At 73.1% G+C, this 111,425-nt stretch carries 111 protein-coding genes, 6 tRNA genes and 2 pseudogenes (2 of these 119 cut by a window edge); 39 read left to right on the top strand and 80 right to left on the bottom strand.

Annotated features, from left to right (window positions below):
* The 7 genes from KLI87_RS37175 to KLI87_RS37145 all read left to right on the top strand — a co-directional run.
* Window positions 1-390 carry the end of a tetratricopeptide repeat protein gene (locus KLI87_RS37175; protein WP_374225499.1) on the top strand. It extends 1,758 nt beyond the left edge of the window, so 390 of the gene's 2,148 nt are visible here — the last part of the coding sequence; the start codon falls outside the window, past its left edge; it ends in the stop codon at window positions 388-390.
* Window positions 387-1,790, top strand: coding sequence for a protein phosphatase 2C domain-containing protein (locus KLI87_RS37170; protein WP_214620753.1), 1,404 nt, complete (start codon window positions 387-389; stop codon window positions 1,788-1,790). The genes KLI87_RS37175 and KLI87_RS37170 overlap by 4 nt, the downstream gene beginning before the upstream one ends.
* Window positions 1,787-3,148 carry a VWA domain-containing protein gene (locus KLI87_RS37165; RefSeq protein WP_156221179.1) on the top strand — a complete coding sequence of 454 codons (1,362 nt, stop codon included), beginning with the start codon at window positions 1,787-1,789 and terminating at the stop codon, window positions 3,146-3,148. The genes KLI87_RS37170 and KLI87_RS37165 overlap by 4 nt, the downstream gene beginning before the upstream one ends.
* 2 nt (window positions 3,149-3,150) lie before the next feature.
* Window positions 3,151-3,957 carry an FHA domain-containing protein gene (locus KLI87_RS37160; RefSeq protein ID WP_214620752.1) on the top strand — a complete coding sequence of 269 codons (807 nt, stop codon included), beginning with the start codon at window positions 3,151-3,153 and terminating at the stop codon, window positions 3,955-3,957.
* Window positions 3,954-5,453, top strand: coding sequence for a hypothetical protein (locus tag KLI87_RS37155; protein ID WP_246251112.1), 1,500 nt, complete (start codon window positions 3,954-3,956; stop codon window positions 5,451-5,453). The genes KLI87_RS37160 and KLI87_RS37155 overlap by 4 nt, the downstream gene beginning before the upstream one ends.
* Before the next feature lie 123 nt (window positions 5,454-5,576).
* Window positions 5,577-6,392: a glutamate ABC transporter substrate-binding protein gene (locus KLI87_RS37150; RefSeq protein WP_308166496.1), complete on the top strand. Its 816-nt coding sequence runs from the start codon at window positions 5,577-5,579 to the stop codon at window positions 6,390-6,392.
* Window positions 6,393-6,572: 180 nt separating this feature from the next.
* Complete coding sequence (locus tag KLI87_RS37145; RefSeq protein WP_156221184.1) at window positions 6,573-7,799, top strand: hypothetical protein; 1,227 nt, start codon at window positions 6,573-6,575, stop codon at window positions 7,797-7,799.
* Here KLI87_RS37145 and KLI87_RS37140 read toward each other — a convergent pair.
* The gene (locus KLI87_RS37140) at window positions 7,796-8,470 is read right to left on the bottom strand and encodes a hypothetical protein (RefSeq protein WP_246251114.1); all 675 of its coding nucleotides are present in this window, start codon (window positions 8,468-8,470) and stop codon (window positions 7,796-7,798) included. The genes KLI87_RS37145 and KLI87_RS37140 overlap by 4 nt on opposite strands.
* Before the next feature lie 160 nt (window positions 8,471-8,630).
* Between KLI87_RS37140 and KLI87_RS37135 the strand changes: the two genes are divergently transcribed.
* Window positions 8,631-9,149 (top strand): PH domain-containing protein, encoded by a 519-nt coding sequence (locus KLI87_RS37135; protein ID WP_372492362.1) that lies wholly within the window; start codon window positions 8,631-8,633, stop codon window positions 9,147-9,149.
* A gap of 56 nt (window positions 9,150-9,205) precedes the next feature.
* Complete coding sequence (locus KLI87_RS37130; protein WP_250904625.1) at window positions 9,206-10,423, top strand: serine hydrolase; 1,218 nt, start codon at window positions 9,206-9,208, stop codon at window positions 10,421-10,423.
* Here KLI87_RS37130 and KLI87_RS37125 read toward each other — a convergent pair.
* From KLI87_RS37125 to KLI87_RS37105, 5 genes are read right to left on the bottom strand one after another with little or no spacing between them, the layout of a single operon-like run.
* On the bottom strand, window positions 10,405-11,214 hold the full coding sequence (locus tag KLI87_RS37125) for an ABC transporter permease (protein ID WP_214620749.1): 810 nt from the start codon (window positions 11,212-11,214) through the stop codon (window positions 10,405-10,407). The genes KLI87_RS37130 and KLI87_RS37125 overlap by 19 nt on opposite strands.
* The gene (locus KLI87_RS37120; protein WP_214620810.1) at window positions 11,211-12,050 is read right to left on the bottom strand and encodes an ABC transporter permease; all 840 of its coding nucleotides are present in this window, start codon (window positions 12,048-12,050) and stop codon (window positions 11,211-11,213) included. Before KLI87_RS37120 ends, KLI87_RS37125 begins: the two co-directional genes overlap by 4 nt.
* A gap of 32 nt (window positions 12,051-12,082) precedes the next feature.
* Window positions 12,083-13,330 carry a spermidine/putrescine ABC transporter substrate-binding protein gene (locus tag KLI87_RS37115; RefSeq protein ID WP_308166494.1) on the bottom strand — a complete coding sequence of 416 codons (1,248 nt, stop codon included), beginning with the start codon at window positions 13,328-13,330 and terminating at the stop codon, window positions 12,083-12,085.
* Complete coding sequence (locus KLI87_RS37110; protein WP_214620748.1) at window positions 13,327-14,460, bottom strand: ABC transporter ATP-binding protein; 1,134 nt, start codon at window positions 14,458-14,460, stop codon at window positions 13,327-13,329. Before KLI87_RS37110 ends, KLI87_RS37115 begins: the two co-directional genes overlap by 4 nt.
* Before the next feature lie 31 nt (window positions 14,461-14,491).
* Window positions 14,492-15,925: a gamma-aminobutyraldehyde dehydrogenase gene (locus KLI87_RS37105; RefSeq protein ID WP_156221192.1), complete on the bottom strand. Its 1,434-nt coding sequence runs from the start codon at window positions 15,923-15,925 to the stop codon at window positions 14,492-14,494.
* Window positions 15,926-16,087: 162 nt separating this feature from the next.
* On the opposite strand from KLI87_RS37105, the gene KLI87_RS37100 reads away from it, so the two are divergent.
* A complete protein-coding gene (locus tag KLI87_RS37100) occupies window positions 16,088-16,570 on the top strand; it encodes an Lrp/AsnC family transcriptional regulator (RefSeq protein WP_156221194.1) in 483 nt (160 codons plus the stop codon).
* A gap of 93 nt (window positions 16,571-16,663) precedes the next feature.
* Window positions 16,664-16,921: a DUF1778 domain-containing protein gene (locus KLI87_RS37095; protein ID WP_156221197.1), complete on the top strand. Its 258-nt coding sequence runs from the start codon at window positions 16,664-16,666 to the stop codon at window positions 16,919-16,921.
* Between the two features lie 447 nt (window positions 16,922-17,368).
* On the opposite strand, the gene KLI87_RS37090 is transcribed toward KLI87_RS37095, so the two are convergent.
* The gene (locus tag KLI87_RS37090) at window positions 17,369-17,785 is read right to left on the bottom strand and encodes an HIT domain-containing protein (RefSeq protein ID WP_308166493.1); all 417 of its coding nucleotides are present in this window, start codon (window positions 17,783-17,785) and stop codon (window positions 17,369-17,371) included.
* Here KLI87_RS37090 and KLI87_RS37085 point away from each other — a divergent pair.
* Window positions 17,729-19,396, top strand: coding sequence for an ATP-binding cassette domain-containing protein (locus KLI87_RS37085; protein WP_308166492.1), 1,668 nt, complete (start codon window positions 17,729-17,731; stop codon window positions 19,394-19,396). The genes KLI87_RS37090 and KLI87_RS37085 overlap by 57 nt on opposite strands.
* Window positions 19,393-20,082 (top strand): hypothetical protein, encoded by a 690-nt coding sequence (locus tag KLI87_RS37080; protein ID WP_156221199.1) that lies wholly within the window; start codon window positions 19,393-19,395, stop codon window positions 20,080-20,082. The genes KLI87_RS37085 and KLI87_RS37080 overlap by 4 nt, the downstream gene beginning before the upstream one ends.
* A 287-nt stretch (window positions 20,083-20,369) precedes the next feature.
* On the opposite strand, the gene KLI87_RS37075 is transcribed toward KLI87_RS37080, so the two are convergent.
* The 3 genes from KLI87_RS37075 to rlmN are packed head-to-tail and all read right to left on the bottom strand — an operon-like array spanning window position 20,370 to window position 22,947.
* On the bottom strand, window positions 20,370-21,197 hold the full coding sequence (locus KLI87_RS37075; protein ID WP_214620745.1) for a DUF1963 domain-containing protein: 828 nt from the start codon (window positions 21,195-21,197) through the stop codon (window positions 20,370-20,372).
* 60 nt (window positions 21,198-21,257) lie between these two features.
* Window positions 21,258-21,770 (bottom strand): DivIVA domain-containing protein, encoded by a 513-nt coding sequence (locus KLI87_RS37070; RefSeq protein WP_156221203.1) that lies wholly within the window; start codon window positions 21,768-21,770, stop codon window positions 21,258-21,260.
* 49 nt (window positions 21,771-21,819) lie between these two features.
* Complete coding sequence (rlmN, locus tag KLI87_RS37065) at window positions 21,820-22,947, bottom strand: 23S rRNA (adenine(2503)-C(2))-methyltransferase RlmN (protein ID WP_156221205.1); 1,128 nt, start codon at window positions 22,945-22,947, stop codon at window positions 21,820-21,822.
* 128 nt (window positions 22,948-23,075) lie between these two features.
* Here rlmN and KLI87_RS37060 point away from each other — a divergent pair, with 128 nt between their 5' ends.
* Window positions 23,076-24,221: a suppressor of fused domain protein gene (locus tag KLI87_RS37060; protein ID WP_214620744.1), complete on the top strand. Its 1,146-nt coding sequence runs from the start codon at window positions 23,076-23,078 to the stop codon at window positions 24,219-24,221.
* Between the two features lie 18 nt (window positions 24,222-24,239).
* Here the strand turns inward: KLI87_RS37060 and KLI87_RS37055 are convergent, their stop codons facing one another.
* The 5 genes from KLI87_RS37055 to rpsB form a co-directional block, all read right to left on the bottom strand.
* Entirely contained in the window at window positions 24,240-25,274 is a 1,035-nt protein-coding gene (locus KLI87_RS37055; RefSeq protein WP_214620743.1) for a phosphatidate cytidylyltransferase, read from the bottom strand.
* A complete protein-coding gene (gene frr / locus KLI87_RS37050; RefSeq protein ID WP_214620742.1) occupies window positions 25,274-25,831 on the bottom strand; it encodes a ribosome recycling factor in 558 nt (185 codons plus the stop codon). The genes KLI87_RS37055 and frr overlap by 1 nt, the downstream gene beginning before the upstream one ends.
* A 66-nt stretch (window positions 25,832-25,897) precedes the next feature.
* Window positions 25,898-26,686, bottom strand: coding sequence for a UMP kinase (gene pyrH / locus KLI87_RS37045; protein WP_214620741.1), 789 nt, complete (start codon window positions 26,684-26,686; stop codon window positions 25,898-25,900).
* 56 nt (window positions 26,687-26,742) lie between these two features.
* Entirely contained in the window at window positions 26,743-27,579 is an 837-nt protein-coding gene (gene tsf / locus KLI87_RS37040) for a translation elongation factor Ts (protein ID WP_214620740.1), read from the bottom strand.
* An 84-nt stretch (window positions 27,580-27,663) separates the two neighbouring features.
* Window positions 27,664-28,659, bottom strand: a complete 996-nt coding sequence (gene rpsB / locus KLI87_RS37035) for a 30S ribosomal protein S2 (protein WP_214620739.1) — start codon at window positions 28,657-28,659, stop codon at window positions 27,664-27,666.
* Between the two features lie 747 nt (window positions 28,660-29,406).
* Between rpsB and KLI87_RS37030 the strand changes: the two genes are divergently transcribed.
* Window positions 29,407-29,967, top strand: a complete 561-nt coding sequence (locus KLI87_RS37030; RefSeq protein ID WP_214620738.1) for a M23 family metallopeptidase — start codon at window positions 29,407-29,409, stop codon at window positions 29,965-29,967.
* A 226-nt stretch (window positions 29,968-30,193) separates the two neighbouring features.
* Here KLI87_RS37030 and KLI87_RS37025 read toward each other — a convergent pair whose 3' ends face one another.
* Window positions 30,194-31,105: a tyrosine recombinase XerC gene (locus tag KLI87_RS37025; protein WP_308166491.1), complete on the bottom strand. Its 912-nt coding sequence runs from the start codon at window positions 31,103-31,105 to the stop codon at window positions 30,194-30,196.
* A 155-nt stretch (window positions 31,106-31,260) separates the two neighbouring features.
* On the opposite strand from KLI87_RS37025, the gene KLI87_RS37020 reads away from it, so the two are divergent.
* Genes KLI87_RS37020 through dprA form a run of 3 tightly spaced genes read left to right on the top strand, consistent with a single transcriptional unit; the run spans window position 31,261 to window position 34,298 of the window.
* Complete coding sequence (locus KLI87_RS37020) at window positions 31,261-31,614, top strand: YraN family protein (protein ID WP_156221219.1); 354 nt, start codon at window positions 31,261-31,263, stop codon at window positions 31,612-31,614.
* Window positions 31,615-33,162 carry a YifB family Mg chelatase-like AAA ATPase gene (locus KLI87_RS37015; RefSeq protein WP_214620736.1) on the top strand — a complete coding sequence of 516 codons (1,548 nt, stop codon included), beginning with the start codon at window positions 31,615-31,617 and terminating at the stop codon, window positions 33,160-33,162.
* The gene (dprA, locus tag KLI87_RS37010) at window positions 33,159-34,298 is read left to right on the top strand and encodes a DNA-processing protein DprA (RefSeq protein ID WP_214620735.1); all 1,140 of its coding nucleotides are present in this window, start codon (window positions 33,159-33,161) and stop codon (window positions 34,296-34,298) included. The genes KLI87_RS37015 and dprA overlap by 4 nt, the downstream gene beginning before the upstream one ends.
* 636 nt (window positions 34,299-34,934) lie before the next feature.
* On the opposite strand, the gene KLI87_RS37005 is transcribed toward dprA, so the two are convergent.
* The 16 genes from KLI87_RS37005 to KLI87_RS36930 all read right to left on the bottom strand — a co-directional run bounded on the left by KLI87_RS37005 (window position 34,935) and on the right by KLI87_RS36930 (window position 50,886).
* Window positions 34,935-35,249: a DUF2469 domain-containing protein gene (locus tag KLI87_RS37005; RefSeq protein WP_214620734.1), complete on the bottom strand. Its 315-nt coding sequence runs from the start codon at window positions 35,247-35,249 to the stop codon at window positions 34,935-34,937.
* Entirely contained in the window at window positions 35,246-36,040 is a 795-nt protein-coding gene (locus tag KLI87_RS37000; RefSeq protein WP_308166490.1) for a ribonuclease HII, read from the bottom strand. Before KLI87_RS37000 ends, KLI87_RS37005 begins: the two co-directional genes overlap by 4 nt.
* A gap of 498 nt (window positions 36,041-36,538) precedes the next feature.
* On the bottom strand, window positions 36,539-37,429 hold the full coding sequence (gene lepB / locus KLI87_RS36995) for a signal peptidase I (RefSeq protein ID WP_308166489.1): 891 nt from the start codon (window positions 37,427-37,429) through the stop codon (window positions 36,539-36,541).
* A gap of 168 nt (window positions 37,430-37,597) precedes the next feature.
* Window positions 37,598-37,948 carry a 50S ribosomal protein L19 gene (gene rplS / locus KLI87_RS36990; protein WP_067461562.1) on the bottom strand — a complete coding sequence of 117 codons (351 nt, stop codon included), beginning with the start codon at window positions 37,946-37,948 and terminating at the stop codon, window positions 37,598-37,600.
* A gap of 120 nt (window positions 37,949-38,068) precedes the next feature.
* Entirely contained in the window at window positions 38,069-38,851 is a 783-nt protein-coding gene (trmD, locus tag KLI87_RS36985; RefSeq protein WP_214620733.1) for a tRNA (guanosine(37)-N1)-methyltransferase TrmD, read from the bottom strand.
* Window positions 38,848-39,360 carry a ribosome maturation factor RimM gene (gene rimM, locus KLI87_RS36980; RefSeq protein WP_156221230.1) on the bottom strand — a complete coding sequence of 171 codons (513 nt, stop codon included), beginning with the start codon at window positions 39,358-39,360 and terminating at the stop codon, window positions 38,848-38,850. Before rimM ends, trmD begins: the two co-directional genes overlap by 4 nt.
* A gap of 1,133 nt (window positions 39,361-40,493) precedes the next feature.
* A complete protein-coding gene (locus tag KLI87_RS36975; RefSeq protein WP_021598307.1) occupies window positions 40,494-40,736 on the bottom strand; it encodes an RNA-binding protein in 243 nt (80 codons plus the stop codon).
* 1 nt (window position 40,737) lies between these two features.
* The gene (rpsP, locus tag KLI87_RS36970) at window positions 40,738-41,187 is read right to left on the bottom strand and encodes a 30S ribosomal protein S16 (protein ID WP_214620732.1); all 450 of its coding nucleotides are present in this window, start codon (window positions 41,185-41,187) and stop codon (window positions 40,738-40,740) included.
* A gap of 227 nt (window positions 41,188-41,414) precedes the next feature.
* On the bottom strand, window positions 41,415-42,986 hold the full coding sequence (ffh, locus tag KLI87_RS36965; protein WP_214620731.1) for a signal recognition particle protein: 1,572 nt from the start codon (window positions 42,984-42,986) through the stop codon (window positions 41,415-41,417).
* Between the two features lie 101 nt (window positions 42,987-43,087).
* A complete protein-coding gene (locus tag KLI87_RS36960; protein WP_214620730.1) occupies window positions 43,088-45,334 on the bottom strand; it encodes a [protein-PII] uridylyltransferase in 2,247 nt (748 codons plus the stop codon).
* Window positions 45,334-45,672 (bottom strand): P-II family nitrogen regulator, encoded by a 339-nt coding sequence (locus tag KLI87_RS36955; RefSeq protein ID WP_214620729.1) that lies wholly within the window; start codon window positions 45,670-45,672, stop codon window positions 45,334-45,336. Before KLI87_RS36955 ends, KLI87_RS36960 begins: the two co-directional genes overlap by 1 nt.
* Complete coding sequence (locus KLI87_RS36950) at window positions 45,669-47,048, bottom strand: ammonium transporter (RefSeq protein ID WP_214620728.1); 1,380 nt, start codon at window positions 47,046-47,048, stop codon at window positions 45,669-45,671. The genes KLI87_RS36955 and KLI87_RS36950 overlap by 4 nt, the downstream gene beginning before the upstream one ends.
* A 220-nt stretch (window positions 47,049-47,268) precedes the next feature.
* The gene (gene ftsY / locus KLI87_RS36945; protein WP_214620727.1) at window positions 47,269-48,417 is read right to left on the bottom strand and encodes a signal recognition particle-docking protein FtsY; all 1,149 of its coding nucleotides are present in this window, start codon (window positions 48,415-48,417) and stop codon (window positions 47,269-47,271) included.
* Window positions 48,418-48,604: 187 nt separating this feature from the next.
* Window positions 48,605-49,315: a DivIVA domain-containing protein gene (locus tag KLI87_RS36940; RefSeq protein WP_156221240.1), complete on the bottom strand. Its 711-nt coding sequence runs from the start codon at window positions 49,313-49,315 to the stop codon at window positions 48,605-48,607.
* 5 nt (window positions 49,316-49,320) lie between these two features.
* The gene (locus tag KLI87_RS36935; RefSeq protein WP_214620726.1) at window positions 49,321-50,472 is read right to left on the bottom strand and encodes a globin domain-containing protein; all 1,152 of its coding nucleotides are present in this window, start codon (window positions 50,470-50,472) and stop codon (window positions 49,321-49,323) included.
* A 6-nt stretch (window positions 50,473-50,478) separates the two neighbouring features.
* Window positions 50,479-50,886 (bottom strand): globin domain-containing protein, encoded by a 408-nt coding sequence (locus KLI87_RS36930; RefSeq protein WP_156221242.1) that lies wholly within the window; start codon window positions 50,884-50,886, stop codon window positions 50,479-50,481.
* Window positions 50,887-51,790: 904 nt separating this feature from the next.
* Here KLI87_RS36930 and KLI87_RS36925 point away from each other — a divergent pair.
* Window positions 51,791-52,297 (top strand): hypothetical protein, encoded by a 507-nt coding sequence (locus tag KLI87_RS36925; RefSeq protein ID WP_214620725.1) that lies wholly within the window; start codon window positions 51,791-51,793, stop codon window positions 52,295-52,297.
* Between the two features lie 105 nt (window positions 52,298-52,402).
* Here the strand turns inward: KLI87_RS36925 and KLI87_RS36920 are convergent, their stop codons facing one another.
* The 3 genes from KLI87_RS36920 to KLI87_RS36910 all read right to left on the bottom strand — a co-directional run bounded on the left by KLI87_RS36920 (window position 52,403) and on the right by KLI87_RS36910 (window position 55,441).
* Window positions 52,403-53,314, bottom strand: coding sequence for a glycoside hydrolase family 16 protein (locus KLI87_RS36920; RefSeq protein WP_214620724.1), 912 nt, complete (start codon window positions 53,312-53,314; stop codon window positions 52,403-52,405).
* 160 nt (window positions 53,315-53,474) lie between these two features.
* Window positions 53,475-54,149 carry a response regulator transcription factor gene (locus KLI87_RS36915; RefSeq protein ID WP_214620723.1) on the bottom strand — a complete coding sequence of 225 codons (675 nt, stop codon included), beginning with the start codon at window positions 54,147-54,149 and terminating at the stop codon, window positions 53,475-53,477.
* On the bottom strand, window positions 54,149-55,441 hold the full coding sequence (locus KLI87_RS36910) for a sensor histidine kinase (RefSeq protein WP_214620722.1): 1,293 nt from the start codon (window positions 55,439-55,441) through the stop codon (window positions 54,149-54,151). Before KLI87_RS36910 ends, KLI87_RS36915 begins: the two co-directional genes overlap by 1 nt.
* A gap of 166 nt (window positions 55,442-55,607) precedes the next feature.
* On the opposite strand from KLI87_RS36910, the gene KLI87_RS36905 reads away from it, so the two are divergent.
* Window positions 55,608-56,807, top strand: a complete 1,200-nt coding sequence (locus KLI87_RS36905) for a hypothetical protein (protein WP_214620721.1) — start codon at window positions 55,608-55,610, stop codon at window positions 56,805-56,807.
* 27 nt (window positions 56,808-56,834) lie between these two features.
* On the opposite strand, the gene smc is transcribed toward KLI87_RS36905, so the two are convergent.
* The 10 genes from smc to rsmD all read right to left on the bottom strand — a co-directional run bounded on the left by smc (window position 56,835) and on the right by rsmD (window position 67,399).
* Window positions 56,835-60,503 (bottom strand): chromosome segregation protein SMC, encoded by a 3,669-nt coding sequence (gene smc, locus KLI87_RS36900; RefSeq protein WP_214620720.1) that lies wholly within the window; start codon window positions 60,501-60,503, stop codon window positions 56,835-56,837.
* Between the two features lie 409 nt (window positions 60,504-60,912).
* Entirely contained in the window at window positions 60,913-61,110 is a 198-nt protein-coding gene (locus KLI87_RS36895) for a hypothetical protein (RefSeq protein WP_021598747.1), read from the bottom strand.
* Window positions 61,111-61,288: 178 nt separating this feature from the next.
* Window positions 61,289-61,663, bottom strand: coding sequence for an acylphosphatase (locus KLI87_RS36890; RefSeq protein ID WP_214620719.1), 375 nt, complete (start codon window positions 61,661-61,663; stop codon window positions 61,289-61,291).
* Between the two features lie 39 nt (window positions 61,664-61,702).
* A complete protein-coding gene (gene mutM / locus KLI87_RS36885) occupies window positions 61,703-62,614 on the bottom strand; it encodes a bifunctional DNA-formamidopyrimidine glycosylase/DNA-(apurinic or apyrimidinic site) lyase (RefSeq protein ID WP_214620718.1) in 912 nt (303 codons plus the stop codon).
* Complete coding sequence (gene rnc, locus KLI87_RS36880; protein WP_250904635.1) at window positions 62,607-63,440, bottom strand: ribonuclease III; 834 nt, start codon at window positions 63,438-63,440, stop codon at window positions 62,607-62,609. Before rnc ends, mutM begins: the two co-directional genes overlap by 8 nt.
* A gap of 400 nt (window positions 63,441-63,840) precedes the next feature.
* Window positions 63,841-64,020, bottom strand: a complete 180-nt coding sequence (rpmF, locus tag KLI87_RS36875) for a 50S ribosomal protein L32 (protein WP_214620717.1) — start codon at window positions 64,018-64,020, stop codon at window positions 63,841-63,843.
* Between the two features lies 1 nt (window position 64,021).
* Window positions 64,022-64,615, bottom strand: a complete 594-nt coding sequence (locus tag KLI87_RS36870) for a DUF177 domain-containing protein (protein WP_214620716.1) — start codon at window positions 64,613-64,615, stop codon at window positions 64,022-64,024.
* A 159-nt stretch (window positions 64,616-64,774) separates the two neighbouring features.
* A complete protein-coding gene (coaD, locus tag KLI87_RS36865; RefSeq protein WP_214620715.1) occupies window positions 64,775-65,257 on the bottom strand; it encodes a pantetheine-phosphate adenylyltransferase in 483 nt (160 codons plus the stop codon).
* Between the two features lie 93 nt (window positions 65,258-65,350).
* Entirely contained in the window at window positions 65,351-66,808 is a 1,458-nt protein-coding gene (locus KLI87_RS36860; RefSeq protein WP_214620714.1) for a penicillin-binding transpeptidase domain-containing protein, read from the bottom strand.
* A gap of 9 nt (window positions 66,809-66,817) precedes the next feature.
* The gene (gene rsmD / locus KLI87_RS36855) at window positions 66,818-67,399 is read right to left on the bottom strand and encodes a 16S rRNA (guanine(966)-N(2))-methyltransferase RsmD (protein WP_214620713.1); all 582 of its coding nucleotides are present in this window, start codon (window positions 67,397-67,399) and stop codon (window positions 66,818-66,820) included.
* Window positions 67,400-67,632: 233 nt separating this feature from the next.
* On the opposite strand from rsmD, the gene KLI87_RS36850 reads away from it, so the two are divergent.
* Window positions 67,633-68,550, top strand: a complete 918-nt coding sequence (locus KLI87_RS36850; RefSeq protein WP_214620712.1) for a hypothetical protein — start codon at window positions 67,633-67,635, stop codon at window positions 68,548-68,550.
* A 60-nt stretch (window positions 68,551-68,610) separates the two neighbouring features.
* On the opposite strand, the gene KLI87_RS36845 is transcribed toward KLI87_RS36850, so the two are convergent.
* From KLI87_RS36845 to KLI87_RS40720, 5 genes and pseudogenes are all read right to left on the bottom strand, one after another.
* A complete protein-coding gene (locus KLI87_RS36845) occupies window positions 68,611-70,401 on the bottom strand; it encodes a serine/threonine-protein kinase (protein ID WP_214620711.1) in 1,791 nt (596 codons plus the stop codon).
* A 302-nt stretch (window positions 70,402-70,703) separates the two neighbouring features.
* Window positions 70,704-71,618 (bottom strand): HEAT repeat domain-containing protein, encoded by a 915-nt coding sequence (locus KLI87_RS36840; protein ID WP_156221266.1) that lies wholly within the window; start codon window positions 71,616-71,618, stop codon window positions 70,704-70,706.
* Between the two features lie 44 nt (window positions 71,619-71,662).
* Entirely contained in the window at window positions 71,663-71,743 is an 81-nt protein-coding gene (locus KLI87_RS41985) for a putative leader peptide (RefSeq protein ID WP_374225500.1), read from the bottom strand.
* A gap of 91 nt (window positions 71,744-71,834) precedes the next feature.
* A pseudogene (locus KLI87_RS40725) lies at window positions 71,835-73,109 on the bottom strand (ATP-dependent DNA helicase RecG); the annotation flags it as partial.
* A gap of 1,137 nt (window positions 73,110-74,246) precedes the next feature.
* Window positions 74,247-74,753 (bottom strand): annotated as a pseudogene (locus KLI87_RS40720) (OB-fold nucleic acid binding domain-containing protein); the annotation flags it as partial.
* A 212-nt stretch (window positions 74,754-74,965) separates the two neighbouring features.
* Between KLI87_RS40720 and rpmB the strand changes: the two are divergent.
* Window positions 74,966-75,160, top strand: coding sequence for a 50S ribosomal protein L28 (gene rpmB / locus KLI87_RS36830; protein ID WP_067632165.1), 195 nt, complete (start codon window positions 74,966-74,968; stop codon window positions 75,158-75,160).
* A gap of 80 nt (window positions 75,161-75,240) precedes the next feature.
* Here the strand turns inward: rpmB and thiD are convergent, their stop codons facing one another.
* The 3 genes from thiD to KLI87_RS36815 all read right to left on the bottom strand — a co-directional run bounded on the left by thiD (window position 75,241) and on the right by KLI87_RS36815 (window position 77,851).
* Window positions 75,241-76,056, bottom strand: coding sequence for a bifunctional hydroxymethylpyrimidine kinase/phosphomethylpyrimidine kinase (gene thiD / locus KLI87_RS36825; protein ID WP_214620709.1), 816 nt, complete (start codon window positions 76,054-76,056; stop codon window positions 75,241-75,243).
* Between the two features lie 26 nt (window positions 76,057-76,082).
* Window positions 76,083-76,829, bottom strand: a complete 747-nt coding sequence (locus KLI87_RS36820; protein WP_246251116.1) for a cellulose binding domain-containing protein — start codon at window positions 76,827-76,829, stop codon at window positions 76,083-76,085.
* A 101-nt stretch (window positions 76,830-76,930) separates the two neighbouring features.
* Window positions 76,931-77,851, bottom strand: coding sequence for a thiamine-phosphate kinase (locus KLI87_RS36815; RefSeq protein ID WP_214620708.1), 921 nt, complete (start codon window positions 77,849-77,851; stop codon window positions 76,931-76,933).
* A gap of 174 nt (window positions 77,852-78,025) precedes the next feature.
* On the opposite strand from KLI87_RS36815, the gene KLI87_RS36810 reads away from it, so the two are divergent.
* Both KLI87_RS36810 and KLI87_RS36805 read left to right on the top strand, forming a co-directional pair.
* Entirely contained in the window at window positions 78,026-78,259 is a 234-nt protein-coding gene (locus KLI87_RS36810; RefSeq protein WP_156221276.1) for an Lrp/AsnC family transcriptional regulator, read from the top strand.
* Complete coding sequence (locus tag KLI87_RS36805; RefSeq protein ID WP_156221278.1) at window positions 78,168-78,713, top strand: DUF3515 domain-containing protein; 546 nt, start codon at window positions 78,168-78,170, stop codon at window positions 78,711-78,713. Before KLI87_RS36810 ends, KLI87_RS36805 begins: the two co-directional genes overlap by 92 nt.
* A 19-nt stretch (window positions 78,714-78,732) precedes the next feature.
* On the opposite strand, the gene KLI87_RS36800 is transcribed toward KLI87_RS36805, so the two are convergent.
* From KLI87_RS36800 to KLI87_RS36775, 6 genes are all read right to left on the bottom strand, one after another.
* Window positions 78,733-79,626, bottom strand: a complete 894-nt coding sequence (locus KLI87_RS36800) for a hypothetical protein (RefSeq protein WP_156221280.1) — start codon at window positions 79,624-79,626, stop codon at window positions 78,733-78,735.
* Window positions 79,627-79,629: 3 nt separating this feature from the next.
* On the bottom strand, window positions 79,630-80,277 hold the full coding sequence (locus KLI87_RS36795; protein ID WP_214620707.1) for a hypothetical protein: 648 nt from the start codon (window positions 80,275-80,277) through the stop codon (window positions 79,630-79,632).
* A gap of 87 nt (window positions 80,278-80,364) precedes the next feature.
* Window positions 80,365-80,449: transfer RNA gene (locus KLI87_RS36790), tRNA-Tyr, on the bottom strand.
* A gap of 29 nt (window positions 80,450-80,478) precedes the next feature.
* Window positions 80,479-80,551, bottom strand: a tRNA-Leu gene (locus tag KLI87_RS36785).
* Window positions 80,552-80,556: 5 nt separating this feature from the next.
* Window positions 80,557-80,630: transfer RNA gene (locus KLI87_RS36780), tRNA-Leu, on the bottom strand.
* 230 nt (window positions 80,631-80,860) lie between these two features.
* A complete protein-coding gene (locus KLI87_RS36775; protein WP_173390995.1) occupies window positions 80,861-82,300 on the bottom strand; it encodes a protein kinase in 1,440 nt (479 codons plus the stop codon).
* A 149-nt stretch (window positions 82,301-82,449) separates the two neighbouring features.
* Between KLI87_RS36775 and KLI87_RS36770 the strand changes: the two genes are divergently transcribed.
* Window positions 82,450-84,411, top strand: coding sequence for a beta-propeller domain-containing protein (locus tag KLI87_RS36770; RefSeq protein WP_214620706.1), 1,962 nt, complete (start codon window positions 82,450-82,452; stop codon window positions 84,409-84,411).
* Window positions 84,412-84,435: 24 nt separating this feature from the next.
* Here the strand turns inward: KLI87_RS36770 and KLI87_RS36765 are convergent, their stop codons facing one another.
* The 3 genes from KLI87_RS36765 to KLI87_RS36755 all read right to left on the bottom strand — a co-directional run bounded on the left by KLI87_RS36765 (window position 84,436) and on the right by KLI87_RS36755 (window position 87,523).
* Entirely contained in the window at window positions 84,436-85,560 is a 1,125-nt protein-coding gene (locus KLI87_RS36765) for a D-alanine--D-alanine ligase family protein (RefSeq protein WP_156221288.1), read from the bottom strand.
* An 80-nt stretch (window positions 85,561-85,640) separates the two neighbouring features.
* Entirely contained in the window at window positions 85,641-86,630 is a 990-nt protein-coding gene (locus KLI87_RS36760) for an NAD(P)H-dependent glycerol-3-phosphate dehydrogenase (RefSeq protein ID WP_156221369.1), read from the bottom strand.
* 17 nt (window positions 86,631-86,647) lie between these two features.
* Window positions 86,648-87,523 carry a 1-acyl-sn-glycerol-3-phosphate acyltransferase gene (locus KLI87_RS36755; protein WP_214620705.1) on the bottom strand — a complete coding sequence of 292 codons (876 nt, stop codon included), beginning with the start codon at window positions 87,521-87,523 and terminating at the stop codon, window positions 86,648-86,650.
* 85 nt (window positions 87,524-87,608) lie between these two features.
* Between KLI87_RS36755 and cofC the strand changes: the two genes are divergently transcribed.
* Window positions 87,609-88,277, top strand: a complete 669-nt coding sequence (gene cofC, locus KLI87_RS36750; RefSeq protein WP_156221293.1) for a 2-phospho-L-lactate guanylyltransferase — start codon at window positions 87,609-87,611, stop codon at window positions 88,275-88,277.
* A gap of 46 nt (window positions 88,278-88,323) precedes the next feature.
* Window positions 88,324-88,533 (top strand): hypothetical protein, encoded by a 210-nt coding sequence (locus KLI87_RS36745; RefSeq protein ID WP_156221295.1) that lies wholly within the window; start codon window positions 88,324-88,326, stop codon window positions 88,531-88,533.
* A gap of 121 nt (window positions 88,534-88,654) precedes the next feature.
* On the opposite strand, the gene KLI87_RS36740 is transcribed toward KLI87_RS36745, so the two are convergent.
* The 4 genes from KLI87_RS36740 to leuC form a co-directional block, all read right to left on the bottom strand.
* A complete protein-coding gene (locus tag KLI87_RS36740) occupies window positions 88,655-88,933 on the bottom strand; it encodes an HU family DNA-binding protein (RefSeq protein ID WP_156221298.1) in 279 nt (92 codons plus the stop codon).
* Window positions 88,934-89,090: 157 nt separating this feature from the next.
* Window positions 89,091-89,324, bottom strand: coding sequence for a hypothetical protein (locus KLI87_RS36735; RefSeq protein ID WP_156221299.1), 234 nt, complete (start codon window positions 89,322-89,324; stop codon window positions 89,091-89,093).
* A 160-nt stretch (window positions 89,325-89,484) separates the two neighbouring features.
* Window positions 89,485-90,072 (bottom strand): 3-isopropylmalate dehydratase small subunit, encoded by a 588-nt coding sequence (leuD, locus tag KLI87_RS36730; RefSeq protein ID WP_214620704.1) that lies wholly within the window; start codon window positions 90,070-90,072, stop codon window positions 89,485-89,487.
* 9 nt (window positions 90,073-90,081) lie between these two features.
* On the bottom strand, window positions 90,082-91,479 hold the full coding sequence (gene leuC / locus KLI87_RS36725; protein WP_156221304.1) for a 3-isopropylmalate dehydratase large subunit: 1,398 nt from the start codon (window positions 91,477-91,479) through the stop codon (window positions 90,082-90,084).
* A 102-nt stretch (window positions 91,480-91,581) separates the two neighbouring features.
* Here leuC and KLI87_RS36720 point away from each other — a divergent pair, with 102 nt between their 5' ends.
* The 5 genes from KLI87_RS36720 (at window position 91,582) to KLI87_RS36700 (ending at window position 94,389) form a co-directional block, all read left to right on the top strand.
* Window positions 91,582-92,301: an IclR family transcriptional regulator gene (locus KLI87_RS36720; protein WP_156221306.1), complete on the top strand. Its 720-nt coding sequence runs from the start codon at window positions 91,582-91,584 to the stop codon at window positions 92,299-92,301.
* A 123-nt stretch (window positions 92,302-92,424) separates the two neighbouring features.
* Window positions 92,425-93,054, top strand: a complete 630-nt coding sequence (locus KLI87_RS36715; RefSeq protein ID WP_214620703.1) for a MerR family transcriptional regulator — start codon at window positions 92,425-92,427, stop codon at window positions 93,052-93,054.
* Window positions 93,055-93,225: 171 nt separating this feature from the next.
* A complete protein-coding gene (locus tag KLI87_RS36710; RefSeq protein ID WP_156221307.1) occupies window positions 93,226-93,609 on the top strand; it encodes a YidH family protein in 384 nt (127 codons plus the stop codon).
* Window positions 93,606-93,917 (top strand): DUF202 domain-containing protein, encoded by a 312-nt coding sequence (locus tag KLI87_RS36705; RefSeq protein ID WP_156221309.1) that lies wholly within the window; start codon window positions 93,606-93,608, stop codon window positions 93,915-93,917. Before KLI87_RS36710 ends, KLI87_RS36705 begins: the two co-directional genes overlap by 4 nt.
* Before the next feature lie 76 nt (window positions 93,918-93,993).
* Complete coding sequence (locus KLI87_RS36700) at window positions 93,994-94,389, top strand: RidA family protein (RefSeq protein ID WP_156221311.1); 396 nt, start codon at window positions 93,994-93,996, stop codon at window positions 94,387-94,389.
* Here KLI87_RS36700 and KLI87_RS36695 read toward each other — a convergent pair whose 3' ends face one another.
* Window positions 94,390-95,301 (bottom strand): LysR family transcriptional regulator, encoded by a 912-nt coding sequence (locus KLI87_RS36695; RefSeq protein WP_214620701.1) that lies wholly within the window; start codon window positions 95,299-95,301, stop codon window positions 94,390-94,392. It lies immediately after the preceding gene.
* 72 nt (window positions 95,302-95,373) lie between these two features.
* Here KLI87_RS36695 and KLI87_RS36690 point away from each other — a divergent pair, with 72 nt between their 5' ends.
* From KLI87_RS36690 to KLI87_RS36680, 3 genes are all read left to right on the top strand, one after another.
* Window positions 95,374-96,192, top strand: coding sequence for an S-adenosyl-l-methionine hydroxide adenosyltransferase family protein (locus tag KLI87_RS36690; protein WP_214620700.1), 819 nt, complete (start codon window positions 95,374-95,376; stop codon window positions 96,190-96,192).
* Window positions 96,193-96,197: 5 nt separating this feature from the next.
* The gene (locus KLI87_RS36685; RefSeq protein WP_156221315.1) at window positions 96,198-96,593 is read left to right on the top strand and encodes an NUDIX domain-containing protein; all 396 of its coding nucleotides are present in this window, start codon (window positions 96,198-96,200) and stop codon (window positions 96,591-96,593) included.
* A gap of 143 nt (window positions 96,594-96,736) precedes the next feature.
* Window positions 96,737-97,855: a hypothetical protein gene (locus tag KLI87_RS36680; RefSeq protein ID WP_214620699.1), complete on the top strand. Its 1,119-nt coding sequence runs from the start codon at window positions 96,737-96,739 to the stop codon at window positions 97,853-97,855.
* 383 nt (window positions 97,856-98,238) lie between these two features.
* On the opposite strand, the gene KLI87_RS36675 is transcribed toward KLI87_RS36680, so the two are convergent.
* Window positions 98,239-98,685: an XRE family transcriptional regulator gene (locus KLI87_RS36675; RefSeq protein ID WP_156222710.1), complete on the bottom strand. Its 447-nt coding sequence runs from the start codon at window positions 98,683-98,685 to the stop codon at window positions 98,239-98,241.
* A 205-nt stretch (window positions 98,686-98,890) separates the two neighbouring features.
* Between KLI87_RS36675 and KLI87_RS36670 the strand changes: the two genes are divergently transcribed.
* The 4 genes from KLI87_RS36670 (at window position 98,891) to KLI87_RS36655 (ending at window position 102,867) form a co-directional block, all read left to right on the top strand.
* Window positions 98,891-99,529 (top strand): helix-turn-helix domain-containing protein, encoded by a 639-nt coding sequence (locus KLI87_RS36670; RefSeq protein ID WP_214620698.1) that lies wholly within the window; start codon window positions 98,891-98,893, stop codon window positions 99,527-99,529.
* Between the two features lie 120 nt (window positions 99,530-99,649).
* A complete protein-coding gene (locus KLI87_RS36665; protein WP_214620697.1) occupies window positions 99,650-101,710 on the top strand; it encodes an MMPL family transporter in 2,061 nt (686 codons plus the stop codon).
* Window positions 101,711-101,863: 153 nt separating this feature from the next.
* A complete protein-coding gene (locus KLI87_RS36660) occupies window positions 101,864-102,676 on the top strand; it encodes a helix-turn-helix transcriptional regulator (RefSeq protein WP_156222716.1) in 813 nt (270 codons plus the stop codon).
* Window positions 102,667-102,867: a DUF397 domain-containing protein gene (locus KLI87_RS36655; RefSeq protein ID WP_156222718.1), complete on the top strand. Its 201-nt coding sequence runs from the start codon at window positions 102,667-102,669 to the stop codon at window positions 102,865-102,867. The genes KLI87_RS36660 and KLI87_RS36655 overlap by 10 nt, the downstream gene beginning before the upstream one ends.
* Here the strand turns inward: KLI87_RS36655 and KLI87_RS36650 are convergent.
* The 12 genes from KLI87_RS36650 to KLI87_RS36595 form a co-directional block, all read right to left on the bottom strand.
* On the bottom strand, window positions 102,840-103,745 hold the full coding sequence (locus KLI87_RS36650) for a tellurite resistance/C4-dicarboxylate transporter family protein (protein WP_308166476.1): 906 nt from the start codon (window positions 103,743-103,745) through the stop codon (window positions 102,840-102,842). The two genes, KLI87_RS36655 and KLI87_RS36650, sit on opposite strands and share 28 nt — an antisense overlap.
* A gap of 139 nt (window positions 103,746-103,884) precedes the next feature.
* Window positions 103,885-103,957, bottom strand: a tRNA-Glu gene (locus KLI87_RS36645).
* Between the two features lie 263 nt (window positions 103,958-104,220).
* A tRNA-Glu gene (locus KLI87_RS36640) sits at window positions 104,221-104,293 on the bottom strand.
* Between the two features lie 22 nt (window positions 104,294-104,315).
* Window positions 104,316-104,387, bottom strand: a tRNA-Gln gene (locus tag KLI87_RS36635).
* A 120-nt stretch (window positions 104,388-104,507) separates the two neighbouring features.
* Window positions 104,508-105,140, bottom strand: a complete 633-nt coding sequence (locus KLI87_RS36630; RefSeq protein WP_156222720.1) for a DUF2461 domain-containing protein — start codon at window positions 105,138-105,140, stop codon at window positions 104,508-104,510.
* Between the two features lie 6 nt (window positions 105,141-105,146).
* Window positions 105,147-105,911 (bottom strand): fumarylacetoacetate hydrolase family protein, encoded by a 765-nt coding sequence (locus KLI87_RS36625; RefSeq protein WP_214620696.1) that lies wholly within the window; start codon window positions 105,909-105,911, stop codon window positions 105,147-105,149.
* Window positions 105,912-106,164: 253 nt separating this feature from the next.
* Window positions 106,165-107,307: a cellulose binding domain-containing protein gene (locus KLI87_RS36620; RefSeq protein WP_214620695.1), complete on the bottom strand. Its 1,143-nt coding sequence runs from the start codon at window positions 107,305-107,307 to the stop codon at window positions 106,165-106,167.
* A 65-nt stretch (window positions 107,308-107,372) separates the two neighbouring features.
* A complete protein-coding gene (locus KLI87_RS36615) occupies window positions 107,373-107,762 on the bottom strand; it encodes a tol-pal system YbgF family protein (RefSeq protein WP_156222726.1) in 390 nt (129 codons plus the stop codon).
* A gap of 159 nt (window positions 107,763-107,921) precedes the next feature.
* Window positions 107,922-108,203, bottom strand: a complete 282-nt coding sequence (locus KLI87_RS36610) for a GNAT family N-acetyltransferase (RefSeq protein WP_214620694.1) — start codon at window positions 108,201-108,203, stop codon at window positions 107,922-107,924.
* 68 nt (window positions 108,204-108,271) lie between these two features.
* Window positions 108,272-109,849, bottom strand: coding sequence for a citramalate synthase (gene cimA, locus KLI87_RS36605; RefSeq protein WP_156222731.1), 1,578 nt, complete (start codon window positions 109,847-109,849; stop codon window positions 108,272-108,274).
* Window positions 109,850-110,059: 210 nt separating this feature from the next.
* A complete protein-coding gene (locus KLI87_RS36600; protein ID WP_156222733.1) occupies window positions 110,060-111,163 on the bottom strand; it encodes a branched-chain amino acid aminotransferase in 1,104 nt (367 codons plus the stop codon).
* Window positions 111,164-111,332: 169 nt separating this feature from the next.
* Window positions 111,333-111,425 carry the final stretch of a 3-isopropylmalate dehydrogenase gene (locus tag KLI87_RS36595; RefSeq protein ID WP_214620693.1) on the bottom strand. Its footprint extends 963 nt past the window's final position, so 93 of the gene's 1,056 nt are visible here — the last part of the coding sequence; its start codon lies beyond the right edge, outside the window; it ends in the stop codon at window positions 111,333-111,335.

The raw sequence follows: 111,425 nt of genomic DNA, 5'->3' as shown, positions 1-111,425 counted from the left end.
GACTCCGTCCCGAAGATCTCCATCCGGTACGTGCCGGCGCAGGTCGCGGCCGTCGCGACCGCCGTGCGCGGCCGGCACGCGGACGAGCTGACGGCGGCGGAGCTGGTCGAGGCGGGCGAGCGGCTCGGCCGGCTCGGCCTGGACGGGGAGCACGGCGACCGGCTCGCCGCCGAGGTGCTGGAGGCCGCGCTCGACTGGCTGGTCGTCGGGCCGGGCCCCGGCGCCGGGGCGCGGGGCGGGGCGCTGCTCGGCGAGCAGCTCGCCGAGGCGCCGCTGCGGTCGCTGCTGGAGAGGACCTACCGGGGGCTGGCACGGCTGACCCGCGACCGCGAGGAGAGCCGCTTGCTGATCGACGCCGCCAACACCGTACGCCCGAGGACGCTGCTGTGACCGATGACCAGGCGAGCACCAAGTCGGCCGAGCTCGCGTGCCCGAGCTGCGGCGAGATCGTGTACGCCGGGGAGAAGTTCTGCGAGGAGTGCGGGCACCGGCTGGACGGCGCCGAGCCGGGCGGTGCTCCCGAACCCCGCCCGGACGGGCTGAGCCCCGCCGCCCGCGCGGGCGCCACGATCAAGCAGAGCTCGGCGTCGCCGCGCGCCCGCCGCGCGCCGGCCGCGGTGCCGTGCGCGCAGTGCGGTGGGACGGCGATCGACGAGGACGGCTACTGCGAGCGGTGCGGGCTCCGCCAGCCCGTCGACCGCGACCATGTCGAGATCGAGATCCCCGCCCGGGACGCGGCGCCGCCCGCGAACGGAACCGCGAACGGGGCCGCGGGCAACGGCGTCGCCGAGGTCCGGCGGCTCGTCGCGGCGGGCGCGAGCGACCGCGGCCTGCGCTACCCCCGCAACGAGGACGCCATCGCCCTGATCGCCCACTCCGCCGGGATCGCGGCCGTGGTGTCGGACGGCGTCGGCTCCTCCCAGCGCCCCGAGGACGCCTCCCGCGCGGCGGCCGACACCGGCGCCGCCGAGTTGGCCGCGCGCCTGGACTCGGGCGAGGACCCCGCCGAGGCCACCCGCGCCGCGGCGCTGAAGGCGGCCGAGGCCGTCGCGGCGTTGGCCGAGTCCCCGTCCGAGGCGCCGTCGTGCACCTACGTGTCGGCGGTGACGCGGGACGGGGCGCTCACGGTCGGCTGGGTCGGCGACAGCCGCGCCTACTGGCTGGCCGCGCAGGAGCCCCCGCCGCCCGGGGGCGACGGCGACGACGGGCCCGACACCGCCGAGTTCGCCCTGGCCGACCTCGACACCGGCGACACCCAGCCCGACGGGGGCGACGCGGTCGAGGTCGTGGACCTCGACGGGTCCCGGCAGCTCACCGACGACGACTCGTGGGCCGCGATCATGGTCGCGCAGGGCGCGCTGACCGAGGCCGAGGCGGAGGCGCACCCGAACGCGCACGTCATCACCGCCTGGCTCGGCGCGGACGCCGAGGAGGTCAGGCCGCACGTGCGGACGTTCCGCCCGTCCGGGCCGGGCACGCTGCTGGTGTGCAGCGACGGCCTGTGGAACTACTTCCCGCAGGCGGCGGACCTCGCGGGGCTGCTGTCGAACACCGGCGAACCCGCCTCCGGCGGCGCCGCCCCCGGTGCCGCCCCCGGTGCCGTCGCCGGCGCCGACCCCGCGCCCTCCGCCGCCGGCGGCCCGGCCGCCGACCCCACCGCCGATCCGCTGCGCGCGGCCCGGACGCTGGTGCGCCGCGCCCTCGACGCGGGGGGCCGCGACAACATCACGGTCGCCGTGATCCCCGTCCTGCCCGCCTTTCCGACACAGAGCACGGAGCAGCGCCGATGAGCCAGCACCCCCAGTTCAGCATCAGGATCGACCAGAACAAGTTCCTGCCCGAGGGCGGCCGCGAGGTGCACGCGATCGTGTCGGTGGAGGCGACCGCCGCCGACGGGGCGGCCGCCGCCGCGCCCACCGCCACCGACGCGTCCGAGGTCATCATCATCGACACCTCGGGGTCGATGTCCTACCCCGACACCAAGCTGCGCGCGGCGATCGCCGCCGCGCAGACCGCGATCGACACGCTGCGCGACGGCGTCCGGTTCGCGGTCGTGTCCGGGTCGAACTCGGCGGCGATGGTGTACCCCCAGCAGCCGGGACTGGTCCCGGCGAGCGAGGAGAGCAGGCGCCTCGCCAAGCACGCGCTGAGCAGGCTGAAGGCGTCGGGCGGTACCGCGATCGGGTCGTGGCTGCGGCTGGCCGACCAGCTGTTCGACGACCGGCAGGGCGCCATCCGGCACGCGATCCTGCTGACCGACGGCAAGAACCAGCACGAGACGGCGGAGGAGCTGGACTCGGTCCTGTTCCGCTGCGCCGGGCGGTTCGTGTGCGACTGCCGCGGCGTCGGCACCGACTGGGAGGTCGCCGAGCTGCGCAAGATCTCCTCGGCGCTGCTGGGCAGCGTGGACATCGTCGCCGACCCCGCCGGGCTGGTCGCCGACTTCGAGGCGATGACGCGGGCGGCGATGGGCAAGTCGGTCGCCGACGTCGTGCTGCGGGTGCAGACCCCGCAGACCGCCAAGCTGCGGTTCGTCAAGCAGGTCATGCCGTCGGTGGAGGACCTGACGGGCCGCCGCGTCGACAACGGCCCGCAGGCGGGCGACTACCCCCTCGGCGCGTGGGGCGCGGAGAGCCGCGACTACCACCTGTGCGTGGAGGTCCCGCCCGGCGACATCGGGCGCGAGCTGCGGGCCGCGTGGGTGAAGCTGGTCGTGCCGGACGCCTCCGGCGGCGAGTCGGCGCCGCTGGCGACCGGCAACGTGCTGGCGCAGTGGACCGACGACGAGGCGCAGTCCACCCGGATCAACGCGCGGGTCGCGCACTACACCGGCCAGGCGGAGCTGGCCGCCGTCATCCAGGAGGGGCTGCAGGCCCGCAAGGACGGCGACCTCGACACCGCCACCGCGCGCCTGGGCCGCGCGGTGGTGCTGGCCGACGAGGCGGGCAACGACGCGATCACCTCGATGCTCCGCAAGGTCGTGGACGTCGTCGACCCCGCCACCGGGACCGTCCGGCTCAAGCGCGACATCGACAAGGCCGACGAGATGGAGCTCGACACCCGCTCGTCCAAGACCGTGCGGACGCGCCACAACGAGGTCCACACGCGGCGGGACGAGACCGTGCACACCCGGCGGGGCGAGGGCTGAGCATGCCGACCTGCCCCAACGGCCACTCCTCGCAGTCGGACGACTACTGCGACCTGTGCGGCGAGCGCATCGGCGCGGCGTCCGGCGCGTCCGCCCCGTCGGTCCCCTCGGGCGGCGGCGGAGGGGTGGGCGTCCCGACGCAGGCGATGCCCACGCCCGGCGGCACCCGGTGCCCCGACTGCGGGACGCCCGCGAGCGACCGGTTCTGCGAGGCGTGCGGCTACGACTTCGCCACGGGCGGCGGCAGGCCGACCCCTCCGCAGCCGGCCCCGGCCCCGGCCCCGAGCTCGTCCCTCTCGCCGCCGCCCGCCCCGGCTCCGGCGCCGGTCCCGGCTCCGGCGCCGGTCCCAAATCCGGCGCCGCCCCCGGCTCCGTCCCCCGCCCCGAACGGCGCGGGGGCGTGGACGGCCGTGGTGATCGCCGACCGCGACTACTACAACGCGGTCATCGCCGAGGAGGGCCCGGACTCGGCGTCCCTCTCCTTCCCGCCCTACGCCCCGGAACGGCGCATCCCGCTCGTCAAGCGGGAGGTCCGCATCGGGCGGCGCAGCTCGTCCCGGCCCGAGCCGCCCGAGATCGACCTGCGCGAGCCCCCGGAGGACCCCGGCGTCTCGCACACCCACGCGGTCCTGCTCGCCAAGCCGGACGGCACCTGGACGCTGGTGGACCCCGGCTCCACCAACCGGACCTGCCTCAACGGGTCCACCACCCCGATCCCGTTCAACGTCGAGGTACCGCTCTCCGAGGGCGACCGCATCCACATCGGCGCCTGGACCACCATCACGCTCACACGAGGCGAGGCGACATGACCGCCGTTCAGCAGACGCCCGCGACGGGGACGGCCGCCACCGCGTCCGGCGCGCCGCCCGCCCGGCGCGGCCCGTCCTCGATCCGGCCGAGGCGCACCCCGCCGCCGGCGCGGAAGGGCCTCGCGCGGACGCTGCCGCGCACGGTCGCGGGACGCGTCAGGACGCTGACGGCGCTCGCCCTCGCGCTGCTGCTCGGGCTGCTCGGCGCGGCGTGGTGGGCGGTCGCGAGCGCCCGCGAGGGCGTCCAGGTGATCGGGTACGACGCGGGCCCGCAGGTCGTCGCGACCGGCGACCTGTACTTCCAGCTCACCGAGATGGACGCGCAGCTCGCCGACGCGCTGCTCATCGGCGGCGCCCCCGGCGGCGGCCGTGACCGGGCCCTCGCCGCCTACGACCGGAGCCGCGCGAAGGCCGGCGAGGCGCTGCTCCAGGCCGCCAAGCTCGCCGACGAGTACACCGAGGACACCACCGCCCGCGAGCTGGTGTTCGCGCTCGGCCGGTACGAGCGGCTCGCCACCCAGGCCCTCGACCTCGACCGGCGGGCCGGGCACACCTCCGGGGCGCCGCCGCAGAACGTCGTGCTGCAGTACCGCGCCGCGACCGACCTGATGAAGCTGGACCTGCTGCCCAAGGCCTACAACCTGACGCTCGACAACGGCACCCTCGTCCGGCACACCTACGAGGACCGGCGGTCCGACGTGCTGGACGGGCGCACGCTGATCCTCGTCACGGGCGTGGCGCTCCTGGTCGTGCTGGTCGGTCTCCAGGTGTACATGGCGGCCCGGTTCCGGCGGACGCTGAACCCGGCGCTGGCCCTCGCCACGCTCCTCACGCTCGTCCTGACCGGGGTGAGCGCGGTGATGCTGTCCGGGCAGGCGAACCATCTGCGCGACGCCAAGGACGACGGTTTCGACTCGATCCTGGCGCTGTCGCGCGCCCGCGCCATCAGCAACAGCGCGAACGCCGACGAGACGCGGTACCTCATCGACCCCGGCCGGGCGGACTCCTACGAGCAGGTGTTCCTGAGCAAGTCCCAGACCGTCCTGTACCTGAAGGCCGGGAACCTGAACGAGTACAACCAGGCGGTACAGAAGGGGCTGGACTTCGAGCGGGGGCGGGTGCCGTTCCTCGGGTTCTTCGGCACCGAGGCGTCGCGCTCGACCGACGGCAGGCAGCGCGGCGCGCTCGTCAAGGTGCTGGAGGAGTACCGGCGGTTCCAGGCGAACGACCGCCGGATGCGGGACCTCGTGAACGGCGGGCAGCGCGCCCAGGCGGTCGCGGCGCACGACGCCGCCGCGGGCGACTACGTCCGCTACGACAAGTCCCTCCAGTCGCTGATCGAGGCGCACCAGGCCGCGTTCCGCGCCGCGGTCGCGGACGGCGAGGGAGGCACGGAGGGCTGGTACGGCGTCCTGCCGGTGGCCGGCGTGATCATCATCGCGCTCACGCTGATCGGTGTGCGCCCCCGGCTGGCGGAGTACCGATGGTCTAGGTGAGGGGGCGTCATGGGCGCAGCACGGTCGGCACGGTCGAGGGCGGCACGGTCGGGATCGGCACGGTCGGGATCGGCACGGTCGGTACGGCGGCGGGGCGCGCCGCCGCGCGCCGGCGCGGGGGCGGTGCTCGCGGCCGGGGCGCTCCTCGCGGCCGGCGCCTGCGGGGTCGCCGACGCGGGCGAGAGCTCCGTCGCGAGGAAGGACAGCCTCGTCGTCGGGGTCAACTCCGACCAGCCCGGCGTCGGCCAGCGCGTCGGAGACGGCCACCAGGGCTTCGACATCGACGTCGCGAAGGAGGTCGCCCGCCGCCTCGGTGTGCCCCCGGAGAACCTCACCTTCAAGCAGGTCGGCTACGCGACCCGCGACTCGATGCTGCGGTCGGGCAAGGTCGACCTCGTCGTGGCGAGCTACTCCATCACGCCCGAGCGCAAGACACGGGTGACGTTCGCGGGCCCGTACTACGTCGCGCACCAGGACATCCTCGTCCCCGCGTCGGACACCTCCGTCAAGGACGTGCACGACCTCAAGGGCAAGCGCCTGTGCAAGGTCCCGGGGTCGGTCTCGTTCCCGCGCGTGCACGACGAGAAGGGCGTCGCCGCGCTGCCGGTCGAGGCCGGCGGCTACGCGGCCTGCGTGGCCGAGATGTCGGCCGGACGGATGGACGCGGTGTCCACCGACGACCTGATCCTCGCGGGCCTCGCGGCGCAGGCGGCGAAGGACGGGCGGGGCCGCCCGCCGCGGTTCGTGAACGCACCGTTCTCGGACGAGCCGTACGGCATCGGCATCCGCAAGGGCGACCTCGACGGCTGCGAGGCCGTCAACAAGGCGATCACCGAGATGTACCAGGGCCCCACGATGCGCGACCTGCTGGCGAAGTGGTTCGGCGACACCAGCCTCAAGGTGACCACGACCGTCCCGCAGTTCGAGGGCTGTGACTGACCGCGACCGCGCAGGACGGGGGCGTGACGTCGGGGCCGTCCACGGGGGCTCGGGGCGCGGTTGAGACCGGATGGCCACTGAGATCAGTCGGTTACGTAAGTTCCGGTCGTCGCACGTGATCGTAAGTTATGGTCGCGAACAAAACCCGAACCGGTGGAATACGGCCGCCTGAGGAGTGCCATGACGACGGTCATCCTGGTGGTGATGTGCGTCGTGGTGGGGGCGCTGGAGCTCTACGCCGGAAAGCAGAGCAAGGACCAGGCGAACGCGTTCACGCGCCGGATCGAGGAGCTGAACCAGCAGGTCACCAAGCAGAACAACGTGCTGGTGACGGTCGGCGAGCAGCTCACGGCCGAGCTGGCGCGGGTGAAGCAGGACGTGCTGCCCGCGCTCGACGACCGGCTCCGGCACAGCAGCGGGCAGGTCGACGAGCTGGCCGCGCGCGTCCACGAGGCCGACGACCACCTGCGCACGCAGGGCGCGCGGCTCCAGGAGCTCGAACAGCAGCGGGTCACGCTCGCCGCGCTGCGCCGGAAGCTGACCGAGGTCGAGGCGACGGTGCGGGCGGTGACCGGCGCGGGCGCCGCCGCCGTCGAGGGCAGGGTCGACGCCGCGCTGGACCGGCTGGCCGAGCTGGAGCGCGGCGGCGCGGAGATCCTGGTGCTCCAGCGCACGCTCACACGGACGCTGGAGACCGTCGAGGACGTCGTCGCCGAGCTGCTCCGCTTCACCGAGGGCAGGCTGGACGACACCGTCGCCGCCGCGCTGACCGGCCGCCCCCAGCCGCCCGCGGGGGCGCTCAGCGGCTCCCCCGCCGCCGACGCCGGCGTCACCGCCACAGGACGGCTGTGGACGCGCGACGAGCAGCTCCAGGACATCCTCACCGACCTGTACGAGCGGTGCGTCCACGCGAACCGGCTCGACGTCCGGTTCCGCACGGCCGAGGGCGGCGAGGGGCCCGCGACGGGGTCCTCCGCGCGGCACCGCTACTTCCTCGGCGGGCAGGATGCCGAGGACCTCGCCGGGGCGTTCAGCGCCCTGCTCATCTCGACCGGCGCCGACCTGCCCCGCAACGGCCCGGCGTCCGGTGACGGGCGGCGCGGCCTCGCCCGCGTCGAGCCCGGCCTGCCCTCCGGTGTCGCGCCGAGCCGCCCGCCCGAGGACGAGGCGGCGCTCAAGGCGCTGCTGCGCGCGCTGTTCGAGAGCGCCGGGGCGGTGGCGCAGATCGGCCCGCTGATGGCCGTCCGGACCCGGGACGAGCTGCTGTGCGCGGTGCTGACCGCGCCGCAGTCGCTGGAGCTGGAGAGCGACGAGGTCTTCTGGGACCCGGCCGCCGCGACCGTCCGGCTGCGGCGCCTGCCGTCCCACCAGCTCTGGGACCTCACCGCATGGGCCGCGACGTCCTAGGGGGCCGCGAGGACGGTCCCGTAGGCGCGGACGGTGCGCTCCGCCGGATCCCCCAGGCGCACGTACACCGGGCACCGGGCGGCGCGCGTCGTCGGTTCCACCTCGGCGCACAGCCCGACACCGGCCGCGCGGTCGAGGAAGACGACGTTCTCCACCGCGCGGGCGCCGCGCACCGCATACGGCACCGAGTCGGCGTCGCCGGCGTCGAGGAGCTCCTCGAAGGTCAGCCTGCGCGCGAACCGCACCAGCGCCGCCGCGTCCACGACCCGGGTGCCGATCGCCGCGCTCGGACCGGCGACGACCAGTCCGAAGCTCGGGCTCTCGCGGCCGCGCACGTAGATCTCGCGGTCGGGCTCCAGGCCCCGCCGCCGCTCGGGCAGGTGCAGGCCGAACCCGGCCTCGCCGTCCAGGAAAGCGGGAGGCCCGACCCACACGGGAGCGGCCCGCCGCCCGCCGGGCGCCGCCTGCCGCACCACCTGGTGGGCGCCCGCCGGCGCCTCCCAGCCCGGCAGGTACACGCCGAGCCCGCGCAGCAGCAGCCGCCAGATCGGCCGTCCGGTCACGCCGGGCGCGAACGCGCCCCGCGCACCTCCGGCGTCCCGCGCCGACTCACCCGGCCCGTCCATCGGCCGGTCGCCCGGCCCGCCCACCGGCTCCCGCACCCCGTCCATGCCCATCATCATCAGCCGACGATCCGGCGCGCACAAGGCCGGACCGCCGGGCCTCCTCGCCGGGCCCGCGGGCGCCCCGCGGCCTTACCGCGCGGCCTCTGCACCGGCGCCGCCCGTTCGGCTACGGTTGGACCCACCAGACCATGACGAGGACGCCACCGTGAATCTGCAGGACATGATGGTGCGCCGCGACAACTCCTCGCGGACGGTCGACAAGTATCTGATGGCCTACGAGGGCCGTGTCATCGCCGTGCGGCGCCACCCCGCCGTGCTGCTGTTCCCCGTGGCGCTGGTGGTCGGCGGGCTCATCGCGTGCGGCGCCGCCTACGCGGTCTCGGGCGTCCTGTGGCTCTGGTTCCTGTGGCTGATCGCGATCGGCTACCTGGTCTGGAAGCTCATCGCCTGGTCGGTGGAGTTCTTCCTGGTCACCGAGCACCGCGTGATGCTGGTCAGCGGCATCCTCAACCGCAACGTCGCGATGATGCCGCTGGCGAAGGTCACCGACATCGCGCTGGAGCGCTCCGTCGCCGGGCGGATGCTCGGGTACGGCGAGTTCGTGATGGAGTCGGCGGGCCAGAAGCAGGCGCTGCGCAACGTGGGTTTCATGCCGTATCCGGAGCAGCTCTACCTGGAGGTGTCGTCGGTCATCTTCGGCACGATCGACGAGTCCCCCGACTGACGCGCCGCCCGGCTGACACGCGGCACGGCCCCGACCCACGGATGGAGCGCGAGACCATGGCCTTCTCCCCCGCGCCGCTCGACGCGATGCGCGACGCCATGGCCGGGCACATCGAGCGGGGCGCGCTGCCGGGTCTGGTCACGGTCGTGTCCCGGCGCGGCGAGACCCGTGTCGAGGCGCTCGGGGCCGCGTCGGTCGGCGGCCCCCCGATGAGCCGCGGCACCCTCTTCCGGATCACCTCGATGACCAAGCCGATCGCTGCGGCGGCGGCGCTGACGCTCGTCGAGGAGGGCGTGCTGCGCCTGGACGACCCGGTGGACGCCCTCCTGCCCGAGCTCGCGGGACGCCGCGTCCTGCGCGCCCCGGAGGGGCCGCTGGAGGACACCGTGCCCGCCGCCCGTCCCATCACCCTGCGGGACCTGCTCACCTTCCGCTGCGGCCTCGGCATCGCGCTGGACGGCTCCCTCTTCGGGACGCCGTTCGACGACGCCGTCCGCGAGCTGGGCCTCATGGGGTTCGGCCCGCCGCGTCCGGACGCGCCCCACACCGCCGACGAGTGGCTCGGGCTCGTCGGGACGCTGCCGCTCCAGTGCCAGCCCGGTGAGCGGTGGCTCTACAACACCGGGTACGTCATCCTCGGCATCCTCATCGAGCGCGCCTCGGGGCGTCCGCTGGAGGCGTTCCTGCGCGAGCGCCTGTTCGAGCCGCTCGGCATGCGCGACACCGGGTTCCACGTCCCCGCCGCCGACCGGGGGCGCCTCGCCGACTCCTACTCGCCGGACGACGCCGACGGCCGGCTCACCGTGTACGACGGCGCCGACGGCCGCTGGAGCCGTCCGCCCGCGTTCCCCGACGCCGGGGCCGGGCTGGTGTCGAGCGCGGACGACTACCTCGCGTTCGCCCGGATGCTGGCCGACGGCGGCGCGCACGGCGGCGCGCACGGGGGCGCGCACGGGGGCGCGCACGGCGGGGAGCGGCTGCTGTCGCGGCGGACGGTCGAGCTGATGACCACCGACCAGCTCGCCCCCGGGCAGCACGCGGACGCGCTCGGCGAGGCGCGCGGCTGGGGGTTCGGCGTGTCGGTCGTGCTGCGCCGCGACGAGCCGTACGCGACGCCCGGACGGTACGGCTGGAACGGCGGGTTCGGGACGTCCTGGGCGAACGACCCCGCCGAGGACCTGACCGCGATCCTGCTGACGCAGCGTCCGATGCCGCCGGGCGCCTCTCCCGTCCGCGACGACTTCTGGACGTCGGTCTACCGGTCCCTCGCCTGAGGCCCCGCCGCGGCGGCGGTCCGCCGCGCCACGACCGCGGCGATCAGCGCGCCGGACGCGAAGATGAGCGTGCCCATCACGTTGACCTGCGGCGGCGTCCCGGTCCGCGTCGAGCCGTAGATCCACAGCGGGAACGTGACCGTGGCCCCGCCGGTGAAGCCGGTGATCACGAAGTCGTCGACCGACAGCGTGAACGCCAGCAGCGCGCCCGCGACCACCCCCGGCCTGATCATCGGGAGCGTGACGAGCCGGAACCGCGTCCACGGCCCGGCGCCCAGGTCCCGCGCGGCCTCCTCGACCGCCGGGTCGAGGCGCGCGACGCGGGCGCGGACGGTCACCGCCACGAACGCGATCGAGAACATCACGTGCGCGGCGAGCACCGTCGGGTAGCCGCGCGGCACGCCGAACGTGACGAACATGGACAGCAGCGACGCGCCCATCACGATCTCCGGGCACGAGATCGCCATCAGCAGCACCAGGTTCGCCGCGCCGCCGCCGCGGAACCGGTGGCGGCCGAGCGCGATGCCCGCGAGCGTCCCGATGACCGTGCTGACCAGCGTGCTGAGCAGCGCGATCGTCAGCGAGTTCAGCACGGCCGTGGTGAGGTCGCCCTTGTCGAGCAGGTGCGCGTACCACCTGAGCGTGAAGCCCTCCCAGCGGAAGTTCTGCTTGCCGTGGGCGTCGTTGAACCCGAACGCGACCATGACCGCGACGGGCAGGAGCAGCCAGGCGATCAGCAGCAGCGTGTAGACGCGCAGGCCGGAGACGGCCTCGCGGGGGCGGGGCGTCATCGTCCGGCCGCCACGTCCAGCACGCTCCGGGCCCCCCGGGCGCCGAGGGCGCGGGCGTAGGCGAAGACGCCGAGCAGCAGCACCGCCATCAGCGCGAACGACAGCGCGGACGCGACCGGGTAGGCGCCGTTGTCGAAGTACTCCGCCTGGATCACATTGCCGACCATGGTGTCGCGGGGACCGCCGAGCACCTCGGCGTTGACGTAGTCCGCCGACGCGGGCGCGAACGTCATGATCACCCCGGCGAGGACGCCCGGGAGCGACAGCGGCAGGACCACTCGCGCGAACGCCTGCGCCCGGCTCGCGTACAGGTCGTGGGCGGCCTCCACGAGGCGGGGGTCGATCCGCTCCAGGGCGACGTAGATGGGCAGCACCATGAACGGGAGGAAGTTGTAGGTCAGCCCCGACACGACGGCGAAGCCTGTATCCAGAACGTGGAAATCCTGCGGGAGGATGCCGTGGTCGCGCAGGGGCCCGAGCAGCGGGCCGTTGTCGGTGAGGACGAGCTTCCACGAGACCGTCCGGAGCACATACGAGACGAAGTACGGCAGCAGAAGGAGGAACAGGTACGTCGACTTGTGGCGACCGGCGCGGAACGCGATCCAGTAGGCGGCCGGATAGGACAGCGCCGCGCACGCCGCCGTCGCCAGCAGGCCGTACCAGAGCGACCGCAGGAAGGCGTCCCTGTAGGTGTCCAGCGCGTAGGTGTAGTTCTGCCAGTGGAACGTCTGCCGGAACCCGTCCACGAGGTTGCCGGTCTGCAACGACAGCGACACCATCAGCGCCATCGGGACGACGAAGAACGCCGCCAGCCACAGGCCGCCCGGCAGGATCATCAGGTAGGGCGTGAACCGCCCACGCGCACGCCTCACGAGCCCTTGGCGATGGGCTCGAAGATCCGCTGGTACCGCGTCTCCTCCGCCTGCGTGAGCCGCCGGTAGCGCCGCAACCGCGCGAGGTCGGCCTGGGACGGGAACACCAGCGGGCTCGTGCTCAGCCTGGTCAGCTCCCTCCTCTCGGCGCCGGTCGCCTTCGCCGCGTCCGCCGCGACGATCTCCCGCACCGCCGGGACGGGCGTGATGTAGTTGACGAACTCGGTCAGCGGCGCGTTGTTCGCCGGGACGTACAGCCAGTCGATGAGCGTGAGCGCGTCGACCGGGTTCTCGGCGGTCCTCGGGATGCACAGGTTGTCGGTCCAGAGGGTGCCGCCCTCCTCCGGCACGACGAATTTCACGTCGGGGCTGGTGAGGCTGTACACGTCCCCGGACCACGCCATCGTCAGCCACACGTCGCCCTTGCTGACCGCGTCGACGTAGTCCTGCGTGTAGTACTTGCGGACGATCCCCCTGTCCCGCTGCTCGCGCAGCCTCGCGGCGGCGCGCTCCCAGTCGGCGGGGGTCGAGCGCTCCGGATCGACGCCGAGCAGGAACATCCCGAAACTGCCGAGTTCCTGCGAGTCGCCCAGCATGCCGACCCTGCCCTTGTACTTCGGGTCGAAGAGCTGGGCGATGCTGGTGATCTCGTCCTTGACGTACCGGGTGTTGTAGGCGATGCCGGTGATGCCCGACTGGTAGGGCACCGTGAACGCGTTGCCCGGATCGTAGGACGGGTTCCGGTAGGTCGGCCCCGCGTTCGCCGCGAAGTTCCGCAGGCGGGACCGATCCAACGGCGCCAGATAGCCGAGCTGGCGGCACTTCTCCAGCTGGATCCCGTTCGTCATGACCATCAGGTCGAACCCGATCGACTGCCCGGCGGCCAGCGGCGCCTGGATCTTGCCGAACCACGGGCCGGTCTCCTGGATGACCTCCCGGTAGGTCACGCCGATCCCGGTGGCCTTCTCGAACGCCTTGATCGTCTCGTGGTCGTCCTGCATGTAGCCCGGCCAGTTCGCCCAGCGCAGCCTGCCGTTGCCGGACCTGCCCGACCAGTACTCCTGGACGTCGCTCCGCCCGACCGCCGCCTTGCCGCCCTGCCCGTCCACGCCGCAGCCCGCCAGGACGAGCCCGGTCCCCATCAGCTGGAGCGCCCGGCGCCGCGAGACCCCCACGCGCGCCGGCGGGGCCGCCGCGCGCGGACGCGTGAGCCCGCGGACGAGCTCGGGACGGATGTCGCTCACCGGGGTTCTCCTAGGGCGTACGAGTGGCGGGGGTCCCACGACAGCCAGACGACGTCCCCGCGGGCGGCGACGTCCTCCCCGGACGTGACGTTCTGCGAGAACACGACGACGTCCTCCCCGGCGGCCGTGGCGACGGTGTAGTTGGTGGAGGTCCCGAGATAGACGACCTCGGTCACGGTGCCGCGGATCCGGCACAGGCCGTCCGCCGGCCGGTCCCGTCCGATGCCGATCTTCTCCGGCCTGACGGTCAGCTCCAGCTTCCCGCCCTCGGCCGCGCCCCCGACCGGCACCTCGATCCGGCCGTCCGGCCCGTAGGAGATCACCGCCGCCCCGGGCCCCGCCTCGGCGATCTCGCCGCCCAGCAGGTTGGAGGTCCCGATGAACCCCGCGACGAACCGGGTCGCCGGACGCTCGTAGACCTCCCTCGGCGTCCCGAGCTGCTCGACGCGCCCCTCGTCCATGACGGCGACGCGGTCCGACATGGAGAGGGCCTCGCCCTGGTCGTGCGTCACGTAGACGAACGTGATGCCGACCTCCCGCTGGATGCGCTTCAGCTCCACCTGCATGGCCTGGCGCAGCTTCAGGTCGAGAGCGGCCAGCGGCTCGTCCAGCAGCAGGGCGCGCGGGCGGTTGACCAGCGCCCGCGCCAGCGCGACCCGCTGCTGCTGCCCGCCGGACAGCTCCGCCGGGCGGCGGCGCTCCCGTCCGGCGAGATCGACGAGATCCAACATCCCGCCCACCCGCGCCTTGACCTCCCCCTTGGGGACGCCACGGCGCCGCAGGCCGAACGCCACGTTGTCGAAGACGTTCATATGCGGGAACAGCGCATACGACTGGAACACCGTGTTGACGTCGCGTCTGCTGGCCGGGACCCCGGTGACGCTGGCTCCGTCCAGATAGACCTCGCCCGCGGTGGGCTCCTCGAACCCCCCGGCCAACCGCAACGTCGTGGTCTTGCCGCAACCGGAAGGGCCCAGCAGCGAGAAGAACTCCCCGCGCGCTATCTCCAGATCGAGACCACGAACCGCGGCGACCGTCTCGCCGCGGGCGTGGTAGGTCTTCTCGACCCCGGCGAACTCGATGGCGGGACCCGCGCCGTCCGCCGGGGCGCCGGGAGGGGTCGAGGTCATGGGGCGTTCCTTCGCGCGGACGGGCGGACGGTCAGCCGCCGATGTAGTGCATGACGTGCTTGACGCGCGTGTAGTCCTCGATCCCGTACATCGACAGGTCCTTGCCGTAACCGGAGTGCTTGAAGCCGCCGTGCGGCATCTCCGACACGAGCGGGATATGGGTGTTGACCCACACCGCGCCGAAGTCGAGCGCCCTGGTCATGCGCATGGCCCGCCCGTGGTCACGCGTCCACACGCTGGCGGCCAGACCGTACCGCACGCCGTTCGCCCACTCGACGGCCTGCCCCTCGTCAGCGAACCGCTGGACGGTGATGACGGGGCCGAACACCTCCTCCTGCACCAGCTCGTCGTCCTGCCGGAGCCCGCCGACCACGGTCGGCGCGAAGAAGTACCCGCGGTCCCCGATCCGCTCGCCCCCCGTCAGGACCTCCGCGTGACCGGGCGCCCGGTCCAGGAACCCCTGGACGCGCTCCAACTGCCCCGCGCTGTTCACGGGGCCGTAGTAGGCGCCGGTGTCGCTCGGCGGCCCCACCGCCGTCCCCTTGGCGGCCTCGGTGAGCGCCTCGGCGAAGGCGTCGTGGACCCCGTCCGCGACGAGCACGCGCGTGGCCGCCGTGCAGTCCTGCCCCGCGTTGAAGTACCCGGCCTCGGCGATGCCCGCCGCCGCGGCCTCCACGTCCGCGTCGTCGAAGACCACGACCGGCGCCTTGCCGCCGAGCTCCAGGTGCACCCGCTTGAGGTCCTTCGCCGCCGCCGCCGCGACCTCCATCCCCGCGCGCACGCTGCCGGTGATCGACACCATCTGCGGCGTCGGGTGGTCGACGAGCGCGCGCCCGGTGTCCCGGTCGCCGCACAGCACGTTGAACACCCCTGGCGGCAGGAACTCCGCCGCGATCTCGGCCAGCAGCAGCGTGCTGACCGGCGTGGTCTCCGACGGCTTCAGCACGACCGTGTTCCCCGACGCCAGCGCCGGGCCGATCTTCCAGGCGGCCATCATCATGGGGTAGTTCCAGGGCGTCACCTGCGCGCACACCCCGATCGGCTCCCGCCTGATCGTGGAGGTGTGGTCGGCCATGTACTCGGCGCTCGCCCGCCCCTCCAGCACGCGGGACGCGCCCGCGAAGAACCGGAGGTTGTCCACCATCGGCGGCACCTCCTCGTCCCTGGTCAGCTGCAAGGGCTTGCCGGTGTCACGGCTCTCCGCCCTGACGAGGTCCTCGGCCCGCGCCTCGACCGCGTCCGCGAACCGCAGCATCGCGAGGCTCCGCTCCCCCGGCGTCGCGTCCCGCCACGCGGGGAACGCCCCCTCGGCGGCCCGGAACGCGGCGTCGACGTCCGCGGCGCCCGACAGCGGCGCCCGCGCGTACGGCTCGCCCGTGCTCGGATCGACGACCTCCAGGGTCCGCCCGTCCTTCGCGTCCACGTACTCGCCGCCGATAAAGTTGCGCAGCCGGTCGCCGCTCATCCAATCCCTCCCGGGGACCCTCGTCTGATGCGTTCTTGTCGGCCCGACCCTTACAGAGGATCCCGCCCAATTCAAGTGATCCGCTCGTCACGATCCAATTCGGCGACTGATTCCCTTGAAACAAATACCGCGCAGCCCCGACTCCGCAAATAGGAGATCACGATGACGGCCCAGCCGCCCGCCCGCCAAGGCACCCCCGCCGTCGCGCTCGACGCCACCGCCAAGCACATCATCGAGCAGCTCCAGCAGGACGGGCGGCGCTCCTACGCGGCCATCGGCAAGGCGGTCGGGCTCTCCGAGGCGGCCGTCCGCCAGCGCGTCCAGAAGCTCCTGGACGCGGGCGTCATGCAGATCGTCGGCGTCACCGACCCCCTCATGCTCGGCTTCTCCCGCCGCCTCATGGTCGGCGTCCGCTGCGAGGGCGACCTGGAGTGGATCGCCGACGAGCTCGCCTCCGCCGAGGAGATCGACCACGTCGTCATCACCGCCGGGTCCCTCGACATCCTCGTCGAACTCGTCTGCGAGGACGACGACCGCGTCCTGGAGCTCCTCGGCCGCATCCGCGCCGTCCCCGGCGTCGTGTCGACCGAGAGTTTCGTCTATCTCCGACTCCGCAAACAGTCCTACTCCTGGGGGACCCGCTGAGCCCCGGCTTCGCCCCGATAATCGTCCTTACAGAGGATGTCGCGGCCGCTCCTCCCGGCGTACTTTGAGATGCCGCACGGAAGGAGACCGGCCATGTCTGAGTCGGTTCGCCAGGACCTTCCCGCCATCGATCACATCGGTTTCCAGACGTCCGCGGAACAGACTCTCGTCATCCGCAAGGCGGCCGAACTGATCGGCTGGACGGTCCCCGAGTACGTGTTGTCCGCGGCACTGGACCGCGCGGAACGCGACCTCTACGAACACGCAGCAGCCCTAGCGGGCACCACACCACCCCCACCCGATCCCGGAACAGCAGAACCCTACGTGGCCGTCGTCGTGGCCCTGGGCTGACCCCACCGGCAAGGCCCGCCCCCAACCGGGCCTTGCCACCCACCCCCACACTCACACGAGCACGCCCTCCATAGCCCACCGATTCAAGGGGCTCCCCCCAAAGCCCCGCCATTCCCCACCGGCCACCAAGCCCTGCCGCGCCCACCAAACCCCGCCACCACCCTCATTCAGCCTCCCTCCACAAACCGCACCCCAACTCCGCCCGTACCTCAACGACGCCGCCATCCACCAAAGCCACACGGCGGCGCCAAAAAGTAACCGCACCCACACCCCCTCGCGCCGCAGCAGCCACCAACCCACACCACACCCGGGGCCCACGCACAGAGCCGGCACAGGGCCACATCCACCCACGCCAGAAATGTCACCTCTCAAGGGCGTGCAGGCCACTCGCCACCCGGCTGGCCCGCTCGCTCTCACAGGCGCCCTCTCCCCGGGCATGACCGCGGCTCAAAGACTCGCTGCGAGGCGGGCCGCGTAGTCGGCGGCTTCGGCGTCCGACTCGTACTTCTGGCGCGGCCAGAAGAATCCGCGCAAGCCGTCCTTCTTGTTCCGTGGGACCACGTGGACGTGCAGGTGAGGGACGCTCTGGCTGATGCGGTTGTTCATGGCCACGAACGAACCCGCCGCGTCGAGCACCGACTCCATCGCCCCCGCCAGCCGCTGCGCGTGCCCGAAGAACTCCCCGAGGAACTCGGGCGGCAGGTCCCCCAAGGTCTCGTAATGCGTCCGTGGGACCAGCAGCGTGTGCCCCTTGAACAACGGCCGCGTATCGAGGAACGCCATCGCATCCGGGACGTCCAGCACGACATGCGCCGGCCGCTCCCCCTTCACGATCTCGCAGAAGAGGCACCCCTCACTCGCCACCGGCACGACCTCCGATCACCACAGCCCCTCAACCAGCGACCCAAGAAAATCACATCCCGACAGGGTCCACACACCGCCTCAACCGCAGCGTCCGCAGACAGAACTCCGCCCGCGCAGGGCCGCGCCGCCGCCGGTCCGGGGCTAACGCCGCGCTTACGGGCGGGTCACTACGGTCCGTGGACTATGCGGCTAGAGAGCGTCGCCTTTCGCTACCACCGTAGGGGCCCTTGGGTACTCAAGGACGTCACCCTCACGCTCCCCGCGGGCACTGTCACCGAGGTGACCGGACGCAACGGAGCGGGAAAGTCCACGCTGCTCCGACTGATCGCCGGGCTGCGCCGCCCCCACAAGGGGGCCGTTCACGATCGGCCGACCCGTGTGGGTTACGCACCAGAACGCTTCCCGGTGGACCAACCGTTCGAGGTTCGCTCCTACCTGAATCACATGTCAGCCCTGCGTGGAGTTCCTCCCTCCTCCGTGAGCGCGTGGACGGAACGGCTCGGCTTGGAACACCTGCTCAACGTGCGCCTGCCGGAGCTGTCCAAGGGCAGCGCACAGAAGGTCGGCCTGGTCCAGGCGCTCATGGACGATCCCGGTCTCCTGATCCTGGACGAGCCCTTCGCCGGCCTCGACGCCGCCACCCGCGACTCACTCCCGTCCCTGATCGCCGAACTGGCCGCCGGAGGCACCACCGTGGTGGTCAGCGATCACCAGCGGACCATCGAGAAGCTCCCCGAGCTAGGCCGCATACGCGTGGCCAACGCCGAGGTGGTTCACCGCCCTTCGGCTCCCCCAACGTCCACCCCACCCCTCCTGACCCACAACTCGACCGCCAAAGAGAAACTCCCCTCCCCCGCCACAACCACGACCGCCGCCACATCCACACAAGGCACCGCCCCCACACAAGGCACCGCGCCCACGCAAAGCACCGCCCCCACGCAAAGCACCGCCACCACGCAAAGCACCGCGCCCACGCAAAGCACCCCATCCACACAAGGCACCGCGCCCGCGCAAAGCACCGCGCCCACGCAAAGCACCCCATCCACACAAGGCACCGCGCCCGCGCAAAGCACCGCCTCCGCGCAAAGCACCGCGCCCACGCAAGGCACCGCCATAGCGAGCCCCACCGGCCCCGATAAGGCCACACCCACCCCAGACTCAGAACCCAGCCACGCCACCAACCCCCTCAGGTCCACCGAGCCCCTCCCCAACTCCGCCGAACCCGCCAGCGCGGCTAACCCCGCCGACGCCGCCGAACCCGTCAGCGCGGCTGAGCCCGTATTTCAGGCCAGCGCCATGCCGCGCTCGCCAGAGCCCACCCCCGCGGTCGGACCCCCGCACCAAGCCGAACCCACGACGGCGACGAAAGCCTCCGAGCACCCCGAGCATTCCGGGCGCACAGCGCCGGCAGAGGGCACCGAACTCCAGGAGCACATACGGGCCGCTGAGGGCGCGCGGGCGTTAGACGATGGGGGCAGCGGCGGTCCGCACGGGCGTGAGGGTGCGGCTGCGTGGACGGTTCTGACGGTCATCGTCAGGGAGGACGAAGCCGACGCCGTGGAGAACAGGCTGCGCGCTGAAGGCCACGACGTGCGGAGGGCGGAGAAGTGATCGCACTCGCCCGGTTCCAGGTCGAGGGTTATGTGCGCTCCCTGCGCGTGCTGCACCCCCTGATCGTGATCGCGTTGATCGTCTGCCTGGTCCTCCTCAACGGCCCGAGCGGACCGGACGCCCGCGAGCTCGGCGTCGCGAGCTTCGGGGACGTGGCGGCCTTCATGTTCCCGATCTGGGCGTGGGCGGCCCGCGCCCTGCTCGACACCCAGCCGGATGAGCAACGGTCGCTGTCGACGACCGCCGTCGGACGCACGTCCACCACCCTGTGGGCCGGGATACTCGCCGCGTACGGGGTGAACCTCTGCCTGGGTCTCGTCGCACTACTGGTTCCTCTCTTCCAAGCGATCACGGTGGGCTCGCCCGCACAGGCGGTGCTGACGGGGCTCGCGCTGTCCCCGCTGGTGGCCGCAGCCGGCACCCTCCTGGGAGCGTGGACGAGCCGGGCGGTCATACCTGCTCCGGGTGCCGCCCTTCTGGCAATGCTCGGCGGTGCGGCGGGCCTCGTCCTGATCGGACTGGGCCGCCTCTCGTGGCTCTCGATTCCCATGATCGAATGGCTCCGCGTCGCCCACGACGGCCCGGATGAGCTGGTCTCCGGCTTCCCGGCGATCGCCTTGCACCTCGCCATCTGGACGGCCGTGGTCGGCGCCGCCTACATGGCCACCCCCCGCTTCCGCCGTTGACCCCACACCGCTGAGACCGTTGCCTGAGGCGCACACGGCGGCTCCCAGGCAACAGCACCGTGCTGGACGGCACCCGCCCGAGCCCCCCACGACGAAGCCGCCGCGACCCAACCGGCGTGACCGGACTGGCGAGACATGTGGAGCGACGGCCTATGCAGGGCCGCAGGCGGCGCACCGGAGGGTGTGGGCTGGGGTTGTGGGCTGGAGGGTGTGGGCTGGAGGGGTGTGAGCTGGGTTGTGGGGCTGGGGTTGTGGATGCGGCGGGGGGGCGTCGTGGCTTGTGGGGGTCAGGTGGCCTGGACGGTTAGCCATGTTCGTTCCAAAGGCTCGTTCTGGCGGCCGCAGAAGTACACGCGGCCTGGGTCGCCCCAGAACCACCCGAGGCGGTGGTCGGAGTCGAGTTGCAGCAGCAGGCGCCACTCGGCTGCGGCGGACTCCTCTTCCGGGGAGAGTGCGACGGCCTTGAAGGAGTCCAGGTCGCGGCCGGACGAGGCGTACATGCAGTCGGGGCCGACCGGGCGCTGGACGAGGGCGGGCCAGCCGCCCAGTTGGTGGGCGGGTCTCTCGTCCGGCCAGGAATGTTGTGACCAGGCGGCATAGAGCTGCTCGTAGACCGCCACGACGCCGCTGTAGATCCGCTCCAGTCTCCGGACGACGGGCTCCTGCGGAGAGGGGAGAGAGATGTACGGGGCGGCGCCCAGACGGCACCGGGGGTATGTGGAGGCTCCCGACGGGGCGGCCGTCTCCCGCAGGTGTCCCGTGAAGATCCTCCAGCCGTCGCGCTGGCCTGCGGAGTCACCCCACGGACGCGGCGCCTCGCTCGCGTAGTAGAAGGCGGCCGTGCCCGTGGCCGGCAGCCCGGGGATCTCGCCGAGCACGGCTAACCCGGCGAAGTCGATCGCGCCGAGGAAGTCGAGGGGGCGGCCCTCCCATTCGGGCCAGCGTTCACCGGCCGGGAGCAGCGGGGCGCCGCCGAGCCGGACGCCGACCGCGCTCTCGGCGCCCAGCCGCAGCGCGGGACGGGTCAGGGGCAGCAGCGCGGCGACGACCTCCGGCTCGAAGAAGAGGCCGAACAGGGCGCGCAACCGTTGTAGTTGCGCTTCGAGTTGATCCATGTACGAAGCGTCGCGCGACCCGGTGCGTACGCGCCAGCCCCTCGTACAACTGTGGATAACTCAGCGGCGTTCGAGGGCCCCCGCGAGCTGGACGAGGAACCGGTCGACCTCCTGCTCGTCGTAACCCGATCCGAACCGGACGACGCGGAACGCACTTTCCCGCACGTCGCGGGCCGTCACCGGCGGGGCGGTCCCGCGCAGGCCCGCGATGACACGGTCCAAGAACGCGTCGACGTCGCGGACGTCGTAGCCCGTGCGCAGCCCGGCGCCCGCGAAGCGCGCGTTCTGGATCCAGTTGATCAGCCAGCCGGGGTGCACGCGGGGGCGCCCGGCCCGCTCGTCGTAGGGCGCGGTGCTCTGGAGCTCCCTGATGCACTCGCGGACCAGCTCGTCCACCGCGCGTTGCTCGTAGCCGCGCAGGACGACGTCGAACCGGATCGCGCGCACCTCGTCCACCGACACCGGCGGGCCGCCGTTCAGCGCCCGTGAGATCCGGCCCAGCAGGCCGTCCACCTGCCCCCGGTCATAGCCCCGCAGCGCCACCGGCAGCCGCGTACCCGCCCTCACCGCCACCCGTGCTCCCCCCGCGCGCGCGGAGCGCGACGAGCACGCCCGCGGCGCGCTAGTCCCTGGTCGCCGCGGCCAGCTGTCCGCAGGCCCCGTCGATCTCCCTGCCCCGAGTGTCGCGCACCGTGACCGGAACCCCGTGGGCCTCCAGCCGCCGGACGAACTCGCGCTCGTCCTCGGGCCGGGAGGCGGTCCACTTGGAACCCGGCGTCGGGTTCAACGGGATCAGATTGACGTGTACGAGGTGCCCGCGCAAGAGCCTGCCGAGAAGATCGGCCCGCCACGCCTGGTCGTTGACGTCCTTGATGAGGGCGTATTCGATCGAGACGCGGCGCCCGCTCCGGTCCGCGTAGGCCCAGGCGGCGTCCAGCACCTCGGCGACCTTCCACCGGTTGTTGACCGGCACGAGTTCGTCGCGGAGCTCGTCGTCGGGCGCGTGCAGGGAGAGGGCCAGGCGTACGGACATGTCCTCGGCGGCGAGCTTCTCGATCGCCGGAACCAGCCCCACCGTGGAGACCGTCACCGAGCGTTGGGAGATCCCCAGCCCGGCGGGCGCCGGATCGGTGATGCGGCGCACGGCGCCGATGACGGCCTTGTAGTTGGCCAGGGGCTCGCCCATGCCCATGAACACGATGTTGGAGACGCGTCCAGGTCCGCCCGGGATGCGTCCGCGCGCCATCGCCCGCGCGCCCGCCGCGACCTGCTCGACGATCTCGGCCGTGGAGAGGTTGCGGGTGAGGCCCGCCTGTCCCGTCGCGCAGAAGGGGCAGTTCATACCGCATCCCGCCTGGGACGAGACGCACATCGTGGCCCGGTCCGGGTAGCGCATCAGCACCGACTCGAACAGCACGCCGTCGAACGCCTTCCAGACGGTCTTCAGCGTCCTGCCGCCGTCGCAGTCCAGCTCGCGGACGGGGCTGAGGAGGTCGGGCAGCAGCTCCGCCACCAGGCGCTCGCGGACCGCGGCGGGCAGGTCGGTCATCTCAGCCGGATCGTCGATCAACCGGGTGAAATAGTGCCGCGACAGCTGATCGGCGCGGAACGGCTTCTCCCCGAGCGCGACCACCGCCTCGCGCCGTTCGGCGGAGGTGAGGTCGGCGAGGTGCCGTGGCGGCTTGCCCCGGCGCGGCGCGGCGAAGACGAGCTTCGCCGGGGTCTTCGTGGCATCAGGGGTGGCAGACATGGTGCTACCAGTGTCGCAAACCCCGGCCGATGCCTCGTCCGCCCGACGCGGGCCCGGTTTCCCGCCCGGGACACAAGCGAGACGCGACTTCCCTGCACATGACCTTGTTCGCGACTAAGGTGCCGATCATGTCGGTATTGCGCAGGGGCACCGTGTCCCCCGGAAGCCCTGCCTCCACGGTGGTCCACGCGGAGGCCAGCCCCTACGGCAGCCGTCGGCTCATCATCGAGACCGACGGGGACGTCACCGCCGCCTACCTGAAGGACGCGAGGGACTCGGTCGTCGGCGCGGTCTGGGTGGCCAACCACGGTCAGGCCCCGGAGGAGCTCGACCGGTCCCGGCTGAACTCGGGCAGCGCGCCCCTCCTGCCGCGGTCCCACGTGGGCCACCCGCAGGGGCGCGAGGCGCTGGACGCCGACTCCCTGGAGGTCGTGTGGTTCGAGGAGGGCGACGGGGTCGCCGTCCTGGAGGCGGGCGACCCCCTGTTCGTCATTCCGGGATGGTCCGACATGGGACGCGGCATCCCCGGCTACGGCAGGGACGCCACGGCGCAGAGCCCGTTCGTCTTCCCGCTGGCGGAGGAGATCGACGACTTCGCGCCGAGGATCGACCGCGCACGCGAGCACTGGAAGACCTGCCGGGCGGACGGCTCCTGGGCGGAGTTCCAGCAGTCCGTGCTCGGCCACCTGCTGCAACGGCTCGGGCCGGGCGGCCACTACTGGCACGACGTGGGACGGCAACTGGCGGGCGGACGGCCGAGCGTGGCCCCGACCGTGGGCGTGTCGGAGCGCCCCCCAAGAGGCGGACGTGAGTTCACGGTGCTGAGCACCGTGGGGATGAGCCGCCAGCGCATGCCCACCGTCGAACTGTACGAGGACGACGTCGCGCCGTACGCCAGGATCGAACTCGCCGTGGCGAGCACCCTGCCCAGCCAGCGCGCGGGCAGCATCTTCCCCTGGCTCGCGCAGTATCCATGGCGGTCGGTGACCTGGTTCGCCCCCGGGGACGTCGTGAAGTGGTACCACGAGGCGCGCACGTTCCCCCTCGGCAACGGTGAGAGCGCCTGGGAGGGCGTCCTGCTGCTGGAGGATCCGACACGACTCGCGGGGCCGTCCGCCCCCGCCCTGACCGGGTTGACGGTGCAGGGCGATCCGGTGCGGTGGCTGTGGCTCGTCCCCATCACCGGGGAGGAGCACCGCTTCGCCAAGAGCGACGGCTCGGACGCCCTGGTACGCCGCCTGGCGCAGCAGGGCCGCTCCTGGGTGGTCTCCTAGCCCGCGCACCCGCGCCGGTCAGGTCGGGTGGAACAGCTCCAGGAGCAGCCAGACGACCGGGGCCGTCGCGACCAGCGAGTCGAGGCGGTCCATGACGCCGCCGTGGCCGGGCAGCAGCGTCCCCATGTCCTTGATGCCGAGATCCCGCTTCATCATCGACTCGATGAGGTCGCCGACGGTCGCGGTGACGACGGCGGCGAGGCCGATCAGGACGCCCTGCCAGACGCGACCGTCCTCCAGCAGCCACCACACCAGCCAGCCGCCGACGAGCATGCAGGTCAGGGCCGACCCGGTGAAGCCCTCCCAGGTCTTCTTCGGGCTGATCGTCGGCGCCATCCTGTGCTTCCCGAGGAACGACCCGGCGAAGTAGCCGCCGATGTCGCTGGCCACGGTGGTCGCGATGAAGATGACGATGCGGTGGTCGCCGTCGTCCGGGCGCATGGTGAGCGCGACGAGGCCGCCGACCAGCACCAGGTAGCCCGCGACGAACAGGCCCGCGGTGACGTCCCGCACGTACCCGTCGGCGCCCTCGGTCATCCGGGTCATCAGGACGGCGAGGACGGTCAGCGACACCGACGCGATGACGGCCGTCGAACCCCACACATACGCCACCACGGGCGTGGCGACCATGCCGGTGGCGAGCGGGATGAACGGCACCTGGATGTCGCGGCTCCTGAACGCCTCGGTCAGCTCGCGCATGCCGAGGAACAGGAAGACGACCATCACGCCAAGGAAGATCTCCTTGACCGTGTAGAGCGACAGCAGGACCAGCGCACCCAGGGCGCTGCCCACGCCGATGGCGAGCGGGAGGTTCCGGCCGGTCTTTCCATGGCGCTTTGCTTCCGCGCGTCCCGGGCCGGACGACTCGCCCGCAAGCGACGCCCCGCCGGGGTCAGTGCCCGGCGTCCCGTCCAGCGAACCTGTCACCTCGGAGGTGCCGTCGAGGGCCTCGTCCAGGGACGAGACGTGCGTCCGCCCGGACGGTGAGCCGGACGGGCCGGCCACCGGCTCGTCCGGGGAGCCCGCAGGCTCCCCGGCGTCGTCGAGTCTCATCAAACCTCAAGCAGTTCGGCCTTCTTGTGCTCAAGCAGCTCGTCGATCTGCGCCACGTACCGGTGCGTGGTGTCGTCGAGCTCCTTCTCGGCACGGCGGACCTCGTCCTCGCCTGCCTCGCCGTCCTTGACGAGCTTGTCGAGGGTGTCCTTGGCGCGCCTGCGGATGTTGCGGATGGAGATCTTGCTGTCCTCGGCCTTGCCGCCGGCGACCTTGATGAACTCCCTGCGGCGCTCCTCCGACAGCTCGGGGAAGACCACCCGGATGACGTTGCCGTCGTTGGTGGGGTTCACGCCGAGGTCGCTGTCGCGGATCGCCTTCTCGACCGCCTGCGCGGACGACTTGTCGAAGACCTGGACGATGACCATCCGCGGTTCCGGCAGCGTGAACGAGGCGAGCTGGTTGATCGGCGTCGGCGTGCCGTAGTACTCCGCCGTGATCTTGTTGAACATGGCGGGGGTGACCCGGCCGGTGCGGATGGCCTGGAAGTCCTCCTTGGCGACCGCGACCGCCTTCTCCATCTTCTCCTCGGCTTCGAGGAGGGTCTCGTCGATCACTGTGACTCCCGTGTCATCTGGTCGGCCCTGGTCGGTGCGGTTCCGCACCGGATGTCCGGGCTGCGGTCAGCCCTGCGCCGGGCTGACCAGCGTGCCGATCTTCTCACCCCGGACGGCCCGGACGATGTTGCCCTGCCCCATGAGGTCGAAGACCACGATGGGAAGCACGTTGTCCATGCAGAGGCTGATGGCCGTGGCGTCCATGACCTTCAGTCCCCGCTGTAGGACTTCACCGTAATCCAAACGGTCGAACTTGACCGCGTCTGGATTCTTTCGGGGATCGGCGTCGTAGACCCCGTCCACCTGAGTGGCCTTCAGGACGGCCTCCGCGCCGATCTCCAGCGCGCGCTGCGCGGCGGTGGTGTCGGTGGAGAAGAACGGCTGGCCGAGGCCCGCGCCGAAGATGACCACACGGCCCTTCTCCAGGTGCCGGATGGCGCGCCGGGGGATGTAGGGTTCGGCCACCTGGCTCATCGTGATGGCCGTCTGGACACGGGTGTCCATGCCGAGCTTCTCCAGGAAGTCCTGGAGGGCGAGGCAGTTGATGACGGTCCCGATCATCCCCATGTAGTCGCCGCGGCCCCGGTCCATGCCGCGGGCGGCGAGTTGGGCGCCGCGGAACATGTTCCCCCCGCCGCACACCACCGCCACCTGCACGCCGTCCCGGACGGCCTCGGAGATGGCCTCGGCCACGTGCTGCACGACCTCGGGGTCGATACCGAGGGGCTCGCGCCCGGCGAACGCCTCGCCCGACAGCTTCAGCAGGACGCGCTTCCAGCCCTCGCGCGGCGCGTGCTGGTCGTTCGGGTCCGACGACGAGGCCGCCGTCGCGCTAGTGGTCGTCTTCTCCGGCACGTCGGCGGCCTCCTCGTTGCGTCGCGAAATCTCGGGTCCCTGCCTCCAGGGTGCCCCTACGCCTGCCCGACCTTGAAGCGGGCGAAGCGGACGACCTTCACCCCGGCCTCGTCCAGGACCTTGGCGATCGTCTTCTTGTTGTCCTTGACGAACGCCTGCTCCACCAGCACGAAGTCGCGGAAGTAGGCGTTCACGCGGCCCTCGACGATCTTGGGGATGGCCTGCTCGGGCTTGCCCTCGTCACGGGTGAGCTGCTCGGCGAGCGCCCGCTCCTTCTCGACCGCCTCGGCGGGGATCTCCTCGCGGGTGAGGTACTTGGGGGCCATCGCCGCGATCTGCTGGGCGACGTCCCTGGCGACCGCGGGGTTCTCCGCGTCCAGCTCGACCAGCACGCCGGTGGTCGGCGGCAGGGACGGGTCGGACTTGTGCAGGTAGCTGGCCACGTAGGCGCCCTGGAAGTGGGCGAAGCGGCGCAGCTCCAGCTTCTCGCCGATCTTGGCGCTGTTCTCCTCGATCAGGGCCTGGACGGTCTTGCCCGGCTCGATCTCGGCGGCCAGCAGCGCGGCGGCGTCGGTGACACCGCTGCCCGCGGCGAACGTGACGACCCGCTGGGCCAGCTCGATGAACTGCGCGTTCTTGGCGACGAAGTCGGTCTCGCAGTTGAGCTCCAGCAGCGCGCCGTCGCCGGTGCCGTCGAAGTGCTCGGCGACCAGGCCGTTCGCGGTGGTGCGCTCGGCGCGCTTGCCCACGTCCTTGGCGCCCTTGAGGCGCAGCAGCTCGGTGGCCTTCTCGAAGTCGCCGTCCGCCTCCGTCAGGGCGTTCTTGACGGCCATCATGCCGGAGCCGGTCAGCTCGCGAAGCCGCTTGACGTCAGCGGCGGTGAAGTTAGCCATCGCTCTCTTCGCTTCTCTCGTCGTTGGTCGTAGGACCCGCGACGTTCCCGGCGGCCCCCTCGGGAGGCCGCCGGGACCGCGGGATCAAGCCTGCTCGGACTCGGCCTTCGCCTCGGCGGGGGCGTCGGCGCCTTCCGGCGCGTCGGCGGCCTGCTCGGGCTGGTCGCCGGCCGGCTCGGCCTCGGCCTTGTCGCTCTCGGGGGCGGCGGCCTCCGCGCCGGAGGCGTCCGGCGCGTCGGCGGCGGGGGCCTCGGCGGGGGCGTCGGCAGGAGCGGCGGCGCCGTCCTGCTTGCCCTCCAGCAGGTCGCGCTCCCACTCGGCCAGCGGCTCGGCGGCACCGGAGGCGGCGCCCTCGGCGGGCTTCTCGTCCCCGCCCGAGGCGGCGCCGGCGCGGGCGATCAGCCCGTCGGCGACGGAGTCGGCGACCACGCGCGTGAGCAGGCTGACGCTGCGGATGGCGTCGTCGTTGCCGGGGACGGGGTAGTCGACCTCGTCGGGGTCGCAGTTGGTGTCCAGGATCGCGACGACCGGGATGCCGAGCTTCTTGGCCTCGTTGACCGCGATGTGCTCCTTCTTGGTGTCCACGATCCAGATGGCGCTCGGAACCTTCGCCATGTCGCGGATACCGCCGAGGGTGCGCTCCAGCTTGTCCTTCTCACGGCGCAGGCCGAGCAGCTCCTTCTTCGTCATGCCGGAGCCGGCCACGTCGTCGTAGTTGATCTCCTCCAGCTCCTTGAGCCGGGTGAGCCGCTTGTGGACGGTGGAGAAGTTGGTGAGCATGCCGCCCAGCCAGCGCTGGTTCACGTAGGGCATGCCGACCCGGGTCGCCTGCTCGGCGATGGACTCCTGGGCCTGCTTCTTGGTGCCGACGAACAGGATCGTGCCGCCGTGCGCGACCGTGGCCTTCACGAACTCGAAGGCGCGGTCGATGTAGGACAGCGACTGCTGCAGGTCGATGATGTAGATGCCGTTGCGCTCGGTGAGGATGAAGCGCTTCATCTTCGGGTTCCACCGGCGGGTCTGGTGACCGAAGTGGACGCCGCTCTCAAGGAGCTGCCGCATGGTGACGACGGGTGCCATTGCCCGTGTTCTCCTTCTCTGGCCCTGACGGGCCGCATTTGGTTGTCTGCCTGCGCCCGGGCACCGCCCCACCGTCGCCCATGAGCGACGGACCGAGGGACAGCGCCCCACCATGTCTGCGGTGGCATGCGGACGCGTGAAATCAGCCGCCGGAGTAACCCCAGGCGGCTGTGACCCGGAGCCGTTCCCGAGTCCGGCCCTTCCGCTCACCGGGAGCGGCTTCTCGCCTCACCACCCGTGGTGGTGGATCGGCGACGGCCTGGCCTGGCCGGTGTCCTTCCGGGCACTGTCACAGATTATCAGGGCGCGGACACCTCCGGGAATCAACGATCGGGGCAGTTATCCACAGTTCGCGCTCCCCCTCGACGGGCGGCGCCGGCGGCGGGCAGGCTCCCGGACATGACCCTGCTCACCCTGCTGCTCACCTGCATGATCGTCGCAGCTTCCCCTTTCTCGGGCCCTTCCGTGCCTTCGGGGATGGACCGCGCGAGGGCGACGAGGCCCTCCGAAGCGCCCGCGAACCTGAACGCGCCCTTCCTGAAACCGAACGCGGTTAATGCTGATGTGGGGCGTCGGGCTCTGATCACATCGGTACCAACGCTCCCTTCGGCACCGCCGATCACGCTGCTACCGGCGGCATCAAGGAGGGGGGTGGATACGTGGCGCTGGCCCTTAGGCCCGCCCGCTCCGCGCGTCCTGCGGCCCTTCTCTCCGCCTCCGGCTCCGTGGGCGGCCGGGCATCGCGGTGTGGATCTCGCCGCGAGTCCGGGCCAGCAGGTCCGCGCCGCTGGTGCGGGCCGGGTCTCGTATGCGGGACGGCTCGCGGGGCAGGGCGTGGTCGCGATCACCCATGGGCCGCTGCGCACGACGTACCTTCCTGTTCGTCCCGAGGTCCAGGTCGGCCGTCAGGTGCCGCTTGGGGCACGTATCGGCGTGCTGGAGGACGGCCCGTTCCATTGCCCGGTCGCCTGCTTGCACTGGGGTCTGCTCCAGGGGCGCGTCTATCTGAACCCGCTCAGCCTGGTCATGCGCCGCGTCCGCCTGCTGCCCTACTGGTCGCCGCCTGCCGCGGCTCCCACGCCCTCACCGCAGCCGGAGCCTGACCGCCCGCCCGACCAGGAACCCAGGCTGGGCCTCCGGGACGCCACGACGGCCACGGGCGGCGCTCTCACGGGGATCGTCCTGACGTACAGCGTCGCGTTCGCATGGCGTCGGGCCCGGATTCGTCCTGGGCGCCGCCGTCCGCACCGTCCGCCGCCCGGCGTCATAGACCTGGCCCGGGAACGCCGCCTGCGCCGAACCCCCTAGCCGACGAGGCCCTCGCGCCGTCAAGCCCGCCCTCGATCCTTGAGCAGGAGCCCGCAGTCGAATCTTGAGCGCCGGCCTGCCGTCGCGCACTCGTCCGACGGCAGGCCAGCAAGCGCGCAACAAGGGCACGCCGGGCAACCGTCCTCCGGGCGCCAAATCTGGGGCGGCCTCCGTGCGGGCGACCTGGCGCCACAGCCGTGTGTCAGGGAGGCGGCGCCATGCCCGATCAGGGCTCTTTCTGCCCGCGTGGATGCGCCTGCCGGTGAACCTGCTTGAGCCGCTCAGCCGATACGTGCGTGTAGAGCTGGGTGGTCTGCAAGGAGGCGTGGCCGAGGATCTCCTGGACGCTGCGCAGGTCCGCGCCGCCCTCCAGCAGATGGGTGGCCGCGCTGTGCCGCAGACCGTGCGGGCTCAGATCAGGCACCTCGCCGACCTCGGCGATCCGAGCGTGGACGACCCTGCGGGCGGTCGTCGGATGAAGGCGTCTCCCGCGAGTGCCCAGGAAGAGAGCCGGCCCGCTGTTCTCATTGGCCAGCCGGGGCCGGCCGGCACGCACCCAGTCCTGGACGGCGCGGGCGGCGGGTTCCCCTATCGGGACGGTGCGTTCACGCCCGCCCTTCCCCAGGACGCGGAGGGTGCGGCGCTCGGTGTCCAGGTCGTCGATGTCCAACCCGCAGAGTTCGCTGACCCGGACGCCCGTGCCGTAAAGGGTCTCCAGCACGGCCAGGTCCCGCAGGCCGACGGGCCCTTGAACGTCCATCTCGTCCAGGAGCCGCGCCGCGTGGTCCTGGGTGAGGACCCCGGGCAGGTCTCGCGCGCGCTTGGGAGTGCCCAGGAGCAGTCCCGGATCGTTCTCCAGGAGACCGCGCCGGTGCAGGTGCCGGGTGAACGTCCGGACGGCGGCGGTACGGCGGGCGAGCGTCGCGCGGGAGCGCCCGAGGGCGTGCTGGCGGGCGAGCCAGGCACGCAGGACCGAGACGTCGAGTTCCGCGGGCTCCGTCACCCCGACATCGCCCGCGAAACCGCACAGGTCGTTCAGGTCGCCGAGGTAGGCGCGCAGCGTGTGGGGTGACACGTCACGTTCGGCGCGCAGGTGACGGCCGAACTCCAGGACGGCCTCCTCCAAGGGGTTGCTCACAGCCGCCACGCTGCGGCAACCACGCGGCCGAAGCAAGCACCCAACGCCGGTTTGGGCTGATCCGCCGCGATTGTTCACCCGCTCTATCCACAGAATGCCGTTCTACTTCCGGGCTGTCCGCCGCTGCGGCACCGTCGAAGGCCGGAGGTGAGGTCATGAACACCCACATCAGCCTCGGTCGCCGCGGTGAGGACGCGGCGGTCGACTACCTGACCGAGCTCGGCTGGACGATCCTCGACCGCAACTGGCGCTGCGGTCAGGGCGAACTCGACATCGTCGCCTACGACGGCGTCCGGCACGTCGTCTTCGAGGTGAAGACGCGCAGCTCCGCGCGCTACGGCGACCCGCTGGAGGCGATCACCCCGGCCAAGGCCGCGCGGTTAAGGCTGCTCGCCTGGCAGTGGGCCACGAGCCACGGCGTCGGCCGCACCCTCATCCGGGTGGACGTCCTGGGTCTGGTCTCCGAGGGCGACGGCTTCTCGGTCGACCACCTGAAGGAGGTGTGCTAGATGACGCTCGCCAAGACACGCTCGGTGTCCCTGGTGGGTGTGGACGGCTCCGTCGTGGACGTCGAGGCCGCCATCACCAGCGGGGTGCCCGGCCTGCATCTGGTCGGCCTGCCCGACACCGCGCTCAGCGAGGCCCGCGACCGGGTCCGCGCCGCGATCTTCAATTCCGGAGAGGACTATCCCAACCGACACGTCACGGTGTCCCTGTGCCCCGCCAGCATGCCCAAAAGGGGCTCGACTTTCGACGTCGCCATCGCGGTGGCGCTCCTCGCCGCCGCGGAGGCCGTGCCCGTCCAGTCCTGCGCGGGCCTGGTGCTGATCGGCGAGCTCGGCCTGGACGGTCGGCTCCGCCCGATCTCCGGTGTCCTGCCCGCCGTCCTGGCGGCCTCCAACGCCGGCTGCCGCACGGTGGTCGTGCCCCGCGCGAACGCCGCCGAGGCCGAACTCGTCCCCGACATGCAGGTGATCTCCGCGGGCACCCTGCGCGGCCTCCTGTGCATCCTGCGCGACGAGCCGCCGCCCGTCGAGGACGAGGAGCCCGACCTGTTCTCCACCCCGTCCGAGGGCCTGGCCGCGCGGCGGCCCGACACCCGTCCCGACATGGACCTCGCCGACGTCCGAGGGCAGGCCGAGGCGCGCCGCGCGCTGGAGATCAGCGCGGCCGGAGGGCACCACCTGTTCTTCACCGGGCCTCCCGGATGCGGCAAGACGATGCTGGCCGAACGCCTGCCGACGCTGATGCCGCCCCTGGAGCCCGACACCGCGCTGGAGGTCACGGCCATCCACTCCGTCGCGGGAACACTCCCACCCGGGCAACCCCTGATCACCCATCCGCCCTTCCACGCGCCGCACCACACCGCCACCCGCGCTTCCATGGTCGGCGGCGGCTCCGGCCGCACCCTCCAGCCAGGAGCCGTCTCACTGGCCCACCGAGGCGCCCTCTTTCTGGATGAGGCTCCCGAGTTCCAGCACGGAACGCTCGACGCGCTGCGCCAGCCCCTCGAAGAGGGAAAGGTGAGGATCTCCAGGGCAGGGGGCACATCCACCTTCCCGGCCCGCTTCACGCTCGTGCTCGCGGCGAACCCCTGCCCCTGCGCCGCAGCCAAGCAGATCGACTGCTCCTGCGCCCCCGGCATCCGCCGCAAGTACACCTCGCAGCTCTCCGGCCCGCTCCTCGACCGGATCGACCTCAAGCTCGAACTGTCCCCCGCCAGCCGAGCCGAACTCCGCTACGACCTGGAGTTCGCGGAGTCCAGCAAGGTCGTCGCGGAACGCGTACTGCTCGCCAGAGAGAGAACCACCAAACGCCTGGGCGACACCCCTTGGCGCTCCAACTCCGAGATCCCCGGGCCGGAGCTGCGCCGACGCTTCACCCCCCGCCCCGAGGCGATGCACGCGGCCGACGACGCCCTCCAGCGGGGCACCCTCAGCGCCCGCGGCCTCGACCGCATCCTCCGGGTCGCCTGGACGATCGCCGACCTGTCCGGCCACGACGAACCCGACGCGGACGACGTCGGCGGCGCCCTCGCCCTGTGGTCACGCCCATGAACGCCGAACGAACCACTCGCGCGGCCCTCACCGCGATCGCGGAACCAGGCGAACCGTTCCTCAACCGGATCATCGACCACTCCGGTGCCGAGAAGGCCCTCGACATCATCCGCACCGCCCGGAACCCCCACGACCTGACCGTCACCGCCAAGGAGTTCCAGCGGCTCGACCAGTGGCGCGTCCGGCTGGCGACCGTCGACCCCGACCAGGACCTCGCCGTCTGCGACCGCTTCGGAGGCCGCCTCATCTGCCCGGGAGACCCCGAATGGCCCACCACGCTGGACGACCTCGCCGACCACCGCCCCTACGCCCTGTGGCTTCGCGGCCCCGAGAACCTCCGCTTCGCCTGCCTGCGGTCGGTCGCCATCGTCGGGTCCCGCGCCGCGTCCCCCTACGGCCTGCGCACCGCCGCCGACCTGGCGTCCGACCTGACCGACCAGGGCTGGACGGTCATCTCCGGCGGAGCCCTCGGCATCGACGCCGCCGCCCACCGCGGCGCCCTGGCCGCCGACGGTGCCACCGTCGCGATCTTCGCGAACGGCGTCGACGTCCCCTACCCCGCCTCCAACGAGGGCCTGTTCGCCGAGATGGCCAAACGCTCCCTCCTGGTGAGCGAGTCCCCGCCGGGCGCACCGCCGAACCGGCTGCGCTTCCTCGTCCGCAATCGCGTGATCGCCGCCCTCTCCCGAGGCAGCGTCATCGTCGAGGCCGAGGCCCGCAGCGGCGCGCTGAACACCGCCACCTGGGCACGCAGACTCGGCCGCGTCGTCATGGCCGTCCCGGGCCCGATCACCTCACGCACCTCGGTCGGCGTTCACAAACTCCTGCGGGAAGAGGGCACGGTCCTGGTCACCCGGCCCGAAGAGGTCATCGAGGCCGTCGGCCTCATCGGCACCGACCTCGCCCCACCACCGCACACACCCGTCCTCCCCCGGGACCGTCTGGAACCGCTCACCCGCTCGGTGCTGGAGGCGATGCCCACCCGCGGCTCCACCGGCCCCTCACAACTGGCCGCGAAGGTGGGCGTCGGCCCCCACATCGTCAACGCCAAGCTGGGCCTCCTGGCCGCCTCGGGCTTCGTCGAACGCGCCGAAGCCGGCTGGCGCCTGACGAAACAAGCCAGATCACCCAAGTAGCTCTCAACCCCACCTGAGAACTCTCACAGACATCGAAACGACTCCTCCCAGAACCTCGGCCCCCAACGTGCCGCCGCCTGACAGCCCCACAGCAACTTGGACGTACGCGGCACACAGCTACTCCGCCCCCCGCCCCCCAGACCGACCCCGACGCACCACTACGTAACAAGGCGCCTGGTTCAACCGCCGCTTCCCTCCACTGGGAGCGACAACACACCCCGCAGGAACACGCACCATCCGCAGACAGAGCCAAGGAGGCGACCTGAGCCAAAGGCGAAACCACCGAAGTCACTGACTCCGCCCACCTTCTGGCCGGACACAACCGCCGCCGGACCAACCGACCACCGCCGACATGCTCACAGCCATGCAGACTCGCCCGCCAACGAACGAAGTCCCGCGAGCACCTCCGAGACGTCAAGCGACCCACCAGTCTTCGCCACGCCTGGCCGACGGGATCCGGCCGTCCACCCGAACGAGGCATCCGGCTGAACTGGGCTTGCCGGTCACCAACTGTCAGCGGCCAGCGTCGCAACCGCCTGCACCTACGCGCGACTTCTCAAGACTCACTCAAAGCAGGTCGAGGACAGCCGTCCTACGGCAACAGCGGAAGATCAAGTTCTGGGGGCCGCGCCCGACTTACTGATCCGAAGGGAGTTCGAAGTCGCTCTTGGCCAGTTCTTCGACGTTGACGTCCTTGAACGTGACCACACGCACGTTCTTGACGAAGCGAGCAGGGCGATACATGTCCCAGACCCAGGCGTCCTGCATCGTGACCTCGAAGTAGATCTCACCGTTGTCGGCGCTGCGCACCTGCAGATCGACCGAGTTGGTCAGGTAGAACCTTCGCTCGGTCTCGACGACATAGGTGAAAAGCCCGACGACGTCCCGATACTCGCGATAGAGCTGCAGCTCCATCTCGGTCTCGTACTTCTCCAGATCCTCGGCGCTCACGCTCGTGCCCCTTCCGTACGGCCTTCGCCTGAGACCTCCCCGTCGGTCTCCTCCACCAAGGCCACGGCTCCATTGTTACGCAAGGCACGCACATTGACGTAGGAGAAGCGATGTTCAGGACACGGTCCGTGTTCAACGAGTGCCGCACCGTGCGCTTTGGTCACATAACCCTTGTGGACGTCGAAGCCGTATGCGGGGTATCGGTCATGGAGGTCCACCATGATGCGGTCTCGGGTGACCTTCGCGATGATCGAGGCGGCCGCCACGCATGCCGCCACCTGGTCGCCCTTGATCATCGCGAGGCTGGGGACCTCCAGCCCAGGCACCGGAAAGCCGTCGCTCAACACGTAGGCCGGGCGCTTGTCGAGGGCGGCCAGCGCCCTCCGCATCCCTGTGATGTTGCAGCGATGGAGACCGATCCGGTCGATGTCGTAGCAGGGGACCACGACGGCGCTCCACGCGTACGCGCGTTCGGTGATCTCGGCGTACAGCTCCTCGCGCCGAGCCGGGGTCAGGAGCTTGGAGTCGCTGAGCCCCTCGATCCTCCCGCGTCCCCCCTGCAGGATCACCGCGCCGATGACCATCGGCCCGGCGCACGCGCCCCGCCCCGCCTCGTCCACTCCGGCCACGGGACTGAAACCGGCATGCTGCAAGGCGCGCTCGTAGCCATGCAGACCGGCGTCTCGGCGCGGCGTGAAGCGAAGCGGACGTCCTTTCATGCTCCGCAGCGTACGTCGCCGGAAGCCCAAGCTGCTCCCGATTCCCGCCTTCTCCGACATGTCAACGATCACGCCCAATCCCTCCGCGTCCCCCTCCCCCGCGCCCACCACCGCCGAACCCGCCGGTCGCCAGGTTGTGAGGCGGATATCGGAAGCCTGCCGATCAGCAAACGGGACCAGCGGCACCCGTCCGCCCGTCTACAAACTCAGCCCAGATAACAGCTGGCAGGAGGTTCGCCCAGACACTCAGAGGGGTAACCGCGCCGCCCGGTGAGGCCGCCCGGTGGGGCCGCCCGGCTGCCTGCTTGTGGGGGCGCTGGTTGGGGCCGCCTTTGAGGCGGCGGGCGCGATTGGTGGTGGGGAGGGGCGGGCTCTTGGGCGTGAAGGGTGTCCCCTGGATGCGTGGGGGCGCAGGGTGGGGGCCTGGTGGGGGTGGCCCTGCTGGCGGGGTTGTTGTCCGGCTACTGGGAAGGGGCGTGGTTGGGTAGCGGCCGGGCCTGCGCTGTGGGGGCGCCGGGCGGGTCGATTGTGGGCGAGGCTTTCGGCGTTGTGGGTGCGGCCTCAGGGGGGTTATCTGAGGCGGCGGCGACGTAGGAGGTAGGTGACGGGGAAGGCGCCTACCATGCCCAGGGCCAGAGGGGCGGCGGGGAGGGCCATCGCGCTGGCCTTGAAGCCGGCCTGTTTGAACGTCTTGGGGATCGGGAGCGTGTCCAGGCGGTTCAGGGGCCAGACGATGACGAACGCGCGGCCGATGACGCGGTCGGTGGGGATGGTGCCGCCGCCGGGGTCGCCGCGATGGGAGCGGGAGTCGTAGGACAGTTCCCGGTGGTCGCCCATGACCCAGAGCTGTCCCTCCTTGACTGTGACGTCGAAGGGGTCGTTGGACGGCTTGTTCTGCTCGTGGGTGATCGGGTCGGTGAAAAGGTAGGACTTCTCGTCAAGCGGGACGTCGTTGACGGTGATCCGTCCTTGGGCGTCGCAGCATTTGACGTGGTCGCCGGGGATGCCGATGACCCGCTTGATGTAGTCCTTCTCGTTGGGGGCTACACCGAAGGCGCTGCCGACGGCGTGCAGGGCCTTGGAGACGGGGTTGCCGGGCTCTTTGACCTGGGTCTCGGGGTCCCAGGAGTCGAGGCCGTTGAAGACCACCACGTCGCCCCGCGCGATGTCGCGGGTGTGATAGACGATCTTGTTGACGAGGACGCGGTCGCCGACCTGGAGGGTGTTCTGCATCGAGCCCGACGGGATGTAGAAGGCCTGCACGGCGAACGCCTTGATGACCAGTGCGAGGACGACGGCGACCACGATGAGGACCGGGAGTTCCTTCCAGAACGAGCCCGGCTTCTTCTTTTTGGGTTCGCCCTCTTCGGAGGACTCGTCCTCGGCCGTCTCCTCGGCCTCCTCGGCGGAGGTCACGGTCTGCTCATCTTCGGGCACCGCGCCCTCGGCTTCGGATCGCACGTCTCTCCGATCGTCCTCGTCAGTCATCAGAGCGAAAGCCTAGCGGCGCCGGGGCCCAGGAGCCCCACCCCTTGGCGTGTCGCCGGGACAGTGCCGTTCATCTTCGTCCGAAACGGGCAACGCCCCGGTGACCGCGCGCGGTTCCCGGGGCGTTGAGAAAGCCATGGCTCAGAAGTCGCGCTTCTCCTTGATGCGGGCGGCCTTCCCGCGGAGGTTGCGCAGGTAGTACAGCTTGGCGCGGCGGACGTCGCCGCGCGTGACGACCTCGATCTTGTCGATCGAGGGGCTGTTGAGCGGGAAGGTCCGCTCGACGCCGACGCTGTAGCTGACCTTGCGGACGGTGAAGGTCTCGCGGGCGCCGCCGCCCTGGCGCCGGATCACCACGCCCTGGAAGACCTGGATACGGCTCCGGTTGCCTTCGGTGACGCGGACGTGCACCTTCAGCGTGTCGCCCGGACGGAAGTCCGGGACGTCGGCGCGCATCGCGGCCTTCTCGATCTCCTGGATCAGCGTGTGCATCGCAGCGGTTCCTCATGGTCGAACGCGGGCGCCGAGAGGCCCCGATGGGTCTTTCGTGGGGGCGTCGCGCCGCGGGAAGCGGTCTTAGGGTGCCCGTGCGGTCTCATGGGCACGGACGCTCTAGTCTGCCACATCATCCGCGTCAACCGGAAAACCGGCCTCGCGCAGGACGTCCCGATCACGCCCGTCCAGGGAGCCGGGGTCCAGGCGGGCAAGGAGTTCGGGCCGGTTCCGGGCCGTGCGTCGCAGTGCCTCGTCACGGCGCCATCGGGCGATCGCGCCGTGATGCCCTGACAGAAGAACGTCCGGGACGGGCCGCTCGCGCCAGATCGGGGGCTTGGTATAGACGGGACCCTCCAGGAGCGACTCCATGGCGCCGGGGGCGAAGGAGTCGTCGGCGACGGAGTCGGCGTTGCCGAGGACACCGGGCAGGAGCCGCCCGATGGCCTCGACCATGACCAGGACGGCGACCTCCCCTCCCGCCAGGACGAAGTCACCGAGGCTGATCTCGTCCACGGTCATGCGGGCGCGGGTCTCCTCGACGACGCGGGAGTCGATGCCCTCGTACCGTCCGCAGGCGAAGAGCAGCCAGGGCTCGGCGGCGTACTCGACCGCGAGGGCCTGCGTGAAGGGGCGGCCGCTGGGGGTGGGGACGATCATCCGGGGCACCGGGCCGTGTGGCGCGATGGAGTCAATTGCCTCACCCCACGGCTCCGGCTTCATCACCATCCCGGGGCCCCCGCCGTAGGGGGTGTCGTCCACGGTGCGGTGCCGGTCGTGCGTCCAGTCGCGCAGATCGTGGACATGGACGTTCAGGAGCCCGTTGCGCCGGGCCTTGCCGAGGAGCGAGACGTCCAGGGGCGCGAAGTACTCGGGGAAGATCGTGAGGATGTCGAGTTTCATGATTCGTCGAGCAGGCCGGGGGGCGGGTTGATGACGAGCCGCCCGCCCGCCACGTCCACCTCGGGGACGAGCGCGGACACGAACGGGACCAGCTTCTCGCCTCCGGCGCCGCGCACGACCAGGAGGTCCTGGCCGTGGTGGAGGACCTCGGCGACCTGGCCGATTCCGGTCCCGTCGGTGGTGACGACGGCGAGCCCGATCAGCTCCTGGTCGTGGAAGGAGTCCGGGTCGGAGGACGGCGCGATGTCGTCCTGATCGACGACCAGCCACGTGCCGCGCAGTTCCTCCGCGCGGTCGCGGTCATCGACCCGCGCGAAGCGCAGGAGGAGCCGGCCCGAGTGCCAGCGGGCGCGCTCGATGGTGAGGGGCCCGGCGTCGGCGGGGTCGGTGGCGATCTCGGTGCCCGCCGCGAACCGGGTGTCGGGCTCGTCGGTGCGGACGTCGATGGTCACCTCGCCGCGGATTCCGTGCGGGCGTCCGATCCGTCCCACCACGATCTTCTCGCTCATCGGGACCGCTCCATCCATTCCCGGCCCCTGCTTCCCGCCTCGGACGCGCCGCCCGCAGCGCCGGTGGCGGCGATGCGGATCGCGCGGACTGCACCGTCCGGGCGGAAGGAGCGGGCGCGCGATGCGATGACCGGGACGGGGTGCGTCCTGGTGTGAGGGGCGGTGGCGTGCTCGTGGGGGCCCGCGTACGCGGCGACACCGCATGCCATGCCGCGCTGCGGCTCAGTGTGAAGGGTGCAGGCGCTGAGTGGGGTGCGTGGCCGACTGGGCCAGGCGAGAGGGCTCCCTGCGGCCGTCGGCCCAGGGTTCCGCGATGTGGTGAGGGTTGGAACCCAGGGTGCCCGGCTCGGCTGGGAGTGGTGTGCAGTGATCGGCCCGGGGGGCTGTGACTCGGCGGTGTCGGCCGGGATCCGCCGCACAAGGCTTGGCCGGCGGTGAGCTGCGGCCGTCCGCACGGGAGGCTGCGATTCGGCGATGATCGCCGGGAGTCGCTGCGCCAGGCTTAGCTGGGAGTGGCGCGCAATGGTCCGCCCGGGAAGCTGTGACTCGGCGGTGTTAGCCGGGATCCGCCGCACAAGGCTCGGCTGGCGGGGAGCTGCGGCCGTCCGCACGGGAGGCTGCGATTTGGCGGTGGGGGCCGGGGGCCACTGCGCCGGGCTCGGCTGGGAGTGGTGTGCAGTGATCGGCCCGGGGGGCTGTGACTCGGCGGTGGAGGCCGGGGGCCGCTGCGCGAGGCTTAGCTGGGAGTGGCGTGCAATGGTCCGCCCGGGGAGCTGTGACTCGGCGGTGTTAGCTGGGATACGCCGCGCAAGACTCGGCCGGCGGGGAGCTGCGGCCGTCCGCACGGGGGATTGTGATTTGGGGGCCGGGGGCCGCTGCGCCAGGCTCGGCTGGTGGCGGGTTGCGGCCGTCGGCACAGGGAGCTGTGATTTGGCGGTGTTGGCCGGGATTCGCTGCGTCAGGCTTGGGCGGGGGTGGGCTGCGGCCGTCGGCACGGGGAGCTGGGTTCTGGTGCCCGGGGCCTGGGGCCTGGACGCTGGGTGGGGCGGGGTGGGCGTGCCAAGGCCGAGGGGGTGGGGTGTGGTCCCCCGGGTACCGAGAGGCCCCCGGCATGCGTGATGCCAGGGGCGCACTCAGCGGACCTCGTTGACGTCGAGCAGGTCCACGCGCACGTAGCGGCCTCCGGAGAGGGCGCTGATCACCGTGCGGAGGGCCTTGGCGGTGCGACCGCTTCGGCCGATGACCTTGCCGAGGTCCTCGGGGTGCACGCGCACCTCAAGGACCCGGCCGCCCCTGATCCGGCGGGCGCGGACCCGGACGTCGTCCGGGTTCTCCACGATCCCGCGGACCAGGTGCTCGAGCGCTTCTTCGAGCACGTCAGCCCTCGCTCTTGACTTCGGTTGTCTCGGCGGCCTTGGCCTCGGACTTCTTCGGCTCGGCCTTCTTCTTAGCCCGGGTGGCGGGGCCCGCGGGCTCGTCGTCGCCGAGCGACTCCTTGACCGCGGCCTCGAACACGGCCTTCTTGTCGGCCTTGGGCTCGGCGACCCGCAGGGTGCCCTCGGCACCCGGCTCGCCCTTGAACTTCTGCCAGTCGCCGGTGATCTTCAGCAGGTTCAGGACGGGCTCGGTCGGCTGCGCGCCGACGCCGAGCCAGTACTGCGCGCGCTCAGAGTCGATCTTGATGAGCGACGGCTCCTGCTTGGGCTGGTAGAGCCCGATCTCCTCGATGGCACGGCCGTCGCGCTTGGTGCGCGCGTCGGCCACGACGATCCGGTACTGCGGGTTCCGGATCTTCCCCAGACGCTTGAGCTTGATCTTGACTGCCACGGGTGTGGTGTACTCCAGACTTCATGACGAGGTGAGCGGCCCGTACCAGGTGGGGAACACCGGCTCACGGCCGCTCGATGGACTCCGGGCGCACAGGACGAGAGAGGGCGCCTGGCGATTCCGGGGTTTCCAGCCAGCCATTCTGCCAGACGAACGGCGTGAACGCGCAATCGTGGCGTGACACGCGGCGTTTCCTGTGCGCGCACGGCCGGTCGCCCGCTGTGGCGCTACTTCTTCTTGCGGCCCTGGAGCTTGCCCAGGTCGGGCATCTGGAAGCCGGGGGGCAGCTGTCCGCCGAGGCCGGGGGGCAGGCCGCCCTGGCCGCCGCCCAGGCCGGGCGGGAGCCCCTGCGGCGCGGCGTCGGTGGCGGGCTGCTCCTCGGGCTGCCGTCCGGCGGCGCGCTTGCGGGGGTCGCCGCTGCGCTGCTTGCCCTTCTTCTTCTTGGGCGCCTTGACCGCCTTGCGGCGTCCGCCGCCCGGCATGCCGGGGATGCCCATGCCCCCGGCCATCTGGCGCATCATCTTCTGCGCGTCGAAGAACCGGGTGACCAGGCTGCTCACCTCGCCGACGCTGACGCCGGAGCCGCGGGCGATGCGGGCCCGGCGGGAGCCGTTGATGATCTTGGGCTGGGAGCGCTCCTGCGGGGTCATCGAGCGGATGATCGCGGCGACCCGGTCGAGGTCCTTGTCGTCGATCTGGCTGATCTGGTCCCGGACCTGGCCCATGCCGGGCATCATCCCGAGCAGGTTGCCGATGGGTCCGAGCTTGCGGATCATCATCATCTGCTCAAGGAAGTCCTCCAGGGTGAAGTCCTCACCCGAGGCGAACTTGCTGGTCATCTTCTCGGCCTGCTCGGCGTCGAACGCCTGCTCGGCCTGCTCGATCAGGGTGAGGACGTCGCCCATGTCGAGGATCCGGCCCGCCATGCGGTCCGGGTGGAAGACGCTGAAGTCCTCCAGCTTCTCGCCCGTCGAGGCGAACATGATCGGGCGGCCGGTGATGTGCCGCACCGAGAGCGCCGCGCCGCCGCGGGCGTCGCCGTCGAGCTTGGTGAGGACGACCCCGTCGAAGCCGACGCCGTCCATGAACGCCTGGGCGGTGTTGACCGCGTCCTGGCCGACCATGGCGTCCACGACGAACAGCACGTCGTCGGGGCTGACCGCGTCGCGGATGTCGATCGCCTGCCGCATCATCTCGGTGTCGATGCCGAGGCGGCCGGCGGTGTCGATGACGACGACGTCGTGCTGGGCGTGTTTTGCCTGCTCAAGGGAGCGGCGCGCGACGTCCACGGGGTCGCCGACGCCGCTGCCGGGCTCGGGCGCGAATACCGGCACCCCGGCGCGCTCGCCGACCACCTGCAGCTGCTGGACGGCGTTCGGGCGCTGGAGGTCGGCGGCCACGAGCATCGGCGCGTGGCCCTCGGCCTTCAGCCACCGGGCCAGCTTGCCCGCCAGCGTCGTCTTGCCGGCGCCCTGGAGGCCCGCCAGCATGATCACGGTGGGCGGGTTCTTGGCGAAGCGGATCCGGCGCGTCTCGCCGCCGAGGATGTTGATCAGCTCGTCATTGACGATCTTGACGACCTGCTGGGCGGGGTTCAGGGCCTGGGAGACCTCCTCCCCCCGCGCCCGCTCCTTGACCCGCGCGATGAAGTCCTTGACCACGGGCAGCGCGACGTCGGCCTCAAGCAGAGCGACGCGGATCTCGCGGGCCGTCGCGTTGATGTCGGCCTCGGAGAGCCGGCCCTTGCTGCGCAGCGACGAGAAGACCGTCGTCAACCGGTCGGAGAGCGTCTCGAACACGTGTCTGGACCGTCCTTGGAAAGCTTCTGGGATCGCCTATCAGCGTATCGGGTCGCCGGCCACCTCCCGCCCCGTCGCGCCTCCCGTCTTCGTCGCCGCGCTCAGCGGAGCGCTTCGAGGACGCGCGCGCGGACCGACGACAGCTCCGCCGGATCGGTGAGAGGGCGGCCCGCGGCGTCCACGACGTAGAAGACGTCGACGGCCTCGGCGCCGAGGGTGTCGACGCGGGCGGCGCGGACGTCCAGGCCGCATGCGCCGAGGGCTCGGCCGATCCGCCACAGCAGCCCGGGACGGTCGTGGGCGCGCACCTCGACGACGGTGGCGGTCGCGGACGCCTCGTCCACCACCCGCACCCGGGGCGGCGGGACGGCCACGCCCGGACGGACGCGCACCGCGCGCTCCCGCCGTGCGAGCCGCGCCGCCACGTCCAGCCGGTCGGCGAGCATCCGGCGCAGGTCCGCCTCCAGGGTGGCCGGGTCCGGCGGGGTGCCGTACTCGGGGACGGCGGTGAAGTCCAGGACGGCGGTCCCGGCGTCCCCGGAGACCACGCGGGCCGTGCGGACGGCCAGCCGGTGCAGGGCGAGGATCCCGGCGGCGCCCCAGAGCAGTCCGGGACGGTCGGGAGCGGCGATCGTCACGCGGGCCCCGGCGACCCGCACGGCCGCGCCGTCGTGCCGGGCGAGCGCGAGGTGCCCGCGTCCGGGGGCGGGCGGCGTCCCGCCCGACAGCGCGGCCGCGGCCCTGCGGGCCAGGTCGGCGACGAGCCCGGCCTTCCACGTCCCCCAGGCGGCGGGCCCGGTGGCGTGCCCGTCGGCGATCGCGAGGGCGGCCAGGATGTCGAGGACGTCGCGCTCGCGGCCCGGCACGGCCGACACGGCGTCCACCACGGACTGCACGGTGACCGGGTCGTCGATGTCGCGGCGCGTCGCGGTCTCGGGGAGGAGCAGGTGCCGCCGGACGACGGTCTCCAGGACGGCGGCATCGTCCTCGGGGAAGCCCATCCGCGCCGCGACGCCCCGCGCGAGGGCGGCACCGGTGACCGAATGGTCGCCGCCCTGGCCCTTCCCGATGTCGTGCAGCAGCGCGCCGACGAGCAGCAGGTCGGGGCGGGCGACCTCGCGGGTGCGGGCGGCGGCGCCGGCCGCGGTCTCGACCAGGTGCCGGTCCACGGTGAAGCGGTGGACGGGGTCGCGCTGCGGCCGGTTCCGGACCCGCTCCCACTCCGGCAGCAGCCGGACGATCAGCCCCGCCTGGTCGAGCGCCTCCCACACCGGGATCGCCGGGGGCCCGGCGCCCAGCAGCGACACCAGCGCGTCCCGGACCGGCGGAGGCCAGGGGTCCGGCGGTAGGGCGGCCTGCTCGGCCAGCCGCGCCACGGTGGCGGGCGCGAGCGGCAGCCCCGCCTGCGCGGCCGATGCCGCCACCCGCAGGATCAGCGCGGGGTCCCGGAGGTCGGCGCCGCGCGCGAGCACCACCTCTCCCCCGTGCTCGACCGCCCCGTCCCCGACCGGCCGCCGGACGACGCCCCGGGCCGCGCCGTCGGGCGGGGCGGGGCGGCGGGACACGTGCCGCCAGAGGTGGTCGGCGGCGTAGGCGATGGTGCGGGCCGCCTCGGCGGTGGCCCGCAGGAGCGCGTCGGCGTCCGGCATGCCGAGGGCGCGGGCGACGGCGTCCTGCTCCTGGAGGACGAGGCGGTCGGCCGAGCGGCCGGTGACCTCGTGGAGCGCGTGGCGGACGTCCAGCAGCAGCTCGTAGGCGTCGCTCACCCCGGGGCCGGAGGCCGAGGCGGCCCAGGACGCGGCGGCCGCCCGCATCGCGTGGACGTCGCGCAGCCCGCCGCGCGCCTCCTTCAGGTCGGGCTCCAGGAGGAACGCCAGCTCGCCGTGGGCCTTCCACCGCCGGCGGCACAGCGCGGACAGTTCCGGCAGCCGGGCCGGAGCATCGGCACGCCAGTCCGCGAGGACGGCCGCGCGCAGCTCGTTCGCCAGGTCGTGATCCCCCGCGACATGGCGCGCGGAGATCAGCCCGAGGGCCGCCTTCAGGTCGGCGCGGGCGACGGAACGGGCCTCGTCCGGCGTGCGGACGGAGTGGTCAAGGCGGAGGCCGGAGTCCCAGACGGGGTACCAGACTCGGTCGGCGACCCCGGCGATGTCCGGCCGTCCGCGGTGCAGGAGGACGAGGTCCAGGTCGCCGCCGGGCGTCAGCTCGCGGCGGGCGTGGCTGCCCACCGCGACCAGCGCGACGCCGGCGGACCGGCCGTCCAGGAGGGGCGCCAGCCACGCGTCCAGGGCGGCGGCGCGGGACACCCGCGCCGCCGCCAGGCCGGCGCGCCCCGGCTGCGCGGGCATCAGAGCGCGTCTGGGCCGGTCTCGCCGGTGCGGACGCGGACGGCGGTGTCCACCGGGACGGCCCAGACCTTGCCGTCGCCGATCTTCCCGGTGCGGGCGGCCTTGACGATCACGTCGATGATGTCGTCGGCGTCCGCGGCGTCCACGAGGACCTCGACGCGCAGCTTGGGGACGAGGTCCACGGTGTACTCGGCGCCCCGGTAGACCTCGGTGTGGCCCTTCTGGCGGCCGTATCCGCTGGCCTCGCTGACGGTCATGCCCTCGACCCCGAAGGACTCCAGGGCCGCCCTGACCTCGTCCAGCTTGAACGGCTTGATGACGGCGGTGATCAGCTTCACGCGTCGGCCTCCACTTTCCGCTCGGCGTCCGCCTCCCGCTCGGCCCCGCCTTTCCGGTCGGCCGCCGCTTTCCGCGCGGGGTCGGCGGCGGTTCCGAGGAGCGGGGCGCGGGTCGCGCCGCCGCCCGCGAGCGCCAGGTCGTAGGCGGTCTCGGCGTGGGCGGTGACATCGATGCCGGTCGCCTCGTCCTCCTCGGCGAGCCGGAAGCCGATGGTCCGGTCGATGGCCTTGCCGATGATCCAGGCCATGCCGAAGGAGTACAGGCCGACGACGGCCGGTCCGAGCGCCTGGAGGCCGAGCTGGTGGACGCCGCCCCCGTAGAGCAGGCCCTTGTGCTGGCCGGGCAGCGCCGGATAGGCGGCGAGGAGGCCGAGCGACAGCGCGCCGATCGCGCCGCCGACGAGGTGGACGCCGACGACGTCGAGCGAGTCGTCGAACCCGAGCCGGTACTTCAGCCCGACCGCGTAGGCGCAGGCGACCCCGGCGACCGCGCCCAGCACGACGCAGGCCCACGGGTCGACGAACCCGGCGGCCGGGGTGACCGCGACGAGCCCCGCGACCGCGCCGGACGCGACGCCCAGGGTGGTCGCGTGGCCGTCGCGGAAGCGCTCCACGAGCAGCCAGGCGCCCGCGGCGACGGCGGCCGCGACCTGCGTGTTCATGAACGCGAGACCGGTCGTGCCGTCCACGGCCAGCTCGGACCCGGCGTTGAAGCCGAACCAGCCGAACCACAGCAGCCCCACCCCGAGCAGGACGAACGGGAGGTTGTGCGGGCGCATCGGCTCCTTCGGCCAGCCGCGCCGCCGGCCGAGGACGAGCGCGAGCGCCAGCCCGGCGGCGCCCGCGTTGACGTGCACGACCGTGCCGCCCGCGAAGTCCTCGATGCCGAGGTCGTTGAGCCAGCCGGTCCCCCACACCCAGTGCGCGACCGGGAAGTAGACGAGCGTCGCCCAGGCGACGCTGAAGACCGTCCAGGCGCCGAACCTGGCGCGGTCCGCGACGGCGCCGCTGATCAGCGCGACCGTGATGATGGCGAAGGTCAGCTGGAACGCCGAGAACACCATCGTCGGGACGTTGTCGCTCTGGTCGGGCAGGAGCCCCTCGGACACCTGGGTCGCGACGCCCCTGAGCCCGACCGCGCCGAGCCCTCCGGCGAACCCGTCGGCGAAGGAGCCGTCGGTGAACGCGACCGAGTACCCGTAGAGGACCCAGAGGACGGTCACGGTGACGATGCTCCCGAAGGACATCATCATCATGTTGAGGACGCTCTTGGCCCGTGTCATGCCCCCGTAGAAGAAGGCGAGGCCGGGCGTCATGAGCAGCACCATCGCCGTGGCCGTGAGCAGCCAGGCGGTCGCGCCTGTATCGATCTTCATCGCGGGCGGTGCCCTTCTCGGCCGGGAATCCGTGGAATGCTCAGCAGATTCCCGCGCGGCCGTTTCGCCCGGACACCTCCCATGTTTCGTGTTTGTGAAACAGCGCCCGCCGATGTTTCACCGGTGTTTCGAACCGATCACCCCCGGTGATCCACCGCACGCGGGCGCCCCGCGGCCGGCGGGCGGTCGCGGGGCGCGGCGGCGGTCGAAGCCGACGGGATCAGTCGCCGAGGATCGCGTCCACGAACGCCTCGGGCTCGAACGGGGCCAGGTCGTCGGGGCCCTCGCCCAGGCCGACCAGCTTCACCGGGACGCCCAGCTCCCGCTGGACCTGGACGACGATGCCGCCCTTGGCGGTGCCGTCCAGCTTGGTCAGCACGACGCCGGTGATGTTGACGACCTCGGCGAACACGCGGGCCTGCTGCATGCCGTTCTGCCCCGTGGTCGCGTCGAGGACGAGCAGCACCTCGTCCACGTCGGCCTGCTTCTCCACGACGCGCTTGACCTTGCCCAGCTCGTCCATCAGGCCGGTCTTGGTGTGCAGCCGACCGGCGGTGTCGATGATCACCGTGTCGACCTTGCTCTCGATGCCCTGCCGGACGGCGTCGAAGGCGACGCTCGCGGGGTCGGTGCCCTCGTCCTTGCGGACGACCTGCGCGCCCACCCGCGAGCCCCAGGTCTCCAGCTGCTCGGCGGCGGCGGCGCGGAAGGTGTCGGCGGCGCCGAGCAGCACGGTGCGCCCGTCGCCGACCAGGACCCGCGCGAGCTTGCCGCAGGTGGTGGTCTTGCCGGTGCCGTTGACGCCGACGACCAGGAGGACGGCCGGGCGGTTGCCGTGCGGCTCGGTCGCGAGGGAGCGGTCGAGGTCGGCGCCGATCTGCTTGACCAGCTCGTCCTTCAGTAGCTCGCGGACCTGCGCGGGGTCGCGGGTGCCGAGCACCTGCACGCGGGTGCGCAGGTCGTCGGTGACCTGGCGGGCGACGGCGGCGCCCATGTCCGCGGTGATCAGGGTGTCCTCCAGCTCCTCCCAGGCGTCGTCGTCGAGCGTCTCGCGCGACAGGAGGCCGAGGAGGGTCTTGCCGAAGGCGTTCTGGGAGCGGGCGAGGCGGGCCCGCAGCCGGACGAGGCGTCCGGCGCCCGGCGGCGGCTGCTCGATCTCGACGACCGGCGGCGGCGCCTCGACGGACGGCGCGCGCTCGATGGTCGGCGCGGCGGCCTCCGCCTCGTCGACGGCGGTCGCGCCGCCGCCGCGCGCGGGCCCCGGCTCGACCGGCGGCCGCTGCGCCCGGCGGCCGGGCCGCAGGAACACGGCGCCGCCGACGACCAGGGCGACGGCGACCAGCCCCGCGATGACGATCAAGTACTCCATAGCGCCCCCTGTCTCCTCGCAGCGCCCTCGGCGCCGGGCGGTGAGCGCCCCCCTTCGGCGGGCGCTGCGGCGATCACCGGCGTCGCACGCGATCGCGACACTATCGCGACGTCCCGGGTCCTCGGCTCACGAGGCGGCGGCGACGGCGGGTCCCGAGGACGTCCCCTTCCCCGGGGCCGGCGCGCCGTCAGGGTCGCCGCGGTGCCGGGGGGAGGGACGAGCGCTCCGAGTCCTCCCACTCGTCGACGTTGCGCAGCAGGGCCTCCAGGTAGGAGCGCAGGTGGGTGCGGTAGACGTCGCTGTAGGTGCGCAGGTAGGTGATCTCCTGTTCCATCCGGCGGCGCTCCTCCTCGGGCAGCCGCGAGGGCGCCGGGGCGCCCGCTCCCGCGAGCACGGGCGTGCCGGGCGCGTCGGCCGGGACGGGCGCGGGCGGCCCCGAGCGGACCGCCGCGTCGGCGACCTCGGCGGCGCGGCGGTGCGCGTCCTCCAGGAGGTGCTCGGCGCGCCCCTTGGCGTCGGTCAGGATCGCCTCGCGGTGCAGCCGGGCCTCGTGCGCCAGCTCGCGGGTGTAGCGCTCGGCGTCGGCGACGTAGAGGTCGGCGGTCTGCTGGGCCTGCGACAGGATCCGGACGGCCTGGAAGTGCGCGTCCTCGGGCGCCATCACCCCGGGCCCGCCCTTGGAGAGCTGGGTGCGCAGCCGGTCCACCTCCTCCGCCAGCGAGGACCGCTCGTTGAGGATCTGGACGAGTTCCCGCTCCACGTACTGCAGGAAGCCGCGGACCTCGTCCTCGTCGTAGCCGCGCCGGCCGAGGGCGGCCCGCGCGAACACGACCGCCTGGAGCTCGCCCGGCGTCAACCGGGAGCCGTCGGGCACGACGGGAAGGTTCGGGGAGTTCATCGCGCTCACCTCTGGGCGTCTGCGTAGGTTTCCAGCCGGACGCGCGCGCGGTCGACGCCGAGCCGCGTGAGCCGCTCGGCGGTCCGCCCGACCATCTCGGGCGAGCCGCACACGTAGGTGTCGTGGTCGTCCCAGGGGCCGCGCCGGGCCACGACGTCGGGAAGGTTCCCGTGCTCGACCTCGCCGCCGCCGGACTGCAGGAGCGCGGAGAAGCCGTGCCCCGCCGACTCGTCCGACACGGCGGGCACGACCGTGAGCCAGGGATGCCGCTGGGCGAGCTTGGTCAGGTCCTCCAGGTCGTAGAGGGCGTCGCGGTCGCGGGCGCCGAAGAACAGGTGCACGCGCGGCGGGGCGGGGCGCCGCACGAGCTGTTCGAGGATCGCCTTGAGCGGCGCCAGCCCGGTGCTCCCCGCGACCAGCAGGACGTCGCGCCGGGACGACTCGTCCAGCGTGAGCGTGCCGATGGGGGCGCCCATCCGGATCCGGTCGCCGGTCTGGGTCGAGCGGACCAGGACGGTGCTGACCGGGCCGCCGTCCACCAGCTTGACGTGGAAGTCCACGGTGTTGTCGGGACGCGGCGCGTTCGCCATCGAGTAGTAGCGCCAGTGCCGCAGCCGCGCCGGGACCTCCACGGCGACCGACTGGCCGGGCAGGTAGGGCAGCGGCCGATCGGGCTGGACGCGCAGGACCGCGATGTCGAAGCGCCGCCGCTCGACGCCCACGACCTGGCCGTTCCACCAGGCGGGGCTGGTCAGCGCGTCCTCGTCGGCGGCCTCCTGCATGACCTTGGCGACCAGGCCGTAGGCGGCCTGCCAGTCCGCGGCCAGCTCCTCGCTCCAGTCGGCCCCGGAGAAGTGCCGGAGGGTGGCGACGAGGCTGGCGCCGACCTGCGGGTAGTGCTCGGCGACGATCCCGAAGCGGCGGTGGTCGCGGCCGAGCTGCTGGACGAACGGCAGCAGGTTCGGCAGGTCGTCCACCCGGGAGACGATGTGCCCGAGGGCGCGCAGCAGCTTGTCGCGCTGGCCGCTCATGCCGACGGGGAACATGTCGCGCAGGTGCGGGTTGCGGACGAACAGGTCGGCGTAGAAGAACATGGCGACGGCGTCGCCCTGCTCGGCGACGCGGGCGAAGCTCGCCTTCAGGCGCTGGGCGTCCACGACCGGTCAGGCGACGGGCTCGGCGGCGGCCTCGGACATCACCTGGGCGACCAGGCCGTAGGCGGCCTGCCAGTCGCGCTCCAGGTCCTCGTCCCAGTCGGGCCCGCTGAAGAACGCCAGGGTGGCGATCAGGCTCGCGCCGACCTGCGGGTAGTGCTCGCGGTGGACGCCGAAACCGCTGTGCCGCCGCCCGAGCTCCGACAGGAACGGAGCGAGGCCCTGCGGATCGTCGACCATCGACACGATATGCGACAACGCGCTCAGAAGTTTTTCGTGCTGCTTTGTCATCGCGGCGGGGAACAGCGGCCTGAGCTGCGGCTCCCGGCCGAACAGATCGGCGTAGAAGTATTCGGCGACGTCAATTCCGTTGCCGCCGACCTGCTCGAAGTTGCGCTTCAGTCGCTGCGGATCCATGGCACACCTCTCATGTGGTTCTCCATGCCGGGCGGGGTGGCCGGTACGGAAGGAGCCCGAGAACCACGGTGCACATGCGTAGTGGATCGCATGATCACACACAAGTCCGCCACCGTCGCCGGATAATTACGTTGGGTACATCCGAATCAGTTCGGCCTGCGATGTTGCCGGGGCGCCGGAATCGACATTTCCCGCCCTTGTTTCACCGCTTCGGCGCCGGAACGGTCCCGCCGGGCGGGCACCGGAACGGTCCTGTCCCGGGGGCGCCGGGACCCCGGCTCCGGTGGGCCACCGGGCCCACCCCGGCCGGGGGCCGGGCCCGTCCCGGCGGGTGTGCGGGGACGCCCCCGCGACGGCCCGGTCCGGTGCCCGCCCCCGGCCGGAGGCACCGGGCCGGACCCCGATCGGGGCCCCGGCGGGTGACCGAAAAGCGCGGCCACCCGCCGTCCCCTCGTCCCGGATGACCGGTGTTCTCCCCCATGCGCGAACCCCGCCCCCCATCGGCGCGCCCTCACGGCGGACCGGCCTTCGATCTGCGAAGTCATCCGGGTGTTTCCCCAGGAAGGGCGCGTTCCCCGTTCGCCCTCGCAACCGAACGCTACAGATCCGCAATTCGCGTCCGTAGGGCCCTAGGACCCCATGTCGGCGAATGGGGGACCCCACCCGCCGGAATGCCGTTCGGGCCGGTCACGGCGCCTACTCCGGCCGTTCGGCGCGCCTACTCCGATCGGCGGCGCGGCGTTCTCCGTCCGGAGGCGGTCCGGGCCTCATTTCGGCCCTGGTCAACCACCCCGAAGGGCGTTAATGTTCGCAAGGCCGCCTGATCATGCCGTGGCGAATCATGTACGCGGCGTTGGTCCGGTCTCGAAGCGCGTGCGGAAACCCCGCCTGAGGAAGGCTCGCCATGGCACATCCATCCCTGGTCCGCCCCGCCTGTGTCTCACTCGCGGTGGCACTGCTCGCGGCCGCGTGCGGCGGTGACGGGTCCGACAAGGCCGAGGTGTACACGCCCCCGCCCTCGCCGAAGGCCACGCCCACGGCGGCGGCGCCCGACCCGGCCGCGCGGGAGGGCATCGAGGGGGCGCGGGCCGCGCTGCAGACGTTCCTGCGCGGGCAGGCGGCGGGCGACGCGGCCGTCTGCCGCTACGTCGCGCCGGACAGCCCGTTCTTCAAGGGCCCGCCGATCGGGGGCGACTGCACGATCGGGGTCAGGAACATCCCGCACCTCCTGCGCCCGCAGGAGCGGCAGGCTCTGCGGACGGTGGTCGTGACCGGCGGCAGGCTCAAGGGCGAGGAGGCCGTCATCCCGTTCTCCGCGCTGCGCTGGACGGCCGGGAGCATGGAGGAGAGCACGCTCCAGCCGAGGTTCACCCTGCGGCGCGACGACGAGAACTGGCAGATCTACCGCTGACCGGACGACGCGCCCGGGAGAGGTGTGGCCGCCCCCTCGGGGAAGGGAGTCCGAGGGGGCGGCATCTCCGGAGTGGTCCCGGCGCCTCGGTAATGGTCCTGGCGCTCACTTCCCGCCGAGCGCGTACATGCGGATCCAGTCGACCTCAAGGGTCGCGGGAGCGGTCCTGCCGACGCCGCGCGCGGTGCGCTTCCGCAGGCTCGGGAACCAGTCGAGCTGAATGGCCTGGCCCATCTTCCCGGGCGGCAGCGCCTTGCGGTTCCGGGTCCTGAACCAGACGCGGCCGTCGATGTACGCGGTCATGGACGCCGCCGTCCACTCGACCGCGAACGCGTGCCATTTCCGCAGGTCCGTCTTCACGTGCGAGTCCAGGCGGTCGGCGTGCTTCTCGGGCCCGTAGTGGAGGAAGAAGTTGGTGCCCTTGCGCAGGCCGTCGTCGCCGTAGGTCTCCATGTAGTCGATCTCGCCGCCGCCCCCCTGCGGGTCGGTGCCGCCGCCGCCCCCGACCGGCCACAGCAGCAGGTTGGCGTTGTAGCAGGCGCAGGCGCGGTTCATCCGGACGCGGGCCTCCCAACGCCCCAGCTTCCGCGCCCCCCGCAGCCAGGCGACGCCGCCGGTGTCGCCGTTCTTCCTCCCCGTGATCCGCAGCATCCCGTTCCGCACGGCCACCGCGCTCCGCACGCGCCTGCCGAGCCCGCCGTTGCCCTTGCCCTCGTAGACCTCCCAGTCCCGCGGGTCGAGGCGGCGGAAGTCGTCGGAGGCGACGGGACGGCCCCACCCGTACCGTCGCGCGGCGGTGGCCGGCCCGCGCCGCGCCGAGTCCCAGGCGTCCTCGTGGGACCGGGCGCCCGGCTTCGCGACCGTGACGGCGGGGACCGCGTGCTCCAGCGCCCCGGCCGGCACCGCGGATCGCTCCGGGTCCGCCGCCCCGCCCTGCACGGCGGCCGCCGCGGATACACTCGCCGCCAATATCCCGCCGGTCAGCAGCGCCATTCTGTTCTGGTTCAGGAAATGCATGGGGGGCTCCAGACAAGGGATATACACGGCGGCCCGGAAGAGAATGGGCGGGCCTTGCCTTCCGTTCCTTCGCCGGGAACGCTACGGAGCCGCGACAGGCGGCCGTAGGGCCCTAGGGCCCTACCCGGAGCCGCGCGGGGCCCCAATACGAAGACGCCGATCAGCCCTGCGGCGACATTCCGAGCCAGGTGACGATGGCCGTCGCCCGGTTCGGCGCGCCGAGCTTCGCGTAAATGCGATTGATATAGTTCTTGACGGTCTTCTCGGTAAGAAATAGTTTGGCCGCGATGTCCTGATTCGCATGACCGCGCACGATGAGATCCATGACCTGGACCTCGCGGGCCGAAAGGCCGAACCGCGCGCGCCGCTCCGCCGGATCGGCGGCGGGCGCGGCGGCCCGGTCCGTCCGCGCGGCGTCGATGAGCGCGGCGCTGGCCGCGTGCGAGAGGGGGTGGGCGCGGTGCCGCACCGTGTTCCGGATCGCCTCGGCGAGCTCGTCCACCGTGAAGGTGTTGTGCACGAGGTAGCCGACCGCGCCGTTGCGGACGGCCGACAGCACCACCTCGGGCTCCTCCACCTGCGTCAGCATGATCACCCGGCTGACGCGGCTCAGCGCGGCGGCGGCGCTGACCCCGTCGGTGCGCGGCATCCGCACGTCCAGCAGGACGACGTCGGGCATCAGCCGCCAGGCCAGCTCCTGCGCCTGGTGCCCGTCCCCCGCCTCGCCCACCACCTCGATGTCGTCGGTCGCCTCCAGCGCGGAGGTGAGCCCGGCCCTGATGAAGGCGTTGTCGTCCACGATCAGGACCCGGTAGCGCCCGGCCACGTCCGCCATCACTGCCTCCCCGCCGCGGCCGGGGCGGTCCCGGACCCCGTGTCCGCCGCCGGCATCCGCACCATGATCACGGTCCCGGCGCCCGGCGTCGAGACCACCTCCAGCCTCCCGCCCGCGCGGCGGGCCCGCTCGTGCATGCCGACGAGGCCGTAGTGGCCGTCGCGGGCGAGCGCGTCCAGCCAGCCGTCGCCGCCGGGCCGGACGGGCAGGCCGCGGCCGTCGTCGCACACGCGCACCTCCAGGCCGCCCTCGGCGCCGTCCCGCACGCCGTCGTCCGCCATGCCGTCGTCCGCGTCCTCCACGGAGGCCACCGTCAGCTCGACGCGGGACGCGTGCGCGTGCCGCCGGACGTTCTCCAGCGCCTCCCGCACGATCGTGACCATCTCGTACCGCGTCCTGAGCGGCAGGTCGGCGCCGGGTTCGGCGTCCACCCGGACGGGGATCCCGGCGACGCTCTCCCACTCGGTCGCGAGCTCGGCCACCGCCTCGCCGAGCGGCCGCTGGACGGCGTCGTCGCGCAGGTCGGCGATGAGCGAGCGCGCCTCGCGGGTCGCGACCTGCGCGGCGGTGGCGATGCGGCGCGCCTCGGTCTCGGCGCGCTCGGGCGACCTGCGCACCCAGGCGGGCAGGCCGGTCGCCGACAGCGCGATCCCGGCGAGCGTCGCGGTCAGCGAGTCGTGCATCTCCCTGGCCAGCCTGGAGCGTTCCTCGGCCGCCATCGCCTGTGCCTCCATCCGCCAGCGGGCCTCCTCGGCGGCGGCGTGCTCGTCGAACAGCCGCCGCAGCACGGTCCCGACCAGCGCGCCGCTCACGTAGAAGGCGGGCAGCGCGACGAGCAGCGGCAGGGCGGCGCCGGTCTCGCCCTGCCCGCTCTGGTAGAGCGCCGTGTAGTACAGGGCGGTCTGCTGGAGGCACAGCAGCGCGGTGACCTGCCACCGGTACAGCAGCCCCGCGAGGCCCGCCGCGACCACCGTGAGCAGGAAGTACGGGCCGAAGATCCCGCCGACCCGCAGCACCGCGTAGCCGATGAGCACGTCGAAGGCCAGCAGCGCGGGCTGCTCGAACAGCCGCAGCACGACGCGCTCCCAGCCCGCGAGCACCACGCCCGACAGCAGCGCCGCCACCGCCAGCACGCACAGCGCCCACGGGTCGGCGCGCACCTCGTCGTCGGCGAGGACGGTCGCGCCGACGATGAGCACGCGCATCTGCATCAGCAGCACGAACGTGGTGCCGATCCGGGTCTCGACGGAACGCCTCAGGGCCCGCGGGGACGGGTCGCCGGAGCGCGACATCGCGAGTGCCCTCCATCGGACGAGCGCCGTAGGTCTTGGCGCCATGAATCAAGCCAAGAGCAATGAATCAAGTCAAGAGACCGCATAGCGAACATTAGTCACTTCGGCCGAGGAGATCGCTACGATGCCCACGAAATCACGCGTCCCCGTTCGCGGAAGGACACCAGTGTCGGTCAACAGGGTGGTTCCCCAGCCGGACGACGCCGGCGGTCCAGCGGAGTTCCTCGTGCTGCTGCGCCGCCTCCAGGAATGGTCCGGCCTGCGCGTTTCCGAGGTCGAGGAACGGGTCTGGGCGGCCGGGGTGCTGGTTCCCGGCGGGATGGCCGGATTGCTCGGGGGCGACGTGCTGCCGTCCCGCGAGGTCGTCGTGGCCTTCGTGACCGCATGCGGTCTCGTCCCCGAGGACCGCGAGCGGTGGGCTCAAGCGCACGCGCGCATCAGTTCCGCATCCGCGCCGGGCGCGAACCCCGACACGATGCCCATTCCGATCGGCGGCCTCCAGGCACAGCCTCCCGCCGCCGAGGGGGACGAACTGCTCGTCGGCAGGCCCGCGTCGAACATGGCGCCGCCTCCCGGCGCCACCCGGCCCACGGGGGCGCGGCACGGCCGGCACACCGGCCGCGAGGCGTCCGCGAAGCCGGAGCAGGCGGCGGCCCGCCCGCGCCACCGCAAGACGGGCGGGCGCGGCGGCAGGCCGGGCAAGGGCGCCGGGCCGGGTGGGAGCGGCGGGTCGAAGCGGCCGTTGTCGCTGCTGGTGGCGGCGCCCGCGTTCATCACGATCGCGGTGGTGGGCTCGACGTTGCTCGGCGCGTTCGGCGGCGAGTCGCGGCACGAGCGGTCGGGAGAGGCGTCGGGCGCGGCGGACCGCATCCCGCCGCCGCGTCCCGGCTGGTACTCGATCATGCCGGTGACCGGCGGCGAGCCGGACGGCCAGTGCCTGTCGATCCTGCCCGACGACCATCTGGACCCGCAGCTCGCGCGGGACAGATGCGCGCCCGACGACCGCTACCAGCGCGTCGAGGTCGCCGAGGTCCAGGGCAGCGACCTCCTCCAGCTCCGGGCGTGGACGACGCAGGGCCACCTGCGCTGCGTCACGCTGGACACCGTGGACGAGCGGGCCGCGCTGCACATGCGCGGGTGCGGCGTCGACCGGCTCCAGCGGTTCCGGCTCGACCCGGCGAAGCGGCAGGTCAAGGCCGGGCAGCTCTACCGGCTCGTGCCGGAGGTGACGCGCGCGAACGGCATGTGCGTGGGCATCGACCTCGGCGCCACCGGCGGCGCGTACGCGATCCACAGCGCCTGCGGCCGGACCGACGTCGACGGCTTCCTGTTCACGCCCGCCGCCGCGCCCCCCTCGGCGGACTGACCCCCGGCCCCGGCGGCCCGGCGGCGCTCAGGCGGGCTCGTGCTCGCGGAGGCGCTGGCTGACGACCTGGGTGACGCCGTCGCCGCGCATGCTGACGCCGTAGAGCGCGTCGGCGCCCTCCATCGTCCGCTTCTGGTGGGTGATGACGATGAGCTGCGACGACTCGCGCAGCTCCTCGAACACGGTGATCAGCCGCTGGGTGTTGGTGTCGTCGAGCGCGGCCTCGACCTCGTCCAGTACGTAGAACGGGGACGGCCGCGCCTTGAACACCGCGACGAGGAAGGCGATCGCGACGAGCGAGCGCTCGCCGCCCGACAGCAGCGACAGCCGCTTGACCTTCTTGCCGGGCGGGCGGGCGGCGACCTCCACGCCGGTCGCGAGCATGTCGCCGGGCTCGGTCAGCGACAGGCTGCCCTCGCCGCCGGGGAACAGCCGCGCGAAGATCCGCTCGAACTCGCGGGCGGTGTCGTCGTAGGCGGAGGCGAACACCTGCTGGACCCGGTCGTCCACCTCCTTGACGAGGCCGAGCAGCTCCCGCTGGGTCTTCTTCAGGTCCTCCAGCTGCGAGGTGAGGAAGGCGTGCCGTTCCTCCAGCGCGGCGAACTCCTCCAGCGCCAGCGGGTTGACCTTGCCGAGCTGGTTGAGCTGCCGCTCGGCGGCCTTGGCGCGCTTCTCCTGCACCGCCCGCTCGTAGGGGGCGGGCTTCGCGTCCTCGCCCTTCTCCGGGTCGGGCGGGACGAGCTGGTCGGGCCCGTACTCGTTGACCAGCGAGTCGACCTCCAGCCCGAACTCCTCCAGCGCGCGCTGTTCGAGCTGCTCCAGGCGCAGCCGCTGCTCGGCGCGGGCGACCTCGTTGCCGTGGACGACGTTCACCAGCCGCTCCAGCGTGGCCGACAGCTCGCGGACCTGGCCGCGCACGACCTTCAGCTCGGCCTCGCGCGCGGCGCGGGCCTGCTCGGCGGCCTCCCGGCGCCGGACGGCGGCGGCCAGCGACAGCTCGATGCGCTCCAGGGCGGCCCGCGCGCCCTTCAGGGCGGCCTTGGCGACCCGCGCCTCCCGCTCGCGGCGGGCGCGGCGCTGGGCGGCGCGGGCGCGCTCCTCCCGCTCGCGGTGGGCGCCGCGTTCGAGGGCGTCGGCGCGCCCGGCGATGGCCTGGACGCGCTCCTCCGCCGTGCGGACGGTGAGCCGCGCCTCCATCTCGGCCGACCGCAGCTCCTGGCAGCGCGCGCCCAGCTCGTCGCGCGCCTCGGTGTCCTCACCCGCCTCGTCGGCGACCTCGGCCGCCTCCTCGGACTCGGCGAGCCGCAGCGCCAGCTCCTCGGCGGCCTGCGTGTCGCGCTCCAGGGACTCGTTCGCCGCGTCCAGGGCCTTGGTCAGCCGCTCGGCCTCGCCCCGCGCGGCGCGGACGTCGGCCTCCAGCCGCGCGGCGCGCTTGGCCTCCTGCGCCGCCCGCGCGTCGAACTCGCGCACCCGCGCGCGGACGCGGTCGAGGTCGCCCTGCGCCTGGTTCACCCCGGTCTGGGCCTGGTTGGCGGCGGCCTGCGCCGCGTCCAGCGCGGTCTGCGCCGACTGCTCGGACTCCATCGCCGCCGCGAGGCCCTCGGCCGCGGCGACGGCCGCGGTCTCGGCCGCGGCGAGGTCCTCGGTGGCCTCGTCGAGGGTGGCGCGCATCCGCAGCGGGCTCTGCCCGCCGCCCGCGTCGCCGCCCCGCGCCCAGTGCGCGCCGACGAGTTCCCCGTCGCGGGTGACGGCCCGCAGCGACGGCTCGCGCCGGACGAGCGCCACGGCCGCCGGGACGTCCTCGACCACGGCGACGTCGCCCAGCAGATGGCCCAGCGCCGGGCGGACCTCCTCCGGGACGCTCACCGCGTCGACCGCGTAGTCGATCCCCGGGACGCGGCCGGCGTCCCGCGCCGGCCCCCCGCCGACGACCAGCCCGGCGCGGCCGGCCTCGCGGGCCCGCAGCAGCGCCAGCGCCGCCTCGGCGGTGTCCAGGGAGCCGACCGCGATGGCCTCGGCGGCGTCGCCGAGCGCGGCGGCGACCGCCGCCTCGTATCCCGGCCGGACGCTCAGCAGCGAGGCGACCGTGCCGAGCACCCCGCCGAGCGACCCGTCGGCGCCCGCCGCCAGCAGCGCCTCGCCGCCGTCGGCCGCGCTCGCCAGCGTGAGGTTCAGCGCCTCGATCCGCGCCTGGAGCGCGGTGACCCGCTTCTGCGCGCCCTGGTCGGCCGAGCGCGCCGCGCCGACCGCCGACCGCGCCTCCTTCAGCGCGCCGCGCGGGCCGTCCACGGCCGCGCGGGCCTGCTCGGCGGCGTCCTTGGCGAGCGCGAGCGCCTCCTGCGCCCGCTCGTGCTCGGCGGCGAGCGCCGGGTCCTCGACGACCTCGGCCTCGAACGCCTCGAAATCGCTGCGCGCCGCGTCGGCGCGCTGCTCGGCCTCGTCCCGCGCGTCCGCCAGCCGCCCGATCTCCGACCGGCCCGCCTGCGCCTTGCTGCGCAGCGCCTCGACCCGGCCGCGCAGCCGGGCCAGCTCCTCGCGGCGGTCGGCGGCGGCGCGCGCGGCGGCCTGGAGCCGGCGCTCCTCGCCGGCCAGGGCGTCCTCGGCGGAGGAGCGCTCCTCCACGGCCCGCGACAGCCCGTCCTGCGCCTCCTCCAGGGCGGCGCGGAGCATCTCCTCCTGCTCGCGGATCTCGGCGGCCTCGCGCTCCATGTCCTCGGGGTCGCGGCCGCGCCGCTCCTCCTCGCGCGCCTCGGCGGCGTTGCGGTGCCGCTCGGCGGCGAGGTCGGCGACGCCCCGCAGCCGCTCCTTCAGCGCCGAGAGCCGGAACCAGGTGTCCTGGACCAGCGCGAGCTTCGGCGCCTCCTCGGCCTCCTCGGCCTCCAGCACCGCCTCGCGCCGCTGGCCCTCGCCGAGCGCCCGCTCGGTCTCGGTGCGCCGCGCGCGGACCGCCGCCTCGTCGGCGGCCTCCTGCTCCAGCCGGGTCCGCAACGTGACCAGGTCGTCGGCGAGCAGCCGCAGCCGGGCGTCGCGCAGGTCGGCCTGGATGACGGCGGCGCGGCGGGCGATCTCGGCCTGCCTGCCGAGCGGCTTGAGCTGGCGGCGCAGCTCGCCGGTGAGGTCCTGGACGCGGGTCAGGTTGCCCTGCATCGCGTCCAGCTTGCGGAGCGCCTTCTCCTTGCGCTTGCGGTGCTTGAGGACGCCCGCGGCCTCCTCGATCACCGCGCGGCGGCCCTCGGGCCCCGAGTGCAGGACGCGGTCGAGCTGCCCCTGCCCGATGATCACGTGCATCTCGCGGCCGATGCCCGAGTCCGACAGGAGCTCCTGGATGTCCAGCAGCCGGCAGGAGTCGCCGTTGATCGCGTACTCGCTCGACCCGGACCGGAACATCAGCCGGCTGATCGTCACCTCGGTGTAGTCGATGGGCAGCGCGCCGTCGGAGTTGTCGATCGTCAGCACGACCTCGGCGCGGCCGAGCGGCGCCCGGCTGGCGGTGCCGGCGAAGATGACGTCCTCCATCTTCCCGCCGCGCAGCGACTTGGCGCCCTGCTCCCCCATCACCCACGCCAGCGCGTCGACGACGTTGGACTTGCCCGACCCGTTGGGCCCGACCACGGCGGTGATCCCCGGCTCGAACCGCAGCGTGGTGGAGGACGCGAAGGACTTGAACCCGCGGAGCGTCAGGTTCTTCAGGTACAAGCGTGTCCTCCCTCCTCGCGGCGCCCCCGCCGGTCGGCGGACGGTCGCCGGTCGACGGGCAATGTTCCGTTATACCCCGGCCTCCGGCGGGAGCGGGTACAGGACGCGCGGCCGGGGGCAGGATTCGGGGCACGGAGGGTCTGGGGCCCCGGTAGGCCCCAAATACCGACAATTACCACAAGGCTCTCAGAATCGGACAGACTGAAACCGGACCGAGGTTTGACCGAAGCCTGAAGGTTCGCGCCGCCCGGGGACGGCGACGGGCCGCGAGAAGGTGCGCGGCTCCGGATTCCGGGGTCACGTTATGTGTCCGAGGACGAGAGTCCGCCACCGCGCGAGGGCGGCGACGGCAAACAGAAGGGACGCCTTGTCAGGGCGTCCCTGTCCACTTTCGAGAAGAAGGCGCCGATCAGGTCAGCGCCGGTTCACGGTCCTTCACCGCAAGCGACATCACGTCGTCGTCCGTCGCCGTCGCCAGCGCGTCGTTCTCCGCCTGGAGCCGTACGAGTTCGGCCTCCAGGTCGCGTACGCGCTGCTGAAGGCGCCGCATCTCCGCGACCATCCGGGGGTCGGGACCGCCGACGTGGCCGAGTAGAGCCTTCGCCATGACTAAGGGTCCTCCACGCTGAGTAACCAGCAGGGATCGCGCACAAGAAGCAACTGAAGCCGGTGCGCGTATCGTCTAGAGTCGCACCGGCCGCTGTCCTGGTCAAGACGCACATCACAGGCCGGTAACAACCTGTCTCCTCTAGTTTAGCAGGTACAAACCGGAAATCCCTACCCGATCACCGTTCCTGGAATCCGGCGACGCCGCCGCGCGCCGCGCTCCAGCGCTCGGTGACCCCGCTCACCCGCCCCGGGCGGAGGGGGCGGTCCCGCGACACGACGGGGGCGGGCGGGGTGCCGGCGGCCGCCTCGGCGCTCATGTCCGCGCTGAGCAGGTCCAGGAGCCGCCGGCAGGCCGGCCTCGGGCCCTCGGCGACCACTTCCACCCGTCCGTCCCGCAGGTTCGTCGCGCTGCCCGCCAGGCCCAGCTCCAGCGCCCGCGCCCGCACCCACCAGCGGAACCCCACGCCCTGCACGCGGCCCCGGACCCAGGCCGTCAGCCGCACAACCTCGGCCTCGGTCTCGGTCTCGGTCTCATCGTGTCGTTCGTCCATCGCTCCCCCGGTCACCGTTCCCCGCCGCGTCCCCTCGCGCTAGTACCTTGCCCGGCGCGGGCGGGGCTGGCACGTCGGGCAGCTGTAGGACGACCGGTTCATGAACACGTCCCGGCGGATCGGGGTGCCGCAGCGGCGGCACGGCTCGTCCCGGCGGCCGTAGGCGTCCAGCGACCGCTCGAAGTAGCCGCTGTCGCCGTTCACGTCGACGTAGTGGCTGTCGAAGGAGGTGCCGCCGACGGCCAGGGCGGCGCCCATGACCTCCCTGGCGCCCTCCAGGACGCGCGCGGCCTCCGCCCGGGTCAGGGTCTCGGTCGGCCGCGCCCAGTGCAGCCTCGCCCGCCACAGCGCCTCGTCGGCGTAGATGTTGCCGACCCCGCTGATCAGCGACTGGTCGAGCAGCGCCCGCTTGATCCCGGTCCTGCGGCGGCGCAGGGCGCGGAAGAACGCCTCCGCGTCGAAGGCGTCCTCCAGCGGGTCGGCGGCGATGTGCGCGACCGGCTCGGGGACCAGGGCCGGGGCGCCCCCCTCGCGCCCGCCGAACGCGTCCGGCACGAGGTCGCAGACCATGAGGTGGCCGAACGTCCGCTGGTCGACGAACCGCAGGTCGCGGCCGCCGTCGGCGAACGCGACGCGGACCCGCAGGTGCTTCTCGCGCTCGCGCCCGGGGTCGCCGATGAGCAGCTGCCCGCTCATGCCGAGGTGCGCCAGCAGCGCCTCACCCGGCGCCGCCTCGGACGAGGCGTCCTGGAGCGGCAGCCACATGTACTTGCCCCGGCGGCGCGGCGCCAACATCGTGCGCCCGGCGAGGCGCCCGGCGAAGTCGGCCGGGCCCGCCGCGTGCCTGCGGACCGCCCGCGGATGCAGCACCTCGGCGGAGGCGGCGGTCCGCCCGGTCGTCCAGCGCTCCAGCCCGCGCCGGACGACCTCGACCTCGGGAAGCTCAGGCACCGGCGAGCCCGGCGGGCCGCGAGTTCCCGGACGGCGCGTCCCCCGCCGGAGCGCCCGGCGGCGCGCTGGACGGGGCACTGGACGGGGCACTGGACGGAGCGGCGGGCGGGGCGGCCGGCGCGGCGGCCGCCCCGTGCCGCGGCGCCTCCGGGGCGCGCTGGACGACGATCTCGCGGATCGCGTTCCAGGCGGCCTCGGCGGCGTGCTGCTCGGCCTCCTTCTTGCTGCGGCCCTCCCCCGCCCCGTAGGTGGTCCCGCCGACCCGGACGGACGCGCGGAACGTCTTCTGGTGGTCGGGGCCGCTCTCGGCGACGTGGTACTCGGGGACGCCGAGTTCCTCGACGGCCGTCAGCTCCTGCAGCGAGGTCTTCCAGTCCAGCCCGGCGCCGAGCCCCGCCGAACGGTCGATCAGCGCGTCGAACAGCCGGTGCACCAGCGCGGACGCCTCGTCCAGGCCGCGGTCGAGGTAGACCGCGCCGATCAGCGCCTCCAGCGTGTCGGCGAGGATCGAGGCCTTGTCCCGGCCGCCGGTGCCCTCCTCGCCCCGGCCGAGCCGGATGTGCGCGCCGACGCCGAGCGCGCGGGCGACGCCCGCGAGCGCCCGCATGTTCACCACGGCGGCGCGCAGCTTGGCGAGCTGCCCCTCGGGCAGGTCGGGGTGGCCCCGGAACAGGGTGTCGGTGACGACGAGCCCGAGCACCGAGTCGCCGAGGAACTCCAGGCGCTCGTTGGTGGGCAGGCCGCCGTTCTCGTAGGCGTACGAACGGTGCGTCAGCGCGCGTTCGAGCAGCTCGGCGGTGACCTCGACACCGAGCGCGCGGGTCAGTTCCGCGCGGTCGCGCGTGGGGTCGCTCTTCTTTCCGCTCACAGGCCCTCCTCGCAGGCCGTGGCGCCGCGCTCGGGCGCGGTCGCCGTTGTGGCGCGTGCGGCCGGTTCGGCCGCTGCGGCGAGGACGGACGGGCACGGGAACGGGCCGGAGACCGGTGGCCCCCGAGACGGGAGCCGCCGGGCTCGGGCCGCGACGTCCGGGGTCAGCCCCGGGACGCCGGCTCCGCGAAGACGAGGTGCGCGCCGGTCGGTTGATCCCGGCGTGCACCACGGCTCCGGGCGCAGGTCGCCGCGCCGGTCACCACGCCGACGTCACGCGCCGGGGTGGTCGGGTGCCCGCGCACCTCAAGGGGCGGGCCGCGCCGTTCGCGCGGATCCGCCCCCGGGATGCGAAAAGCTCAGGCCGACGGAGCGATGACCTGCCGCCGGTCGTAGGTGCCGCACGACGCGCACGCGGTGTGCGGCAGCTTCTTGTCGCGGCACGTCGGGCAGTCGACCAGGGTCGGCGCGGTGGCCTTCCACTGGGAACGACGGTGCCGCGTGTTGCTGCGCGACTTCTTGCGCTTCGGGACGGCCACGTCAGCCCTCCTGCTTTCCTTCTCGTCGGTCGGTTGAACCGCTGGACCCGGCGTCGCCGCGTCCCCCCTCCGGGGGCGCCGGCGCCACGCCGCCGGCCAGGCCCTGCAACGCCGCCCACCGGGGGTCGGCGGTCTCGTGGTGGTGATCCGGCCCGGCGTCCGCGAGCCGGACGCCGCAGTCGGGGCACAGGCCGGGACAGTCGTCCCGGCACAGTGGCGACAGCGGCAGCGTGAGCAGAACCGCGTCCCGGAGCACCGGTTCGAGGTCGACCAGGTCGTCCTCTAGTTGGAGCTCGTCGTCTCCGGCGTGCCCGCCGGAGCGGGTGTCAGGATAGACGAAGAGCTCCTGGAAGCGCGCCTCGAACGTCGAGGCGATCGGGTCGAGGCAGCGGGCGCACTCCCCCTCCAGGGGGACCGTCGCCGTGCCGGTGACGAGCACCCCCTCCAGCACCGCTTCGAACCGCAGATCCAGCTCGATCGCGGCGCCCTCGGGGACGCCCACCATCTCGACGCCGAAGTCCTCCGGTGCCGGCACGGACAGGCGCTTGTCCTTCGACGACCCGGGTTGCCTGCTGAGAGCTCGGGTGTCGAGCACGAGCGGGGCCTTGGGGTCGAGGCGAGACAGCGGAATCCTGCTTTCGTGAGGCACGGCGGACGGCGGCCGCCGGTGATGGCCGATGTCCCAGGGTACCGAACGCGCGCCGATGGCCCAACTCGCGCCCCACTGACCAGTCCGTTCCGGGGCCGGGGGCCCTCAGTCCCGTTCGCGCAGGCGCGCCACCAGGCGGTCGTGCACGCTGTCGGGGACCAGCCCGGAGATGTCGCCGCCGAACCTGACGACCTCCTTCATCAGGCTGGAGGACAGGAACGCGTACTCGGGATTGGTCGCCATGAACAGCGTCTCGACCCCGGCGATCCGGTGGTTCATCTGCGCCATCTGCAACTCGTACTCGTAGTCGCTGACGGCCCGCAGCCCCCGGACGATCACGGGAATGTCCTGCTCGCGGCAGTAGTCCACGGTGAGGCCGTAGAAGGTGTCCACCGTGACGTTGCCGTACTCCGCGGTCACCTCGGCGATCATCTCGGCCCGCTCCTCGACGGTGAACAGGCTCTTCTTGCTCTTGTTGATCAGCACGGCGACGACCACCTCGTCGTAGAGGCGGGAGGCTCGGCTGATGATGTCGAGGTGCCCATTGGTGACGGGGTCGAACGATCCCGGACAGACGACACGGCGCACGAGGTGAACCCCTTCGGTCCCGGTTTCTGACCTGCGGCGCGAACGTACCAAACCGGGTGGGCGCGCCCCACACCCGGCCCTCCGCCGGGAGGCTCAGTCCCCCAGCGCGTCGATGATCCTGGCGGCGATCGGCCCGGACTCGATGCCGTAGCCGTCCGCCTCGGTCATCACCGCGACGGCGTACCGGGCATCCGGGCGCGGCCCGAAGCCGATGAACCAGCGGTCGTTGTAGGGGGCGCCCTCCACGTCGGCGGTCCCGGTCTTGCCGCCGAGGACGGACGAGCCGCGCAGCGACTTGCCGGTGCCCTTCTGCACGACGGCCCTCATCATCTCCTGCGCCTGGTCGGCCTGCTCGGAGGTCAGCGCGGTGGCCAGCCGCTTCGGCGCGCCGCGTCCGATCTCCTGCCCGTCGGCCGCCTTCTCCTTGGCGATCAGGTAGGGCCGCATCACCTTCCCGCCGTTGGCGACCCCGGCGGCGACCATGGCCATCTGGAGCGGGGTGGCGACCGTGCTGCCCTGGCCGATGGAGCCGAGCGCGCTGAGCGAGGGCTGGTCGGTCTCGGGGAACGAGCTGGCGGCGCTCCGCATCCCGGGCTCGATCTCGACCCCCCTGCCGAAGCCGAAGGCGGCGGCGCGCTCGTGGACGGCGTCATTGCCCGGCTCCTGCGCGCCCATGTAGGCGAACGTGGTGTTGCACGACTGGGCGTAGGCGTCGATCAGGGGGATCTCGGGCAGGTCGCACTGGCCCCCGATGTCGCCGGCGTCGTTGTTGATCGCCTGCCCGGCGCCCGGCGGCCGGTAGGAGCGCCCGGCCCGCACCCCCGTCCCGGCGTCCACGCCGTTCGCGAGCGCGGACGCGGCGACCACGGTCTTGAACGTGGACCCCGGCGGGAACAGCTCGCTCGTCGCCTTGTTCAGCAGCGGCTTCAGCCGCTCGCGGTTGAGCCGCTCGAAGACCCTCCCGGCCTGCTTCCCGTCCAGGACGGAGACGTCGTTGGCGTCATAGGACGGGGTGGAGGCCATGACCAGGATCGCGCCGGTCCTGGCGTCCAGCGCGACGGCGGCGCCGCGGCGGGCGCCGGAGCCCTGGAGCGCCGCGTAGGCGGCCTGCTGGGCCCGGACGTCGATCGTGGCCTCGACCGTGCCGCCGGGGACGTGTTTGCCGAGCAGCTTGTCGACGAAGCTGGTGGTGGCCAGGCGCGCGTCGGTGCCGTCCAGGACGTGGTTCGCCGCGTTCTCCAGGCCCGTCTGGGAGAACGGCGAGAAGTACCCGGTGATCGGCGCGAACACCTCGCTCTGCTTGTAGTGCCGCTGGTACTTCCTGTCGTCGCCGCCGACGGGCTCGGACCAGGCGAGCCGCTGGCCGTCGGCGACGATCGGGCCGCGCTCGATCTTGTTGCGGTCCTCGAACTGGCGCGCGTTGAGCGAGTCGTCCCGCAGGTCCTGCGCCTGGAAGCCCTGCACATAGGTGATGTTGGCCAGCAGCGCGATGATCATCAGGATCGAGATGATCCAGGTGCGCCCCACGGCACGGTCGACGCCCGGCCTCATGCGCGACTCCTACCCGTCCGCGGCGCGGTGACCCGTCGCGCGCCCGTACCAGAAGACCGCCTCCCCGTAGCGGCGGTCGCGTTCGGGGGTGTAGCCGTCCGGCCAGCGCAGCGCGGGGCCCCGGGCGGCGCGCTCGACGGCGACGAGCGCGTCCGGCGCCGTCCAGCCGTGGTCGCGCAGGTTCTCCAGCAGCAGGGTGACCTCCGCGTCCGGCAGCGCGTACGGCGGATCGGCGAAGACCAGGTCGTAGGGCAGGTCGGGCGGGCGGCGGACGAGCCGCTCGACCCTGTCGCCGCTCGGCACCGCGCCGGGCAGCCCCAGCGCGCCGACGTTCTGCCGGACGACCTTCAGCGCGCGGGGGTGCGACTCGACCAGCAGGGCGTGCGCGGCGCCGCGCGACAGCGCCTCCAGGCCGACGGCTCCGGACCCGGCGTAGAGGTCGGCGACGCGCAGCCCCTCCAGCGGGCCGAGGAGGGCGAGGACGGTGGAGAACAGGCCCTCCCGCGCGCGGTCGCTGGTCGGCCTCGTGTCCCGCCCCGCCGGGACGGCCAGCCGCCGCCCGCCCGCACTGCCCGCGATGACCCTCGTCATGCCTCAAGTATCCCGGCGGCGCCCGCCCGGCGACACCATGATCGTTTAGCCACGGCTCCATACAAGCAGGAACTTCGGAGAAACCTCGACAAAACCGATCGGTGTTCGTCGTGAATCTCAGCCCAAATGCGGCGGCCGCTGTTTACCTCGACTACCAGTCGTGTCAACGTGCTCGCAGGTTGTGCACCCACTATCCTCAGGAGCCCCTCGTGCCCCAAGGCAGGAGACTGGCGGTGACCGCCGGCGCGACGGTTCTCGGCGTCGCCGCGATGAGCGGCGTCTCACACGCCGAGGCGTCCCGGCCGGGCGCCGAGCGGTCCGCCGATCGGCCGCTGCCGGCCGTCCGTGCGCTGCTCGCGCCCGAGACCCCCGCCAAGACCGAGCCCGCCAGGACCGAGCCCGCCAGGACGACGTCCGCGCGCATCACCGGCGCGAAGGCGAAGGCGAGGCCGACCGCCGCGCCGAAGAAGGCGGCGAAGAGGGCGGCGCCGGTCAGGCGTGCGACCGCGAAGCCGAAGGCCGCCGCTCCCCTGCTCGACCTCCGCCTCCGCCTGGCGCTGGGCCACGGCGAGCGGACCAGGACCACGGGCCTGGGCCTCGACGTGGGGGCGGGCCTCGACACACCGGGCGGCGGGCTCGGCGCGCGGCTCAACGCGGGCGCGGCCCTCTCCGTCCCGTCCGGCGGCGGGAAGGCGACGCCCCTGGCCGCCAGCGAGCCGCTGCTGTCGGCCAACGTCGGGGCGGGCGTCCGCGTCCAGCCCGCGGGCGGTGCGCCGCTGTCGGTGAACCTCGCGGCCGACGCGTGCGTCGGCTCGGGCTGCGCGCAGGCCCCGACGCCCCCCACTCCCCCGACGCCTCCCACACCGCCGACCCCGCCGACGCCCCCGGGCCCGACCCCGCCGGGGCCGACACCGCCCGGCCCGGCCCCGGTGCCGCCGGGCCTGCCGCCCTCCTCCTCGCCGCCGCTGCCCGAGCTGCCCTCCCCGGCGATGGGCTCGGCACCGGCCGCCGCCGGGACGATCGCGCGGCCCGGTGCCCTGCCGTTCACCGGCACCGGCGCGCTCCCGCTCGCCGCGCTCGGCCTCGCGTCGGTGCTCGCGGGCGGCGCGGCGGTCGCCGCGACCCGCAGGCGGCGCGTCCGCGAGTCCTGACCGGCGCCGCGCGCCCGGCGACGGGGCGTCCCCGGGGCGGGGGCGCCCCGTCGCCTTTCCTCACAGCCGGCGCGAGGCCACGACCTTCCAGCCGGAGCCGTCGCGCCGCAGGGTGAGGCGGCGGAAGCTCACCGCGTCCCCGTCGTCGCAGGCGCCCCGCGCGCACTCGCCGACGGTGACCAGCGCGACGGCCTGGTCGGGGGACGGTCCGGCGCGCAGCCCCTCCTCCACCGGCGTCACCGCCGCGAGCGAGGTGTCGCGCGCCACGGCGTCCAGCGCGCCGCGCGCCGGGCCGTCCGGCCACGCGGTGCCCGCCGTGTCGGCCCGCGCCGAGCCCGCCTTGAGCGTGTAGAGCGAGTCGAGGAGCCAGCCGCCGCCCTGCCGGACCATCGTCGCCCGCATCGGGTTCTGGAGCTCGCCCGGCCGCGCGTCCCGCGCCCGGACGGTCCGCCGCACGTACGACAGGACGGTGACGCGGTCGCCCCCGGCGGACACGACGGCGGAGTCCACGACGGTGGCGGCGACCGAGCCCCGCTTGTCGCGGAGCTGGTCCAGGTAGTCGCGGGTGGCGAGCTGCCGGTCGTAGTCGGCGCCGAACCGGGGCGTGGACAGCCGGTGAGCCGCCGCGACGTCCCGCTCGACCGCGGTGTGGTCGAAGCTGAGCACGGCCGTGATCGCGGTGGCGGCGGGCGCGACGGCGGCGGCGGCCGAGGCGGGCGGCGCCACCGGGGGCACCCGCGGCGGGCGCGGGTCGCCGGACGAGCCGCCCGCCATCAGCCCGAAGGCCGTCCCGGCGGCGGCGACCAGCAGCAGCGGCGCCGCGACCGCGGCGATCCGCCGCGGGAACCGGCGCGGGAACCGGCGCAGCCCCGGCGCGACGGTCGCCTCCCCCGCCGGTGCCCCGCCGCCGCCCGCCCGCCCGGCGGTCGGCGCGGTGCGCGAGGTGCGCGGGTCGGCGGCCGGACCGGTGGGGCCCGCGACCGCGGGATCGGCGAGGTGCGCGCCGGTGCTCAGCGCCCCCTCGTCCTCGGGCGCGAACGGTGCCTGGCGTCCGAGCAGGTCCAGGAGCACCTGCTGCGCCTGCGGACGGCGCGCCGGGTCCTTCTCCAGCGACGCCGCGACGACGCCGCGCAGCGACTCCGGCAGCGCGGACATGTCGGGCTCGTAGTGCAGCACGCGGTGGAAGACCGCGGAGATCGTGTCGTTGCCGAACGGGTGCCGCCCGGTCGCGGCGAACAGCAGCGTCGCGCCCCAGGCGAACAGGTCGACGCCGGTGCCGAGCTCGCCGTCGGCGACCTGCTCGGGCGCCATGTAGGAGGGGGTGCCGACCACGCCGCTGCCCCGCGTCGCGGCCGGGCCGAGCACGCGCGCGATGCCGAAGTCGATGACGCGCGGGCCGTCCGGGCCCATCAGCACGTTGGACGGCTTGAAGTCGCGGTGCAGGATCCCGGCGCGGTGGATCGCGGCCAGCGCGGTGATGGTGCCGATCGCCAGCCGGTCGAGGTCGGTGCCGGTGCGCGGGCCCCGCTCGGCGACCAGGCCGGTGAGGGAGGGCCCGGGGACGTACTCGCTGACGACGTAGGGGAGGTCGCCGGAGAAGTCGGCGTCGATGACCTGCGCGGTGCAGAACCCCGCCACGCGTCCGATGACCTTCATCTCGCGCTCGAACCGGGCCCGCCACTGCGGGCTCCGGCTGAACCGGGCGCGCAGCAGCTTGACCGCCGCCTGCCCGCCGTCGTCGCGGCGCCCCAGGTAGACGATGCTCTGGCCGCCCTCGCCGAGCCGTCCGACCAGCGCGTAGCGGCCGAGCCGCGCCGGGTCGTCCGGCAGCAGGGGGCCAACGGCCGCCATCGGGCACACCTCCGTCGCGCGCGGACCCGCCACGGGCTCCCTACCCGCGCGAGCACCGGGGGCTCCCTCCGCCCGGCACTCGTTAGACGTCCGTGATCGACCGAGTGTTCTCCGTTGCTGAATTACGGTGAGTTTTCTGAGTTCTATCCTGCGTTACCTTTTTGGCCGAAATAATCCGGACTTGACCGAAATACTCGATCCTGACCGAATCCGCGCCGCGGGCCGCCGGTGCCCCAGCCCAAACCACCGGCGACCCGCACCCAGCGCGGTACCCGAACCAGCGAGGTACCAGAGGAAGGTCGTCAGGCGAGGGCCCAGCGGACCTGGGTGCGCACGCCCGGGTCCGGATCGGTGAGCGCCTCGGTGAGCGCGGTGACCACCTCGGGGTGGTCGCCCGCCCACTGCTCAAGGGCCTGGACGGCGGCGCGCCGCACGTCCACGGTCCGGTCGCGCAGGGCCCGGACGAGCGGCTCGACGGCCACCTCGGGCCCGGCCGCGGCCAGCGCCAGCACGGCGCGCCGGCGCACCTGCCAGCCCGTGTGCGCGGTCGAGGTGATCACCCGCCCCTCCAGCTGCGGCGGGACGCCCAGCTCGGCGGCGGTGTCGAGGGCGGCCATCCGCACGACGGGGTCGTGGTCGGCGAGCAGGACCTCCAGCGCGTCGAGGCTCGCGGGGCGGGGCAGCCGGGCGAGGCCCTCGGCCACCGCGACCCGCACCTCCCGCGACGGGTCGTCGGCGGCGGCGGCGACCTCGGCCACCGCGCGCAGCGCGACGAGCCCGAGCACGGCCTGGATCCTGACGTGCGGCTCGTCCTCCTGGAGGCCCTGGGCGTACAGCTCGGCGGCGCCCCGGACGAGGATCTCCAGCAGGTCGGCGGCCGTCTCGCGGACGAAGGCGTCCCGGCCGCGCGCGGCGGCGAGCTGGAGCGCGGCGACGCCGTCGTCGCCGAGGAACAGCTCCGGCAGCCCGCGCAGCGCGTCGGCGGCGACGCGGCGGACGTCCTCGTGCTCGTCGGCGAGGGCCCAGGCGAGCGTGTCGCCGGTGCCGTGCGGCGCGCCGCCCTTGCGCGCCTCGCCGGTGAGGACCTTCAGCGCGGCGGCGCGGACCTCGGGCTCGGTGTCGCGGAGGTACAGCTCCACGTCGTCCAGTGCGGGACTCTTGATGCGATGGACTTCGAGGACGCGGGCGGTCGGCCCGGGCCCCTGTGTGATCGTCATGTGCGGCCTCCTGTGCGCCGTCGGATCCTGAGAAAGGGTCGGGATCAGCGACGCGAACACAGGGCGCTCGCCTGGCGCCGGAGATCGACGTGGCGGCGGTGGGTCAGGGACTCACTCGGCTTCACGCGGTCAATCCTCACCCTGGCCGCGACATAAGTCAACTTAATCAATCGGAAATATCGGAAGCTTTCGGCCGCGCCATCGCCGCGCGGCGCGTCAGCCCTTCTCCAGGAATCCGGCGCGGTCCTCGTCGAGCAGCGCGTCCAGGACGGCGGCGAGGCCCGGATGGGCCTCCAGCCCGGGGTCGGCCTCGACCAGCGCGGTCGCCTCCTCGCGGGCGTCGCGGATGACGTCCTCGTCCTTCTGGAGCGTGAGCAGCCGCAGGCTGGACGCCCGCCCCGCCTGCGCCGCGCCGAGCACGTCGCCCTCGCGGCGCTGCTCCAGGTCGAGCCGCGACAGTCGGAACCCGTCGGTCGTGGAGGCCACCGCGTCCAGCCGCTCCCTGGCCTTGCTGCCCGGCTCGGCGTCGGTCACCAGCAGGCACAGGCCGTGCAGCGAGCCGCGCCCGACCCGGCCGCGCAGCTGGTGGAGCTGGGAGACGCCGAACCGGTCCGCGTCCATGATCACCATGACGGTCGCGTTCGGCACGTCCACGCCGACCTCGATGACCGTGGTCGCCAGCAGGACGTCGAGGTCGCCGTCGGTGAAGCGGCGCATGACCGCGTCCTTCTCGTCGGGGTGCAGCTTGCCGTGCAGGACGCCGACGCGCAGCCCCGCCAGCAGCTCCTCCAGCCTCGGCAGCAGCTCCATGATGCCGAGCGGGGAGCGGCGGTCCGGCTCCTGCTCGACCGGCTCGCCGTCGCCCTCGTCGCCCTCCTGCCCGCCGATGCGCGGGCAGACGATGTAGACCTGCCGCCCCTCGGCCGCCTCCTCGCGGATGCGCTCCCAGGTGCGCGCGAGGAACGCCGGGCGCTCGGGCGGCACCACATGCGTCCTGATCTCCGACCGGCCCGCCGGGAGCTGGCCCAGCACGGAGGTCTCCAGGTCGCCGAAGACCGTCATCGCGACCGTGCGGGGGATCGGCGTGGCGGTCATGACCAGGACGTGCGGGCGCCCGCCGCCGGTCTTCTCCCGCAGCGCGTCCCGCTGCTCGACGCCGAACCGGTGCTGCTCGTCCACGACGACGAGGCCGAGGTCGGCGAACTGGACGCTCTCCTGGAGCAGCGCGTGCGTCCCGACGACGATCCCGGCGCCGCCGGACGCCGCGTCCAGCAGGGCGGCCTTGCGCGTCTTCGCCCCCTGGGAGCCGGTCAGCAACGCGACCCGCGTCGCGTGCTCGGCGCCGCCGATCTGCCCCGCCTGCGCGAGGTCGCCGAGCATCGCCGTGATCGACCGGTGGTGCTGCTGCGCGAGGACCTCGGTGGGCGCCAGCAGGGCGGCCTGCCCGCCGCCGTCCACGACCTGCAGCATCGCCCGCAGCGCGACGACGGTGTTGTGGGTGGGCGTCCAGCCGTCGGTCACGTAGAGGCGGCCGGGATGGGCGACCGAGATGCACTGGACGTGCTCGCGCCCCACGTACTCGATCGCGTCGACGCTCTTGCGTTTCGGCTCGCGCCCTCTCGGCGTGACCTCGGTCGTCCAATGGCCCGCCTCCGCCGCGGGACGGCAGCGCGCGTGACCGCCGAGCGACCGCGCGAGCCACGCGACGTCCTCCGCCAGCCGTTCGGACGCGGAGACGAAGGCGATTTCGGGCCCGTGCGTCGTGGCGCCCGCGTCCAGCAGCCCTCGCAGCAGCGCGCGGCGCTCCTTGACCGGGGCGACCAGACAGCACGGCGGCACGCCCTCCCGCCCCGCCCCGGCGAGCCGGACCCCCAGCTCGTAGGGATCGTCGGGGCGGTCCTGCAACGAATCCAGCTCGGGCGCCTCAATGGCGGGCAGGTACCACGTGCGTTCTCCGAGAAGGCCGCCGCGCAGCTCGCGCGTCGTCACCACCCGCCGCCCGCCATCGCTTTCGACCGCCCACAGGTGCTCGTCGTCGCATTCCGCCGCAGTGCCGTCGGAGAAGACGAGGCGATAGACATCGCGCTCCCCCTGGGGGAAGACGCCCGTGACGACCGTGACCTCGCCCCCGGGCGTGATCACCTCGTCTCCCGTGGAGATCTCCCCCATTCTCCGGAATCCGCGCGGCGTCAATACCCGCGCGTCCAGAGGCTGGGCCTTGCCCGCGCCGACATCGCCCTGGAGAAGCCGGTGCATGGGGTGCTCCAACGCGAGGTCGGCCGCGATCTCCTCGCCCACCTCGCGCTGCCCCTTGGTCAGCTCGAACGGCAGCCGCGCGTCGAACTCGGCGAGCACGCCGCCGAACGAGGGCGGGCGCGGTGTCGCGGGAAGCGCCGCCGCCGCCAGCCGCCGCTGGGCCAGCGCGGTCTGGACGACGAACGCCTCGTCCCACTTCAGCCGGGCCCGCGCGCGGCCCAGCTCCTCCCAGGACTTCGGGCGGTGGATGCCCTCGTACGCCTCGCGCAGCCCGATCAGGTGGCGGCGGCGCAGCAGCGCCTCGGGCATCGGGTCGGCGGGCAGGTCGAGCTGGTCCAGCACCATCCCGACCGACGTGCCGATCGTCTCGATCGCCAGCCCCTTGGTGGACGGGTAGATCGGGATGATCTCGTCGGCCCACTCCTGCGCGGCCCGCTCGGCGCTCTTCTCCTCGACGACCTTGTACTGCGGATGCGTGAGCTGCCGCTGCACGTTCCCGCCGCGCGGCACGTAGGTGCTGATCTTCCCGGCGAACAGGCCCCGGGTGCCGGGCGCCAGCTCCTTCTCGGGGCGGTAGGAGCCCTTGCGCCCGAAGAAGCTCAGCTTGAGCTGCCCGGTGCCGTCGGTGACGGTGATCTCCAGGACGTAGCCGGGGTTGCGGGTGAGCGTGCGGCCCTGGACCTTCACGACCTCGGCCATCACCGTGACGTGCTCGCCGTCGGCCAGGCCGCTCAGCGGGGTCAGCTCGCCCCGGTGGGCGTAGCGGCGCGGATAGTGGTGCAGGAGGTCGCCGACCGTCGCCAGATCGAGGCCCTTCTCCAGCACCTTGGCCGTCTTGTCGCCGAGAACCTTGCGCAACGGCTCGTCGAGATTCGCCACGCCCCCTTTTCTAGCCCATGGCACGGACGGGAATCCCGTGGCCGGACGAGCCGGACCGGAGGCACGGACCGATTCGCCTACGTGGTGGACGGTCGGCTACTCTGATTCGTGCGCCTCGTCCTGGGGCGCCATCAGTGAGCGCCCATGACGCCCCGGCCCGCTCGGGCGGCTGCGCTCCGGTTCAGAGCATCGACACCCACTTGGAGTTTCCCGTGGCTTCCGTCTGCGACGTCTGCGGCAAGGGACCCGGTTTCGGCATGCGCGTCTCCCACTCGCACCGCCGCACCCCGCGCCGCTGGAACCCCAACATCCAGCGCGTGCGCGCCGTCGTGAACGGCAGCACCAAGCGGATCAACGCCTGCACGTCCTGCATCAAGGCCGGCAAGATCGTCAAGCCCACCGTCTGAGCGGGGCACCCCGTCGGCTCATCGGACCTTCCCGATGGGCCGACTTTCGCATGCGCGAAACATGCGCGAAACGGTCGCGGTCACCACATCCTCCAGCCGTGGTGCACCGGGCCGATGCCCGCGCCGAGGGGGAATCCGGCGGCGATCGCGCCGGTGACGTAGTCCTTGGCACGGCCGACGGCCGTGGGGACGTCGTCGCCCTGGGCGAGGTGGGAGGCGATCGCGGACGCGAGCGTGCAGCCGGTGCCGTGGGTGTGCCGGTTGTCGTGGCGGGGCGCGGTGAAGCGGTGCTCGTGCTCGCCGTCGAACAGCAGGTCGGCGGCCTCGCCCGGGAGGTGGCCGCCCTTGATCAGGACCCAGTCGGGGCCGAGCGCCTTCACCGCCTCGGCGGCCTCGCGCAGGCCCGACTCGTCCACGACCTTGACGCCGGTGAGCTGCTCGACCTCGTACAGGTTCGGGGTGACGACGGTCGCGGCCGGCAGCAGGGCGGAGCGGACGGCGGCGACCGCGTCCGGGGCGAGCAGGGAGTCGCCGTGCTTGGAGACGCCGACCGGGTCGACCACGGAGGGGGCGTCGCTGCCCTCCAGCGCCTCGGCGACGATCTCCACGAGGGCGGAGGAGGCGAGCATGCCGGTCTTCAGCGCGTGGACGCCGATGTCGGACAGCACGGAGTCGAGCTGCGCGCGGACCGCCTCGGGCGGGAGCTCCCAGTAGCCCTGGACGCCGAGCGAGTTCTGCGCGGTGACGGCGGCGACGACGCTCATCCCGTGCACGCCGAGCGCGAGCATGGTCTTCAGGTCGGCCTGGATCCCGGCGCCGCCGCCCGAGTCCGAGCCCGCGATCGTGAGGACGAGCGGCGGGGCCTGCGGGCGCGACGGCGGCGGGTTCTGCTGCATGCCGTCCAGCTTATGGCGGATCGTCCCTAGACGAGCGTGCAGGCCAGCCGGTTGAGCACGCAGTAGGTCGGCTTCCTGGCGGTGCCGGTCGCGGTGAAGACGATCCGGACGGACTCGCCGGGCGCGATCGTGCCGCGGCCGCGCACGAACGGGGACGCCCCGGTCCGCACGACGGTCGCCCCGCTCACCGCGCGGACCGACACGTTCGGGATCTTGAAGGCCAGCGCCCAGCGCGGGACGGCCGCCTGGCCCTTGTTGGTGACCGTGGCGGTGGCCTTGAAGGTGCGCGCCGTCCGGGACTGGACGCGGAACGCGACGACGACGCCGTCGGGCCGCCCCGCGCCCCGGCTGGCGCGCTGCCCCGGGCCGCGCTGGGAGACCGGGCTGTCACGGGGGCCGTGGGCCGACTCCTTGGGGGCGCCGCCGGCGAAGTTGAGGGAGATCTGCTGCGTGCTGAGCGCGTAGGCGACGACGCCGACCGCGACGACGAGCGCGACGATCGGCAGCAGCGGGACGGGCATCACCGCGAGCATCCGGGCCGCGCGCCCCTTGGCCGACGGCTCGGCCTCGGGGAGGACGGGGGCGGCCGGTGCCGGTGCCGGGCTCTCGGCGGCGGGGCGGTCGTAGGAGGTCACGAACACCTGGTCGTCGGCCGGACCGGAGAAGGCGTCGTAGGACGAACCCGGGGGAGCACCGAAGAACGGTCCGGCGGACGCTCGCGCGTCCGGTACGGGCTCGTCGTCCGGTTGGTCGAGCTTGGTGTGTCGTCCCATCCCATTCCTCTTCGATCACAGGATGTATACCAAAGCAGTACCGAACATGCCTACCAGATGCGGGAACGTGCACCGGCCGACACCGGCGGTTTCCCATGGCTTCACACGCGGAAGTGGTCCCAGCCTCCGGGACCCGGATCGCGCCCGTCCACCAGCACCCCCGCCCCCTCGGTGACGACCCCCACCGCACTCCAGGATGACGGCAGGACGGCCTCCGCGGGGAACGTTCCGGCGAACGCGTGGTCCTCCCCTCCGGTGAGGACGTGGCGCGTCCCGTCCGGGCCGAGGATCTCCGGGACCGGCAGCGCCGCCGACCCGATCTCGATCCGCACCCCGCTCGCGGCGGCGATGTGCCCGAGGTCCTGGACGAGCCCGTCGCTGACGTCGAGCAGCGCGGTCGCGCCGAGGTCCCGCGCCTGCGCGCCCGCCTCGTAGGGGGGCGCCGGACGGCGGTGCGCGGCGATCAGCTCGGCCGGGCCGCCGCCTCCGGCGGCGAGCAGCGCCAGCCCGGCGGCGGACCAGCCGAGCCTCCCCCGCACCGCGACGACGTCGCCCGGGCGCGCGCCGGACCTGGTGAGCGGCGGCGCCCCGCCCAGGTCGCCGAGCGCGGTGACCGCGAGTGTGATCTCGCTCGCGCCGACGACGTCGCCGCCCGCGACCGAGGCGCCCGCGGCGGCGCACTCGTCGGCGAGCCCGTCGTAGAGGCGCTCGGCCCAGTCCGCGCCGGTGTCGAGCGGGGCCGCGAGCCCGACGAGCAGCGCCGTGGGCCGCGCGCCCATCGCGACGACGTCCGCGAGGTTCTGCGCGGCGGCCTTGCGCCCGATGTCGTAGGGACCGGACCAGTCGCGGCGGAAGTGCCGCCCCTCGACGAGCAGGTCGGTGGTGGCGACGACGCGCGCGTCGGGCGCCGCCACCACCGCCGCGTCGTCACCGGGCCCGAGCAGCACGTCCGGCCCCTGCGGCAGCCGCCGCGTCAGCCGGCCGACCAGCCCGAACTCGCCCAGCTCCCCGATGGTGCCCATCCGCCCCGACTCCCCGTGCCGTCCCACCGCCCGCGCTCCCGGACGTCCGGTTCCGTTCTGTTCGCGGCCCCCGACGGCGCTCCGGAAAGTGTCCGGTACCCCGGGCGCCCGCGGTGGCGGGTAACACGATACGGTGACCGTTCGACGGCTAATTCTCCGCCCGGGGAGGACGTGATGGTGCAGGCCTACATCCTCATCCAGACCGAAGTGGGCAAGGCGGCCGAGGTCGCCGGTGAGATCGCCGGCGTCACCGGTGTCACCCTGGCGGAGGACGTCACGGGCCCTTACGACGTGATCGTCCGAGCGGAGGCGCGGAATGTGGACGAGCTGGGCAAGCTCGTCGTGGCGCAGATCCAGTCGGTCGAGGGGATCACCCGCACCCTCACCTGTCCGATCGTTCATATCTAGGGCCGCGCCCCGGGCTGCGCTGCTGGCCGGGACCGGGCTGCTGGCGGCGGCCTGCGGCGACGGCGCGGTCGAGATCCCCGTCCCCAAGCCGGACGCGGCGACCGCGCGCCTGTGCGAGGGGCTCCGGCTCCCGGAGAAGGTCCACGGGCTGTCCCGCCGCGACGCCTCCCCCGACTCCCCGCTCACGGCCGCGTGGGGCTCCCCCGCGATCGCGCTGCGCTGCGGCGTCGGCAGGCCCGCCGCGCTGCACCCGGAGTCGCAGCTCGTCGACATCAACGGCATCTCCTGGTTCGGGCAGCCGACCGGCCGCCCCGTGACGTTCACCGCCGTCGCGCGGCAGGCGTACGTGGAGGTGACGGTCCCGGCGAAGTACAACCCGGCCGGGGACGTGCTGATCGAGCTGAGCGGCGCGATCACCTCGACGATCCCGACCAAGCCCGAGGGCCAGATCTGACCCTCGGGCGGCGATCGTCTCAGGGCGCCAGGTCCACGCGGACGCCGTCGGCGGAGTCCGACAGCAGCACGACCGTCGCCCCGTTGTCGCGCGTCCATCCGGCCGGGAGAAGGAACCAGCGCCCCTTCGTGTGCGCGAGCGTCCGCAGGCCGTTGTAGCGGTACCCGAACGAGGCGTCGGTGCCGCCCAGCCGCACCACGGCGACGCCCGGTCCGGTGATGTGCAGCCGGTTCCTGGCGTACACCACCGCCTGCGGACGGGTCGGCAGCGACAACTCGACGGCGCGCGCGGCGTCGAGGCCGTGCTGCTGCGCCGCGTTGGCCGTGGCCCAGAACGCCGCGATCAGCGCGAGCGCGATCAGCAGCAGGCGGCGGACCGCCCGTGTCACCGCGAGCGTCTCCGACCATCCGCCCCGCGCGACGCCGTACCGCGTCGCGGCCTCCGCGACGTACTCCAGCAGGAGCGTCCCGGCGCCGAGCGCGGCGGGCGACAGGTAGGGGCCGCTGACGGCGTTGTCGGCGTGCCGGCGCAGGCTGACGGCGCCGATCGTCAGCAGCGTGAACGCGAGGACCGTCAGCCCCACGCACACCGCCAGGCGCGCCCGCGCCCCCGCGTCCCGCAGCAGGTGGACGAGTAGATGATGGAGGATCAGCGCCCCGATCCCGGCGACCATCACCGTCGCCAGCGGCGAGAACACCGGGCCCGCGCTCAGCACGAGGTAGTCGGTCGTGGTGAACCCGACCGTGCCGAGGTCGATCCCGAAGTAGGCGAACAGGGCCTGCTCGCGCACGTACCCGAAGTAGTACAGGATCGCCGTGAGCACGCCGGTGGACGCCAGCACCCGCCCGGCGATCTCGACCAGCCGGCCGATCGCCCTGTCGTCGCCGGGCTCACCGGCGGCTCCGACCGCCACCGGTCAGGGGCTCGTGTCCGGGCCCGGCCCGTTGTGCTCGGGCTCGCCGCCGTCTCCGGGGTTCTCCTCGTGCGTCGTCCCGCCGGAGGGACCCGGCCCGCTCGGAGCCTCCTCCGTGTCCGACTCCGTCGGCGCCCCGGACGGCCCCGCCGTCTCCGTCGACGACTCATCCCCCGACGGCCCGTGCTCCGGCGGCGGGGTGGTCGCGGCGACCGCGAAAAGCTCCTCCTTCTTCTGCACGCCGACCAGGAGACATGGCTTCTTCCCGCACCGAGGGGCGTGGACCGTGAAGAACCCCGCGGGGTTGCTCTTCTTGTCCGCGGCGAGCTTCATCGTCCCGCAGGCGATACTCGGCACGCACTTCTTCCGGTGCCGCATCACGTCGTGGATGGCGCGGGCGCACGGGTCGGAGCCGGGGTCGGTGATCTCCACCGCCTTGCGGCACGCGGCCGCGATCTTCCGGAGCTGCCGGTCGGAGAGGCGGGTCTGGGCCACGTCCGTCGCCTGGGACTGGGCGTCGCCGCCCACGGCCAGGCCGCTCTGCTGCAACGGCAGCGATGTGCTCTTCGGACCGCCTCCGCCGCCCCCGCACGCCACCGCGCAGCACAGGACCGCCGCTCCCCCGAGCGCGTGCCATCGTCCAGGGCCCATGGTCGCCCCCCGTCATCACAGGCCGACACAGCGCATGCGCCTTCGGAGTGCCCCCAGGTCACAGCACCAAACCGGAGGAGGTGAACGTGGTGGGGCGGGTGGGATTCGAACCCGCTCAGCCGAAGCACCTGGGTTACAGCCAGGCCCGACTCTCCCGCGTCGGCGCCGCCCCGCGCACAGGCCCACCTGGGACCCGCGTCGTACCCCTGGCAGGATTCGAACCCGCATCGCACAGCACCTCATGCTGCCGTCTCTGCCGTTGGACTACAGGGGCATGCGTGCGGCTCCCGGGATTCGAACCCGGAGCGTCCACTTCCTGAGAGTGGTCCCTCTGCCGGTTGGGGTAGAGCCGCAAGGTCGCTCGACAAGGCGTCACTCGCGGCGGCTCGGCCAGGGCCTCTAGGAGAGGGGATACCGGCCGGGGCGGGCGTGCGACGCCTCGGGAAGTCGCAGTCGCAGTCGATAGCGGAGACGTTCCATGGCCGGTCCTCCTCTCAGGGTCTCGCGGGCCCGTCCTGGACGGGCCGACGCAGTCCACGGTGCCAGGACGGGGGCGCCCCGGGCAACCCATTTGTTCGTCGGCTCAGGGGGTGGGCTCGTCCGGCAGCGACATGCCGAAGGCGACCAGCGCCCAGAACGCGACCATGACCCAGCCGAGCGCGATCCCGGTGACCGCCATGCCCGCGCCGCGCTCGCCCGTCCGCCGCATCTTCACCCAGGCGATGTGGCCCGCGATGATCGCCGGAATGGACGGCAGCCCGCACGTGATCAGCCCGACCAGCCCGAACGACAGCGAGTAGATCGCCGCGTGGTTGTAGGGCGGCTTGGCGTGCGGGTTCTTGAGGTGCGGGTGCGCCTGCGGGGGCGGCGCCGGGTGCGCGGGCTGGGTCTGGGGCGCGTACCCGCCGTAGCCGGTGCTCTGCGGGTAGGCGCGGGCCGCGACGGCGTTGGCGTACTGGTTCCACGTCTCGGCCTCGGCGGTACGCCCCTGCTGGCTGAGCAGGACGGCCAGGTTCCGCATCGCGGCCGGGTCACCCGCCTGCGCGGCCTGCCGGTACTGCCGCTCGACGAGCGCCTGCGCCTCCCCCTCGGCCAGCGCGGGCGCCGGACCCGGAGGCGGCGGCGTGGATGACAAGCCCGGAGGCGGCGTCGGCGAGGAGGCCGGCGCCTGCGTGTGCGGGGGCGCCTGCGTATGCCGCGGCGGCGGCGTTCTCGGGGTCTGGCGGGACGCGCCGCTGGAGATGAGCCGGTCCAGCAGCTCCTGGGCGGACGGACGGCCCGCCGGGTCCTTGGCGAGCGCGCCGCGCACCGCCTCCAGCAGCGTGCCGCCGAGCCCGCCGAGGTCCGGCTCACCGCTGATGATGCTGTGGATGACCGCGGGGATCGAGTCGCCGCCGAAGCAGGGGCCGCCGCGCGCGGCGAACGCGACCGTCGCGCCCCAGGCGAACACGTCCGACGCCGGGGTCGCGCCCCGGCCGTTCAGCTGCTCGGGCGCCATGAACGCGGGGGTGCCGATGATGCCGCCGGTCGCTGTCAGGCGCGTGCCGTCCATCGAGCGGGCGATGCCGAAGTCGATCACGCGCGGTCCGAACGTGGACAGCAGCACGTTGGAGGGCTTCAGGTCGCGGTGCACCACGCCCGCGTCGTGGATCGCGGTCAGCGCGGTGGCGATGCCGACGGCGACCGCCTCCAGGTCGGCGCCGCGCAGCGGGCCGTCCTTGGCGACGGCGTCGTCCAGGCTCGGGCCGTTGACGAACTCGGTCACCAGGTACGGCGGCTCCGCGCCCGGGTCGGCGTCCAGGACGGGCGCGGTGCAGAAGGGGCGGACGCGCTGCGCCGCCGCCACCTCGGCCTCGAACCGCGCCCGGTACTGCCGGTCCGCCGCGTACTCGCGCCTGATCACCTTGATCGCGACCTTGCGGCCGTCGTCGTCCAGACCGACGTACACCGTCCCCATGCCGCCTTCCCCGAGCCGGTCCACCACCCGGTAGGGGCCGATCCGGCCCGGCAGTTCGGTCGGCAAGGCAGGTGCTCCTCTGGACGTGGGGTCGGGCACTCCAAGATTGACATATCCGGACCATCGGCCAATACGGAAGACACTCGCGCGACCGTAGAGTCCGGATGTTTTTCGCGAACGGGGAACCGCGGGCATTCCGGGGGCGTCCAACGTCAATGCGCGCCCGCATCTACGCTCCCCTCGCATCGGCCGCGACCCTGCCCCTGCTGCTCGCCGGATGTTCAGGGTCCTCCGCCTCCGACGACGAGGCGGTGGCGGCGCCGCCCATGCGGCTCGTCTCCTACGACGGCTGCGACGCGCTCCTGGACGGCCTGCGCCAAGCGGCCGCCGAACGCGTCGGCCCGTTCGGGCTCGGCGTCCCCGAGCCCTACGGTCCGTTCGCCACGGGGGACGGCGAGACGGCGATCACCAAGGGCGCGGTCCCCGGCCCCTCGCCCGCCGACGCCGGACGGGGCGCGCCCCAGCACTCCGGTACCAACGTCCACGAGGCGGGCGCCGACGAGCCCGACCTCGTCAAGACCGACGGCCGCCGCATCGTCGCGCTCGCCCGGGGCCGCCTCCAGGTCATCGACCCGGCGACGCGCAAGGTCGCGCACACGCTCGGGCTCCCGGGCGGCGACGGGTACCGGGCCGCGAGCACGAGCGCGCGGCTGCTGCTGAGCGGCGACCGCGCGCTGGTGCTCACGCCCCGCACCCCGATGGTGATGTACGACGGGCTGCGGCCGCGCGCCGGTGCGGAGGACGCGCCCCGTCCGGGGCCGCCGCGCCCGCAGACGGTCCTGACGCTGGTCGACCTCTCCGGCGCGCCGAAGGTGATCGGCTCGATGACGTCCGACACCGTCTACGTGGACGCGCGCATGACCGGTTCGGTCGCGCGGGTCGTGGTGCGCTCGACGCCGCGGATCGACTTCCCGGCGCCCTCGCGCGACCCCCGCACGCAGCAGGACTCGGGGCGGAAGGCGACCGAGCGGAACCGGGAGATCGTCCGGAAGGCGCCGCTCGACGCCTGGCTGCCCGGCTTCACGGTGGGCGAGGGCTCGGCCGCCAAGACCTACCGGGCGCCGTGCGGGCAGGTCAGCCGCCCGGCCTCCTACACCGGCACGTCGATGCTCAGCGTGCTGACCCTCGACCTGTCGCGCGGGCTCGGCGACCCGTCGCCGGTCGAGATCGCGGCGGACGGCGAGACCGTCTACGGCAACGGGTCGAGCCTGTACGTGACCGGCACTCCCCCGTCCCTGGTGGGCCTCCCGCGCAAGGGGGCCGCGCCGCGGTCGCAGCACACCGACGTCCACATGTTCGACGTGCGCGGCGCGGGACGGCCCCGCTACGTGGCGTCCGGCTCGGTGCCCGGCACGCTGCTGAACCAGTACGCGCTTTCGGAGCACGGCGGGAACCTGCGGGTGGCGACGACGGCCACGGCACCGCCGAAACCCGGCACGCAGCCCCCGGCGACCGAGAGCACGCTCTACGTCCTCGGGCGCAACGGGCCCCGCCTGGACCAGGTCGGACGCGTCGCCGGGCTCGGCAAGGGCGAGCGGATCCACTCCGTCCGCTTCATCGGCGCCACCGCCTACGTCGTGACGTTCCGGCAGGTCGATCCGCTGTACGTGATCGACCTGAACGACCCGCGCCACCCGCGCGTCAAGGGCGAACTCAAGATCAACGGATACTCGGCGTACCTGCATCCGACGGCCGACGGCAAGATCCTCGGCATCGGCCGGGACGCCGACGCCTCCGGCCGCACGACGGGCCTGCTGGCCTCGCTGTTCGACGTCGGCGGCGAGCCGCGCCGGGTCGCCTCCTACCGGCTGCCGGGCGCCGCGTCCGCGAGCGACTTCGAGCCGCACGCGTTCCTGTACTGGCCCTCGACCGGCCTGACCGTCGTCCCGGTGTCGCGCCCCGAGACCGGCGCGGGCGAGGCGCTCGCGCTGAAGGTCACCGGGTCGGGCATCACCAAGGTCGGCGCCGTCCGGCACGAGGAGGGCAACGGCGAGGGCTCCGTCCAGCGCTCGCTGATGGTCGGCGGCACGCTGTGGACGTTCTCGGACGCGGGCGCCCGCGCCACCGACGCCGCCACCCTCGCCGACCGCGCCTGGCTGCCCTTCGCCCAGCGCTGAGCCGGGGCCTCGCCGAGCCCGGACCTAGCGCAGGCCGGTCGGGCGGTGCAGGGCGGTCTGGATGAGGCGGTCGACCATGGCCGGGTAGTCCAGGCCGGTGGCCGCCCACATCTTCGGGAACGCCGACGTCGGGGTGCACCCCGGCATCGTGTTGATCTCGTTGAGGATCCAGCGGCCCTCGGGGGTGTAGAAGAAGTCGACCCGGGCGAGGCCCTCGCAGTCGAGCGCCTCGAACGCCTGGACGGCGATCCGCCGCACCTCCTCGATCGCGGCGGGCGGCAGGTCGGGCGGGATCGTCATGCTGGTCGCGCTGTCGAGGTACTTGGTCTCGAAGTCGTAGAAGTCGTGGCCGCCGGCCATGGTGACCTCGGCGGGCAGGCTCGCGTCGGGCGGCCCGTCGTCCAGGCCCTGCAGGACGCCGCACTCGATCTCGCGGCCCTCGACCGCCGCCTCGACGATCACCTTCGGGTCGTGCTCGCGGGCCGCCTCGACCGCGGCCTCCAGCGCGTCCTCGGTGGTGACGCGGGTGATGCCCATGCTCGACCCGGCGCGCGCGGGCTTGACGAACACCGGGCGGCCGTCGGCCAGCCCGAGCTCCTTCACCTCGTCGACCACGCGCTTGCGCTCGCGCCGCCACTCCCGGTCGCCGATCAGCGCGTACGGGCCGACGGGCAGGCCGCGCGCCTGCCAGACGAGCTTCATGTAGCCCTTGTCCATGCCGACGGCGCTGGCCAGCACGCCCGCGCCGACGTAGCGGACGCCGACCAGGTCGAGCATGCCCTGGATCGTCCCGTCCTCGCCGTAGGGGCCGTGCAGCAGCGGCAGGACCACGTCGACGTCGCCGAGCGTGCTCGGCACCCGTCCCGGCTCGACGACCATCAGCCCGCCGGCGGCGGGGTCGAACGGCAGCGCGAGCGCGCTGCCGTCACCGGTCACCTCGGGGAGCCGCCCGTCCTCGATCGCCAGGCGGATGCCGGCGGGCGGGAGCACCCAGCGGCCGTCGCGGGCGATGCCGATCGGCAGCACCTCATAGCGGTCCCGGTCGATGGCGGCCATCACCGCGCCCGCGGTGACGCAGGAGATCGCGTGCTCGGAGCTGCGCCCGCCGAACACCACCGCGACACGGGTCTTGCGAGAAACCTGGGACATGAGGCCAGACCCTACCGGGGATCACCCGGGGCGGTCACGAACGCGGCGCCCGCCGCGTACCGCCCCGGATCGTCCCCTTTTCAGACTCCGTAGCGTTCCGGTTTGGGGGCGCGCGAGATCAGCGAGATCGCCGCCTCCCTGATCGGCATGCCGTGGTAGAGGACGGCCGTCACCGCCTCGGTGATCGGCATCTCCACGTTGTGCTTGCGCGCCAGCTCCAGCACGGCCTCCGAGGACCTGACGCCCTCGGCGGTCTGCTTGGTGACCGCGGTCACCTGGTCCAGCGTCATGCCGCGGCCGAGGTTCTCGCCGAACGTGCGGTTGCGCGCCAGCGGCGACACACAGGACGCGACGAGGTCGCCCATCCCGGCGAGCCCGGCGAAGGTGTGCTCGTCGGCGCCGAGCGCCGCGCCCAGCCGGGCGATCTCGGCGAGGCCGCGGGTCATCAGCAGCGCCTGGGTGTTGGCGCCGAACCCGAGCCCGACCGACATCCCGACGCACAGGGCGACGATGTTCTTCACCGCGCCGCCGAGCTCGACGCCGATCACGTCGGTGGAGGTGTAGACGCGGAAGTAGGGGGTCATGGTGGCGGCCTGGAGGCCGCGCGCGGCGTCCTCGTCCTCGCACGCGGCGACCGCCGCGCTCGGCTCGCCGCTGACGATCTCGCGCGCCAGGTTCGGGCCGCTGAACACCGCGACCCGCTCCTGCGGGACGTCGGCGACCTCCCGGATCACCTCCGACATCCGCCGGGTGGTGCCGAGCTCGACGCCCTTCATCAGGCTGACCAGGATGGCGCCGGGGGGCAGCAGCGGGACCCAGGGGGCGAGCGTCGCGCGGAGCGTCTGCGCCGGGACGGCCAGCGCCACGAAGTCGACGCCCGCCAGGGCCTCGGCCGGGTCGGTCGTCGCGCGGACGGCCTCGGGCAGCGCGGCCCCGGGCAGGTAGTCGGGGTTCTCGTGCCGCTCGTTGATCGCCTCGACGACCTCGGCGCGGCGGCCCCAGAGGGTCACCTCGCCGCCCGCGTCGTGCAGCATCTTCGCGAACGTGGTGCCCCACGACCCGGAGCCCATCACGGCGGTGCGGAAGGTCACGAGCCGTCCGCCTTCGTGTCGGCGGGCCGGGACGCGGCGTCGGCCGGGCGGGAGGCGGCGTCGGCGGGCCGGGAGGCGGTGTCGGCCGGGCGCGGCCCGGGGACCGCGCCCTCGGCGGCCCGGCGGCGCTCCTCCAGCACCCGGTGGTGGTCGTAGCGTTCCACGGGCGGCTCCTGACCGCGCAGCTCGCCGAGCAGGGCGGTGATCGCGTCCATGATCTCGTCGGTGGCGGCGCGCAGCGTGTCCTTGTCGAGGGGCAGGCCCTCGTAGCGGGAGAGGTCGACGGGCGGCCCGGCGACCACCCGCATCGTCTTGCGGGGGAAGGGGTGGAAGCCCTTGCGCAGGCTCCCGGCGAGGCCCCGCCGCTCGCCCTTCTTGTAGGGCAGCAGCTCGTGCGCGCCCCAGTTCGCCACCGGGACGACCTTCGCGCCGGTCTTCAGCGCCATCCGCGCCACACCGGTCTGGCCGGTCATCGGCCACAGCTCGGGGTCGCGGGTGCAGCTCCCCTCCGGGTAGAACATCAGGCACTCGCCGTCCACCAGCGCCTTCTCGGCGTCCCTGAGGGCCGACGCGGCGTCGGCGCTGTCGCGGTAGACGGGGATCTGCCCCGTCCCGCGCAGCACGCTCCGGATGAGCGGCACGTCGAACAGCGTGGACTTGGCCAGGTAGACGGGGTAGCGGCCCGCCTCGTAGACGAAGTGGGCGAGGGCGAGCGGGTCGGACTCGGAGATGTGGTTGGCGGCGATGATCAGGCCGCCCGTCCTGGGCACGTTGCCCCGGCCGCGCCAGTCGCGCCTCAGCGCCCCGGACAGCAGCGGGCGCAGGATGACGATCGTGAGCTTCCGCCAGCGCGGCGAATACCCGTGGCCCATGCCCCGTCCCTCCTCGTTCCGTCGCCCGCGTGAACGCGGGGTGTCCACAAGTCTCGCGGCTCCGTGCGCATAGTGTCGAGTTGCCATGTCTACAGCAGCGCGCACCGCGCCCCCTCTCCAGTGGTCGCTCGTCGTACCGGTCAAGGTGCTGGCACGGGCCAAGACCCGCATGTCCGCGGCGGCGGGACCCCACCGCCCAGACCTCGCGCTCGCGGTGGCGGCCGACACGGTCGCCGCCGCGCTGCGCTGCCCCCGCGTCCGCGATGTGATAGTGGTCACCGACGACCCCCTTCCGGCCGCGCGGCTCGCCGCGCTCGGCGCCCGCGTGGTGCCGGACGAGCCGGACGCGGGCCTGAACCCGGCCCTCGTCCACGGTGCGGGCCGGGGGCGGGAGGTGTCCCCGGGCACCGGCACGGGCGCGCTCTCCGCCGACCTTCCCGCCCTGCGCCCGGACGAACTCGCCCGCGTCCTCGACGCCGCCGCGCAGGCGCCCGAGGCGTTCGTCCCCGACGCCGCCGGGATCGGCACGACGCTCTACACGGCCCGTCCGGGCGTCACGTTCTCCCCCGCGTTCGGGCGCGACTCCCGCGCCGCGCACCGGGCGCGCGGGGCCCGCGAGCTTCTCCTCCCCGACATCGACAGTATCCGCCGGGACGTCGACACTCCCTCCGATCTCCAGGTCGCGCTGAGCCTCGGCGTCGGCCCCCGCACGGCGGAGGTCGCCGCGCGCCTCAGGACGGTGGCGCCCGGGTGAGCTTCGGCCGGGGGCCGAAGGCGCGGCCGGGGATAGGGTGCGGGGCATGCAGGGGACGGTGAAGGCGTTCGACGCGGAGACCCGGACGGGGAGCGTGCTCCTCGACGACGGGACGGAGCTGCCCTTCGACGCCGGGGCGTTCGCGGCGGGCGGGCTGCGCCTGCTGCGGTTCGGGCAGCGCGTCAACCTGGCCGTGGACGCCGAGCAGCGGATCACCGTCGTGACCCTCTCGACCTTCCCGCTCCCCGCGACGTAGCCCCCGGGGGTTCCGCGACGGCGCGCCGCGGGGCCGCGCGACCGTCGAAAGGCATACGAACGCCGGCGCCCGGGACCGTGTCCGAATTATTGGCACGGTCCCGGGCGCCGGCGCGGTGAGGCTACTTCTTCCCGGCCACCAGGTTCTTGAAGTCCTGGCCGGCCTTGAACTTCGGCACGGACGTCGCAGGAACCTGGATGGTCTTGCCCGTTGCGGGGTTGCGGGCCGTGCGGGCAGGCCGGTCGGCCTTCTCGAACGAACCGAACCCGGTGATCGCGACCTTGTCGCCCTTGGCGACGGCGGTCTGGATGGCGTCCAGGATCGCGTCGACGGCCTCGGCTGCGGCCTTCTTGCTGCCCAGCCGGTCAGAGATGGCGTCGACCAGCTCACGCTTGTTCATGGGTTACTCCTCTAGTTCCCCCCTTGCCCGAACGAAACTAAGGGACCTCCAGCATGGACACAATCACCTGCACGCAAGAGTTGCCGTGTCGCTGGCGTTTTGTCGGCCTCGCCCCCGTCTCGCCGGGTGACCGGACCGGATCCGGCCACTGCGCACGCTAACGGACGTCGGGGGCCTCTTGGAAATCGGCGAGGAACGCCTCCAGCCTGCGGTCGGCCAGCTCGGCGTCCCTTTTGGCCAGATCGGTGATCGCCAGCAGGTGGCGGATGAGCCGCTGCCGCGTCTCCTTCGGCAGCGGCGCGACGGCCCGGTGGGCGTCGCGCAACTGCCGCGCGAGTCGGGTCAGATCCGGGTCGTCCCATTCGGGCCCGGTCCATGGGACCGTGCTCAATTTCGTGCCCCCAACGGTTCGCGAACGGGCTTCGTACAAGGGAATTGTCCCTGCCGCGGAGCCGTGCTCCCGCATCCGGGGTCGCCATCAGGGGTTTCGGGGACGCCGAAGCCCCGGCCCGCCGTCCCGGGACGGCGGGCCGGGGCAGGGCCGCGGCGGGTCAGACGGTGACGGGCAGCCAGGGCGCGCGGCGGCCCTCGAACTCGGTGATCGCGTCGCCGTGGCGGAGGGTCAGGCCGATGTCGTCCAGGCCCTCCAGGAGGCGCCAGCGGGTGTAGTCGTCGATCTCGAACCCGGCGGATCCGGCGCCGTAGCGGACCTCGCGCCTCTCCAGGTCCACGGTGATCTCCAGGGTGGGGTCCTGCTCGACCCCCGCCTGGATGTCCTCGACCTGCTCGGCGGTCAGCACGACCGGCAGCAGCCCCATCTTGGTGGAGTTGTTGCGGAAGATGTCGCCGAAACGCGGGGCGATGACGACGCGGAACCCGTACTGCTGCAACGCCCAGACGGCGTGCTCGCGGGACGAGCCGGTGCCGAAGTCGGGCCCGGCGACCAGGATGCCCGCGCCCTCGTACCGCGGCTGGTTCAGGACGAACTCCGGGTCCTCGCGCCAGGCGGAGAACAGGCCCTTGTCGAACCCGGTGCGGCTGACCTGCTTGAGCCAGACCGCCGGGATGATCTGGTCGGTGTCGACGTTGCTGCGGCGCAGCGGCACCGCGCGTCCGGTGTAGGTGGTGAACGCTTCCATGCTCATTCCTTAGAGGTCGGCGGGAGCGGCCAGGCGGCCGGTGACGGCGGTCGCGGCGGCGACGGCGGGCGACACCAGGTGGGTGCGGCCACCGGGGCCCTGCCGGCCCTCGAAGTTGCGGTTGGACGTGGAGGCGCTGCGCTCCCCCGGGGTGAGCTTGTCGGGGTTCATCGCGAGGCACATCGAGCAGCCCGCCTCGCGCCACTGCGCGCCCGCCGCCGAGATCACCTCGTCCAGCCCCTCGTCCTCGGCCTGCTTCTTGACCTTCATGGACCCCGGGACGACCAGCATGCGGACGCCGTCGGCGACCTTGCGGCCCCGCAGCACGCCCGCGACGGCCCGCAGGTCCTCGATGCGGCCGTTGGTGCAGGAGCCGACGAACACGGTGTCGACCGCGATGTCGCGCAGCGGCGTCCCGGCGGTCAGGCCCATGTACTCAAGGGCCCGCTCGGCGGCCTGGCGCTGCGCGGGGTCGCCGTAGGACGCCGGGTCCGGCACGGAGTCGCCCAGCGGGAGGCCCTGGCCGGGGTTGGTGCCCCAGGTCACGAACGGCGTCAGCGCGGACGCGTCGATCACGACCTCCTTGTCGAAGACCGCGTCGTCGTCGGTGCGCAGCGACCTCCAGTACTCGACGGCCCGCTCCCACTCCTCGCCCTGGGGCGCGTGCGGGCGGCCCTCCAGGTAGGCGAACGTCGTCTCGTCGGGGGCGATCATCCCGGCGCGGGCGCCCGCCTCGATGGACATGTTGCAGACCGTCATGCGGCCCTCCATCGACAGCGAGCGGATCGCCTCGCCCCGGTACTCGATGACGTGGCCCTGGCCGCCGCCGGTGCCGATCCTGGCGATGATCGCCAGGATCAGGTCCTTGGCGGTGACGCCCTCGGGCAGCGCGCCGTCCACGGTCACGGCCATCGTCTTCGGCTTGACCTGCGGGAGCGTCTGGGTGGCGAGGACGTGCTCGACCTCGCTGGTGCCGATCCCGAAGGCGAGGGCGCCGAACGCGCCGTGCGTGGAGGTGTGCGAGTCGCCGCACACGACGGTGGTGCCCGGCTGGGTCAGGCCGAGCTGCGGGCCGATGACGTGCACGATGCCCTGCCCGGCGTCGCCCATCGGGTGCAGCCGGATCCCGAAGTCGGAGCAGTTCTTGCGCAGCGTCTCGACCTGGGTGCGCGACACCGGGTCGGCGATCGGCCGCAGCAGGTCGGTCGTCGGGACGTTGTGGTCCTCGGTGGCGATCGTCAGGTCGGGGCGGCGGACCTGGCGCCCGGCCATCCGCAGGCCGTCGAACGCCTGCGGGCTGGTGACCTCGTGGACGAGGTGCAGGTCGATGTAGAGGAGATCCGGCTCACCCTCGGCACGCCGTACGACGTGCGCGTCGTACACCTTCTCGGCCAACGTACGGCCCATCACTCCCACCTCACCTGTCATGATCGGCGGCGCGCGACCGCGCGCCGCTGGACTCCGGCCACCCGACTTGCATCTCAAATGACGAGACGGCAATATCAAGTCATGGACAACTCTAGCGGAGTCGGCGTACTCGACAAAGCGGTTCTCGTGCTGAACGCGCTGGAGGCGGGCCCGGCCTCGCTCGCCCAGCTCGTCCAGACGACCGGGCTGGCCCGCCCGACCGCCCACCGGCTGGCCGTCGCGCTGGAGCACCACCGCCTCGTCCACCGCGACACCCAGGGCCGCTTCATCCTCGGGCCGAGGCTCGCCGAACTCGCCGTCGCCGCCGGGGAGGACCGGCTCCTCGCGATCGCGCAGCCGATCCTCGCCCAGCTGCGCGACCTGACCGGCGAGAGCGCCTCGCTGTTCCGCCGCCAGGGCGACGTGCGGGTCTGCGTCGCCTCCGCCGAGCGCACCAGCGGCCTGCGCGACACGATCCCGGTCGGCGCCGCGCTGCCGATGACCGCCGGGTCGGCCGCGCAGATCCTGCTGGCCTGGGAGGAGCCCGACCGGCTGCACCGGGGGCTGCGCGGCGCGAAGTTCGAGGCGACGACGCTGGCCTCGGTCCGCCGCCGGGGCTGGGCGCAGAGCGTCGGGGAGCGCGAGCAGGGCGTCGGGTCGGTGTCGGCCCCGATCCGCGGCGCCGCCGGACGGGTGATCGCCGCGGTCTCGGTGTCGGGCCCCCTGGAACGGCTGACCCGCTCCCCCGGGCGGCTGCACGCCGGGCCGGTCGTGGCCGCCGCCGAGAAGATCTCCGAGGGCATGCGCCGCACCGCCGCCTGACCGGCCCCGGTCATGCCGCCCGGCCGCGACGGCCGAGGCGAGCTTTGGATGCGGGCTTTGGATAGTGACAGTATCCAATAGGTCACCCTGGATAACGTTAACCTCCAGTCAAGGGGGTGAGCGGTGCAGATCTCCGAGCTCAGCGATCGCAGCGGGCTGACCGTCCAGACGATCAAGTTCTACATCCGGGAGGGCCTGCTCCCGAAGGGATCGTCGGTGAGCGCGACCCGCTCGGAGTACGGCCGTCCGCATCTGGAGCGGCTGCGGCTGATCAGCGCGCTGCGCGAGGTCGGCGACCTGCCGGTCGCGGCGATCCAGCAGATCATCGCCGCGATCGACGACGAGGACGTCAGCCTGCACGAGCTGTTCGGCACCACGCAGTACGCGATCGGTCCGCATGTGGCCGCGCCCGGCGACCCGCACTGGCGCGCCGCCCGCGAGGACGTCGACGCCCTCGTCCGCGAGCTCGGCTGGACGGTCGGCGACCGCGCCCCCGCCCGCGACCTGCTCGCCCACACGTTCGTCGCGCTGCGCCGCCTCGGCTTCCCGATCACGCTGACCGACCTGCGGCCGTATGTGAAGGCCGCGACCGAGGTCGCCGACCACGAGATCGGACGGGTCGCCGACGACACCTCCCGCGCCCGCACCGTCCACTCCCTGCTGGTCTCCACCGTCCTGTACGAGCAGGTCCTGACGGCGCTGCACCGGCTGGCCCAGGAGGACGCCTCGTCCCGCCGTTTCGGCGCCCCCTGACGGGGTTTCGGTCCCCCGGGGCGGGCCGGTTCCCATCCGGCCTGACCAGGGAGTTGTCGTCAATTCCGGCATAATGGGTCGGTATTACGATTCATTACGAATCGCCTAATATGAAAGGCCGTGGACGGCGCTCGCCGCGCACGCCGCCGAGCTTTGCAGAGTGACCCGTTGATGACCGCACCACCGAACACCCCCGGCGACCGGTGGACCGACCGCCTCCTCGCCGAGGGAGACGACCCCGACCCGCGCTTCTCGCTGGCCAACGAGCGCACGTTCCTCGCCTGGATCCGCACCGCGCTGGCCATGATCGCCGGCGGGGTCGGCGTCGCGCTCAGCGGCGACCTGATGGACACCGCGCTGCGCGTCGGCCTCGCGATCGGCCTGTCGGCGACCGGCGCGCTGGTGGCGGCGCTGGCGTTCCGGCGCTGGCTGGTCACCGAGCGCGCCCTGCGGCGCGCCGAGACGCTGCCGCCCCCGGCGCTCGCGCCGATCCTGTCCTACGGCCTGGCGATCGGCGCGCTCGCCCTGGCGGCGGCGCTGCTGGCCACCCGATGACCTGCCGGGACCGGGGAGCGCAGCCCGAGCGGACGGCGCTCGCCTGGTCCCGGACGGCGCTCGCCCTCATCGGCGCGGGCCTGCTGTGCGTGCGGCTCGCGCCCTCCTCCCCCGGCGCGGGGGCGGCGGCCCTGGTCGTCTGCGGCGGGGTCGTGCTGCTGCTGCGGCGCACGCAGGCGGCCCTGCGGACGCGGCGCCGGCGGCTGCCCGCGGGCGGCCGCGTCGCCGACCCCGCCTCCGTGCTGATCACGACCGCGCTCACGATGCTGCTGGGCGTGGTCGGGGCCCTGTTCACCCTGCACAGCTGAGCCATGCGTGGCTCGCATGGCCGATGTGCGAGATCTTCGCTGGTGGCATGGGACCGCCCCGCCTAGCGTTCCGGGCATGCGAATCACCCATGACGACCCGGCCACCGTCCCGGCCCCGCCGGGCGCCTATACGCACGCGATCCACGTCACGTCCGGCCCGATGCTGTACATCTCCGGGCAGATCGCCCTCGGTGCGGACGGCGAGGTCGTCGCGCCCGGCGACATGACCCGCCAGTCGGAGGTGGTGCTCTCGCTGCTGGAGCGGATCCTCGCCGCGCACGGCGCCGGGTTCGGCGACGTCGTGAACATCAGGACGTTCATGACCGACCTCGGGCGGCTCGACGAGTACGCGGCCGTCCGCCGCCGCTACGTCACCGGCAGGCCGCCGACCAGCACGACCGTGGAGGTCCCCCGGCTGTTCCGCCCCGGCGCGCTGCTGGAGGTCGAGGCCGTCGCCGCCCTCCCGGCCTGATCACGTGCGGAGCGCCGCGGCGGTCTCCTTCAGGTCGGTGAGGAAGGCGGCCGCCGGCGGGGACCGCCGCGCGTGCCGGGCCACGGCCGCGTAGACGGTGCGGCGGGGCGGGTCGGGCGCGATCGGGCGCAGCACGAGGCCGTCGCGGGCCGCCGCGTCCGCCGCCAGCGCCGGGACGAAGGTGACCCCGAAGCCCTCCGCGACCAGGCCCAGCTTGGAGATCCACTCGGCGACCCGCAGCGGCGTCGCGGGCGTGAACCCGGCCGCCTCGCAACGGGCGCGCAGCGCGGCGACGGCCTCGGGGTCGTCGGCGACGATCCACGGCTCGTCCGCCAGGCCCGCGAGCGGGACGCGGCGCCGCGCGGCGAGCCGGTGCCCGGTCGGCAGCGCGACCAGGAGCGCGTCCTCGCGCAGCGGGACGAGGTCGGCGGCGTCGATCGAGGTGACCTTGTGGGTGCTGACGACGGCGAGGTCGAGGTCCCCCGCCTCCAGCTTCGGCAGCAGGCGCTCGGTGGTGCCCTCGCGCAGCGCGACCTCGACCCCGGGATGGCGGGCCCGGAACCGGGCGAGGGCGCGCGGGACGAGTGCCGCGTTGGCCGTGGGGAACGCGCCGAGCCGCAGCGTGCCGGTGTCGAGGCGGCGCAGGCCCTCGATCGCGCGGGCGGTACCGGCGAGCCGGTCCAGCAGGCCGCGCGCGTGCGGCAGCAGGTACTCCCCCGCCGGGGTCGGCCGGACGCCGCGGGCGCCGCGCGCGAACAGCTCCACGCCGCAGACGTCCTCCAGCGTCGCGATCTGCCGGGAGACCGCCGACTGGGTGTAGCCCCCGGCGGCCGCCGCCGCGGTGAAGGACCCGAGTTCGGCGACGGCGACGAACGTCCGGAGCAGGACCGGATCGAGGGCTTCGGCGCGCACGGTAGGGAGGATAGGGCGGCCGGGGGACGGGTCGGGCCATGCGCGCCGGGCGGCGCGGCGTAGGCTCCAGGCGTGTCCGTCGCCCCGTCCTTCGCGCCCCCCTTCGTGAGCCTGACCACCGACTTCGGCGCCGCCTACACCGCGATCTGCGCCGGGGTCGTCCACACGATCGCGCCCGGCGCCACCGTGCTCGTGCTGTCGGACGAGGTGCGGCCCTACGCGGTCGCCGAGGGCGCGATGCTGCTGGTCCAGGCGCTGCCCTACCTCCCGGTGGGCGTGCACGTCGGCGTCGTCGACCCGGGCGTCGGCACCCCGCGGCGGCCGCTGGCGGTCGAGACCGGGCGCGGCGACGTGCTCGTCGGCCCGGACAACGGCCTGCTCGTCCCGGCGGCGGAGGAGCTGGGCGGCGTGGTCAGGGCGCACGTCCTGGAGAACCCGGCCTACCGGCTGCCGCGCGTCTCCTCCACCTTCCACGGCCGCGACATCTTCTCCCCCGCCGCCGCGCACCTGGCGGGCGGCGCGGACATCGCCGCGTTCGGGCCGCGGGTCGCTCCGCTGCCGCTGGACGTCGCGCCGCCGCGCGCCGAGGACGGCGTGCTGACCGCCGCCTACCTCTACACCGACCGGTTCGGCAGCGTGATCGTCAACGCCGGACCGGACGACCTTGCCGCCGCTCTAGGCCCGGTGGCCTTCGGCGCCGCGCTGGAGGTGTCCTGGCCCGGACGCGCCGCGCGGGTCACCTTCGCCGAGACGTTCGGGAGCGTTCCGGTGGGCGAGCCGCTGCTGCTGACCGACTCGTCCGGACGGCTCGGCTTCGCCGTCAACCAGGGGTCGGCCGCGGAGCGGTTCGGGTTCCGCGGCGAGGCCGTCGCGGTGCGGCTGGCAGACTGACCGGCATGGAACTCGACGTCGTCGCCTGGGTGCAGGTGTCGGACGGGCGGATGCTCGCCGTCCGCTCCCGCGGCCGCGACCTGCTCTACCTGCCCGGCGGCAAGCGGGAGCCGGGCGAGAGCGACTGGTCGGCGCTGTCGCGCGAGGTCCGCGAGGAACTCGACCTGGAGCTGGACGCGGCGTCCTTCCGCGAGCTGGGCGTGATCCGCGCGCCCGCGCACGACCAGCCCGACTTCGCGCGGGTCCGGATGGCGTGCTTCACCGCGTCCTACAGCGGCGCGATGGCGGCGGCGGGCGAGGTCGACGAGTACCGCTACGTCGGACGCGGCGAACGGCACCTGCTCGCGCCCGCCGCCCAGGCCGCCCTCGACCTCGCGGACGAGCGCGGCCTCCTCGCCTGACGCCCGTTCTGGGCGTTGATCGACCTTCGGGCGGCGTCCCGGCGACTTTGGTCGCGGCGGCCTGGCCCCCTGGCCGCTGCCCCGGCGGGTCCTCCGGCGCGAGACTCACGGTCGGGGCGGCCCGACCAGTGAGGAGCCAGCGCATGCCACAACCACCGGTCAGCCGGCGGACCGTGCTCGTGGGGACGGCCACCGCGGCCATCTCGATCACGGGCGCGGCGCCGCCCGCGCGCGCCGCGTCCCGGGGCGGCGGGCCCGGACGCGGGGGGCCGGGCCTGGCGCAGCACGGCGTCAACTACGACACCGAGCGCGAGGTGTGGAAGCCCGCGTACGTGCGGCGCGAGATCCGCGCGATCGCCCGCGACCTGCACTGCAACGCGATCATCATCCTCGGCTCGGACGTCGGCCGGCTGATGCTCGCCGCGCGCTGCGCCGCCGAGGAGGGCCTGTACGTCTGGTTGGAGGCCCGCCAGTTCGACCGGGACGCGCGGACCACGCTGAGGTTCCTCGCCTCGGTGTCCCGCGCCGCCGAGACCCTGCGCCGGAGCCATCCGGACATCGGGATCTCGGTGGGCTGCGAGCTGACGATCTTCATGTCGGGGCTCGTGCCCGGCGCCGACTACAGGGAGCGGGCCGCCAACCTCGGCACCCCGGCGGGCCGGGGCTACAACGAGCGGCTCAACGCGTTCCTCGCGCGGGCGCGGGCGACGGTCCGCCCGCTGTTCGGCGGGCGCCTCACCTACACCTCGGGGGTGTGGGAGGCCATCGCCTGGGGCGGCTTCGACGTCGTCGGCGTCGACCTGTACCGGGACGCGTCGAACGAGGCGACCTACGTCCGCGACGTGCGCGCGCTGCACCGGTTCGGCAAGCCCGTCGTGATCACCGAGTTCGGCTGCTGCGCCTACCGGGGCGCGGACCGGCGCGGCGGCGAGGGCTTCGACATCATCGACTGGAACCACGAGCCGCCGATCATCCCGCCCGGCCACGTCCGGGACGAGCGGGTCCAGTCCCGCTACATCTCCGAACTGCTCGACGTCTACGAGGCGGAGGGCGTGTACGGGGCGTTCGTCTACAACTTCATCGAATCGGACTCCCCGCACATGCCCGAACCCAGCCTCGACCTCGACATGGCGGGCTTCGCGCTGGTCTCGGTGCTCCCACCCGACTCCCCGCGCAACTACCCCGCCACCGGCGACTGGGACCCGAGAGACGCCTTCCACACGGTGGCCCGCCGCTATGCCGGAATGCGCCGCCGGTCCTAGGGGGGACGTCGCGTAATGGCCTCCGCCCCCGCGCGGGCGCGTAGCCGAGCGGTGGGGCCGACGCCGAAGGCGAGGCCCCACCGCGAAGACCGCGAAGACCGCGAAGACCGCGAAGACCGCGAAGACCGCGAAGACCGCGAAGACCGCGAAGAGATACTCCAGGCACGGTCACGCCCCGAGCCACCAGCGAACAGGCGTGACCACGCCTTCACGAACACAACTGCCCGACGAAGAACAGAGCCCGCGCCGTCACGGACACAGCCGCCCGGCGAAGGACGTGGACCGGGCCTTCAGAGACACAGGCGCCCGGCCAGGACGTGAGCCGGGCCTTCAAGGACACAGGGGCCGGGCGAGCGGGGTGGGTTGGGGCTCGATGACCGGCGTCAGCCGCTTCGGCGGTGCCGGTCGGCGGCCGCGGCGCTGAGGATCATCTCGTCGACGACCCAGCGGGCCTCCGCGGACAGGTCCACGAGCGCGCGCAGCACCTCGGGACGGATGACGCCCTGCTCGACGTCGCGGCGCAGGGCCTGGAGCGTGAGGTCCTCGTCGATCGAGCGGGTCTCCCCCGGGAACCCGAAGTAGCCGATCGGCACGCCGAAGAAGGTGGCGAGCGCGGTGAGGGTCTTGAGCTGGGGGTTCTCCTGCCGTCCGGTGCGCAGCTTCCACACGGTGGTGGAGGAGATGTCCTCGCCGGTGGCGCGCGCGATCGCGCCGGCCGTCTCCACGTTGTTGCGGGGCGGTCCGGCGTCCGCGGGCCACAGGTTGCGGATCAGCCACTCGACCTTCTCCGCCAGCGTCGCGCCCGGCGAGATCTCCTGCACGGTGCCCACCTGGACCCCTTCCCTCCTCGACTGCCGAACGACTTTAGTTGACCGTCAACAGGTTCGTCAGCCAAGGACACGGGACACTTCTCGACCCCCGGAGTGAGGTCCTTCCTCCCCCTCAGGTTCCGTCCGCCCCGCCGCGCTCACCCCGTCCGGTGAACCTTGCCAAGAAGCGTTGCAAAGACCCTTGGCAACCCATAGCGTCCTCGGCATGACGGACGAGGGCAGGGCGGAGGGCGCGGCGGAGCAGCCCGGCCCGGGGCAGGCGGGCGGGGACCGGCCCGCCCCCGAGGCGATCACCGACCCGCGCCAGGTGCGGCTCCTCGCGCACCCGCTGCGGCAGCGCATCGCGGAGGTCATGCGGCGCGGCCCCGTCTCCTCCACCACGCTCGCCCGCGCGCTCGGCCAGAGCACCGGCGCGACGAGCTACCACCTGCGCCAGCTCGCCAAGCACGGCTTCGTCGAGGAGGTCCCCGAGCTCGGCCGGGGCCGGGAGCGCTGGTGGCGGGTCAAGCCGTCGGACCGGCGCCTGCCCCGCTACAGCGAGCAGACGCCGCCGATGCGCGCGGCGGTCGAGGAGCTCACCCGGCTGGAGTTCGCGAACGAACTGGAGCAGCTCGAACGGTTCCAGCGGGCGCGCGAGGACCTCGGCCCGTGGGCGGACGCGCTGCTGTTCTCCTTCTCCACCGTCACGCTGACGCTGGAGCAGGTCCGGCCGTTCTTCGAGGACTACATCGCGCTGCTGTACCGCTACAAGGCCGCCGACGCCGACCCGCCGCCGGACGCCCGCGCCCTCGTCGTCAGGCTGCTGGCCTTCCCCGAGATCACCGAGGAGGACGAGCGCACCTGACCCCCGAGGGCCGGGCCGGCGAGTTGCAGCTCGCCGGCCCGGCCGGGCGGAAGCCCCGCATCACCACGCCTAAGGCGTGCTCACCGCGACACGACACCTCCACCGAAAGGAGAGCACCTCATGCTGCTCTCGCGCAAACTCGCCGCGCTGGCCACGGGCCGCGGCACGAAATGGGCGATCCTCCTGGTCTGGATCGCGATCGTCATCGTGGCCGTCCCCTTCGCCGGGAAGCTCCAGGACGCCGTCGAGGACGGCTCCACCGCCGACCTGCCGCGCGGCGCGCAGTCCACGAGGGTCGAGGAGCTGACGCCGCGCTTCCCGGGCGGCGATGCGGCGCCCGGCCTGGTCGCCTACGTTCGCGACTCCGGGATCACCCCCGCCGACCGGGCGCGCGCCGAGGCCGACCGCCGCGCGCTCGCCTCCGTCGCCAGCGGCCCGATCGCGCCGGCCGCCGCGTCCCGGGACGGCCGCGCGCTCATGCTGAACGTGCCGCTCGTGGACGACGGCGACCTCTCCGAGCACGCCGAGAAGATCCGCGACCGCGTCCAGGAGAACGCGCCGCCCGGCCTCCAGATCCGCCTCACCGGCCGCGCCGGCGAGGCGCTGGACGTCGGCGACGCCTTCGAGAAGCTCGACAAGCTGCTGCTGATCATCACGATCGCGCTGGTGACCGGCGTTCTGCTGGTCACCTACCGCAGCCCTGTCCTGTGGCTGCTGCCGCTGGTCGGCGCGGCGGTCTCGTTGCAGGTCAGCAACGCCGTCGTCTACCTGCTCGCCGAGCACGCCGACCTGTACATCGCGAAGGGCATGTCGGCGATCCTCAACGCCCTCGTGTTCGGCGTCACCACCGACTACGCGCTGCTCCTGCTCGCCCGCTACCGCGAGGAGCTGCGCCGGCACGCCGACCGGCACGAGGCGATGCGGGTCGCCCTCCGCCGCGCCGCCGCGCCGGTCGTCGCCTCCGCCGCCACCGTGTGCCTCGGGCTGCTGTGCCTGCTCGCGGCGACGATGGGCTTCAACTACGCGCTCGGCCCGATCGGCGCCATCGGGGTCCTCGGCGGCCTCGCCGTGGTCATGTCGCTGCTGCCCGCCCTGCTGGTGATCCTCGGCCGCTGGATCTTCTGGCCCCGCATCCCCCGGTTCGGCGACACCCCGCCCGCGCGCGGCGGTGTCTGGGACCGGATCGGACGCCGCGTCGCCGCCCGCCCGCGCCTGGTCTGGCTCGCCGGGACGGCCGTGCTCGCGGCCCTGGCCGCCGGGGCGCTGGGCGTCGACACGGGGCTCGACCGCGAGCACTTCCTCACCTCCACGCCCGGCTCCACCGTCGGCGAGCGCCTGCTGCACGAGCACTACTCCGGCGACCAGACCCGCCCGGTGCGGGTGGTCTCCGAGAAGCCCGTCACGGCCGCGCTGCGCGCCGTCCCCGGCGTCGCGCGCGTCGGGCGGCCGGAGCGGAGCCTCGACGGCCGCCTCACCAGGACGGACGTCATCCTCACCGCCCCGCCCGACAGCGAGGCCGCGAAGGACACGGTCAGGAACATCCGCGCGGCCGTCCCGGACGCCGACGTCGGCGCGGGCGCCGCGAGCGAACTCGACAAGGCCGACGCGCAGGCCCACGACCGGCGCGTGGTCATCCCGCTCGTGCTCGGCGTCGTCCTGCTGATCCTGATGGTCCTGCTCCGGGCGCTGGTCGCCCCGCTGCTGGTCATCGCCACGGTCGTCGCGTCCTACTTCGCGGCGCTCGGCGCGTCCTGGCTGCTGTTCAGGTACGCGTTCGGGTTCCCCGCGCTGGACACCCAGCTCGCCCTCATGGGCTTCCTGTTCATGGTCGCGCTCGGCGTGGACTACAACCTGTTCCTCGTCTCCCGGATCCGCGAGGAGGTGGCCCTGTCCGACCACCGCACCGGGGTCCTGCGCGGGCTCGGCCTCACCGGCGGCGTCATCTCCAGCGCCGGGCTCGTGCTGGCCAGCACGTTCGGCGTCCTCGGCGTCATGCCGCTCACGATGATGGTCCAGATCGGCGTGCTGGTGGCGCTCGGCGTGCTGCTCGACACCTTCCTCGTCCGCTCGATCATCGTCCCCGCGCTCGCCCTGGACGCCGGACGCCTCTTCTGGTGGCCCGGCGCGCTCTCCCAGCGGACGCCGCGCCACGTCCGCCCACCCGAACCGGCACACAACTGAACAAACCGCGGAAGCCCCGGCCGTTCGGCCGGGGCTTCCCGCGTTCACCAGCGTCTTATCACTGTGAGTATCTGGACACATACATTAAGCCACATACTGGGTTAGCATGCGCCTGCCACCGCGCAACGGCAACCTTCCACCGAGAGGCAGGAGATGCCCCCACATCGCCCACGCCATCCCCGGGCCTCCCCCGTGCTCGTCGCGTTCGGCCGCCAGCTGCGGCGGCTGCGCGAGGCCCGGGGCATCAAGCAGGAGACGATCGCCCACGTCGCCCGGGTGAGCGGCCCGCAGGTCAGCAAGATCGAGAACGGCAAGAAGCGCGCCAGCCGCTCGTTCGTCGAACTCGTCGACGAGTACCTGGAGGCGGGCGGCGCCCTCGTCCACCTCTGGGAGGACCTCAACAAGGACGACCAGCCGGTCCCGCTCTGGTTCGACTGGCCCGGGATCGAGGCCGACGCCACGATGCTCGTCTCCTGGGAGCCGATGCTCGTCACCGGTCTCGCCCAGACCCCCGCCTACGCGGCCTCGATCCTCCAAGGCAACCAGGAGGCCATAGACGCCAGGATCGAACGCCAGCGCATCATCACCGGGGAGGGCCGCGCCGTCCCGCCCGACATCGTGCTATTGATCGACGAGCAGGCCCTCCACCGGCGGGTCGGCACCGCCGAGACCATGCGCGAACAGCTCGACCACCTGGCGGAGGTGAGCAGCCTGCCCAACATCACCGTCCAGGTCGTGCTGGCCAGCGGCGAGCACGACGGCAACATGGGCGCCTTCGTGGTCGCGACGATGGAGGACCGCAGCGAGGTCGCCTACGTCGAGACCGCCATCCGCTCCATCACGACCGACGACCCCGCGGACCTGGCCATCCTGGCCCGGACGCTGGTCGCCCTCCGCTCACGTGCGCTCACCGAGGACATGTCACGTGACCTGATGAGAAAGGTCGCCAAGGAAAAATGGACCTGAGCAACGCGCGCTGGCGCAGGAGCAGCCACACCGGCTCCAACGGCGGCAACTGCGTCGAGCTGGCCCGGCTCCGGGGAGCCGTCGCGGTGCGCGACAGCAAGGACCCGGGCGGCCCCGTCCTGCTCGCCTCGCCCGCCGCCCTCCGCGCGGCCGTCGCCCCGTTTCAGGAGCGGGACGCCGCGACGGCCTGACGGATCGCCCCGGCCCCGACGACCAGCCACGCCGCCACGGCGGGCCACAGCAGCACCTTGCCGAGCGTGCCGAGCCACGGCAGGGAGCAGACCGCCCCCGCCGTCATCGCGCTCGCGGCCGTCATGCCGAGCGGGAAGACCGTCGACCAGCGGCGGGGGTCGTAGCGCGGGCGCGGGAACAGGACCTCGCAGACGACCAGCACCGCGTACCAGGCGAGCGCGACCCCGAGGACGGCGACCGTGAGCCACTCCAGCGGCCTCGGGTCGCCCGCCGCGTTCGTGACCCGCGCCGAGGCGAGCGCCGAGATCGACAGGCTGCCGGCGAGCACCCAGTGGTCGCCGGACCCGCGGTAGAGCTGGCGGAAGTCGAACCGGCTGAGGACGAACACATACAGCCCGAGCCCGAGCGCGAGCAGCGTCCCCGCGGGCCAGGTGAGCAGGTGCGCGGGGAGCAGGTCGGCCAGCGTCGCCGCGAGCACGACGACCGACTGCGTCGCGACCGTCACCAGGTACGCCGCGCCCGGCAGCCGCCGCTTGAGCCGCCGCAGGACGCGCGGGAGCAGGAACATCCACAGCCCGAACGCGATCACGAGCGGGACCACGGCGGTGACGGCGTGCCCCGACAGCGCGATGCCGTTGCCGAGCACCCCGGTGCCCGCGACGCTGGTGAGGATGGCCGGGACGGACAGCTCGTCGCGGCGCGACCCGTCCGCGAGCAGCCCGCAGAACGTCACCACCAGCACGACCCACAGCGCCGCCGTGATCACCAGGAGCCCGCGCGCGGCCCACATCACCCCGGCCAGGCGCAGCGCGATCGACACGATCCCGGTGGCCATCACCTCGGCGCCCCACGGCTGGCGGACGGCTCTGTTCTCCACCGTCCAACTTCTATCGCCTATTCACCGCACGCGGCATGCGGATCCGTGCCGATACTGACCGCGATGACCGCCCCAAACCCGCGGACAAAGAAAAACCGCAGATCACCATTGAGGCGATCCGCGGTCAGTGCCGTATCGGTACCCCCGAGCGGATTCGAACCGCCGTTACCGCCTTGAGAGGGCGGCGTCCTAGGCCACTAGACGACGGGGGCAGGACCAAGACCTTCGCGATCTCCCGCTCGGGCCGCGCCCCAGCCTACCGGACTCCGACCCCCACCTCGACCGGTTAACCGAGACGAAGGAGCACACCCGAAAAGCACACACGCGAACGGAAGACTTTGCAGAGAAGGATTCGGTGAGTACGCCGCAACCGGCGCGAGGGCGAAGCCCTCACATCGGGGGTTCCAGGGGGTCGTCCCCCTGGGCGAACACTGCGGGTGCGGCGAGGTTGAGCGCTAGCTCAACGAGCACACCGTACCCCCGAGCGGATTCGAACCGCCGTTACCGCCTTGAGAGGGCGGCGTCCTAGGCCACTAGACGACGGGGGCCTGTCCAGGTGAGTGGACGAAGCTGGGGTACCAGGACTCGAACCTAGACTAAGTGAACCAGAATCACTCGTGCTGCCGATTACACCATACCCCAGTGCGGTACGGAGCTTCGACCGTCTCCGGCCGGCCGCTCGCGCCTCGAAGAGAATACAGGACCCGGGGACCTGGGCCAAAACGATTGCCCAGGATCGGATGGACGGCCCGAAAAGCGTGTTCAGCGGCTGAAGTCCGGCGGGCCGATGTGCTCGGTCCCCCAGTCGACGAGGGGCCGCAGGCGCCGCCACGAGTCGCGGACGCGGAGGACGACCTCGCGGTCGCCCACGCACTCGTCGGCGGGCCAGCCCTCGTGCGCGTACAGGGAGCGGTGGCGCAGGAGGTCGAGGCGGGGATGGTCCTCGCGGGTGCCGCGCGGACGGGTCTTGAGGCGGTCGCCACCGATCTCCAGGCCCGCGCCGCGCAGCTCGTCGACGATGGCCTGGAGTTCGCCGCCGCTCGTCTCGGAGTCGACGGCGGCACGGTAGCGGCGGAGCTGCTCGGGGGACGGCGCGTACATGCCCCCCGCCACCATGAGGCCGTCCGCGTCGATCTGGAGGTAGAAGCCCTTGCTGTGGCCGCCCTGATGGGTCTTGTAGGGGGTCTTGTCCTTGCTGAAGCGGACGTCGCGGTAGGGGCGGAACAGCTTGACGGCGCCGAACTCGTCTTCGAGTTCGGCGCACAGCTCCGCGAGGGGTTCGCGGACGTGCCGTTCGTAGGTCGCCTTGTGGGCCGTCCAGTACGCCTTGCCGTTGTCGGCCTGGAGCCCCTCGTAGAACCCGAACGCCTCATCGGTGAAGCCGGTGAACCCCATCGGGCGTCACTCCCGCTCGACGACGCGGTTGGTGAGCGAGCCGACGTTCTCGATCGTGACGGTCACCTCGTCGCCGATGTCCAGCGGGCCGACCCCGGCGGGGGTGCCGGTGAGGATGACGTCGCCGGGCAGCAGCGTCATGACCTGGCTGACGTAGGCGACGAGGTCGGGGACGGCGTGCAGGAGCTGGGAGGTCCGGGCGTCCTGCCGGACCTCGCCGTTGACGGTGGTGGAGATCGCGAGGTCGGCGGGGTCTACCTCGGTCTCGATCCAGGGGCCGAGGGGGCAGAAGGTGTCGAAGCCCTTGGCCCGCGTCCACTGCCCGTCCTTCTTCTGGAGGTCGCGGGCGGTGACGTCGTTGGCGCAGGTGTAGCCGAGGATGACGTCGGCGGCGCGGGAGGCGGGCACCTCGCGGCACATGCGGCCGATGACCAGGGCCAGCTCGCCCTCGTAGTCGACGCGCTCAGACAGCTTGCGGGGGTAGGCGACCGCCTCGCCGGGGCCGATCACGGCGGTGGACGGCTTGGCGAAGAGCACCGGTTCGGCGGGCGGCTCGCCGCCCATCTCGCGCGCGTGGTCGGCGTAGTTCTTGCCGATCGCGATGACCTTGCTCGGCAGGATCGGCGCGAGCAGCCGGACGTCGGCGAGCGGGAGCCGCTGCCCGGTGAAGGTCAGATCTCCGAACGGGTGGGCCGCGATGGCGGCGACGGTGTTCTCCTCCACCACCCCGAAGGACATGCCCTCGTCGGTGGCGAACCTGGCGATACGCATGTCAGGAAGCCTAGCGTCGCGGCCGCGGGGAGGATCCCGCCCGGGGATGACACGGCGGGCCCGTCCCGTAGCCGGCCAGGACGGACGAGGCCGCGCCGGAGGGCCGGCTCCCGAAGCCGCCGCGTGCCGGAGATCTCCGGTCCTCCCGGCCCCGATCTCCGGAGGATCCCCGATGGCGCGGCACCGTCCGGTGGGCGACTGGGGCGCGCAGGAACTGGAGGACGCCGCCGTCCGCGCCGAGTTCTGCTGACGGTCAGAACCCGCAGGGCCGGCCGTTGATCTCGCAGTCCTCCGGGGTCGTCGCGGCGCCGCGCGCGCCGAACCTGACCTCCCAGGCGGCGCCGGGCGGGATCGGGGCGGCGCCGTCGAGGCTCGCGAGCTCCACCTCGGCGCCGCCGCGGACGAGGCGTCCGCCCCAGATGTTGCGGACGTCGGCGCCCGGCACGCTGAACGTGAGCCGCCAGGCGGTCATGGGCCGCCCGGACCGGTTGGTGATCACGAGCCGGCCCTCGTGGTAGCCCTCGTCGCGCTGGACGAGCTGGTAGGTGATCCCGTCGCCGCCGACCAGCGGGCCGGCCGGCGAGGCGGGGTCGGCGGGCGCGGCGCCGCCCGGCTGCTGCCCCGGCGGTGACGCGGTCGGCGCACCGGAGGGCGTGGGCTGAGTGGGCCGGGTGGACGGCGTGGGTTCCGTGGGCTCTCCGCTCGGAGCGCCGCCGGGCGCGGCGCCGCTCGGCACGGCGCCGCTGGGCCCGGTGGCGGCGGGCTCGGTGGCGGCGGGCTTGGCGGACGCGGCGTCCGTCCCGTCCGAGCCGCCGGACAGCAGCAGGGCGGCGGCGCCCACCGCGACCGCGACCAGCACGGCCGCGACGAGTGCGAGGACCAGCGGCCCGCGCCGTGAACCCCGCGCGCCGCTCCCGCCGGACGACGGGGTCACCGGCGCGATCGGGAGCGCCGACGCCGGAGCCGTCTCCTCCGGGGGCGGCCCGCCCGGCGAAGGAGCGGAAGCGCTGGAAGGAGGCGGTGAGGGCGGCGCGGCCTGCTCCTGCTCGGCGCCGAACTGCGCCGTCCAGGGCGCCTCCTCGGCCATGGGCACCGGCGACGGCGGAGGCATCGGCGCGCCCGGCGGCGCGGGCTCCTCGGGCGCGGACGGCGCGTCCTCGGGATCGACGGCCGTCACGAGGGGGTCCGCCGGGGGCGGATCATCCGGCGTTTCGGGCGGCGTGTCCGTGGCCCAGGCCGGGGCGGGGTCCGCGGGCGCGTCGGCGGCGGTCACGTCCGGGCCGGTCACCCCCGGGTCGGGGGCGGGCGCCGACTCCCCGGCGGGCTTGCCGGGAGCGCGGAACTCGGCGGTGCTCGTGTGGTCCGGGGGAACGTACCCGGGCTCCTCGCCGCTCAACTCGTCACCTTCCCGTGTCACCGATCTCATGGAGTCCGACGACGGGAAGGGCCGATCGGTTCGGATCAGCCGGTGGGCGCGGGCTCCAGCCCCCGGCGGGCGGCCTGGAGCTGGTGCCGGTTGAGCATGTCGGTGACCAGCTCGATGGCATCCGGGGTGGTGGGGCCGGGGGCGCCGCTCAGCCAGCGGGTGGCCTCGGCGAGCAGGTCCTCGGCGGATTCGGCCGAGCCGCCCGCCTGCCCGGCGCGGCGGGCGTCGGCGAGCCGTCCGAGGACGTCGCCCAGGCGCAGCGCGGCGTCGGCGCGGTCGGACTCGGCGGCGCGCCGGTACCAGTCGGCGGCCGACTCCAGGTCGCCGCAGCGCTCGTACATCTCCCCCAGGCCGAACGCGACGTCCGCCCAGGATCCGTCCGTGGGACGCCCAAGGTCCTCGGGGCTCCAGGGTCGGACAGACATGCGATCACTCCGGTGGTTCGGCTGCTGGGGGGACGGCGCGCGGGAACGCCACACGGGCCGTGCAGGTGACCATGGTGACGCCCGCGCGCCACATCCGCCACCGGTTTCGCCATGTTGACTGAAATTTCTACGTCCCGGTCCCGGAAACGGGGGAAAAAGTCAGGCGGCGACGAGGTCCTGGTAGTCGGGATGCCGGTCGATCCACGACTTGATGAACGGGCAGCGGGGCACGACCGACAGCCCCTTGGCCCGGACGCCGTCCAGCGCGCCCCGGGCCAGGGCGCCGCCGACGCCCTTGCCCTCGAAGGCGGGGAGCACCTCGGTGTGGGTGAGGACGAGGCGGCCGGGCTCGGTCTCGTACTCGGCGAACCCGGCCAGCTCCCCGTCCACCCGGATCTCGTAGCGGCCCTGCTCGGCGTTGTCGCTGATCTCGTTGCTCATGCCACCGGTAATGCCCGCGGGACGGCGATCATTCCCCGCCGCCCCGCCGGGACCGGCGGAGACGGAGGTCAGCCCGCCTCGTAGCCCGCGCGCAGGAGGCAGTAGGTGACGGCCTCCTCCAGCGCCTGCCAGGACGCGGCGATGACGTTGTCCTCGACGCCGACCGTGCCCCACTCGCGCTCGCCGTCCCCGGACTCGACGAGGACGCGGGTGCGCGCGTCGGTGCCGTGCGCCCCCTCCAGGATGCGGACCTTGTAGTCGACCAGCTCCAGCCGCGCCAGCTCGGGGTAGAGGCGGCCGAGCGCGACGCGCAGCGCGTTGTCGAGGGCGTTGACGGGGCCGTTGCCCTCGCCGGTGGCGATGATCCGCTCCCCCTTGGCGCGGAGCTTGACGGTGGCCTCGCTGACCATGGAGCCGTCGGGGCGGCGCTCGACGATCGACCGCCACGACTCGACCTCGAAGTGCCGCTGCCGGACACCGGTCAGCTCCTCGCGCAGCAGCAGCTCGAAGGAGGCGTCGGCGGCCTCGAAGGTGTAGCCGGTGGACTCCAGCTCCTTGACCTTGTCGACGACGGCCTTGGCCTTCTCGCCGGACAGGTCGTAGCCGAGCTCCTTGCCCTTCAGCTCGACCGAGGCGCGCCCGGCCATGCTGGAGACGAGCATCCGCATGTCGTTGCCGACGGCGGCCGGGTCGATGTGCTGGTAGAGGTCGGGGTCGACCTTGACGGCGGAGGCGTGCAGCCCGGCCTTGTGCGCGAACGCGGACACGCCCACGTAGGGCTGCTGCGAGCCGGGCGCGACGTTGGTGACCTCGGAGACCGCGTGCGCGATCCGGGTCATCTCGGCGAGCTGGGCGTCGCTGACCAGCGACATCCCCCGCTTGAGCTGGAGGTTGCCGACGACCGTGAACAGGTTGGCGTTGCCGCTGCGCTCGCCGTACCCGTTGGCGCAGCCCTGGACGTGGGTCGCCCCGGCGCGGACGGCGGCCAGCGTGTTCGCGACCGCGCAGCCGGAGTCGTCGTGGCAGTGGATCCCGGCCCGCACGCCGAGCGAGACGACGTCGTGGACGATCTCGGCCAGCTCGTCGGGGAGCATGCCGCCGTTGGTGTCGCAGAGCGCGACGACGTCCGCGCCGGCCTCGGCGGCGGTGCGGACGGCCTCCAGCGCGTAGTCGCGGTTGGCCCGGTAGCCGTCGAAGAAGTGCTCGGCGTCCAGGAAGACGCGTTGGCCCTCCGCACGCAGGTGGGAGACCGTGTCGCGGATCATCGCGAGGTTCTCCTCCAGGGTGGTGCGGAGGGCCAGCTCGACGTGCCTGTCGTGACTCTTGGCGACCAGGGTCACGACGGACGCGCCGGATTCGCGCAGGGCGGCGACCTGGGGGTCGTCGGCCGCCTGCACACCGGCCCGGCGGGTCGCGCCGAACGCGGTGAGCTGCGCGTGCCTCAGGTCGAGCTCGGTTCGAGCCCGCCTGAAGAACTCTGTGTCCTTCGGATTGGCACCCGGCCAGCCGCCCTCGATGAAGCCGATGCCCAGGTCGTCGAGGTGCCGTGCGATGGCGAGCTTGTCGGCCACGGAGAGGTTGAGCCCCTCCTGCTGCGAGCCGTCGCGCAGGGTGGTGTCGTAGACGTGGAATGCGTCGCCTTGCATGGTGTGGACCCCCAGGGACCAGCGCCAGGGCACAAAAAAGACCCCTCACGGACGTGAGAGGTCTGCGCGCCGGCGGTGTCCCGTTTAGATGCCGGCGCGCCAGCCGATAATCACGAAGCTGTGGCGCATGATGCGCCCAGTCTGCCACACCGTCCACAACGGACGCACATCCGTCTCACTTGCCGAGACGAATGTGCGTCCACCAGCGGATCAGGCGATCTTATGGACCCAGCCGTAGGGGTCGGGACGGGTGCCGTACTGGATGCCGATCAGCTCCTCGCGCAGCCGCATGGACACCTCCCCGGGCTCGCCGTCGCCGATCCGCCACTCCCGGTCGGAGCCCTTGACGTGGCCGACGGGGCTGATGATCGCGGCGGTGCCGCAGCCGAACACCTCGGTGATCTCGCCGGACGCGCAGCCCGCCTCCCACTCGTCCACGTTGATCTTGCCCTCCTCGGCCGGGATCCCGAGCCCGGGGGCCAGTCGCAGCATGGAGTCGCGGGTGATCCCGGCGAGGAGGGTGCCGGTGAGCGCGGGCGTGAGCAGCCGGGCGTTCGAGCCGGAGCCGTAGACGAACATGAGGTTCATCGAGCCGACCTCCTCGACCCAGCGGTGCTCCACCGCGTCGAGCCAGACGACCTGGTCGCAGCCGTGCTCGACGGCCTGGGCCTGGCCCGCGAACGACGCCGCGTAGTTGCCGCCGGTCTTGGCCTCGCCGGTGCCGCCCGGCGCGGCGCGCGTGTAGTCCTGCGACAGCCACACCGAGACCGGCTTGACGCCGCGCGGGTAGTACAGGCCGGACGGGGACGCGATGATCGTGAATAGGTAGTCGCTCGCCGGGCTGTTCACGCCGAGCGTGGGCGTGGTGGCGAACATGTTGGGCCGGATGTAGAGGCTGTGCCCCTCGGTGTCGGGCACCCACGCCTTGTCGGTGCCGACCAGCAGCTCGACCGCCCGGACGAACAGCTCCTCGGGGATCTGCGGCATCGCCATCCGCCGCGCCGACCGGTTCATCCGCGCGGCGTTCATGTAGGGGCGGAAGGTGACGATCGAGCCGTCCGGCTGCTTGTAGGCCTTGAGGCCCTCGAACAGCTCCTGGGCGTAGTGGAAGACGTGGCTGGCCGGGTCCATCGGGATCGGGCCGTAGGGCTGGAGGCGCGCGTCGTACCAGCCCCGGTCCGCGGAGTACCGGATGGTGATCATGTGGTCGGTGAAGTGCCGGCCGAAGCCCGGATCGGCCAGGACGCGCGCCCGCTCGTCCGCGGTGGCCGGGCGCTCGGTCAGCGTGATCTCGAAGTCCAGGGTGTCGCTCATCGCGGTTGTCCTCTCCCGGATCGCCGGTACGGCCCCGTTGCCGCCCCGACGTCTCTAGTCCTTATTGTCGTACTTCGTCTAGACCTACTCCTTCGCACGCGGCACGCCGAAATCCGGACGCGCCGCGAGGCGCGCCCGGAGTGTCCCTGGTCAGCCGGGGAGGCGCGCCCTAGCCGGCTACTCGCCCGGCGATGGCGTCGCCGATCTCGGTCGTCGAGCGCGCCCCGAGCGCGGCGCGCCCGGCGAGGTCGGCGGAGACGGC

It is taken from the genome of Actinomadura sp. NEAU-AAG7, from assembly GCF_018603865.1.
GTDB classification, from domain to species: domain Bacteria; phylum Actinomycetota; class Actinomycetes; order Streptosporangiales; family Streptosporangiaceae; genus Spirillospora; species Spirillospora litoris.
Note: the sequence above shows the minus strand (reverse complement) of the source record. Positions and strands in the feature narration are given on the sequence as shown.

Coding starts and splice junctions, on each gene's coding strand:
- KLI87_RS37165 (WP_156221179.1), top strand. CDS start 1,787: ATGAGCCAGCACCCCCAGTTCAGCATCAGGATCGACCAGAACAAGTTC.
- KLI87_RS37160 (WP_214620752.1), top strand. CDS start 3,151: ATGCCGACCTGCCCCAACGGCCACTCCTCGCAGTCGGACGACTACTGC.
- KLI87_RS37155 (WP_246251112.1), top strand. CDS start 3,954: ATGACCGCCGTTCAGCAGACGCCCGCGACGGGGACGGCCGCCACCGCG.
- KLI87_RS37145 (WP_156221184.1), top strand. CDS start 6,573: ATGACGACGGTCATCCTGGTGGTGATGTGCGTCGTGGTGGGGGCGCTG.
- KLI87_RS37140 (WP_246251114.1), bottom strand. CDS start 8,470: ATGGACGGGGTGCGGGAGCCGGTGGGCGGGCCGGGCGACCGGCCGATG.
- KLI87_RS37130 (WP_250904625.1), top strand. CDS start 9,206: ATGGCCTTCTCCCCCGCGCCGCTCGACGCGATGCGCGACGCCATGGCC.
- KLI87_RS37125 (WP_214620749.1), bottom strand. CDS start 11,214: ATGACGCCCCGCCCCCGCGAGGCCGTCTCCGGCCTGCGCGTCTACACG.
- KLI87_RS37120 (WP_214620810.1), bottom strand. CDS start 12,050: ATGATCCTGCCGGGCGGCCTGTGGCTGGCGGCGTTCTTCGTCGTCCCG.
- KLI87_RS37110 (WP_214620748.1), bottom strand. CDS start 14,460: ATGACCTCGACCCCTCCCGGCGCCCCGGCGGACGGCGCGGGTCCCGCC.
- KLI87_RS37105 (WP_156221192.1), bottom strand. CDS start 15,925: ATGAGCGGCGACCGGCTGCGCAACTTTATCGGCGGCGAGTACGTGGAC.
- KLI87_RS37100 (WP_156221194.1), top strand. CDS start 16,088: ATGACGGCCCAGCCGCCCGCCCGCCAAGGCACCCCCGCCGTCGCGCTC.
- KLI87_RS37095 (WP_156221197.1), top strand. CDS start 16,664: ATGTCTGAGTCGGTTCGCCAGGACCTTCCCGCCATCGATCACATCGGT.
- KLI87_RS37085 (WP_308166492.1), top strand. CDS start 17,729: ATGCGCCGGCCGCTCCCCCTTCACGATCTCGCAGAAGAGGCACCCCTC.
- KLI87_RS37075 (WP_214620745.1), bottom strand. CDS start 21,197: ATGGATCAACTCGAAGCGCAACTACAACGGTTGCGCGCCCTGTTCGGC.
- rlmN (WP_156221205.1), bottom strand. CDS start 22,947: ATGTCTGCCACCCCTGATGCCACGAAGACCCCGGCGAAGCTCGTCTTC.
- KLI87_RS37060 (WP_214620744.1), top strand. CDS start 23,076: ATGTCGGTATTGCGCAGGGGCACCGTGTCCCCCGGAAGCCCTGCCTCC.
- KLI87_RS37055 (WP_214620743.1), bottom strand. CDS start 25,274: ATGAGACTCGACGACGCCGGGGAGCCTGCGGGCTCCCCGGACGAGCCG.
- tsf (WP_214620740.1), bottom strand. CDS start 27,579: ATGGCTAACTTCACCGCCGCTGACGTCAAGCGGCTTCGCGAGCTGACC.
- rpsB (WP_214620739.1), bottom strand. CDS start 28,659: ATGGCACCCGTCGTCACCATGCGGCAGCTCCTTGAGAGCGGCGTCCAC.
- KLI87_RS37020 (WP_156221219.1), top strand. CDS start 31,261: ATGAACACCCACATCAGCCTCGGTCGCCGCGGTGAGGACGCGGCGGTC.
- KLI87_RS37015 (WP_214620736.1), top strand. CDS start 31,615: ATGACGCTCGCCAAGACACGCTCGGTGTCCCTGGTGGGTGTGGACGGC.
- dprA (WP_214620735.1), top strand. CDS start 33,159: ATGAACGCCGAACGAACCACTCGCGCGGCCCTCACCGCGATCGCGGAA.
- rplS (WP_067461562.1), bottom strand. CDS start 37,948: ATGCACACGCTGATCCAGGAGATCGAGAAGGCCGCGATGCGCGCCGAC.
- trmD (WP_214620733.1), bottom strand. CDS start 38,851: ATGAAACTCGACATCCTCACGATCTTCCCCGAGTACTTCGCGCCCCTG.
- rimM (WP_156221230.1), bottom strand. CDS start 39,360: ATGAGCGAGAAGATCGTGGTGGGACGGATCGGACGCCCGCACGGAATC.
- KLI87_RS36960 (WP_214620730.1), bottom strand. CDS start 45,334: ATGCCCGCGCAGCCGGGGCGCGCCGGCCTGGCGGCGGCGCGGGTGTCC.
- KLI87_RS36950 (WP_214620728.1), bottom strand. CDS start 47,048: ATGAAGATCGATACAGGCGCGACCGCCTGGCTGCTCACGGCCACGGCG.
- ftsY (WP_214620727.1), bottom strand. CDS start 48,417: ATGGAGTACTTGATCGTCATCGCGGGGCTGGTCGCCGTCGCCCTGGTC.
- KLI87_RS36940 (WP_156221240.1), bottom strand. CDS start 49,315: ATGAACTCCCCGAACCTTCCCGTCGTGCCCGACGGCTCCCGGTTGACG.
- KLI87_RS36930 (WP_156221242.1), bottom strand. CDS start 50,886: ATGGATCCGCAGCGACTGAAGCGCAACTTCGAGCAGGTCGGCGGCAAC.
- KLI87_RS36925 (WP_214620725.1), top strand. CDS start 51,791: ATGGCACATCCATCCCTGGTCCGCCCCGCCTGTGTCTCACTCGCGGTG.
- KLI87_RS36920 (WP_214620724.1), bottom strand. CDS start 53,314: ATGCATTTCCTGAACCAGAACAGAATGGCGCTGCTGACCGGCGGGATA.
- KLI87_RS36915 (WP_214620723.1), bottom strand. CDS start 54,149: ATGGCGGACGTGGCCGGGCGCTACCGGGTCCTGATCGTGGACGACAAC.
- KLI87_RS36910 (WP_214620722.1), bottom strand. CDS start 55,441: ATGTCGCGCTCCGGCGACCCGTCCCCGCGGGCCCTGAGGCGTTCCGTC.
- KLI87_RS36895 (WP_021598747.1), bottom strand. CDS start 61,110: ATGGCGAAGGCTCTACTCGGCCACGTCGGCGGTCCCGACCCCCGGATG.
- KLI87_RS36890 (WP_214620719.1), bottom strand. CDS start 61,663: ATGGACGAACGACACGATGAGACCGAGACCGAGACCGAGGCCGAGGTT.
- KLI87_RS36860 (WP_214620714.1), bottom strand. CDS start 66,808: ATGAGGCCGGGCGTCGACCGTGCCGTGGGGCGCACCTGGATCATCTCG.
- rsmD (WP_214620713.1), bottom strand. CDS start 67,399: ATGACGAGGGTCATCGCGGGCAGTGCGGGCGGGCGGCGGCTGGCCGTC.
- KLI87_RS36845 (WP_214620711.1), bottom strand. CDS start 70,401: ATGGCGGCCGTTGGCCCCCTGCTGCCGGACGACCCGGCGCGGCTCGGC.
- KLI87_RS36840 (WP_156221266.1), bottom strand. CDS start 71,618: ATGACGATCACACAGGGGCCCGGGCCGACCGCCCGCGTCCTCGAAGTC.
- thiD (WP_214620709.1), bottom strand. CDS start 76,056: ATGCAGCAGAACCCGCCGCCGTCGCGCCCGCAGGCCCCGCCGCTCGTC.
- KLI87_RS36820 (WP_246251116.1), bottom strand. CDS start 76,829: ATGGGACGACACACCAAGCTCGACCAACCGGACGACGAGCCCGTACCG.
- KLI87_RS36815 (WP_214620708.1), bottom strand. CDS start 77,851: ATGGGCACCATCGGGGAGCTGGGCGAGTTCGGGCTGGTCGGCCGGCTG.
- KLI87_RS36810 (WP_156221276.1), top strand. CDS start 78,026: ATGGTGCAGGCCTACATCCTCATCCAGACCGAAGTGGGCAAGGCGGCC.
- KLI87_RS36805 (WP_156221278.1), top strand. CDS start 78,168: ATGTGGACGAGCTGGGCAAGCTCGTCGTGGCGCAGATCCAGTCGGTCG.
- KLI87_RS36795 (WP_214620707.1), bottom strand. CDS start 80,277: ATGGGCCCTGGACGATGGCACGCGCTCGGGGGAGCGGCGGTCCTGTGC.
- KLI87_RS36770 (WP_214620706.1), top strand. CDS start 82,450: ATGCGCGCCCGCATCTACGCTCCCCTCGCATCGGCCGCGACCCTGCCC.
- KLI87_RS36765 (WP_156221288.1), bottom strand. CDS start 85,560: ATGTCCCAGGTTTCTCGCAAGACCCGTGTCGCGGTGGTGTTCGGCGGG.
- KLI87_RS36760 (WP_156221369.1), bottom strand. CDS start 86,630: ATGGGCTCCGGGTCGTGGGGCACCACGTTCGCGAAGATGCTGCACGAC.
- KLI87_RS36755 (WP_214620705.1), bottom strand. CDS start 87,523: ATGGGCCACGGGTATTCGCCGCGCTGGCGGAAGCTCACGATCGTCATC.
- cofC (WP_156221293.1), top strand. CDS start 87,609: ATGTCTACAGCAGCGCGCACCGCGCCCCCTCTCCAGTGGTCGCTCGTC.
- KLI87_RS36745 (WP_156221295.1), top strand. CDS start 88,324: ATGCAGGGGACGGTGAAGGCGTTCGACGCGGAGACCCGGACGGGGAGC.
- KLI87_RS36740 (WP_156221298.1), bottom strand. CDS start 88,933: ATGAACAAGCGTGAGCTGGTCGACGCCATCTCTGACCGGCTGGGCAGC.
- leuD (WP_214620704.1), bottom strand. CDS start 90,072: ATGGAAGCGTTCACCACCTACACCGGACGCGCGGTGCCGCTGCGCCGC.
- leuC (WP_156221304.1), bottom strand. CDS start 91,479: ATGGGCCGTACGTTGGCCGAGAAGGTGTACGACGCGCACGTCGTACGG.
- KLI87_RS36720 (WP_156221306.1), top strand. CDS start 91,582: ATGGACAACTCTAGCGGAGTCGGCGTACTCGACAAAGCGGTTCTCGTG.
- KLI87_RS36710 (WP_156221307.1), top strand. CDS start 93,226: ATGACCGCACCACCGAACACCCCCGGCGACCGGTGGACCGACCGCCTC.
- KLI87_RS36705 (WP_156221309.1), top strand. CDS start 93,606: ATGACCTGCCGGGACCGGGGAGCGCAGCCCGAGCGGACGGCGCTCGCC.
- KLI87_RS36700 (WP_156221311.1), top strand. CDS start 93,994: ATGCGAATCACCCATGACGACCCGGCCACCGTCCCGGCCCCGCCGGGC.
- KLI87_RS36685 (WP_156221315.1), top strand. CDS start 96,198: ATGGAACTCGACGTCGTCGCCTGGGTGCAGGTGTCGGACGGGCGGATG.
- KLI87_RS36680 (WP_214620699.1), top strand. CDS start 96,737: ATGCCACAACCACCGGTCAGCCGGCGGACCGTGCTCGTGGGGACGGCC.
- KLI87_RS36670 (WP_214620698.1), top strand. CDS start 98,891: ATGACGGACGAGGGCAGGGCGGAGGGCGCGGCGGAGCAGCCCGGCCCG.
- KLI87_RS36665 (WP_214620697.1), top strand. CDS start 99,650: ATGCTGCTCTCGCGCAAACTCGCCGCGCTGGCCACGGGCCGCGGCACG.
- KLI87_RS36660 (WP_156222716.1), top strand. CDS start 101,864: ATGCCCCCACATCGCCCACGCCATCCCCGGGCCTCCCCCGTGCTCGTC.
- KLI87_RS36655 (WP_156222718.1), top strand. CDS start 102,667: ATGGACCTGAGCAACGCGCGCTGGCGCAGGAGCAGCCACACCGGCTCC.
- KLI87_RS36630 (WP_156222720.1), bottom strand. CDS start 105,140: ATGGGGTTCACCGGCTTCACCGATGAGGCGTTCGGGTTCTACGAGGGG.
- KLI87_RS36625 (WP_214620696.1), bottom strand. CDS start 105,911: ATGCGTATCGCCAGGTTCGCCACCGACGAGGGCATGTCCTTCGGGGTG.
- KLI87_RS36615 (WP_156222726.1), bottom strand. CDS start 107,762: ATGTCTGTCCGACCCTGGAGCCCCGAGGACCTTGGGCGTCCCACGGAC.
- KLI87_RS36610 (WP_214620694.1), bottom strand. CDS start 108,203: ATGAGCAACGAGATCAGCGACAACGCCGAGCAGGGCCGCTACGAGATC.
- cimA (WP_156222731.1), bottom strand. CDS start 109,849: ATGCAAGGCGACGCATTCCACGTCTACGACACCACCCTGCGCGACGGC.
- KLI87_RS36600 (WP_156222733.1), bottom strand. CDS start 111,163: ATGAGCGACACCCTGGACTTCGAGATCACGCTGACCGAGCGCCCGGCC.